Genomic DNA, 115,343 nt, shown 5'->3' on the forward strand with positions numbered 1-115,343 from the left:
TTGTAAGGGCAGGGTGCCTCCAAGGCTGTCACCCCGCATGAAGGCGTCGCGATAAGACGGATCCGCGCCCATGTCCAGAGCGATTGTCCCAAGAGGGTCCGCTCCCGTGGGCGGCGGCACCGTCAGGGCTCGCGGCACCGTCCGGATAGGAAGCCGCAGACAATCGCATTGGAGCGCGTCATTGGGATAGCCGGTGTTGTCACTGGCCGAGTTGGTCTGTCCGATGGCGCGAAAGCCCCCGGCCGCCAGACACCACATTCGCGCCGTTCCGGGTGCAGATGCGGTGATGGCCGTCATCACCGGCAACGCGGTTTTCGGCCCACCCGGCGTCGAAGAAAGCATCGCGCAGGCTGCTGAGGGTCGGGTCTTTGCTTTCGGCGGTGCCGATGTGCTGGAAGGCGCCGCGGGCGACTACAGTCGGGATCCGGGCCTCGGCTTCGACAACGGGCCCGGCGGCGCGGGCAATGATACGCTGACCCGTGCGACCGGTGAGGATACGCGCAACGGTGGCAGCGGCGATGACGGCCTCAACGGTCAGGCGGGCGATGACGCGCTTTTCGGAAGGCATCGGCACCGACAGCCTTTCGGGCGATGCGGGCAACGACACGCTCTTTGGCATGGAGGGCCGCGACCGGCTGACCGGCGGTTTCGGGCGCGACCGGATGGAAGGCGCCGCGGGCGATGACGGGCTGGATGTCGGTGCAGGTAAGGATACGCTGTACGGTGGCAGCGGCGGGGACCGTGTCATCTTCGGCCTTGTTGAGGTGTCCAGCGCCATCGCTGGAAGGGGGATCAGATCCTCGATTTCCGGAACCGCACCGACAGGATCGGGCGCGACTCCGACCTGCGCGGTGATGGTGGCGAGCTGTTGCGCGATTACAGGACCACAAATGCGCAGGGCGATCTCGTTATCGGGTTCGAAAACGGCTCGATCACGCTTGTCGACATCCCCGATTCCGACGACCCCGCAGGGTCCGTCAACCGGTTCTGAGCACAAGGGCGCGTGCGCCTTGACCCTTGACTTGGCGCCGCGGGAACAACGCACTTTACGCGCCCCGCGGCGCGTGCGATGGGCGCAGCATGTCGATGTTGCGCGATCTTTATCTCAGCCGTGGCCCCGCGGCCGCCTTTGCCTGTGTGGGGCTCTATTGGGGCGGGTTCGCGGCGCTTGTGCCCGCGCTCAAGCCGCAGGCCGGTCTGAGCGACGCGGGGTTTGGTCTGGCCATGCTGGTGTCCGCAGGCGGCGCATTGCTGGCCATGTGGCTGGCGCCCCGCGCCGATGCAGGGCTCGGCCCCCGCTGCCTGCCTGTCCTCGCTGTGGCGCTTGCCCTGGCCTTTCTTCTTCCGGGGTTGACAACGACGGGCTGGACCTTTGCGCTGGCCATGATGCTGGGCGCAATGGCCTCTGGCACGCTGGACGTTGTGATGAACGCCCGCCTGTCTGTCCTCGAAGGCCGCACGCGGCGGTCGCTGATGAATCTCAACCACGGAATCTTTTCGGTCGGCTACGCCGCATCCGCGGTGTTTTGTGGCGTTGCCCGTCAGAACGGGGTGCCGCCGGTCATGGCGTTCGCGGCCCTTGGATGTGTGACCGCACTGCTGCTGATCCCGATGCTGCGTGCCCCGGTGGCGGACCCGGAGCCCGACGCCACCACCCTCCACGATGGCGCGGCGCCGCCCGCGCTCCTGATCCCCGCCGGGTTGATCATCCTCGTTGCCTTCATGGCCGAACAAGGGACGGAAGGCTGGTCCGCCCTGCATCTCGAACGCAATCACGGCGCATCCGCCATCGCGGGGGCCTTCGGCCCGGCCATCCTCGGGCTCACCATGGCCGTAGGGCGGCTGAGCGGGCAGGCCGTGGCGAACCGCTTCTCCGAATCCGGCGTGATCCGTGTCGCCTCTGTCCTGTCGGCAACCGGAGCGCTGTTGGCCGCCTATGCGCCCGATCTGGTCACGGCCTATATCGGGTTTGCCCTGCTGGGTCTCGGGGTGTCTGTCATGGCGCCCATGGCTTTTGCATGGACCGGACGGTTGGTGCCGGACCGGCTCAAGGCGCGGGCCATCTCGCGCATCGCGGTGCTGGGATATGCCGGCTTTTTCATCGGACCGCCGGTCATGGGCTTTCTGGCCGAAGGCTTCGGTCTGCCGTCATCCTTCACCTTCATCGCCCTCAGCCTTCTGCTGGCACCGCTGGTGCTTGTCCCGGTGATGACCCGGCAAGCCCGCCTGCAGGCCTGAGACGGCGCGCGGCCTTGCCATCGGTGCCGCGCGCCCCCTATCGTCGCGCAACCCGTTGAGAAATCGAGAGCGCCCATGAGCCAGTCACCGCCCCCCGACGCCCAGGCACGCCGCGCGGTCCGTCCCGTGATCGTCTACCCCGACGACACGCTCGCGCGCCCCGACATGCCGCTCTATTCTGCGGCGCTGTCCGGGGCCACCGTTGCCGCCACCCATATCGCCGCCCCGCGCGAGGCGTGCTGTTTCGAGGTCGCGGCCGGGCAGTTTTTCCGCATCACCTGCGTGGACGGCCCGCAGGTCGGCGATCTGAACCTCTGGCATCGCGACAACCGTGCCGAGCGGTTCTTTTCCGGCAAGACCCGGGCGCTGCACGGGACGCATGTGTCGACCGGGGACCGGCTCTGGTCCTGCCTCCCCTATCTTCGGCCCATGGCGACAATTGTTCAGGACAGCCTCGATTGGTACGGGATCGATGGTTTCGGCGGCGCGGTGCATGACGTGATCGGCACGCGCTGCGATCCCTATACCGGCGTGCTGTTGTCGGATGCGCCCTATCACCATTGCTGCCATTCGAACCTGACCCGCGCTCTGGCCGATCATGCGGGGCTCAGCCTCGCCGAGGCTGAACTTGCGGTGCATGACGTGCTGAATGTGTTCATGTGCACCGGATTCACGCGCGACACGGGACAGTATTTCATGAAGGCATCGCCCGTGCGTCCGGGGGACAGCCTGACCTTTCTGGCCGAGATCGACCTGCTTGGCGCGCTGAGCGCCTGCCCCGGTGGCGATTGCAGCGCAGGCCACAGCTCCGACGACGCGGCCTGTTATCCGCTCAGGGTCGAGGTGCTGACCCCTGCGGACGGCGCGCTCAAAGGATGGCAAAGCCCGCCGATAAATGCCTATGACCGCAGCCACGGGCGCTGATCGCCACGCGCGCAAGCCGCATCGGTTCCTTCCGTTAAATGTCCGGATGAGGAAGACCGGCATGACGCCGTGGCGAACAACGGTTCGCAGGTTCAACGCGTTGCCACAGGGGAGGCCGCCGGAACCGGTGCCTGTCTCGCGGGACGGGGGGCTGCCCATGCCGCTCTTGAAACCGCTTGATCCGTTGCCCCTTCGGATCGGTCCGCGTGGCTCGGTTCTTGGGTAAGGCAAGCCTACCGGTCACCACCTGCCTGATCTGTCCGGTTGAAGGCATCTGTGAACCCGAAGCCCTGCCTGCGGCGCTTTTGCGCGTAACCGGATCATGCTTTGCGCGCTCGATGATCTGACATGCGCGAAATCGCTCGGAGGTGGGGCCATCCTGTTTCGGAACGGCCCGGCATGAGCGCAGATTGGGCGTTGCCTTGGCGGGTGTCGCGCCATGACCTTCTGACAAGGTCGGACAGCTTTTCTGTGCGTTCGCGCCCGCGCGTCGCCAAAGACCCACGATCCGCACGGGCCACTCTGTTCCGAAACGCCATCCCATGTCTGTGGCCGAGCGTGGTTCGGTCAACCCGTTCCGGCCCGCTTGCGTCGGAAGTACTAAGTCAGGCGCGACACGAGGACGCCAATACAATGGTTTATGGCGTGTTGCGACAAACCGGGGGCCGGAACGGGCTGCGCGCGGCGTGCCGGCGTTTGCACCGCACGACCGATGCGCCCGGTGTGACGGAACCCATTGAACGCGACACGCTTGGGGCCGCATGGCTGAGACATGGCGTGGTGACGTCGGCGCGCGGTCCCGGCGAGGCGGGGTCAGGCAAAGGCGGCCTCGAGGGCAATTTCCACCATGTCGCCGAAGCTGCGCTCGCGCTGGTCGGCGGGCAGAGCCTCCTGTGTCAAAAGATGGTCTGAAACGGTCATCACCGCCAGCGCGCGTGCCCCGTGACGCGCGGCCACCGTGTAAAGCTCTGCCGCTTCCATCTCCACGGCCAGAACGCCATGGCGGGTCATCTGTTCGCTCAGGTCGTCGCGCTCGTCATAGAATACGTCCGAGGAATAAATCCCGCCCACATGCACCACTGCCTTTTTGCGTTCCGCCGCTTCCACCGCGTTGCGCAACAGGCCGTAATCGGCGCAAGGCGCGAAATTCAACTCACGGAATAAACCGCGGGACGGGGTGGAAAGCGTCGATGCTGTCATTGCAATGACGACATCCCGAATTGCCACATGCTTTTGCATGGCTCCACAGGATCCAATGCGAACAAGTGTTCGAGCACCGAAATTACGGATCAATTCGTTGGCATATATCGAGAGGCTCGGCATTCCCATACCGGAGCCATGAATGGTGACTCGGTTGCCCTTGTAGCTTCCGGTAAAGCCAAGCATGCCGCGCACGCGGTTCACGCATTGAGCGTCTTCAAGGAACGTTTCCGCCGCCCATTGCGCCCGCAATGGATCGCCCGGCATCAAGACTGTTTCCGCGATCTGGCCGGGCTCGGCTCCGATATGCACCGTCATGTGGGACTCTCAAAACAAGTGTTCATCGCAAAGCTGCGCGTGCGATCTATGGCCCGCACGCGGCTGGAGCGGGCCGATAATCTCGGGCGATTGAGACGCGACGGTTTTGGGCCTACAGCGCCAGCTCGTCGAGCGAATGACCGTTTTCAAGCGCGTCGATGACCCATTGCGGTTTGCGGCCGCGGCCGGTCCATGTCTGGCTTTTGTCCGCAGGGTTTGCGTATTTCGGGACGCCTTTGGTTTGCTTGGATGCCTTGGGTGCGCCACCGAGCACCTCCTCCAAAGAGAAACCGAATTCTTTTGCCGCCTGTTCAGCTGCTTTCTTGGCTTCTGCACGCCGGCGGGTTTCAACGGTTCTCAGCGCCTTTTGCGCGGACTCGATGATGTCCACAAGCTCAGCCTGCGAGAGGGACTCGAAATCGATATCTGTCTTTGCCATTGTCCATGGTCTCCTTATTGCAATGTCGTTGTTCAAAGATATGGTGGAATTGACAAGCTTATATTTGTGACATGTCCTGCGTGGCCATTGGCGAGGGTCGCGATCACGGTGCCCCGCGCGCGCCAATTGCGCCTATCGAGACTCGCCCCGAGAAAGTTGAAAAACCAATGTTATATAGAAAATAACCGTTTAAAGCCGCACTATGGGATTGTGCCAGACAAACTCGGCCACCTGTCACAAAAAAGCGCAAATGACGCCGGCGGCGATACAAGAGGTTTCTCGCGTAAAGTGAGAGCGAAGCACATGTCTTTCGTCTATCGCGCGATTTTCCGAATCACTGCCCCCAAGGGTATCAGAGCGGTGGCGAACCCGAAGGGGGCCGCATGTCTCCACCCGGCGCCGCCCCGCGTTGCGCCCTGAGATGGATGTCAAAAGACATTGTCCGGGGGCGTCGCGACGCTCATGCGCCGGTGGCTGCCGCTTCGAGCGCCGCCCCTCACAACGCCACCGACGGGGTCCGCACCCTGGGTCAGCATGCGGATGCTCACCTCCGGGTCCGGCTACATGGAAGCACCGCGCCCGCAGCCCCGGTGAGCAAGGACACAGAAAAAACAGCGTGTCCGAAGACCGCGCAAACAGGTGCCGCATCCAAATCCCGATCGGGTGCGGTCGGTTCACGGGCCGTTCCCGCGCCCCCCGATTTGCCAGCGCCCGCAGCCCCGTTTCTCAGCCACCGAGCGCCGCGGTTGTCACGCCCTCGCGATCACGCGCAGACTGCGGCAATGGCTGAGGACCCGATGCAGGCATGACACCGCCGCCGAAAGCGACGCCCCGGAACGCCCCTTGCCGCCAGCGGCGATGTTCGGGCGCTTATTCCGCCGCGACCGCCTTGGGGTCCACGAGCGTCACGATGTCCCGCATGATCGCGTTCAACTCGAAATCCTTCGGCGTGTAGACCCGCGCAACGCCCATGGCACGCAGCCGCGCGGCATCATCCTCCGGGATGATCCCGCCGACGATCACGGGCGTCGAAAGGCCCGACGCGCGCAACCGTGCCATCACATCCTCGACCAGCGGGATGTGACTGCCTGACAGGATCGACAGCCCGATCACATGCGCGGCATCGCCTTCCTGCGCCGCCGCGACGATCTGCTCCGGAGTCAGGCGGATGCCTTCGTAATCGATCTCCATGCCGCAATCGCGGGCGCGATAGGCGATCTGCTCGGCCCCGTTGGAATGCCCGTCAAGGCCCGGCTTGCCAACAAGGAACTTCAACCGGCGTCCCAGCGCATCGCTGACCGCATCGACGGCCTCGCGGATCTCTTCGAGCCCTTCGGTGCGGTTGGAGGGCGATTTCGACACGCCCGTGGGCGCGCGGTATTCGCCATGCACGGCGCGCATCTCGCCGGCCCATTCGCCCGTGGTCACGCCTGCCTTGGCGCATTGGATCGACGCAGGCATGACGTTCTCGCCGGTCTCCGCGGCGGCGCGCAAGGCGGCCAGCGCGTCGGCCACCGCGCCCGCGTCACGCTCCGCGCGCCACGCATCAAGCCGCGCCACCTGTTCGGCCTCCACGCCGGGATCGACCACCATGATGCCGCCATCCTCGCCCATCAACGGCGACGGCTCGCTCTGGGTGAACTTGTTCACACCCACCACGACCGTCTCCGCGCGCTCGACCCGGCCCACGCGCGCGGCGTTGCTCTCCACCAGACGGTTTTTCATGTAGGCAATCGCGCCGATCGCGCCGCCCATGCTCTCGATATTGGCAAGCTCGGCGCGCGCGCCTTCCTTGAGCGCCGCAACCTTGCGGTCCACCGCCGGATTGCCATCAAACAGATCGTCATATTCCAACAGGTCGCTCTCGAAGGCCAAGATCTGCTGCATCCGCATCGACCATTGCTGATCCCACGGGCGGGGCAGGCCAAGCGCCTCATTCCACGCAGGAAGCTGCACCGCTCGCGCCCGCGCCCGCTTCGACAGCGTCACGGCAAGCATCTCGATCAGGATGCGGTAGACGTTGTTCTCCGGCTGCTGCTCCGTGAGGCCAAGCGAATTGACCTGCACGCCATAGCGGAAGCGGCGATATTTCGCCTCCTCGACGCCATAGCGCTCAAGCAGGATCTCGTCCCACAGGTCGACAAAGGCGCGCATCTTGCACATCTCGGTCACAAAGCGGATGCCGGCGTTCACAAAGAACGAAATCCGGCCGCACAGCGCCGGAAAATCCGCCGGATCGACGCGCGGTCGCAGCTCATCAAGCACGGCGATGGCGGTGGCGAGCGCAAAGGCCAGTTCCTGCTCCGGCGTCGCGCCGGCTTCCTGCAGGTGGTAGGAACACACGTTCATCGGGTTCCATTTCGGCACATGGGTATAGCAATACTCGGCCACGTCCCCGATCATCTTCAAAGACGGCTCGGGCGGGCAGATATAGGTGCCGCGCGAGAGATATTCCTTGATGAGATCGTTCTGCACCGTGCCCTGCAGCTTCGAGACATCCGCGCCCTGTTCCTCGGCCACCGCGATATAGAGTGCCAGCAACCACGGTGCCGTGGCGTTGATTGTCATCGAGGTGTTCATCTGTTCAAGCGGAATGTCCTGAAACAGCGTCCGCATGTCCCCGAGATGACAAACAGGCACGCCCACCTTGCCCACCTCGCCCCGCGCCAAGAGGTGATCGCTGTCATACCCGGTCTGTGTCGGCAGGTCGAAGGCCACCGAAAGGCCGGTCTGTCCCTTGGCGAGGTTTCCCCGGTAGAGCGCATTGGAGGCCGCGGCGGTGGAATGCCCGGCATAGGTCCGGATCAGCCAGGGGCGGTCTGCCTTGGGGCGCTCGGACTCGGGGCGGGCGGGAGCGGTCTCGGGCGGCATCTGGGTCATGGGGGCAGGAATCCTCGAGGCTTGAAATCTTGTTTCGTCTTACGCTTCATATTCGACAGATTATGTCTCTGTCAATTCGCTGCATTGCGGCAGCGCAGATGCAGCATGCTGTGCCTAGCCTGCGCAATGCCGCTGTGCAGCGCAAGGCACGACGATGCCGCAATCCCGCTCCTGCGGGCATTGCACGGGTCGCCTGGGCGCGCGGCGGAGGCCAACTCAACAAACCGGGTGTCTCTCATGCAGAAAACCGCTAGGCTCTGCTCGAACCGCAATACAAAGATCGGACCGAAACCATGAAACTGCAATCCTTTGCACTCTTCGCGTTCATGGCGGGCGCCCTGGCCGCGTGCTCCGGCCAACAAGTCGCCGAAACCGCGCTCGATGTCACCGTTGCGGCGGGCAAGATCGTCGTCAACACGGGCGTCGGCGCCACCAAACTCGCCGCGCGCGGCGGCGCTGCAGGCTACCGCGCCGTGCGCGATGCGCGCAATCCCGAGGGCCAACCCTTCCCGGAAGGCGCGGTGCTGTGCTCGCGCGGAGAGGGCGTTTTTGTGGCGGCGCGCCAGCAGGAGGACGGATCATTCACCTGTCCGTCTGCATGAGGGGCGTCGCGGATTGATGATGCCATGCGCGGTGATCGCCGCGCGAGCCCCTTGGCAATTGCCCTGACGCCTGCCACGTTCTGCCCATGACCGCCCCGGTGACGCTTCCCCTCTGGCTCTTTGTGCTGATCCTGCTGTTTGCGGCGGTCACCTTCGCATCGCATTTCCTGTTCCCGTCGGTGCGGTGGTTCCTGCGCCGCCGGATGGAGCGTGCCGTCGCACAGCTCAACACGCGCCTGCAACGCCCCATCGAACCGTTCCGCCTGCTGGGGCGCTACGACCTGATCCAACGGTTGATCTACGATCCCGACGTGACACAGGCCATTGTCGAGCATGCGCGCCGCGAAAAGGTCCGCGAAGACGTCGCCTTTCAGCGCGCGCGCGCCTACGCGCGCGAGATCGTGCCGTCCTTCTCCGCGTTCACCTATTTCTCCTGGGGCGTGCGCGCCGCGCGGATGCTGTCCAATGCGCTCTATTCCGTGCGGATCGTGCAAAGCGACGAGGCTGGCCTGGCCACGATCGGCAAGGACGCCACGGTGATCTTCGTGATGAATCACCGCTCCAACATGGATTACGTCCTCGTCACCCATCTCGCGTCTGACCGCTCCGCGCTCAGCTATGCCGCCGGTGAATGGGCGCAGGTCTGGCCGCTCTCGGCGCTCTTCAAGGCCATGGGCGCGTATTTCATCCGCCGCAAGTCCCGAAACAACCTCTACCGTCGGGTGCTGCGCCGCTACGTGCAGATGGCCACGGAAAACGGGGTGACCCAGGCCATGTATCCCGAAGGCGGCCTGTCGCTGGACGGGAGCCTGAAATCCCCCAAGCTGGGTCTGCTCACCTATATCACCGAAGACCTGAGCCTCGCGGATCGCGATGTGGTGTTTGTGCCGGTGGCGCTCAATTATGACCGCGTTCTCGAGGATCGCGTGCTGATCGCGGCCCAGGACAAGGGCCAGCGCAAATTCGACGCGCGCGTCTCAAGGGTCTCTCTGGCGGTCTTGCGGCATATCTGGTTGCGGCTCACCGGCCGGTTCAAGACATTCGGCTACGCGGCCGTCAGCTTTGGGGCGCCTGTGTCCCTGCGCGAGGAGCCGGGCCTGTCCGACGATGCCGAGGCGCTTTCGCTTGAGCTCATGCGCCGGATTGCCGCCATCGTCCCGGTGCTTCCGGTCCCGCTGGTGGCGCATGTGCTGCTGCGTGGTCCGACGACCCGAACCGCTCTGACGGCCGATGTCGCCGCGGCGCTTGCCGCTCTGGGGGACCATCCGGTGCACCTGCCACACGCGGGCATGGCGCAGGCGGTCACCACCGGGCTGCAACCGCTGATCGACAGGGGCGCCGTGATCGAAACCGAGGACGGGCAGCTGCGCATCGCACCGGAGGAAGACCGGCTGGTGCGTTTTTATGCCAATTCGATCGCGCATCTCTTTCCGTGTGCGCCGGCCGGGCTCCCGTCGTCCGCGGCAACGCCCCCGCATGACGACACGCCCGCCGAACACTGCTGACGCCGCATGCGCGGCCTGACACCAGCCCGCACGCGGTGGCGTGCGCGGCGCGGGCCGGGCACGGATCGCCGCGGAGCGGCGGCAGCCCGCACGCGGTGGCTACGCGTCATCGCGCCGGGTGCTCTCTCCGCTCTGCGCGCGTTGCGTTTTCCGCCGGGGCAGGGGGCGCGCATTCCGCAACGTCAATGTTTGGGTTTCTGCATGCGCATAAGAATTTCTGCGGTCGCTCGGTTATAAAATTTCAAAATCGGCATTTCAGTTGTTGATTTGTTGCGCAAATCGCCATATCCCTGCCGTATCACCATGAATCGACGGGTGCAGCTGCGGCATCCCCGATGCAAACCAATCCTGCGCCGAAAGGCAGACCGTCTCGAAAAGGAGGCCCTCATGGCACTCGACACCCAGCCGGGCATCGCCCAATACGACGCTCCCGAAAAAGATCTCTATGAGATCGGCGAAATGCCTCCTCTCGGCTATGTGCCGCCCAAGATGTATGCCTGGGCCATCCGCCGCGAACGGCATGGCGAACCGGAGCAGTCCTTCAAGCAGGAGGTGGTCGACACATGGGCCATCGACAGCCACGAGGTGCTGGTGCTCGTGATGGCGGCGGGCGTGAACTACAACGGCGTCTGGGCGGGTCTCGGCCAGCCAATTTCGCCCTTTGACGGCCATGGCGCGCCCTATCACATCGCGGGTTCCGACGCGTCTGGCATCGTCTGGGCCGTGGGCGAGAAGGTCACGCGCTGGAAGGTCGGCGACGAGGTTGTGATCCACTGCAACCAGGACGATGGCGACGACGAGGAGTGCAACGGCGGCGACCCGATGATGTCGCCCAGCCAGCGGATCTGGGGCTACGAGACGCCGGACGGCTCTTTCTCGCAGTTCACCAAGGTTCAGGCACAGCAGCTCATGCCGCGCCCCAAGCACCTGACATGGGAAGAAAGCGCCTGCTACACGCTGACACTTGCCACCGCCTACCGGATGCTGTTCGGCCACGCGCCGCATGACCTCAAGCCGGGCCAGAACGTGCTGGTCTGGGGCGCATCCGGTGGCCTTGGCTCCTATGCGATCCAGCTTGCCAACACCGCCGGCGCCAACGCCATCGGTGTGATCTCCGACGAGGACAAGCGCGAGTTTGTCATGGACATGGGCGCCAAGGGTGTCATCAACCGCAAGGATTTCACCTGCTGGGGTCAGCTTCCCACGGTCAACACGCCCGAATACAACACCTGGTTCAAGGAAGCGCGCCGCTTCGGCAAGGCGATCTGGGAGATCACCGGCAAGGGTGTGAACGTGGACATGGTGTTTGAACACCCGGGCGAGGCGACCTTCCCGGTCTCCAACCTTGTCTGCAAGAAGGGCGGCATGGTCGTGATCTGCGCGGGCACCACCGGGTTCAACTGCACCTTCGACGTGCGCTATACGTGGATGCACCAAAAGCGTCTTCAGGGCAGCCACTTTGCGCATCTCAAGCAGGCGGCGGCCGCCAACCACCTGATGGTGGAGCGTCGTCTGGACCCCTGCATGTCTGAAGTCTTCCCGTGGAACGAGGTGCCGCAGGCCCACACCAAGATGCTGCGCAACGAGCACAAGCCCGGCAACATGTCCGTGCTGGTTCAGGCGCCGACAACGGGCCTGCGCACGCTTGAGGATTGCCTGGACGCGCGCAAGTAAGCGCGGGCTTCACTTTGACAAAGCCTGTAGGGGTGTCGCGAGGTCGCGGCACCCCTTTTCTTGTGCCGGTTCTTGTGACGGGGCGTATCGCCGGATCGTCGCTTCCGCGCGTGGTCAAGCGGGGAGTTGGCCATGAGCCGGTCATGGCTGCTAAGTTTTTGTTCACCTTTTGTGCTTTACCCTGGAGACACCTGTCGAATCGGGCCTGGCGGGCGATGCCCGCGATCCCGAGAATCGTGATCGAGTGAAATCAAATGGCTGAATTTGACGCCCTCACTGTTTTTGGGGAGGGGAAATTCGTGAATATTAACGTCAAACGACGCATGCTATGGTTGTATTAATCAATCGTTAACCACTTCAAAGTGAGGTAAAGCCAATGGGACATGACTGGGTTCTGGACGTACTGACCGACCTGAAGACTTTCGCGCGTGCCAATGGTCTGCCGACACTTGCCGCACAGCTCGAAGACACCGCCTTCGTGGCACAGGCCGAAATCGCGTCCCAAGCCAAGGGGAACGGCTTTGGGTTACATGGAAGCAGAATTGGCGCTGGATGGGCTGATCAAAAGGCTGGAATACGCAAAGGAGCGTGACGACCTCTATGGCGCCATCTTCGAGCTCAGAGACAATATCGGGGTCGATCATCTTGTCTATCACTGGGTCAATTCAAGTGGCGATCAATACGGATGCGGAACCTATGACCAGGTGTGGGTCGATCGCTACCTGGAGAAAGGATATCTCAGGATCGATCCGGTGATACAGGGCTGTTTTCAGCGCTTTCATCCGGTGGACTGGAAGCAACTCGACTGGTCCGGCAAGGCACAGCGCGCCTTTCTTCAAGACGCCATCACGCACGGGGTCGGCAATCAGGGGTTCTCGATTCCGATCAGGGGGCCAAACGGACAGTTCGCAGCCTTCACGGCATCACATAATTGCTCGGACGAGGAATGGGGGGCGTTTACAGAAAAGAACCGGCGCGATCTCATCCTGATTGCGCATTACTTCAATCAGCGCGCGCTCGAGTTGGAACCGGGGCGCACGCCTGATCCCGCGCCCAGTCTTTCGCCGCGCGAGCTCGAAGCCATGACACTGATTGCCATAGGCATGAACCGCGCCCAGGCTGCTCAGGAGCTCTCGATCTCGGAGCACACCTTGCGGGTCTACATCGAAAGCGCACGATTCAAGCTGGGGGCCATGAATACGACCCACGCAGTTGCTCGCGCGCTCAGCCGTGGCCTGATCGTGGTCTGATCAGCCAGCGATCGAGCGCAAAGCGCCTGATCGGAGAGGATCCGGCCCCAAGCGTCCGGTCACCATGGGGCCGAACACCAAGCGTCCGGCCATCAAGCGCATGGCCAAAGGACCCTCACCGGACGGCGCTTGCGCATAAGATGCCGGACCGGGCCACGGGGTAAGATTTCGACGGTATCTGTCGCGCACAGACGATCCGTCCGCCCTGAACCGCGCAGCCACGCCGGCTGGGAGGTGTCGCAAGGACAGGGACATGCGCCTCACCCGAAGCCAAGGTTCCCGAGGGCCGGGCCACACCCGGCGGTCCTGCGGGCGCATGGCGCACCCAGAGCCGCAAGACAGTCTGGCTCGGAACAGGGTGGTCCCGGCCGATCTGCGGATCTGCCCCGACGGGCGTGCGGTCGCGCTTTGGCGCGCAACATCTGGGCTCGGCCGTCCCGGCCGCTGCTCAAACCGGCCGCCCACATCGCGCGGCCAGCCCAATTCGGCCCGCGCCCCAGCGCAATGGCCACAGAAGTCGTCCATCACTCCCGAGCCCACGCGGGACGGGGGCCAACCTGACGCGGTAATGGAATGGTTAATGCGTCGCGCGACCCTGTGGAAAAGCGTTAATCGCTCTCTTTGCAGTCTCTCCCCATCAGCTTTGGCCAATCTGGCCCGAACCCCACCGGCCTGACCCCGACCGGTATGACACGGAGAGACATGATGATCCGCTATATCTACGGCAACGACCTGCACCAGTTCCCGCTTCTGGCAACCACCATGTTCCGCGACCGCGCGGACCAGTTTCACACGCGGCTTGGGTGGGAGGTCAGCGTCGATGCCCATGGCGAAGAGCGCGACGCATACGATGATCTGAACCCGCTCTACGTGATCTGGGAAAACGAGGACGGCACCCATGGCGGCTCCATGCGCCTGCTGCCGACCACCGGACAGACCATGGTCAACGACCACTTCATTCACCTCACCGATGGCGTGCGCATCGAAAGTCCCTTCATCTGGGAATGCACCCGGTTCTGTCTTGCGCGCGGCGCGACCCCCGGCGTGGCGGCGGCACTCATGCTGGCCGGTGGCGAGGTCATGCGCGGCTTCAATGTCGAGCATTATGTCGGCGTGTTCGACGCGCGCATGGTCCGGATCTATCGCCGCATCGGCGCGTCCCCGGAAGTGCTCGGACAGGAAGGCGAAGGCCGCGCGATGATTGCCGTGGGTCTTTGGGAATTCACCGAAGAGGCCCAGGCGCTGGTCGCCAAATCCGCCGGCGTCAGCCCTGATCTCTCCCGCCGCTGGTTCGAGCGCGCCTTCAACGCCACCACGCCGCCGGAAGCGCCCTCCCACCCCGCGGCCCCCGCGCCCGGGGCGCCTGCCGCCTATGTCATCGCGGCCGAATAAGGCGGAGCCCGCAAGACACCGAACAGCCGGCGCGCGCTTTGTCATGGCACAGCCCGCGCGACCGGCATAAAGTGCCGGCATGTCCTTGCCCGCGCTCACCCTTTCCGAAGATCAGGCCACCGCTTTCGACCAGGTTTCGGAAGTGCTTCAGGGCGCCGGGATCGACCTCGACAACGGGTTGACCCGCCCGCCCAAGGAGGCGCCCGGCACGGTCATGGCGCTGATGGGCAAGGCCGGATCGGGCAAGACGCTCCTGCTTGCGGAACTGGTCAAGGCGCTCGAAAGCGCGGGGGTCGATATTGTCTCGGGCGACTATGAAGGCCGCCGCCGCAAGGACCGGCGCACCCTTGCCGTGCTCGCCCCCACCAACAAGGCCGCCTTCGTGCTGCGCATGCGCGGCGTGCCGGCGACGACGATCCACCGCATCCTCTACACGCCGGTTTACGACCCCGAATACGAGCGTATCGCCGAATGGCTGACCGGGCAGGGCGAACAGCCCGAGGTCGAAGGCCTGACCGAAGAGGCGCTCGCCCGGGCCAAGGCCAGCTACGAGAGCCACAAATCCGTGCCCGCCGCGCTCGCCGCCGCCGGTCTGCGCGGGTCGGATTTCATCACCGGCTGGAAACGCCGCGAAGAGCCGCTCGATATCGGGCTGATCGACGAAGCTTCCATGCTCGACGACCGCCAGTTCGACGACCTGAAGGAAATCTTCCCGAGCCTGTTTCTCTTTGGTGATCCGGCCCAGCTTGCGCCTGTGAACCAATCCGGCGAGATGGTCTTCGACAAGCTCAAACCGTCGCAGAAACTCGAACTGAGCCGCATCCACAGGCAGGCCGCCGACAACCCGATCCTCGACCTCGCCCATGCGCTGGCCGACCCGGCGCTGGGATTCGAGGATTTCGAGCGCATGATCGAGGACCGCGCCCGCAGCGACGACCGCGTCGTCTGGGCGCAGCGGGTGGAGGTCGATCTCATGGCTCGGTCGCCGGTGCTGGTGTGGCGCAATGCCACGCGCATCCGGCTGATCGATGCGTTCCGGGCGGTGCATGACGCGCCGGACACGGAGCTCCTGCCGGGTGAGCCGCTGATTTGTGACGGGATCGAGTTGCCGCTCAAGCATCGCAAGAAGCGGCTCGATCTGGAAGCCCGCGGCCTGATCAAGGGCGCGCAGGTGGTCTATCTCGGCCCGGGTCGCAAGCCCGGTTTTTCGCGCCTTCACGTGATCGGCGCCGAGGAGCCGCAGGTCTCGGCCGCGTCCATCGTCAAGATCGAGAAGCCGGACGAGGAAGAGCCGTTCATTCCTTTTGCCGCCCGCATGGGCGCGACCTTCCTGCATGGTGCGGCGGTCACGATTCACAAGGCGCAGGGCAGCCAATGGGATGCGGTTCAGGTGTTTGCGCCCGACCTCTATGCCGCCGCCCGTATGGGGCGCAGCGAAGCCGGGCAGCCCTTGTGGAAACGGCTCGCCTATGTGGCGATCACCCGCGCGCAATCGCGGTTGCTCTGGGTGGTGCGCAACCGGCTGGCACGGCCCACCGGACCGCTTGTGACCGATGATCTCGGCGGCAAACCGGCGCCGTTGAGCCTTGAGATGACACCACCGCAGGAGGCCGAATGAAAACCGTTCTGATCACCGGCGCAAGCAGCGGCATTGGCCGCGCCGTCGCCGAAAACCTTCTTGATGCGGGCTGGAGGGTTGGCCTTGTGGCGCGGCGGCGCGAGGCGCTCGAAGCGGTCGCGCAAGGGCGCGCAAACGCCCTTGTCCTGCCATGCGATGTGACGGACGCGGCGGCGGTGGAGGACAGCTTCACGCGCTTTGTCGCGCAGGCGGGCCGGCTGGACGTGCTGTTCAACAATGCCGGCACCTTCGGTCCGCAAGCGCCGATCGACGAGATCGCCGTGGCCGACTGGCACGCGGTGTTGAACGTGAACCTGACGGGCATGTTCCTGTGTGCCCGTGCGGCATTTGCCCGGATGCGGGCGCAATCGCCGCAAGGCGGGCGCATCATCAACAACGGGTCGATCTCTGCTGATCGCCCGCGCTCGGGCTCGGTCTGCTATACCACGACAAAACATGCGGTCACCGGCCTGACGAAATCGCTCAGCCTTGACGGGCGGCCATACGATATTGCCTGCGGTCAGATCGATATCGGCAATGCGCGCACGGATCTGCTTGATGGGTTGGTGAAACGGGCAGAAGCGGCAGGCGACGCGCCGCCGCCGACCATGGACGTGGCCGATGCCGCGCGCACCGTCCGGCTCATGGCCGAGATGCCGCCGGAGGCCAATGTGCAATTTGTCACCGTCATGGCCACCAAGATGCCCTATATCGGCCGGGGCTGATCGAGAGCGGGTTTCCCGGCGGGGGAGGCCTGGCCAAGCGGGGCAGCGCCGACCGGGGCGTATCTCGGGCGGCGAGGGCGGCAAAGGGGGCCAGCCCCCTTTGATCCCCCGGGATATTTGCGGCCCAAAGAAAAACACGCGCGCCGACAAGAGCGTGCGGCCCCTGCGATGGGGTGCGGGGGCTTGGGGGCCGGTTGGATCTGCGCGGCGTGCGGCGGTTGGCGGGTGGCGGCAGCTCGGGTCAGAGCGCGACGATCTGCTTGCCGGTATTGGCGCCCTTGAGCATGCCGATGAAGGCCTCGGGCATGGCATCCAGCCCGTGGGCGATGTCTTCGAGATAGGCAATCTCTCCGGCGGCGACCTTTGGGCCGATGGTTTCGGTGAATTCGCGAAAGCGGTGCCAGTGATCAAAGACGATCATGCCGTTGATCGACAGACGTTTGACCAGCACCGCGCGCCAGAGGCCGGGCAACTTGTCGGGTCCGGACAGATCCACGCCGCCATACCACGCGATCGTGCCGCAGACCACGATCCGGCCATGGGTGTTCATCAGCGGCAGCGTGGCCTCCAGAACCGTGCCGCCGACATTCTCCCAGTAGATGTCGATCCCATCGGGCGCGGCATCCGCCAGCGCCGCGCGCAAACCGCGGGCATCGTCGAAGCTGCGATGATCGAGCGCCGCGTCAAAGCCGAAGGTTTCCGTAAGCAGCCGGGTCTTTTCCGCGCCGCCCGCGATGCCGATGCTGCGCAGACCGGCCGCGCGGGCCAGTTGCCCGACCATGGAGCCGACCGGACCGGTGGCCGCGGCCACCGCCAGCGTTTCGCCGGCCTGCATCGCGGCGAATTCCTGCAAGCCGACCCAGGCGGTGAAGCCGGGCATGCCGAGCACGCCAAGCGCCGTGGACGGGGGCAGCCGGTCGTCGAGCGCGCGCGCCTCCTTGCCGGGCAGCCGGGCATGGCTCGCCCACCCGGTCATCCCGGTCACGAGATCGCCCTCTGAAAACCCTTCTGCACGCGAGGCGATCACCCGTCCGACGCCCTGGCCGGTCATGATGCCACCGATCTCCACCGACGGCGCGTAGCTTTTCACGTCATCCATGCGGCCGCGCATATAGGGGTCCAGCGACAGGTGGCTGCAGGCCACGACGATCTCGCCCTCCTCCGGCACGGGCACGGCGGCTTCGACAAAAGCGAAATCCTCGGAGACCGGATCCCCGTTGGGGCGGCGTGCGAGCGTGATGGCGCGCATCTGGTCGGGCATTGTGCGTGTCCTTTTGCTTCGGGCGCGGGGTGCCCCGCGGATTGCGACCGGCATATGCCCCTTTTGCCGACAAATCGGTTGCATCGCGGGCCAACAGGCGGTCACTCTGTCGCAAGACTGATGGCAAGGGAGGGCCAGATGCAAGGCATGATGATGACGATGCCGATGCGGATCATCGAGATCCTGCAGTATGGCGCGGAATTGCACCCGGGGGCAGAGATCGTCTCGGTGCGCACGGAGGGCGATATCCATCGCGAGACCTATGCGGAAGCCTATGCGCGCGCCGGGCAGCTTGCGCACGGGCTCGCCGGTCTGGGCATTGCGCCCGGTGACCGGGTCGCGACCCTGGCGTGGAATGGCTATCGCCATTTCGAGCTCTATTACGCGATCTCCGGCATGGGGGCGGTGTGTCATACGATCAACCCGCGCCTCTCTGCCGAACAGATGCTCTATATCATCACCCATGCCGAGGATCGTGTGCTCTGCCTCGATCTGACCTTTGTGCCGCTGATCGAGGCGCTGGCGGATCAGCTGCCCGCGGATCTCAAATTCGTGCTGATGACGGATCGCGCCCACATGCCCGACAGCGCCGTCGACTTCCTGTGCTACGAAGAGCTGCTGGACGGCCAGCCCGCCGCCTATGACTGGCCGATGCTAGACGAGACCGCCGCCGCCGGCCTGTGCTACACCTCCGGCACAACCGGGAACCCCAAGGGCGCGCTCTTCTCCCAGCGCTCCACGGTGCTGCATGCGCTGTGGCTGTCCATCGCGATCCCCAAGAGCCTGAACGCGCAGGCCCGCATCCTGCCCGTGGTGCCGATGTTCCACGTCAATTCCTGGGGTCTGCCCTACGCGGCACCGCTTGTGGGCGCGTCGCTCATCATGCCGGGGAGCAAGCTTGACGGAGCCTCGCTGTTCGACCTGATGGAGACCGAAGGCGTCACTGCAAGCTGGGGCGTGCCCACGGTCTGGCTTGGTCTGCGCGCCGAGATGGAAGCCCGCAACGCGGCCCCGTCAAAGCTCAAGCAGGTGGTCATCGGTGGCTCTGCTGCCCCGCGCGCGATGATCGAGTTCTTCGAACGGCAGGATATCGACGTGTGTCACGCCTGGGGCATGACGGAAATGTCGCCCGTCGGCACCCATGGACAGCTTCCGCCCACGATGGAAGGGCTCGATTTCGACACCCGCATGGCGCTCAAATCCAAGCAGGGCCGCCGGATGTTCGGTGTCGAGCTCAAGATCACCGATGAGGACGGCGCCCGCTTGCCCCATGACGGCAAGGCCGTCGGCAATCTCTATGTGCGCGGCAACGGCATCGTGTCGGGCTATTTCAACAATCCCGAAGCGACGGCCGCCGCGCTCGATGCCGAAGGCTGGTTCGGCACCGGCGATGTGGCCAGCATCGATGCCGATGGCTTTCTCTATATTCAGGACCGCGCCAAGGACCTGATCAAGTCGGGCGGCGAATGGATCAGCTCGATCGATCTCGAAAACATCGCCATGGCGCATCCTTGCGTGTCCAATTGCGCCGTGATCTCGATCCCGCACCCGAAATGGGACGAACGCCCGCTGCTCGTTGTCGTACCGAAATCCGAAAGCGAAAAACCGGCGCTCGAAGAGATCCACGCCATGATGCTCGATCATGTGGCCAAGTGGCAGCTTCCCGATGCGATGGAATTTGTCGACGCGCTGCCGCTCACCGCAACGGGCAAGGTTTCCAAGCTGACCTTGCGGCAACGCTTCGACGGCTACCAGATGCCCGATGTCGGCTGACGCGATGGCCGTGCGCTTTTCCGACTGGATCACGCTGGATGCCGCGCGCGTGCGCGCGTTTGCAGAGGTGACCGATGACTGGCAGGCGATCCATCTCGATGAGGCCTTTGCCGCCGAAACGCCGTTCGGCGGGACCGTGGCGCATGGCTTTCTGACGCTCTCGATGCTCTCTGCCATGTCTTATCAGGTCACCGCGGAGGATGCGCCCTCGGGCATGAGCGTGAATTACGGCTTTGACCGGATCCGGTTCGTCACGCCGGTGCGCGTCGGAAGCCGCATTCGCGGGCGCTTCGAGCTTGAGGATGAAACCCGCGGCGCAACGTTCACGGATCGGCACTGGGATGTGTCGGTCGAAATCGACGGGGCGGCGCGCCCGGCGCTTGTCGCGCATTGGATCACACGCATCTATGACGAGGACGCGTCCGACGCGGCGCGGGCGGGGTAGGACAGGGCCGTGCCATGACGGGCACGACGCGGCACCCCGCTGCATAACATGAAGGAGATCCCATGGATCTGGGGATGACGGAGCGGGTGCGCCCGCTCGTGGAACAGGTGCGGCGCATGATCGAGGAAGAGATCGCGCCGCTCGATGCGGAGTTTCACGCCGAGGTGGGAAAACACCCCTCCGGTGACCGCTTCAAACATACCGACCGGCAACTTGAGATCCTCGACGGGCTCAAGGCCAAGGCCCGCGAGCGCGGGCTGTGGAATTTCTGGCTCACCGACAGCGACAAGGGCTTCGGGCTCAGCACCGTGGAATACGCCTATCTCGCCGAGGAGATGGGCAAGGTCGGCATCGCCGCCGAAGTGTTCAACTGCAACGCGCCGGACACCGGCAACATGGAGGTGCTCGAACGCTACGGTGACGACTGGATGAAGGAGCGCTGGCTCAAGCCGCTTCTGGCTGGAGAGATCCGCTCCGCCTATGTGATGACCGAACCGGACGTGGCCTCCTCGGACGCGGCGCAACTGCGCTTCGAGGCGCGGCGCGATGGCGAGGATTACGTGCTCAACGGCGAGAAATGGTGGATCTCCGGCGCGGGCGATCCGCGCTGCGGGCTCTACATCCTGATGGCGATGACCGATCCGGATGCCGCCAAACACGCGCGCCACACGATGTTTGTGATGGATCCGGATCTCGACGGGATCGAGATCCTGCGCCCGATGCAGGTCTTCGGTGCCGATGACGCGCCGCATGGCCATATGCATATCCGCTTCACCGATGTGCGCGTGCCCGCAAAGAACATCGTGCTGGGTGCCGCGCGCGGCTTCGAGGTTGCGCAGGGCCGTCTCGGGCCGGGCCGCATCCACCATTGCATGCGGGCCATCGGGCAGGCGGAAAAAGCGCTCTCCATGATGTGCCGCCGCGGTCTGGAGCGCGAAGCGTTCGGCAAGCCGATCGCGGAGCTTGGCGCGAATTACGACATCATCGCCAATGCGCGGATGGAGATCGAGATGGCGCGGCTTTTGTGCCTCAAGGCGGCTTGGATGATGGACACCGCCGGCGTGCGCGCCGCCCAGCCGTGGATTTCCAAGATCAAGGTGATCGCGCCGCTGATGGCGGGCAAGGTGATCGACGAATCGATGCAGATGCACGGGGCAGGGGGCATTTCGCAGGACCACGACCTCGCGCATATGTGGACCCATGTGCGCACCTTGCGGTTTGCCGATGGGCCGGACGCTGTGCACCGCCGTCAGGTCGCGCGGGCGGAGCTGCGCAAATACACCAACGCCAAACCCTGACGGGCGCGCGCCGGACACCGGGGGTGCAGTCCCGGCGTCCGACCCGACACGACACCGGCCCCGGTCGCGCGCACCCCGTCCAGAGCGCTCCGCGCGGTCTGGATGGCCGGGCCGCACGTGCCAGCGGCGCAGGATGGCGTGAGGCAGCGACCGGGCGCGACGCAGATGGCATGCGCATGGAATGTGCATGCTTTGTGCATGGGTTGTGCATCGCCGAAAACGGCGTCATCAGAGACAACAGAGCAAAGCCTTGAGGAGCGCCATGGACGATCGTTTCCGCGAGAAGCAATACCCTTTCGCCGCCCATATCGGCATGGAGCTGACCGATTGGTCCGAGGGCTATGCCCGATGCGAAATGCCCTTGGCGGATTTCACCATGAACCGCCACGGAAACCCCCATGGCGGGGTACATGCCGCGTTGCTTGATACCGCGATGGGGTTCAGCGGCTGCTGGACCGGCGACCCGGAGCGCCGCCAGATGTGCCTGACACTGGCGCTCAACATACAATATCTGTCCCGACCGCAGGGCACACATCTCATCGCCGAAGGGCATAAGACCGGCGGCGGCAAATCCACGTTCTTTGCCGAAGCCACGCTCCGCGACGAAACCGGAGAGGTGATCGCCAAGGGGACCGGCACTTTCCGCTATCGCCGGGGCAGCTAAAGACACACGCCGCTGAAGACACAGGCCTGAGGGCGCAAAAAGCGCTGCAAGAACGGGACGTTCCGCGTGTCTTGCGACATGGTGATCAGGCGCAGAGCCTTGAGTCGGCGCGCCCGCTGCTGCCATGCCGCCAGCACCGCTCGACCGGTCCCTCGCGGGCCGGCTCGCAGCCTTTCCCGGTCGCGCGTGTTTACGACACCGCGTCGCGTATCGCCTTGATGTTGCGGCCATAAATCTCCGGCGCATCGACCGAGCCGCCCCGGAACACCGCCGATCCGGCGACCAGCACATCCGCGCCCGCCTCCACCACCAGCGGCGCGGTTTTCGGGTCCACACCACCGTCGATCTCGATATGGATATCGCGGTCTCCGATCATCGCGCGCAGCCGCCGGATCTTGGCGGTCATGTCGATGAAGCTCTGACCGCCAAAGCCGGGATTGACCGTCATCACGCAAACGAGGTCACACAGATCCAGCAGCTCCGACGCGGCCTCTGCCGGTGTGCCGGGGTTGAGCGCCAACCCGGCCTTCATACCCGCGCCGCGGATCGCCTGAAGCGTGCGGTGCGGGTGTGGCCCGGCCTCCAGATGCGCCGTCAGCACATCCGCGCCTGCCTCGGCATAGGCTTCGATATAGGGGTCCACTGGAGCGATCATCAGATGCACGTCCATGACCGTTTTCACGTGCGGGCGGAATGCCTTGACCGCTGGCGGACCGAAGGTGAGGTTCGGCACGAAATGCCCGTCCATCACGTCCACATGAACCCAGTCGGCGCCCTGATCTTCGATCGCGCGGATCTCGCGGCCGAAATCGGCAAAATCAGCGGACAGGATGGACGGGGCAATCTTGATGGGGCGGGACATGACGGAACCTCGGGGCTGAGCAGTGTTGCGCCCCCTTACCGCAGTTCGAACCGGAACTGAATTCCGAAAACGGTTGATCCGGCGCCGTTCTCGAGGCGATCAGGACGCGGCTCACGTCTTTTGAGTGACGCTCAATACCCCGCTGCGCGATCAACCAGATGCACGAAGGGTTTGCCTTTTTCGCCCCGCAGGATGTTTTCAACAATCACCGCGCTGGCCGAGCTAACGCGGGTTTCCGACGCGATATGCGGCGTCACGGTCACGCGCGGGTGGCCCCAGAAGGGGTCGCTTGCGGGCAAGGGCTCGGTGCGGAACACGTCGAGCGTGGCATGGGCGACCTGCCCGCTGTCAAGCGCGGCGAGCAGGGCGGCATCGTCGATCAGCGGTCCACGCCCGGGATTGATCACGAAAGCGCCAGGGGCAAGCCGGGCAAGCGTCGTGGCGTTCAGGATGTTCTGGGTCGCGGGCGTGTCGGGCAGCAAAAGCACAACGATCTGCGCGTCGTCCAGCGCCTTCGTGAGCCCATCTTCGCCCGCAGAACAATCGACGCCGGCCATCGTCTTGAGCGTCCGGCTCCAGCCGCGGACGGGAAACCCAAGATGCCGAAGCGCCCGCGCACAGGCCATGCCCAGCGTGCCCAGACCAAGGATGCAGACCGGGCGCTCCGCGCTCAGAGGGGGCACACCGGCCCGCCATTCACCGTCCTGCCCGAGGATATGCGCGTCCATTCCGAGATGGTGGCGCAACACGTGCCCGGTGACCCATTCGACCATGCCTTGGGTCAACCCTTCCTTGTCCACCATCCGCGCCAGCGGCACCTTGAGCGTCGGGTTGCCCACAACGTCTTCGACCCCGGCCCAAAGGTTCAGCACCGCCTTCAGGCGCCTGAACGGGGTAAAATCCTGCACGTCGGAATTGGGCGCATAGACAATGTAATCCACCTCTTGCGGCGGCAATTCCGTGGCCAGAACGTAGTCGATCCCGCTTTTGTCCAACAACCCGCGCAGGGTCGCCTCATATTGGACCCAGCGTATTTGCGCGGCGGAGAAAAGGATGTTCACGGACATGGCAGGCTCCCGAATAAGACGTCGTCCCTGACTAGACCGTCTTTGCGCCCAAGGGAATGCCTCAACCACACGCTTGGGTTGTGTGTTTTGGTCACCCCGGCGCGCGAAACGGCATCGCACAGCAAGGCCCCTGAGCCAAAACAAGACCGTCCGACACTGCGATGACCGCGGAGCGTGGGGGGAAGACCCGGTCATGCCACGGGCTCCGGAACAGGCCGCCCGGAGATCGCGTCACCGGCGCTATCGCGGCCTGTGGATATGGGCGCTCTGGACCAGTCCGAAGGCCACCATGAGCACCAGCATCGCAGAGCCGCCATAGCTCACCAGCGGCAGCGGCACACCCACAACGGGGGCCAGCCCCATGACCATCGACATGTTCACCGCAAAGAACAGGAAGAACGTCAGCCCCACCCCGAGGATGAGCAGGGACGAGAAGCGATCGCGGTTTTGCAGCGCCGCCACGACACAGAAGGCAAGCACCAGCACATAGAGCGTCAGAAGGGATATCCCGCCGATGAAACCAAACTCTTCGGCCAGGGTGTTGAACACGAAATCCGTGTGCTTTTCCGGCAGGAAGTTGAGCCGCGACTGCGTGCCTTGCATGAATCCGCGCCCTGTCCAGCCGCCCGACCCCATGGCGATCTTGGCCTGCGTGATGTGATAGCCGGCCCCCAGCGGATCGGTGGATGGATCGAGGAACGTGTCGATCCGCCGGAACTGGTAATCCTTGAGCAATTGCCAATCGGTGCCACGGGACTGGAAAACCGCCCAGATGCCACCGGCAGCCGCCGCCGCCACGGTGGCGAAATACCCCCAGTGCACACCGGCCACAAACATCATCAAGGCCCCCGCCGTCAGCAGCAGGATGGCCGTGCCAAGGTCAGGTTGGGTGATGACGAGCGCGGTCGGCGCGAGGATGATGGCAATCGGTATGAAAACCCAGACCGGCCGCGAGGTCTTTTTCAGCGGCAGCCAGTCGTAATAGGCCGCCAAAAGCATGACCAGCGTGATTTTCATCACTTCGGAGGGTTGCAAACGCATGAAACCGAGGTCGATCCAACGCTGTGCGCCCATGCCGACGCTGCCCACGAACTCCACCAGGATCAGAAGCCCGAATGCGGCGAGATAGGCCAGAAGCGCCATGTTGCGCCAGAACCAGATCGGCACCATCGCAACGATGAACATCAGCACAAGCCCCAGCGCAAAGCGCTTCATCTGGGGCTCGGCCCATGGGCTCATCGACCCGCCTGCCACCGAATAGAGCATCAGGAAACCGACACAGGCCACTGCTGTCAAAAGCACGACGAGCGGCCAGTTCAGATACAGCACCTTGCGCCATCCCGCAGGGACCGTCTTGACGTTATATTCAAGATAACTCACGCGCGGGTCCGCCCATCCGCATCGGTCGAGCGGCGTTCGCGGGCCAGCCGTTCCTGTTGTGCCTTGATGCGTTCGCGATCCTTGCGGGGATAGGCATCAAGCGGCGGGTCCTCACCGTAAAGCGCCTGAAGCGTGACGTCGCGGGCGATCGGCGCCGCGGCCAGCGAGCCGCCACCGCCGTGCTCGACGACAACGGAAACGGCGATGCTGGGGGCGTCATGCGGCGCGTAATTGACAAAGAGCGCGTGGTCCCGCTCTTCCCACGGCACGTCCTGGTTGCGCACGACCCGGTTGAGCACCTGCGCCGTGCCGGTCTTGCCGGCCATGCGCTTTCCCTCCGCAATAATGCGCGACCCATAGGCCGTCCCGCGCCGGGCGTTGGAGACTGAATACATCGCGTTGCGGACCCAGCGCAGGTGATTTTCGTTGAGCCCGAGCGGCTCTCCGGCGGTGAAGGGCTGCTCCACGCCGTTGATCGACTTGACCAGCCGGGGCCGGATCGCCCGGCCGGTCGCCAGCCGCGCGGTCATCACCGCCAGTTGCAGCGGAGAGGTCAGCACGAAGCCCTGACCGATCGAGGAGTTCACGGTATCCCCGATCACCCAACCTGCGCCGCGCTCGCGCAGTTTCCATGCCTTGTCCGGCACGAGCCCCGCGGTCACAGCCGACATCTCGATGTCAAAGGCCTCACCGAGGCCGAGCCTGCGGCTCATGGCGGCGATATTCTCGATCCCAACCTTGAGCGCGAGGTCATAGTAATAGACGTCACAGGACTGTGCGAGGGATTGCTCGAGGTTCATGTAGCCATGCCCCACGCGTTTCCAGCAATGGAACCGCCGCGAGCCAACCTCCATGTGCCCCGGGCACCAGACCGTCTCGTCCGGGCCGATGATCCCCGCCTCAAGACCGGCCAGCGCGGTCACCATCTTGAACGTGGATCCGGGTGGGTAGGCGTCCTGCACGGTTTTTGACGCAAGCGGGCGGTGATCGTTGTCGCGCAATTCGCCGTAGTCGGCCACGGAGATCCCGCGCACGAACTTGTTGGCGTCATAGGAGGGCGCGGAAGCGATCGCCAGCAGGTCGCCCTTTTCGAGATCCATCACCACGACGGACGCGCTTTCTTCGCCAAGCCGCGCCTGAATGTAGTCCTGAAGCGCGCTGTCGACCGTAAGCTGCACGTCTCCGCCCGCCGTGCCTTCCTGCCGGTCAAGTTCGCGCATGACGCGACCAACGGCATTCACCTCGACGCGCTTGGCCCCGGCATCGCCGCGCAGCACGTGTTCGAGTTTTGCCTCGACCCCGACCTTGCCGATCTGGAAGCGCGGGATACGCAACACCGGCGGAGGATCCTCGTACCGCTCCAGATCGCGTTCGGACACCGGGCCGACATAGCCGGCCGCATGTGCGAAAAGATCCTTCATCGGGTAGTATCGCGACAGTCCCACCTCCGTTGTGATACCGGGCAGGGCAGGGGCGTTGACGGCGACGCGGCTGATGTCTTCCCAGCTCACACGGTCGGCCACGGTGACCGGAAAGAACGGCGCGGTGCGTTTCATCTCGGCCAGCGCGCGGTTCAGATCCGCCTCGTCAAGCTCGATCAACTGGCTCAGCCGGGCGATGACCGCATCCACATCGCCGGCATCTTCACGCACCAGCACCACGCGATAGGTCTGTTCGTTCTCCGCGATGACCCGCCCCTCGCGGTCGAACAACCGGCCCCGTGCCGGCGGGATCAAGCGGATGTTGATCCGGTTTTCTTCGGCCAGAAGGCGGAATTCGTCGGCTTGCTCCACCTGCATGTAGCGCATCCGCGCGGCCAGAACCCCGGCAAACCCAAGCTGAAGACCGCCAAGGATCATGCCGCGGCGGCTGACGCGGCGGGCGCTCTCTGTGGTTTCTCTTGGTGTTCTCTTCATCGGCGGTCCCTGTGCGGGTCTGGTGCGGTGTGGCGTCTCTTGCGGCGTGCCGCTTGTCGGGGCGGGAGGCGGCGCATGTCCTTGGTCGCCCCTCGGGTCCGGAGTTTACAGGCTTCTGCCGACGGGGTCGAACTCTCCGGGGGCCGTGTGGCGGATCCCAAGCAAAATATGGCCGATCCCGACGACAATCGGATAGATCGCAAGCGTCATGACAAACTGGCTCAGCACCATAAACAGTGTTCCATGGGGCACGATCAAGAGCCACTGGATCACACGGTAGAGAGCGGTGAGCGTCAAAAGCACCACCGCGACCGCAAGCCATTCGGCCGCAAAGGTGTTTTCGCGCAGCCGCCCGGATTGACGTTTGAGCCACTCCGCCCCGATCAAAACCAGCGCCGCCCAAAGCCCCGGTGGCCGCATGAACAGAAAATCAGCCAGGAGCATCACGCCGGCGATCAGGATCGGCGGCACGTAATCCGGCCGCCGCAGCACCCAGGCAAAGGTCACGGCCACAAGAACATCCGGCCCCGCGATGCGCGCCGGGGTCAGGCTCAGCGGCAGCAAGTAGAGAAAGAACACGGCAAAGGCCACGGCGACATAGGTCAGCCGCATGCCCCATACCCGCGCAGCGCTCCGCTCAGCCATCGCCCTGTGGCCCGCTCTCACCCGGCAGGACCGGGCCTTCGTCATCGGGAAGCTGCTCGGGAAGGATCAACCCGGAGGGTGTCGCCACGCGCCGCGCGCCGTGATCGCGCAGCACGCGCAGGAATTCGAGCCGCTCGTAATCCGCCGCAAGCCGCGCACGCAGACGCCCGCCGGGATCTTCGGCCACCTGCCCGATCAACAGACCGGGTGGAAACACATCGCCATCGCCGGTGGTCATGATCCGGTCGCCGGGCCGCACCTGTTCGGGGTCTTCGATGAAATCGATATGCGGTGCTGCGGTGTTGTCGCCAACCACAAGCGCGCGCTGCCCGGAAGGCTGGATCACAACCGGGATCCGGCTCGTGGTGTCGGTCAGCAGAATCACCCGGCTGGTATTGGCGCCGACACCGGAAATGCGGCCCACGAGGCCGATCCCGTCCATGGTCGCCCAGCCATCGACAATGCCGTCACGGCTGCCGACATTGATCAGCACCGATTGGCGAAAGGGTGAGCCCGAATCGGCCAACACAACCCCGGTGATATAGGTCAGGCGCGGGTCGATCTGCACGTTGTTGAGGTCGCGCAGGCGGGCGTTCTCCTGTTCGAGCTGGAGCGCGGCTTCTTTCCAGGCGGTCATCTGGCGCAGTTCGCGGCGCAGCTCCTGATTCTGCTCGTAGATGCGCTGATAGCTTTGGAAATCGCGGAAGATGCCGACCGCGCCGGTGACGGGTGCCATGGCCCAGTCCATGTTGGGCACGACGCGGTCGACGACCTGCGCGCGGAACCGTTCGACGCGCGGATTGTCGATCCGCCAGAGCAGGAACAGGCCAAGCAGGCACAACACCAGGATCGCCAGAAGCAACCGCTTCAGCGGGGTAGTGAAGTCGTCGCTATTGCTCCTGTCGGCCATGGCAGCAGCCTCTTGCGCAGATCCGGTCCGATGCGTGGCACGCCACGCGTTCAATCAGGGCTCCGCGCGCGCTCCCCAACGCGCCGGTGCCCCTGTAGTCCCGGTTTAGCACGGTTTTGTGCAGGTTGCGTCAGCTGTCGTAATCAATCGCGTGACGCAGCTGTTTTTCGTATTCCAGCGCCTTGCCGGTGCCGAGTGCGACACAGTTCAGGCTTTCGTCGGCAATCGACACGGCAAGCCCGGTCTGCTCGCGCAGCGCCAGGTCGAGATCGCCCAGAAGCGCGCCGCCCCCGGTGAGCATCACGCCGCGGTCGACAATGTCGGCAGCGAGGTCGGGCGGGGTCGATTCGAGCGCCGTCATCACCGCCTCACAGATGGTCTGCACCGGCTCTGCAAGCGCTTCGGCGACCTGCGCCTGGCTGATCTCGGTTTCCTTGGGCACACCGTTCAAAAGGTCACGGCCCCGGATTTGCATCGAGGAGCCGCGCCCGTCATCGGGCATCCGCGCGGTGCCGATGGAGGTCTTGACCCGCTCGGCGGTGGATTCGCCAACCAGAAGGTTTTGCTGACGGCGCAGGTAGTTGATGATCGCCTCGTCCATCCGGTCGCCCCCGACGCGGACCGAGCGCGCATAGACGATATCGCCCAGCGACAGAACCGCCACCTCGGTGGTGCCGCCGCCGATATCCACGACCATGTTGCCCGTCGGGTCGGTGATCGGCATGCCCGCCCCGATGGCCGCGGCGATCGGCTCGGAAATCAGACCCGCCTTGCGGGCGCCCGCCGACAGCACGGATTGGCGAATGGCACGCTTTTCCACAGGCGTCGCGCCATGCGGGACGCAGACGATGATCTTCGGCTTTGAAAAGGTCGAGCGCTTGTGAACCTTGCGTATGAATTCCTTGATCATCGCCTCGGCGGTGTCGAAATCGGCGATGACCCCTTCACGCATGGGCCGGATCGCCTCGATGGAACCGGGCGTGCGCCCGAGCATCAGCTTGGCATCCTCCCCGACCGCAAGGATTTTTTTCACGCCGTCCTTGACGTGGTAGGCCACCACGGACGGTTCGGACAGCACGACACCCTTGCCTTTCACATAGACCAGCGTGTTTGCGGTCCCCAGATCGATGGCCATGTCCGAAGAGAACATGCCCATGAGTTTTTCCATTCCGAACATTGTCGTACTGCCCACTTATAAAGCCCGCGACTCTCCCAATCGGAGGCAGGCAGCTGACTTATAGAACCACCACCCTGCAGGTTAAAGGCCCGCTTCCGTGACGGACGGCAAAAGACCGCTTGGCCGGCGAGGACGCCGCTCTTGGCACCAAATGCCTGATCGCGCGCGGTTTTCGGCAGGAAATCTCCCTTTGGTTGCCGTTTTCATGCCGCTTTCGCGCGGTCTTCTGACGCAGAGGTTATTTCAGGAGCGGCGGACCCATGGCACGGATTCTTCTTTCTGCGGTGTCGATCGTGATTTTGGGCATCATCAGCCTGGGTGCGCAGGATTACATCTCGCAGGCCGTGCGGGCCGGACTGGCACCCGGCGAATTCGGATTGGCCGGGTGGACCAAGAGTTTTGTGGAACGCGGTCGCGCTGCGGCGCGCCGCGCCGAACAGGAGCTGCGTCGCGATGGCGATATGCGCGACTATCTCCCGGAGGCGCCAAGCGGATGGGTGCGGGTCGACTGGGCGCCGGAATACCGCGCCGCCCTGCGGCCCGAACCCCGTCATAGAACGCCCGATGAAGACCGCATCCTTGAAGAGATCAACCAGGTTCCGGTCATCCAGGCGGTGCGCGCGGTATCTGGCGCCAAACATGCCCTGCTGGGCGCGGACACCAAGACGGACCGCTGGGTCTATACGCGCGGTGACAGCGTGATCATTGCCGAGTTGCGATTCCTGCGGGACAAGCCTGCCTCCGGGATAGGCGGGCTGGCGGCGCAGATCGGCAGCTTCGATTCGCCGCGAATCACGCGCCAGTCGCGAATCTTCGAGGTCAACGGCGGCCACGCCTTCCGGTTGATACGCGGCACGGGCAAGCCGGGCGTTTTGCGGATGCGGGCGGTGATTGGCGACGAGATCCGGTTGACGCTGACCGGCAACGCCACCCGACCGGATTTCAAACGTCTGATTGCCTCTGTCGACATGCAGGCGCTGGCCGCGCTGACGTCGAACCCTGCGGCCAGCAGCGGTGGCGACCGTGAACAGCTTGCCGAAATGCGCCGCCGCGAACAGCAGCTGCGCCGCGAGCAAAACCAGCAACGGCGCAAGGAGATCGAAGAGCGCGAAAGCATCGAGCGCCGTCTCCAGTCGATGGCGCAGCGCGCCCGTGGCAGCGGAAAGAGCGAAGTCTGCCTGAGCCATCGCGGCAAGGAATATTGCGCATGGGTGTATTGATCTTGTGAACGGAGCAGAAGACGCAGACGCCCGCCGCGCGCAAGCGCCGACAACGCCGCCCCGACCCGCCTCTCAAGCCCATCCAATCGAGGCGCCCGACATCCACACGCGTCTGTCACCCGCCCTACAGCGTTTCGACGCCTGGGTTGAACGGCGCCTGACTGCCTTTTCCTTCAGCCGTCTGGCCAGTCGAAGCCTGTGGCGCCACGCTCCGGCGATCGTGGTGGCGCTTGGCATCGGTTTCAGCGTCCGGATGGATAATGCGCGTCTCGATCAGGCCGATCCCGACGCCTACGGTCCGTCCGATCACGTGATCACGGAGATCCACACCTTGGCGGAGCTTGTCGGCATCCGCTTGCCCGCGCGTCAGACACCCGAGCCTTTGCCACCGCGGAATTATCGCATCGACAGGCTCACGCTGCGTGAGAAGGCGCAGTTGTCGGAGCGTTTGGATTCGGCACTGCGCGAGGGCGACGGATGGCGGCTTTACCGCAGCCGCCGATCCGACTCCGTTGCCTTGCGGCCCGACATGGCCGAGTGTCTGCGGATGGCCTACTACGACTGTTATCTTCAGGCCAAACCCAATCTGGGCTGGGTCTATGTGCGCGCAGGGCACCGGATTGGCGTGCATGTGCATTATGAGCGCAAGATCGGCGAGCGGGATGACTGGATCCAAAGCCCGCGCAACCGGTGGTCGGTGATCGCGCCGCGATATTCCGAGCCCGCCTATCCCAAGTCCAACTGGCGCAAGATCGGGCGCTGGCACGGGTTCGATGTGCAGGGCATTCCCGTTGACAACGGCGCATCCTATTTCCTTCGGCTGACCGCCGCGCGGGACGGCGCCGTCACGCTCTCGGTGCTGACCGACGCGCCCCTGCACGATGTGCGTGCGTGGCTGTCGACGCTGGATCTGGCGTTTCTCAAGGCGATGATTGCGCGGCCTGCACGCTGGCGGCGTCCCGCTGCGTCCGGCGGTTGAGGCGGAGGCGGCTTTCGGATGACCCCGTTGGTCGCGATTCGAAAGGGGGCAGGGCGCTCTGTCGTTTTCCGCCCCTGACGCGTCGGACAGGCTCTGCGCCCCGCAGCGGTCCGCGCTATGCAGGGCAAAAGCAATGCCCGGCGGAGGACGCAAAATGAAATCGCATGTCAAAGCGCTCGTTGTGGGGGGCGGTGCCGTTGGCACCTCCATTGCCTACCACCTGGCCCGCGCAGGCTGGGACGACGTGATGCTGCTCGAACGCGATGAGCTGACGTCAGGGAGCACATGGCACGCGGCCGGGCTGCTGCCTTACTTCAACATGTCCTACGCGACGACCTGGATCCACGACTACTCGATCAAGTTCTACAAGACGCTTGAGGAAGAGACCGGGCTGAATGCCGGTTTTTCCGTGGTCGGCAACCTGCGTATGGCTCAGACCGATGAGCGGATGGACGAATACCGGCTCTATGCCGCAACCGCCGAAACGGTTGGCGTGCCCTATGAATGGCTCTCGCCGGCGCAGATCAAGGAGCGCTACCCGCTGGTGCACACCGACGATCTGAAGGGCGCAATTTATCATCCCACGGATGGCTACATCAATCCGGCCGACGTGACGATGGCGATGGCCAAGGGTGCGCGCCAGCGCGGCGTGGTGATCGAACGCAAATGGCAGGTCGATGGCTATCGCTGGACCGGCGATCATTGGGATGTGACCGTCACCAAGATGGTGGAAAAAGGGGGCAACCTCGTGCCCTCCGAGGAACAGGCGGTGATCCATGCGGAGCATGTGGTCACCGCCACCGGCAACCACGCGCAACGCACCGCGCGACTGCTCGGGATCAAGATCCCTGCGATCCCGGTCGAGCATCAGTTCATCGTGACCGAGCCCGACCCGGCGCTTGTGGAATGGCGCAAGACCAATGGCGAACATCCGGTTCTGCGCGACGCGGATGCCAAGTGGTACGTGCGCGAAGAGCGCGGCGGCTGGATCCTTGGCCCTTATGAGCGCAACGCGCCTGCGCGCTTCGCCTATGGTGTGCCCGACAGCTTCCGCGCGGACCTCTTCCCACTCGATCTCGAACGGATCGAAGAGGAATACATTTCGATGATCCATCGCATCCCGTCTTCCGAGGAAGTCGGCCTCAAGGACGACTTTAACGGGCCGATCTGCTACACGCCGGATGGCAACCCGTTGATCGGCCCTGCGCCCGGGCTGCGCAACATGTGGCTTGCGGAGGGTTTTTCCTTCGGGATCACCGCGGCGGGGGGCGCCGGCTATTACCTCGCGCAGATGATGGTCGAGGGCGAGGCGGAGATCGACATGGCCTCGCTCGACCCCAAGCGTTACGGCTCGTGGATGACCACCGACTATGCCTGCGCCAAGAACGAGGAAGCCTACGAACACGTCTATATTCTGCACCACCCCGACGAGGAGCGCCCGGCGGCGCGCCCGCTGCGCACCGCACCCGCCTATGACCGGCAGAAGGCGCTGGGCGCCCAGTTCGGCCAGGTCAACGGCTGGGAACGGCCCAACTATTTCGGCCCGCTCGATGCGCCGTCCAATTTCGACCATGACGCGCGCAGCTTCCGGCGCGGCGGCTGGTGGCCCTACGCCAAGGCCGAGGCCGAGGCGATCCGCAGCGGGGTCGGTGTGATCGACGCCACCGCCTTTGCCAAACACGTGGTCAAGGGGCCGGGCGCGGAAGCGTTCCTCGATTGGTTCACCACCAACAAGCTGCCGCGTGTCGGGCGCATCAACCTGACCTATGCGCTGACGTCTCACGGCACCACGCGCACCGAATACACCATCATCCGCGAGGCGGAGGACCGGTTTGTTCTGATCTCTGCGGGCGCGTGGCATGCCTATGATCGCGACTATCTGCTGAAAGCCGTGGCCGACCGCGAGGCCGATTTCGGTCGCATCGAGGTCGAGGACTGGACCACCCGGATCGGTGTCTATGCCATCGCCGGGCCAAAATCGCGCGATGTGCTGCAAAAGCTGGTGCGCGACGCGGAGCCTCAGACGGTCCTGTCAAACAAGCGCTTCCCGTGGCTGTCCCTGCGTGAGATCGAGTTGGGCATGTGCCCGGTTCATGCGGTTCGCGTGGCGTATACCGGCGAGCTTGGCTGGGAGCTGCATCACCCGATCGAGATGGGCGCTTATCTGTGGGATCAGTTGATGGCAGCGGGGGCGGAATTCGGTCTCAAACCCGTGGGCGCGCGGGCACAGAACTGGCTTCGGATGGAAAAGAGCTACCGCGCCTTCGGCACCGAGCTGGGCCGCGACGCAACGCCTCTCGAAGCGGACCTGCCGCGGTTTGTGGATCTATCGAAGGACTTTCACGGCAAGGCCAGGCTCGAAGAGACCGGGATCCGCGCGCAATGTTGCACGCTGCTGATCGACGGGCCGGAGGATGCGGACCCCTGGGGTCGCGAAGCGCTCTACACGCTCGATGGCACGCGGGTCGGTCGCCTGACCTCGGGCGGCTATTCGGTGGCGTTCGGCAAGTCCATCGGGATGGGCTATGTCAGCCCCGATCTTGCGGTTGAGGGCACAAGACTGAAGGTGCGCATGATGGGCGAGCTGTGGGACGCGGTGGTGACCTGTGACAGCCCCTATGACCCGAAAAACGAGCGCATTCGCAAGGACATCGATGGTTGACGGGCTTGTCTGACCTTTCCTGCCCGCCTGTCATCTGAAACAGTTGGGCATCCGCAAGGGAAAGGCAGCGAGATGAAGACAGACTTGGGGTTTCGCGGCAGGATCCTGTTCCCGATTGCGGTCATCGCGCTGTTGGGCGCCATGTTTTACACCCATAACCCGATGGCGCGCGGTGCGCAGGCCTATGCCCGCGATGTCGCGGCCTCAAGCGCGGGCATTTACCTGACCCTGCGATCGCTCAACGCCTTCCTGTCCACCGCACAGGAGGTCGAGGTGGGCGGCTCACTCGTCGTGCAGGGCAGCGCCCAACCTTTCAAGGTTCTTGAGCCGGTCGACGATACGGTCGAGCGCATCGCCTCCGTGGTGTTTTACGTGATGGTTGTGACCGGCGTGCTCGCTGTCGCAATGGGGCCGGTCAGCGCGGTGGGGTTCGTGATGCTGCTTGCGGCCTGCGGGATCGGCGTCTGGCGTGGGGCGCGCGGCGGCACCGGCGCGGCGCTGGCGCGGAAACTTGGCACCTATGGCGCGTTTTTTGCCATCGCGGTGCCACTGGCTTTCATACTGTCCTCCGTGCTGGCCGACCGGATGACCGCGGGCGTCTGGCAGGATCATCACGCCGTGCTGACCGAGATCACCGCCGCGGTGAGCCCGGAGGCGGAAGTCGATACCGACGGCACAAGCCTCTGGTCGATGGTCAGCGGCTCCGGTGATACCATGGACCGCTATCGCACCATGGCCGCGAACACCTACAACCGTGCCGACGAGCTGGTGGCCAGCCTGATCGCCATTCTGGCGGTGTTTCTGTTCAAGGTGCTCGTGCTGCCGCTGCTTCTGCTCGGGGGCTGCCTCTCGGTGGCACGGGTTCTGTCCGGAGCGGCGGATGCGGCGGGGGCAGGGGGGGTCGACCGGCGCGGATAAGGCCCGCCGGTTTGCCCTTGCGACCCGCATGGGCTAGGTCGCACGTCACAGATGTAACGAGAAAAGGGGCGAGACATGGGATTGAACGTTTATCTTTCCGGCGAAATCCACACCGATTGGCGCGAGCGGATCATCGAAGGGGCTCAGGGGCTCGATGTGACTTTCAACGCGCCTGTGACCGACCACGCAGCCTCTGACGATTGCGGCGTTGCAATCCTGGGCGCTGAGGAAAACAAGTTCTGGCACGATCGCAAGGGCGCGTTGATGAACAGCATCCGCACCAGCAAGGGGCTGGCGGATGCGGATGTTGTCGTGGTGCGCTTCGGCGACAAGTACAAGCAATGGAACGCCGCGTTTGACGCGGGCTATGCCGCCGCACTGGGCAAGGCCCTGATCATCCTGCAGCCGCCGGAGCACGACCACGCGCTCAAGGAAGTCAATGCCGCCGCTCAGGCCGTGGCGCGGGAACCCGAAGAGGTGGTGGCCATCCTGCGCTACACATTGACGGGAAGCCTGCCGGACTGATCCGGTCCTTGCGGAGCGGGCGCGCGTCGGGTCTTGCGCGACGCGCCCCGCAATCCTCCTCCCCTTGCCTGTCGTCCTCGGGGGAAATCCGACCAACTCTCCCCTAGGAGATCGGGTTTTTGCGTGTCAAAGCTGTCAGGGCTGCCCGGTTTCTGTGCCGGAGGCAGCCAGAAAAGCCAGCCAGATTTGGGACGCGAAGCATATGATTCAAGAATTCAAGGATTTCATCGCCAAGGGCAATGTCATGGACATGGCCGTCGGTATCATCGTCGGGGCGGCCTTCACGGCGATCGTGACGTCGCTCGTCGGGGACATCATCAATCCGGTGATCGCACTGTTTACCGGGGGGATCGACTTCACCGGATGGTTCTATGAGCTCGATTTTGACCCCGACACATCCTATGCCTCGATCGACGCGGCGACCGAAGCCGGGGTGCCCGTTTTTGCCGTCGGCAATTTCATCATGGCGGTGATCAATTTCCTGATCGTGGCCTGGGTGGTGTTCCTGCTGGTCAAGATGGTTAACCGGATCAAGGAAGCCGCCGAAAAGCCCGATGATGTGGCCCCCGAGGTGGAGACCGGCCCGTCCGAGCTCGATATCCTCATAGAGATCCGCGACCAGCTCAAGCGCTGAGCCCGGACCGGCGCGGCGCGCGCTGCGACTGACACAATCCCACAGACCCGCACCGGCCCCGGTGCGGGTCTCTTTTGTGTCTGGGGCTGCATCTCCGCGCCCGGTCAGGCGGCCTGAAGAAACTCCGCCGGGGCGGTCACGTCGATGCCGAGGGCCGATCCGACAGCTTCATAGGTCAAACGGCCCGCGTGCACGTTGAGACCGGCGAGCATGTGCCGGTCCTCGGCACAGGCGCGGCGCCAGCCCTTGTCGGCAAGCGCGAGCATGTAGGGCATGGTCGCATTGCCGAGGGCAATCGTTGCGGTCCGCGCCACCGCGCCCGGCATGTTCGCGACACAGTAATGCATGATCCCATCCACCTCGTAGATCGGATCGGCATGGGTCGTGGCGCGCGAGGTCTCGAAACATCCGCCCTGATCGATGGCCACATCGACCAGCGCCGCGCCCGGTTTCATACCGCCGAGGTCAGCACGGCTGACCAGCTTGGGAGCGGCGGCACCGGGTACAAGCACGGCACCGATCACCATATCCGCCTGCGCGAGATGCTCCTGCAGCAACCCGCGGCTGGAATAGCCGGTGCGGAAGAGGGAAGAGAACGCGTCGTCCAGGGACCGGAGCCGGGGCAGGGAGCGATCGAGCACGGTGACCTCTGCCCCCATGCCCGCTGCGATCCGCGCCGCATGGGTGCCGACCACCCCGCCCCCGATTACCAGAACGCGGGCCGGTCCGACGCCGGGCACGCCACCCATGAGCACGCCGCGCCCGCCATTGGCCTTTTGCAGCGTCCACGCGCCCATCTGTGGCGCCAGTCGACCGGCCACCTCCGACATCGGTGCGAGCAAGGGCAGGCCGCCGTGATTGTCGGTGACGGTCTCGTAGGCAATGCAGGTTGCGCCGGATGCCATCAGATCGCGGGTCTGATCCGGGTCGGGGGCAAGGTGCAGATAGGTGAACAGGATCTGGTTCTCGCGCAGCCGCGCGCGTTCGACCGGCTGTGGTTCCTTGACCTTTACGATCATCTCCGCGGTCGCAAAGACCTCCTCGGCGCTGTCGACGATGCGGGCGCCGGCGGCGCGATAGGCGTCATCGTCAAAGCCCGCGCCAAGCCCGGCACCGCGCTCCACCACGACCGTATGACCGTGGGCGATGGCCTCCTGCGCGGCATTGGGCGTCAGCCCGACGCGGAATTCCTGAGGTTTGATTTCCTTGGGGCACCCGATCTGCATGGCATCCTCCCTTGCGCCAAATGAGCTTTCCTGATCTCCATGGTGCGGCGGATCGCTTGCAATTTCTTCGCAAAGATGCAGCGTTGTTCGCGATCACAGTCACAGAAAGTTCGATCATCTGCGTTTATTTTGACAGGATCTCTCACCTCCATGAGCCTAGACGACATCGATTTGCGTTTGCTGCGAACCCTGCAACGGCGGGGGCGGATCTCCAATGCTGAACTGTCGGAGGCGGTGCACCTGTCGCCATCCGCCTGCCACCGCCGGGTGGGCCGATTGGAAAAGGAAGGCTATATCCGCGACACGGTGGCCTTGCTCGATGCGCGCAAAATGGGTCTGCCCAGCACCGTGTTTGTGGAAATCACGCTGGCCGCGCAGGCAGACGACGTTCTGGAAGCCTTTGAAAAGGCGGTTGCGCGGGTGCCGCATGTGCTGGAATGTCACCTGATGGCGGGGAGCGCGGATTACATTCTCAAGATCGTGGCCGCAGACACAGAGGATTATGCGCGGATCCACCGCCAGTATCTCACGCGGCTGCCGGGCGTGGCGCAGATGCAATCCGCCTTCGCCCTGCGCACGGTGTTCAAGACTACCGCCCTGCCGGTGTGAGATGTGAGCGCCTCTCCGGCATGCGGCGTGTGGTTGTGTGGCTTTGTATTTGAGTATTTCCGGACAGAAGAAACAGAAGGCCGGCGCATCAGGAGGCCCGCTTGGGGCGGGTTGGACTGACGCCGGGCAGTAAGAGGGGGGCGCGCACATGGAGTGGGATCATATCGTGATTGGAGCGGGCAGCGCTGGCTGCGTTGTCGCACGACGTCTGGCCGATGCAGGGCGGAAGGTCTTGTTGCTCGAGGCAGGGGGCAATGACCGCTATCACTGGGTGCATATCCCGATGGGCTATCTCTATTGCATCGGCAATCCGCGCACCGACTGGATGTTCACCACGGCGGCGGAACCGGGCCTTAACGGGCGGTCGCTGAAATACCCGCGGGGCAAGCTGCTTGGCGGCTGTTCGGCGATCAACGGGATGCTCTACCTGCGCGGGCAGGCGGCGGATTACGATGGCTGGCGGCAGAGAGGGCTGACCGGTTGGGGATGGAACGATGTGTTGCCCTATTTCAAGCGGTCCGAGGATTACGTGGACGGGCCTTCCGAGATGCACGGCGCGGGTGGCCCATGGCGGGTCGAGAACCAGCGGCTGCATTGGGAGGTGCTCGACCATTGGATGGCCGCGGCGGAAGCGGCGGGCTTGCCGCGGAGCGACGATTTCAACACCGGCGACAACGAGGGTGTGGGGTATTTCCGGGTCAACCAGAAACGTGGCTGGCGCATGACCACGGCCAAGGCGTTTCTGCGCGGCGCTCCCCCGGAGCGGCTGCGGGTGGAGACGGGCGCACATGTCACAGGGCTGCTCTTTGACGGGGCGCGGGTCAGCGGTGTCGCCTATGTTCAGAACGGCATCGCCCGAGAGGCCCGCGCGGGAGGGGAGGTCGTGCTGTGTGCCGGGGCGGTCGGCTCACCGCATATCCTGCAGCTTTCGGGCCTGGGGCCCGCGGGCTGGCTGAGCAGCGCGGGGATCACGCCGCGTGCGGATTGTCCCGGGATCGGAGCGAACCTGCAGGATCACCTGCAATTGCGGCTCAGCTGGCGGCTCAAGGGCGCGCGCACGCTGAACACGCTGGCCAACTCGATCTGGGGCAAGGCGCGGATAGCCGCGGAATACGCGCTGTTCCGGTCCGGGCCGATGTCCATGGCCCCCTCGCAGCTTGGTGCCTTTGCCCGCTCGCGGCCTGGGCTTGCCACACCCGATCTGGAATATCACGTGCAGCCGCTGTCGCTCGATGCCTTTGGCCAGCCGCTGCATGATTTTCCCGCGATCACGGCCTCTGTCTGTCACCTGCGGCCCGAAAGCCGGGGTCATGTGCGCGCCACGAGTCCCCGCCATGACGACGCGCCGGAAATCGCGCCGCAGTATCTTTCGACCGAAGGCGACCGGCGTGTGGCGATCGATGCGATCCGGCTGACGCGAAAGATCATGGAACAGGCGCCGCTTGCGCGCTACGCCCCCGAGGAGCGCGCGCCGGGTCGTGCCATGCAGAGCGATGCGGATCTGGCGCGCGCGGCGGGCGACATCGGCACCACGATCTTTCACCCGGTGGGCACGGTGCGCATGGGACCCGAAGCGGCAGCGCCGCTCGATCAGAGCCTGCGGCTCAAGGGGTTCGGAGGGCTGCGGGTTGTGGACGCCTCGGTCATGCCGACGATTACCTCGGGCAACACCAATGCGCCGACCATCATGATCGCCGAAAAAGCGGCCGATCTGATGCTGGACCGCTGACCGGTCGCGGCTCAGTCCTGCTTGGGCCGGTCGTCATAGGTGTCCGACAGGATGCGCTGGGCATCGCCCTCGGGGTCGTCATACTGGTTGGATCGCAGGGTCCAGACAAAGAAGCCAAGCCCCAGCGTGCCGAGGATCAGCGAAATCGGAATGAGATAGGCAAGGATGTTCATGACCGCTCCGGTCTGGTTGCTCAGCGCAGGCGCAGCGCGTTCAACGACACTGTAATCGAACTTGCGGACATGGCCAATGCGGCGATCAGGGGCGAGCAGAGCCCTGCCACCGCAAGCGGCACGGCGATGATGTTATACCATGTGGCAATGGTGAAGTTCTCGCGGATGCGGCGCACGGCCCGGCGGGCCGTCGACACGGCTTCAGGCAGCGGAGCCAGCGAGTTGCCAAGCAACACGATATCGGATGCGACGCGCGCAGCGTCGAGCGCCGAGGCGGGCGAAAGCGAGGCATGCGCGGCAGCAAGCGCGCCGGTATCGTTCAGCCCGTCGCCGACCATCAGAACCCGCGCGCCTTTTGTCCCGAACGCCTGTATCCGCGCGGCCTTGTCGGCGGGCAGCGCGCCGGCCTGCCAATCCTCGATGCCCAGCTCGGCCGCGCATCGGGCCACGGCAGGCGCCGTGTCACCCGAGACCAGCGCCACATGCAATCCCATCTTTTGCAGACCGGCAACGGCCTCCCGCGCGCCGTCGCGCATGGCGTCGTAAAAGGGGATCCGGAGCGGATCGCCGTCACCAATCCGGAGCCACGCTTCGGTGCCATCGCCGGCCTCCGCCCCGACCCAGCCGGCGCGGCCAAGGCGCACGGGGCGGCCTTGCCACGTGGCCTCTGCGCCAAAGCCCGGAAGCTCGCGCCGGTCGTCAAGATCTGCAACCGCCGGGATGCCCATCTCTGCGAGGCGCAGCGCCAGCGCGCGCGACAGCGGATGCGCGGAGCCTTCGGCCAGCGCGCGGGCGATGCCAAGATCGCGGCGCGTGATATGGGACAGGTCCCCCGGGGTCGGATCGCCAGCGGTGAGCGTGCCGGTCTTGTCGAACACCACGGTATCGACCTCGGCCAGACGTTCAAGCGCGGTCGCGTCCTTGATCAGCAGCCCGCGCCGGAACAGCCGCCCCGACGCCGCCGTGGTGACGGCAGGCACGGCCAGCCCAAGCGCACAGGGGCATGTGATGATCAACACCGCCGCGGCGATGTTCAGCGCCACACGCAGATCCCCGGCCCAGAGCAACCAGCCAAGGAAAGCCAGTGCCGACAGGATATGCACGCCGGGCGCATAGAGCTTGGCGGCACGATCCGCCAGCGAGGTGTAATTGGAGCGCCCCGATTCCGCGACGGCCACGAGATCCGCCATGCGCGCCAGGGAACTGTCGCGCCCGACCGCCGTTGCGCGCACGGTCATCGGGCCTGTGAGGTTGACCTCTCCGGCGCTGACCGCCATCCCCGGCGCCGCAGCGACGGGGCGGGTTTCTCCGGTCAGCAGCGAGCGATCCAGTTCGGAATGACCCTCGGTGACGATGCCATCAACGGGAAGCCGTCCACCGGGACGCACCCGGATCAGGTCGCCCGCGGCCAGTTCTGCAACGGGCACCTGCTTTTCGCCGGCATCGCTCACCCGCCACGCACGCGGCACTTCGAGCGCGGCAAGCTCTTCGGCGGCGGAGCGCGCGACGGAACGGGTCCGGTGATCGAGGTAGCGCCCCGTCAAAAGAAAGAAGGTCAGCGTGATCGCGGCATCGAAATAGGCGTGTTCACCCGACAGGGCGGTTTCCCAAAGCGATGTGCCGATCGCCAGAAGGATCGCCAGAGAGATCGGCACATCCATGTTGAGCGACCCGACACGCAAGGCGCGCCATGCGTTGCGGAAAAACGGCAGGGCGGCAAAACCCGTGGCCGGGATCACGATCGCCGCCGAAATCCAGTGGAACAAATCGCGCGTCGCGCCCTCCGCCCCTGACCAGACCGCAACCGAAAGCAGCATCACGTTCATCGCGGCAAAACCCGCCACAGCCAGCCGCATGAGCAGGTCACGCCCGGCCTGATCCGTCGTTGTGGCCGACAGGGCGGTGGCGTCGAGCTCATGCGCTTCGAACCCGGCATCCGTGATCCGGCTGATCATCTCGGCGGGGTCGGTCTCAGGGGCGGCGTCGATGGCGACGCGCTTGGCGGTGAGATTGACGCGCGCGCTCTGAACCCTTGGATCGGCGTTCAGCGCCGCCTCGACCTTGGAGAGACAGGCCGCGCAATGAATCGTCGGCAGCGACAGCATGATATGCGCATCCTTCGGCGCTGCCTCGGCCTCTGCGAGCGCTTCGGCGGCGGGGGCGGCAACACAGGCCGGACAGGCCGAAAGGGATGAGGTGGCAGTCATGGAAAAGCTCTGTCTCTAACCGTTCAAAGGGGCAGGGGATTGCATTGGCACACAGGCATCGCAAGGCGCTCAGCTTTTGACGTGGAACACGACACGCTGCTCGAAGGGGGTGCCATCCAGCGCGGTGGCCTTCATCCGGATGTTCCAGTTGCCGGGCGCGAGGCTTTCACGCGCCACATAGGCGCGGCCGTCAAAATCGAAATCGGGCGCCCGGTCATCCTTCACATGGGTGGGTCTGCCCAACACGGCGTCCAGCGTGCCGGCCTGCACCGCGCGCCCCTCCGCGTCGCGGATCTCAAGGATCAGAAGACCCCCGCTATGCCGGGCATCCACGGTCCAGCCAAGGCTTTCCTGAGCGATCCGCCGGTCTTCGAAAGTCTGGCTTGCCACGTAGGAGTTCTTCACTTCGAGGCCGGGGAAGGTTTTCACCGCGTTGTAGGCCAGCGCGAGATTGACGGAAATGATCACGGCGAAGGCACCGCCGAAGATCGCAAGCGCGTGCCAGCCGGTGAGACGGAAGCCGGAATCGGGTTTCGGAGTATGGGACATTACTGGGTTCTCCCGTTGAAGATCGTGTCGTTATAGGCGCGGTCGCCATTGGTGAGGTCCTCGACCCAGAACCGGAATTCGGTCCGTTCGGACTCCGCCGCATCCGAACTCGGCGGAGCGATGACATAGACGCGCTGCAAATGGGTCGAGCTGGAGGGCACATCGACGGCTTCGTAAGGCGTGCCTTCCAGTTGCACGCGCAGGTCGTTTGGTCCCGTCAGCGTGATCCGGAAGGGGCGTTGTTCGCCATGTTTGTTGAGCAGTCGCACATCATAGGTGTTGCGGATCGACCCGTCGGCGAGGGTCACGAAGGTCGGGTTGCGGACCGGAGCCACGGTCATTTCGATCTCCGGACGGATGAAAAGCGCAAAGACCAGCCCAACCCCGACCAGCGACCACAAGGTGGTATACAGGATCACACGCGGTCTGAAGACATGCGCCCAGACGGAACGCGGTTTCTGTCCGGCGCGTTCGCGTGGTTCGTCGCTCAGGGCGAGGTAATCCACCAGCCCACGCGGCTTGCCGATCTTTTCCATGATGTCGTCACAGGCATCGATGCACAGCCCGCAGGTGATGCAGGCCATTTGCTGCCCGTCACGGATATCGATCCCCATGGGGCAGACATTCACGCAGGCCATGCAATCGATGCAATCGCCGAGGTTTTCAGCACCGTCCCCCTTGCGATGCTTGCCACGCGGTTCCCCGCGCCACTCGCGATAACCGATGGTCAGCGTGTCCTCGTCCATCATCGCCGCCTGAATGCGCGGCCAGGGACAGGCATAGATGCAGATCTGTTCGCGGGCAAAGCCACCAAAAACAAAGGTCGTCGCCGTCAGGATCAACATGGTGGTGTAGGCCACCGGGTGCGCTTGACCGGTCACCAGATCGACCGCAAGCGTCGGCGCATCGGTGAAATAGAACACCCAGGCCCCGCCTGTTGCCAAAGCGATCAGGAACCACACCACCCATTTGGTCAGCCGCAGGCGCATCTTGCGCATATCCATCTTCTTCTGGCGGTGCAGACGCAAACGCGCGTTGCGATCCCCCTCGATCCAGCGCTCCACAAGGATAAAGAGGTCCGTCCACACGGTCTGCGGACAGGTATACCCGCACCAGACACGCCCCAGCGCGGAGGTGAACAGAAACAGCCCCAGACCGGCCATGATGAGCAGACCGGCGACGAAATAGAACTCATGCGGCCAGATCTCGATCCAGAAGAAGAAGAACCGCCGGTTCGCAAGATCCACCAGCACCGCCTGATCGGGCAATTCCGGCCCGCGATCCCAGCGCAGCCACGGCATGACGTAATAGATCCCCAGGGTGATGATCATGATGATCCACTTCAGGGACCGAAAGGGACCTTTGACGCGCCGGGGAAAGATCGGTTCGCGCGCGGCGTAAAGGGACGGGGCGGGATTGGGTTGGTCGGACAAGACGGACTCGCTCTGCGCAATAGGTGTCTGGTTTTCCCCTTTTCGCGGATCGTCGCGCGCCAGACTTTGACTTCGATCAAAAAAGGCAAGTCTGTGAGAAAGGTTTTCGAAAGACCGCACCGATGCCGGGCCCGGATGCCCGGGAGATGACCGCGCGAGGGGCACGGAGCCCCGGTCCGTCATCTGCGATGCGCATTGAAAGAATCCTGTATGTCGCGCCATTTGCCGCTAGGCTGATACCGACACCACGCAAGATGCGGCTCGTATGACAGGGGCGACACACCGCACGGGGGCACCACGCAGGACGGGCGCGGCACGCAGCACGAGGGCGGCACGCAGCACGAGGGCGGCACGCAGGACGAGGCATCATGCAGCACGGGAGCACGACTCAAGACGGGTCACCATGTATCCGTCCATGCACGCTGTGCGATCAACATCAGGCGGCAAGCACCCGGCAGCCGGGACCGGGAAACGGACGCCACCCAACCGCCACCACAGTCCGGGCACTGAACACGATAGGAACGCGCCATGGCAGTCGAGACAGAGAAACTCCGGGACTATCGCGGCATCGTGACGGACACGACCGCCTGGGATGGGCTGGATCTCCGCCCCGACGACGTGTTTGTCGTCACCCCGCCCAAATGCGGCACGACCTGGATGCTCAACATCGTCATGATGCTGATCCACGGCCTTCCGGTTCCCGACGCGGGCGGCTCGCAGCATGCGCCCTGGATCGACGCCTCCTTTCGCGACAGCGCCGAGATCATCGCTTTTCTCGACGGTCTGGACCGTCGCCGCTGCATCAAGAGCCATACCCCGCTGGACGGCGTCAAATACGGCCCTGAGCCAAGCTATATCGTGGTTTACCGTCACCCCGTCGACATGCATTTCTCGCTCCGCGCCCATGCCGCGAATATGAAACACGATTGGCTCGACTACATGTTCGAGGGCGACGACCGGGCCGGGTTCGCGCGATTCCTGACCGCACCGCTCACCGACATGGGGACCGACGACCTGAGCCTTCTGTCCCTGCACCAGCACTATACCGAATCGAAAAAACGCGTCGGCAACGGCAATGTGCATTTCTTTCACTACGCCGATCTCACGCGCGCACCCCGCGCCGAAATCGCGCGGCTCACCGATCTTCTGGGCATCACGCTCGCGCCCGGGATGCTCGACGCAATTACCCAAGCCACCAGCTTCAAGGCGATGCGCGCGGCCACCGAACGCTCTGAGCGGCGGTTCCACAAGGAAACGCCGTTTCACGATCTGGCCGATTTCTACCATTCCGGCAGCTCCGGCAAATGGGAGGGGCGGCTCACCGCCGATGACATGGAAGCCTATGAGGCCCGCATGGCCGCGCTTTTTGCGCCCGAGGATGTGCAGTGGCTCAACTGGGGCACGGGCATCGCGGACTAGGGGCCGGTCTCCGGGGACCGGCGCGGGCCATCCGCCCGGGCAGAGCGGCGCAGCCAGCGGATGAAGGCGCGCAGGGGCGGGCGCTGGAATCCGGGCGCGGTCACGATGTGATAATGCTCGTCGCGCATGCCCTGAAACAGCACCAGCAAACGCCCCGCCTCGATATCGTCGGCCACCGCAAGCCGCGTTGTCATGGCCAGCCCCTGACCGCGCAACGCCCCGTCGATCATCAGGTTGCCCGGCACGCGCGTCAGCCCTGCCTTGGGAAGGCCCGTCACACCGATCTGTTCGCGCCAATAGCGCGCCTCGTTGTTGCCGATTTCCTGAAGCCACGGGTAGTCGATCAGAGCATCGCGGCTTTGTGGCGGGCCGTCGGGAAAGAGGGAGGGCACGCCAACCACAACAATCGGCGCGGAGACCAGCGGCTCGTTCTCAAGTCCCGGCCATGGCCCCGCGCCATAGCGCAGCGCCACGTCCACCCCGCCGGGGGCCGGGTCGATGCGCTCCGGGCTTGGATTGAGCAACACTTCGATCTCTGGTTCGACCGACCGGAAATCCGCCAACCGTGGCATCAGCCACGCGCTGGCAAAACTGGGTGTGCAGGTGATGTGCAGCGCCCGGGTCGCATCCGCGCCGGTCAGCGCATCGGTGACCTGTGCAATGCGCTCAAAGCTCTCGCCGAGCACCTGCGCCAATTGCATCCCTTCCACCGTCAACGCCATCTGACGACCAGACCGGTCGAGGAGCGGAACGCCAAGATGCGCCTCGAGCTTGCGCAACTGTTGGCTGATGGCCGCATGACTGACATTGAGCGCCGCCCCCGCCGCGACAAGCGAGCCTGTCTCGGCAAAGGCCGAAAAGGCGCGCAACGCAGAGAGCGGCGGGAGCGAGGGCACGGACATATGAAAGCCTGACTTACATGACGGAATAATTGCTGAGTCGCATGAGGCGGGCGTTTGGGTCAAGCATGATGAAACAACGCCATCGCAAGGAGAGCTCAGAGATGCTGGGAATATATGCCAAATCTTTCATGATCGCGAGCCGGAATCCCATGTTGCCTGCCGCGCGCGAGGACGCCAAACCCGAAAAGGCGTCGGGCTTGTCCCACGCGGCACCGTCCGACCGGAAAGGGACGCGCCATGATTGACCCGATCCTGTTCCAACCCCATGTCGCGCAGCGCCGCGCCTGCCCGGCGGGACGGGAGACCCGCCTGCCGCGACGCGGGAAACGCTGGATCGCACCCGCGCGGATGTTCCGCGCGCGCTGACCAGCATTTGCGCCGGCGGGCCGCTCGTGCCCTCCGGCAGGCCGGTTGCACCTGCGCCTCAAAAGGGCAGGGGACACGGGGAACACGGCAGTGTCCGGAACCCCGGCGCAAACCTTCCCCACCTCTGCAGATCCCGCCGCCACTTCGCCGCGTGATACGAAAAAGGCCCCCGGAAACCGGGGGCCTTCTGTCTTGATGTGGTCACAAAGGGACGCGGGTGGTCTACTGTTCGGAGGCCTCGCCGCCGCCAAGCCCGTGGACATAGGTGGACACCGCGCGGATCTCCGCTTCGGTCAGCCGCTCCGTCCAGGGCGGCATCACGCCATAGCGCGAATAGGTCACCGTCTCGACGAGGGAGTCGTAGTCGCCGCCATAGAGCCAGATGGCGTCCGTCAGGTTCGGCGCGCCCTGCCAACGGTCGCCTTTGCCGTCCTCACCATGACAGCCGGTGCAGTTGATCTCGAACACTTCCGCACCCAGATCGAGCACCGAGCTGTCGCGCGGCTCGCCGGAATAGGCCATGACATAGTTCACAACGGCGTCGAGCTCCTCGTCCGTGATCAACTCGTCGCGCCCGAAGGCGGGCATCTCGGAGTAGCGGGCGTCAGGGTCGTCCTCGTTGCGGATGCCGTGGCTCACGGTGTAGTGGATGTCCTCGATCGTCCCACCCCAGAGCCATGCGTCATCGAGCAGGTTGGGATAGCCTTCGGCACCCGCTGCCCCCGATCCGTGACACTGGGCACACCACGTGCGGTAAACCGCGGCACCTGCATTGTTGGCGTAGCCAAGCAGCTCCGGGTCTTCCGAGATTGCCGCAAGCTCCACCGAGGCCAGCTGTGCGTTGATCTCGGCATTGCCTGCTTCGACCTCCGCAATCGCTTCGGCCACTTCGGCGCGAGTGGAGTATCCCAGAACACCGGCGGTCGCCTGATTCACCAAGGGCCAGGCCGGGTAGGCAATGGTGTAGAGCACGCCCCATACGATCGTGGCGTAGAAGGTCCACAGCCACCAGCGCGGCAAGGGTTTGTTATACTCCTTGATGCCGTCCCATTCGTGACCTGTGGTTTCATAGTCCAGATCGTCGTCATGCTTGTTCTTGTCGCTCATTGTCCCTCGCCTCCTTGAACTGCGGCGGGATGCTCCCCCGCAAGGGGAGCGGGTCTGTCGTCATGACGCAGCGGGATGTTCGCGGCGTCGTCATGCCAGGCGCGGCTGCCGGGGCGGAAGGCCCAGAAGATGATCCCCACAAAGGTCAGGAACATCACCAGAAGGCCCCAGCTGTCGGCGAGCTGACGGAGAAAGGTGTATTCTTCCATGTCTGTCAGCTACTCTTAACGGTTTGCGTCTGGCGTGAAGGTCGAGAAATCGACCAGCGTGCCAAGCATCTGAAGATAGGCAATCAGCGCGTCCGCCTCCGAAACGCCGGGCTGGCCGTCGAAGTTGCGCACGTTGACCGCGTCGCCGTAGCGCTCCAGCAGACCGTCAAAGTCGCTGTCGGGATCGGCTTGCGCCCGGAAATCCGCCTGTGCCGCGTCGATCATCTCCTCGGTGTAGGGCACGCCGACGATGCTGTTCGTGTACAGCAGATCGCCGATATACTCGCCATCGAGAAGCGTCCGTTCGAGATAGGCGTATTTCGGCATCACCGATTCCGGCACGACGGATTGCGGGTCGCGCAGGTGGTCCACGTGCCAGTCATCCGAGTAGCGACCGCCGACGCGGGCCAGATCCGGCCCGGTCCGCTTCGACCCCCACTGGAAGGGGTGGTCGTATTTGCTCTCCGCGGCGAGGCTGTAATGGCCGTAGCGCTCCACTTCGTCGCGCATCGGGCGGATCATCTGGCTGTGGCAGACATAGCAGCCTTCGCGCAGATACACCTCTCGGCCCGCCAGTTCGAGCGGCGTGTACGGGCGCATGCCCTCCACGTCTTCGATGACGTTGTCGAGATAGAAAAGCGGCACGATCTGCACCAGCCCCCCGATGGTCACGACAAGGAAAGAGAAGACCGCCAGAAGCGTGATGTTCTTCTCAAGGATCTTGTGTCTATCAAGAATACCCATGATCCGGTCTCCTTATTCGGCCGGGGTGGCGTGAGCGTTGGCGACGCTGGTTTCGACAGCGGGCGAACGTTTCACGGTCATCCAGAGGTTGTAGCACATGATGATCGCACCGGTGAGGTAGAGCACCCCGCCCAGACCACGGACCACATACATCGGGAACTTCGCGGCGACGGTGTCGGCAAAGCTGTTCACGAGGAAGCCATTGGCATCCACTTCGCGCCACATCAGGCCTTCCATGATGCCCGTGACCCACATGGCGGCGGCGTAAAGCACGATGCCGATTGTGGCGAGCCAGAAGTGCCAGGACACGAGGCTGAGCGAGTAGAGCCGCTCGCGGTTCCAGAGCTTCGGCACGAGGAAGTAGAGCGCGCCAAAGGTGATCATGCCGTTCCAGCCAAGCGCGCCGGAGTGGACGTGACCAATGGTCCAGTCGGTGTAGTGCGACAGCGCGTTGACGGCGCGGATCGACATCATCGGGCCTTCGAAGGTGGACATGCCGTAGAAGCCGAGCGAGATCACCATCATGCGGATCACCGGATCGGTGCGCAGCTTGTCCCATGCGCCCGAAAGCGTCATCAGGCCGTTGATCATGCCACCCCAGGAGGGCATCCAGAGGATGATCGAGAACACCATGCCAAGCGTCGAGGCCCAGTCAGGCAGCGCGGTGTAGTGCAGGTGGTGCGGACCGGCCCAGATATACAGGAAGATCAGCGCCCAGAAGTGGATGATCGACAGCTTGTAGCTGAAGACGGGGCGTTCGGCCTGCTTGGGGATGAAGTAATACATCATGCCGAGGAACCCGGCAGTCAGGAAGAAGCCCACGGCGTTGTGGCCATACCACCACTGCACCATCGCCGATTGCACGCCCGAGAACACCTCGACCGATTTGGAGCCCCAGATGGAGACCGGGATCGCGAGGTTGTTGAAGACATGCAGCATCGCAACCGTGACGATGAAGCTCAGGAAGAACCAGTTGGCCACGTAGATATGCGGCTCGCGGCGCTTGACGATCGTCCCGACGAACACCGCGAGATAGACCAGCCAGACTACGGTCAGCCACAGGTCGATATACCATTCCGGTTCGGCGTATTCCTTGCCATGCGTCGCGCCGAGCAGGTAGCCCGTTGCCGCGAGAACAATGAACAGATTGTATCCCCAGAACACGAACCACGCGGCGTTGCCGCCCCAGAGTCGTGCGGCGGAGGTGCGCTGAACCACGTAGAACGATGTTGCGATCAGGGCGTTGCCCCCGAAGGCGAAGATCACCGCCGATGTGTGCAGCGGACGCAGCCGTCCGAAATTGAGATAGCCCTGCGCCCAATCGAAATTGAGCACGGGAAAGGCCAGCTGGAAGGCGATGAACGTGCCGGCCAGAAAGCCGACCACGCCCCAGAAGGCGGTTGCGATGACGCCGTAGCGAATGACGCCATCCATGTATTCGTTTTGTAACCCGGCTGTGCTTGCGACCGGTTCATCAATGCGGCGGAGGACCCACAGGAACATCCCTGCTGCCACCAACATGATCAGGATCGCATGCACCATATAAGCCAGATCGCGCGCGTAGTTGGCCGCAATCATCGCAAAGAGCGCGATCAGACCAAGCGCGATGAGCTTGATGTAATTCAACATTATTCGTCCCTTCGTCGGTCCCGCACGAATCCCAGGACAGAATCCGGGCGGGCAGTTTTGTGACTGGCCCTTTTTGCGGACTTGGACAAAAAGAGGCTTTGATCTGCATCAATAGATTGCGCCGCAGCCTTTGACTCCGCTCAAGGCATGCCGGTTGAATCCAAGGTCCTATGGAGACATGACTGGCAAAGGGGGAGAAGGACCGATGTCTTACAAAACGATTTTCACCGCTGTGAGCGATACCGAGCTTCTCGGGCCGGTGCTGGACAAGGCGGTCACTCTGACGCAGGGCTTCGAGGCCCATCTCGATGTGCTGGCCGTGGGTGTCGACCGGACCCAGACGGGGTATTACTATGCCGGCGCCAATGCGATGGTGCTTCAGGAAAGCCTCAATCGCGCCAGCGACGATGCCAAGGCGCTTTCCGCAGCGGCGCGCAAACAGCTCGAAAAAACGGACTGCCGCTGGGCCATCGAGGACAGTGTCGCCCAGATCGCCGATGTGGGGCGGCATGTTGCCGCGCGGGCGCGGTATTCCGATCTCGTCGTGCTTCCACGGCCTTATGGCAAGGGGCGCGGCATCGAGATGGAGCCCATCATCGAAGGCGCGATGTTCGAAGGACAGACACCCGTGCTCGTGCTGCCGGACGAAGGAACTGTGACTGTGCCGCCGCGCCGCATCCTGATGGCCTGGAATGAAAGCCCTGAGGCGTTGCGCGCGATGCGGGCTGCGATCCCGCTGATGCAGGAGGCAGACGTGGTGCATGTGGTGGTCATCGACCCGCCGTCCCACGGTGCGGATCGCTCCGATCCCGGCGGGCGGGTCGCGCAATACCTGTCGCGCCATGGTATGCGGGTCGAGATTGACGTGCTGTCGAAATCGCTGCCGCGCGTCTCGGATGTCCTGTCGCGGCACGTGGTCGATATGGATGCGGACATGATCGTGATGGGGGCCTATGGGCATTCGCGGTTCCGCGAGGCGATCCTCGGCGGCGCGACACGCAACATGCTCGAAAAGGCAAGCGTCCCGGTCTTTATGGCCCATTAGACCGACAACCGCCCGCGCGCGACACGCGCTGGTGTCAGTCAGGGTCTGATGTTGGCGGAGCGTTCCGGCGCTCCGCTTTCACGGCTCCAAGGTATGCATGGTGTGTGACAGGCTGCGCAGGCGCCCGCGCGCGACACGGGCTGGCGTCAGGCGGGGTCTGATGTTGGTGGAGCGTTCCGGCGCTCCGCTTTCACGGCCCCAAGGCATGCATGGTGTGTGACAGGCTACGCAGGCAACTGCGCGCCAGAATGCGTGGCAAGGGCGCATATTGCTGTATTCCAGCATGCGCGGCTGCGCAGGCACCTGCGCGCGCGTTTGCGTGTCATTTGGCTGTCGGAAAGCGTGATCGGACAAACACGGCGCATCCATGCGCCTCAACCGGCGGGCACCATCACCCGACCATGAGACACGGGCACTGCGCTACCCGAGACAAAGATCGCCTCGATCTCATTGTGAGTCACGTCAACGCGCAGACCAATGCGGCTGGGCCTGCCCATCTCGTGCCCCTGATGGATGGTCAGCCGGCTTTCCCCATCGGGCCAACCAACGGTCTTTGCATATTGCGCGGCAAAAATCGCCGCCGCCGAGCCCGTGGCCGGGTCTTCGGGAATGCCCGCATTCGGCGAGAACATGCGCGCCTGCACCGTGCCATCGGATCGGGTCGCATAGAGCCAGGCGCTGTCGACCTGCGCCCCGGCGAGCATCTGGCCCCAGGCGGGCTCAAGCGGTCGCGCCCGCGCCAACGCATCCAGCGACGCCAAGGGCAAGTAGAGAAACGCAGGGCCGCCTTCAAAGACATGCGGCGCGTCAGCGCTGAAATCCGAGTCGCTCAAGTCGAGCGCGTCGGCGGCCAATCCACGGTCGGGCGGCATCGCGCCCGTGACGGAGACGGGCAAGACCGGGGCGCGAAACTCCGCGGTGATGCGCCCGTCGCGCCGTGTGACCGTCACCGGCACGTCTCCGGCCTCTTCTTCAAGCGTGATGACCTGATCGAAATCTGCCTGCCCCGGTGTGGCGGCAAGCGCCAGATGAATCGCGCAACCGATGGTCGGATGTCCGGCAAAGGGGATCTCTGCGGTTGGGAAAAAGATGCGCACCCGCGCGCTGTGCGCCGGATTGCGCGGCGGCATGACAAAGATCGTTTCGGAAAGATTGAACTCCCGCGCAATGATCTGCATCTGGTCCGCGCTCAGATCGCCCGCATCCTCGACGACCGCCAGGGGATTGCCGGCAAAGCGCTGCTCCGTGAAGACATCGAGCGTCGCAAACGGTTTGTCAGGCAAGCAGACCCCCATCGGAATCATCGCCCGCTTCTTCCATCAACCGAGCCATGTCCGGCACGATCACGTGGCGCTTGCCTTCCAGAACGATCACCCCGTCCTTCTTGAGCGCCGAAATCTGCCGGCTGACGGTTTCCAGCGTCAGACCAAGATAATCGGCCATGGCCTCGCGGGTCAGCGGCAGATCGAAGGTCAGTCCCCCGTCCGACGAGTTGAAGTTCAGCGACGCATCGCGCCGCGCGATGATGGACAGAAGCGAGGCAATCTTTTCGCGCGCGGTTTTGCGACCAAGCACCAGCATCCATTCGCGGGCCGCATCAAGCTCGTCGAGCGTCATCTGGAGCAACCGCTGCGCGATGGCCGGCGTGGTCTCCATCATGCGCTCGAACGGCTTCTTGCGGAAGCAGCACATCACGAGGTCCGTGGTGGCCACGACGTCATAGGCGGAGCCCTCGCGGCCCGGCCGTCCGACAAAATCCGACGGCAGCAACAAGCCAACCATCTGCGTGCGCCCGTCTTCCATGGTTTGCGTCAGGGTCGCGATTCCAGAGACGACGGACCCGACAAAATCCATCTTGTCACCGGACCAGATGACATGCGACCCGGCTTCGAAGCGCCTGTAATACTTGATTTCCTCGAGCAGTTGCAACTCATCGGCCTCGCAACGCGCGCAAACCGCGCGATGGCGAATAGGGCAGTCGTCACAGTCCTGATGGACAGTCATCGAGCCGAGGTTCATCATAATCGCTGCTTCCCAAAAAAAACCGGCGGCTGGTCTGCTTGATCTGCGTCAAGGCGAGGTCCGGATCTACTCCGTAACCCTAAGCCCATGACAACACGAACTCAACTCACACGGCTAGGCCTTTTCGACGCAAAGGTGCCCCGCTACACCTCCTACCCGACGGCACCGCAATTCGGCTCCGATGTTGGGCCGGACGATTTCGCCGGGTGGATTGAGGCTTTGCCTGACACTGCCCAAATATCGCTTTATCTGCATATCCCGTTCTGTAGGCGGCTTTGTTGGTTCTGCGCATGCCGGACCCAAGGCACGGCGACAGCCGCACCGGTTGCGGGCTACGTGGAAAACCTCAAGCAGGAATTGGCGATCCTGAAACGTCACCTGCCCCCGCGCGTCACACTGTCGCGACTGCATTGGGGAGGGGGCACGCCGACACTTTTGGCGCCTGACATGATACGCGATCTGGCGGGGGCGATTCGCGGGACGGTTGATTTCGCGCCGGGTGCCGAGTTCTCGGTCGAGATCGATCCCAACGAAGTTGACGGGCCACGGCTCGACGCGCTGGCCGAAAGCGGGATGAACCGCGCGTCAATCGGCGTGCAGGATTTTGATCCGAAGATCCAGGAAACGATCGGACGTCCGCAAGGCTTCGATCTGACCAAGCAAACGGTGGAAATGATCCGCGAACGCGGCGTCGAAAGCCTCAACGCCGACATCTTGTTCGGTCTGCCGTATCAGACAAGGGAGCGGATCACGAACACCGTCCAGAAGCTGCTGAGCTTTGCCCCGGATCGCGTCGCGCTTTATGGCTACGCGCATGTGCCATGGATGGCCAAGCGCCAGCAGATGATCCCCTCTGACGCTTTGCCGACCCCTGCGGAACGGCTTAAACTGTTCGAGACGGCGCGCAAGCTGTTCAAATGGGACGGGTATGACGAAATCGGGATCGATCATTTTGCCCAACCACATGACGGTCTTGCCGTGGCGGCGCGCACCGGTCGCTTGCGGCGCAATTTCCAGGGCTACACGGACGACACCGCTGTCGCTCTGGTGGGACTTGGGGCATCGTCCATCTCGAAATTCCCGCAAGGCTTTGCCCAGAACGCGCCCGCGACGTCGCGCTACGTTCAGGCCGTGCGCGATGACGGTTTCGCCACCAGCCGCGGTCACGTGTTTTCCGGTGAGGACGACATGCGCGCGCGCCTGATCGAGGCGATCATGTGCGACTTCGCGATCCAGTCAGAAGAGATCTGCACCACCTATGGCGTGCCGCGTGAGCGGCTCGACACGTGGTTCAAGGAGATCAATGCCCGGTTCGAAGGTTTGCTGGACGTGACGGAATACGGGCTTTTTGTCCCGCAGGCCGCCCGCCCGCTGACGCGTATGATCGCGCGCGAATTCGATGCCTATGCCCTGTCAAAAGCCGGTCATTCAAGCGCTATATGATCCGCCAGTCGGCACAGTTTCGAGGTTTGATGATGCTGGACCGCGCAGAAATGCGCGGTCTTTGTCTTCGGCGGGGCACTGGTCCGGCTCGAACCCCTCCGCGTGATTTCCGGTGCAAGGCGCGCGAGGCTCTGTCCTCCGCAGGACGCGGCCGGATTGCGCATTGCGCGGCTTTCCGCGCCCGCTTGCCCCACTGCGTTCCGGCGCCGGGTCAGCGGCCCCGGTGTCCTGCGGACGGGCGGGAGAGGCACGTTACAGGATCCGGGTGCAGGTCCGAGGATGCGCGCTTTGGTATCGCCGCCACGCGCGGCGCAGGGACGCCAGCCGCCATGATGCGCGCCGCTGTGGGGCGGGCAAGCCGCGGGCTTTCATCCTGCGCCTGCATGCAATCCGGACCCGATAGCGATCACCCGACAGAAACAACCGACGGGCGGCACGCTGATCACACCGCGAGGTCGAACGCGGCAGCCAAAAGTGCCTTGGTGTAGTCGGTCTCGGGCTGTTCGAACAAGGTTTGCGCGTCTCCGTATTCCACCACGTCCCCTTGCTTCATGACGATCACCTTGTGCGACATGGCCCGCACAACCTTCAGGTCATGGCTGATAAAGAGATAGGCGAGATCATATTTGCGTTGCAGGTCTCGCAAGAGGTTCACGATCTGGACCTGCACGGTCATGTCCAGCGCCGATGTCGGCTCATCAAGCACCACCAGACGGGGGCGCAGCACCATGGCGCGGGCAATGGCGATGCGCTGGCGTTGACCGCCGGAAAATTCGTGTGGGTAGCGATGCATCGTCATCGGGTCCAGGCCGACCTCGGCCATGACCTCGGCCACGGTTTCCCGCAGCGGCCGTCCATCCGGGGACCCATGCACGGTCAGCCCTTCGGCGATGATCTGTTCGCAGGTCATGCGCGGGCTGAGCGAGCCGTAGGGGTCCTGAAAAACGATCTGCATCTCCGACCGGATGGCGCGCAGCTGGCGCGTCGACCACGCCCGGGCATTCTGACCGCGATAAGTGATGCCGCCCTCGGACTGGATCAGGCGCATGATCGCAAGCGCAAGCGTCGTCTTGCCGGATCCGCTTTCGCCGACGATCCCGACGGTTTCGCCCGCGCGCACGGCAATACTGGCCTCGTTCACGGCCTTGACATAGCCGACGGTGCGCCGCATCAGCCCGCGCTGGATCGGGAACCAGATGCGCAGCTTGTCCGTGGTGGCGATCAGTTCCGCATCGGGGTCTACGGGATCGGGCACGCCGGTGCTCTCCGCCGACAGCAGCATCTGTGTGTAGGGGTGTTGCGGATTGGCAAAGATCTCCGCTGTCGGCCCGGCCTCGACGATCTCCCCGTCTTTCATCACGCAGACCTTGTCGGCGATCTTGCGCACGATCCCGAGGTCATGGGTGATGAAGAGCAGGCTCATATCCTCGTCTTGCTTGAGATCCGCCAGCAGGTCGAGGATCTGGGCCTGAATCGTGACGTCGAGCGCGGTTGTCGGCTCGTCTGCAATCAGCAGATCCGGACCGTTCGCGAGCGCCATGGCGATCATCACCCTCTGACGTTGCCCGCCGGAGAGTTGGTGGGGATAGGCGTTCAGGCGCGTCTCCGGATCACGGATGCCGACCTTGGTGAGCAGTTCGAGAATGCGCGCGCGCGCCGGCTCACCCACGAGCCCCTGATGCAGCGCGAGGCTTTCGCCCAATTGTTTTTCCAGCGTGTGCAGCGGGTTGAGCGAGGTCATCGGCTCCTGGAAGATAAAGCTGATGTCGTTGCCGCGCACCTTGCGCAACAGCCGGTCATCGGCCCCGATCATCTCCTGACCTTCATAGGTCACCGAGCCGCCCACCGTGGCGCTATCTCCGAGCAATGACACGGTGGAGAGCGCGGTGACCGATTTGCCTGATCCGGATTCGCCCACAAGCGCGACGGTCTCGCCGCGATCCACGGTGAAGCTGACCCCTTTGACCGCCTGGGTGGTCATGCCATCCTGGCGGAAAGAGACGGTGAGGTTTCTAACGTCGAGAACGGGGGTCATGGCAGGCTCGCTGATCGGATCGAGGCGCGGGGGTCGCGGACGGGAACGGGGGGCCAGCCCCCCGCACCCCCCGGAGTATTTGCGGACAGAAGAAGCAGGGGCGCCTTCCCCGTCTCGGATGCGCGAAGGGGCGGGATCACGGGGCAGGGCGCCGCGCCGGGACGGGGACCAGCGCGTGTTTCGGCGTGGGGTACGGGCATGCGCCGCATCCTGGCATCCCGGCTCACGAGAAGGTCTTTCGCGGGTCGAAGGCGTCGCGCACCCCTTCGAAGATGAAGACCAGAAGCGAGAGCATCACGGCAAAGACCGTGAAGGCGGTGAAAGCCAGCCAGGGGGCTTGCAGGTTCTGCTTTGCTTGCAGCGTCAATTCGCCGAGCGACGGGGCCGACGAGGGCAGGCCGAAACCGAGGAAGTCGAGCCCCGCGAGGGTGGAAATTGTTCCCGTGACGATGAAGGGCAGCATGGTCAGGGTCGCCACCATCGCGTTGGGCAGCATGTGGCGGAACATGATGGTCATGTTGCTCACCCCGAGCGCCTTGGCGGCGCGCACATATTCGAGGTTCCGCGCGCGCAGGAACTCCGCCCGCACCACGCCCACAAGCGCCACCCAGCCAAACAGCACCGTCAGGAAGACCAGAAGCCAGAAACTTCGCCCGAGGATCGCGAAGAGGATGATGATCACGTAAAGCGACGGCGTCGCGGACCAGATCTCGATGATCCGCTGGAAGATCAGGTCCAGCCAGCCGCCGAAATACCCCTGCACCGCGCCGGCAAAGATGCCGATGGCCGAGGCCAGCACGGTGACAATGAGCGTGAACAGGATCGACAGCCGGAACCCGTAAAGCACCCGCGCCAGAACGTCGCGCTTGGTGTCGTCGGTGCCGAGCCAGTTCTGCGCGTTGGGGGGCAGGGGCGCCGCGCCCGGGCGGTCGACGGGCGTGGTGTAGCTGTAGGGGATCGGTGGCCAGATCATCCAGCCCTTTTCGAACCCGTCGGCAAGGACCTCTCCACCGCTCCGAACGGTTTCGATCAGCTCTTCGGGCGTATCGAAGCAGTCTTCGAGCCCGCCGGTCAGGATCAGGCATTGCACCTCCGGGTCGCCATAGGCGGCCTCGGTCCGGAAGTCGCCGCCAAAGGCGGTCTCCGGATAGAAGGAGAAGATCGGAGTATAGATCTCGCCGCGGTAGTTCACCACGATCGGTTTGTCATTGGCCAAGAACTCCGCAAAGAGCGAAACTCCGAAGATGATCGCGAAGATCCACAGCGACCACAGCGCACGCCGGTTGCGCTTGAAGTTGCGCCACCGGCGCTGATTGAGCGGCGACAGCTGGAACCGTCCGCGCGGCGGCTCCGGAACCATCACGGGCGTGTCGGGGGTGGCTGGCGCGTTGGGTTCGGGGTTGGCAACCATGTTTTCAGCCCTCCCGCTTTTCGAAATCGATGCGTGGATCGACCAGCACATACATCAAATCGGACAGGATCCCGACCACCAGGCCGATCAGGCCGAAAATGAAGAGCGTTCCGAAGATCACCGGATAATCGCGTGCCACCGCGGCCTCGAACCCGAGACGTCCCAGCCCGTCGAGAGAGAAGATCGTCTCGATCAGCAGCGACCCGGTAAAGAACACGCCGATGAACACCGCCGGAAACCCCGCGATCACGATCAGCATCGCGTTGCGGAAGATGTGACCGTAAAGCACCCGGCTTTCCTTGAGACCCTTGGCGCGGGCGGTCATGACATATTGCTTCTTGATCTCGTCGAGGAAGCTGTTCTTGGTCAGCAAGGTCAGCGTCGCGAAGGCCGAAATGGTCGACGCCACAACAGGCAGCGTGATGTGCCAGAAATAATCGACGATCTTGCCCCAGAGGCTGAGGCTTTCGAAATTGTCCGAGGTCAGCCCCCTGAGCGGGAAGATCTGCAGGTAGGAGCCGCCCGCAAACAGCACCACCAGAAGGATTGCGAACAAAAAGCCGGGGATCGCATAGGCGACAATGATCAGACCAGAGGTCCATGTGTCGAAGCTCGAGCCGTCCTTCACCGCCTTGCGGATGCCCAGCGGGATCGAGATCAGGTAGGCAATCACCGTCGACCACAGCCCCAGAGAGATCGAAACGGGCATCTTTTCGAGCACCAGCTCAATCACGGAGATCGACCGGAAATAGCTCTCTCCGAAATCGAGCCGGAGATAGTTCCACAGCATGTTGAGGAACCGTTCCAGCGGGGGTTTGTCGAACCCGAATTCGCGTTCGAGCTCGGCAATGAATTCCGGCGGCAGGCCGCGCGCGCCGGCATATTCGCTGCTGCCGCCGCCCACTTCGCCCGGGCCGCCCACATCGGGCGCGCCACCGGCATCGCCGCCTGCAAACCCCCCGAACACGTCGCCCTGGCCCTCGATATTGGCAATGATCTGTTCAATCGGTCCGCCCGGCACGAACTGGACCAGCGTGAAGTTGATCACCATGATTCCCAATAGCGTGGGAATGATCAGCAACAGTCTTCGGAGGATATAGGCGCCCATATCAGTCGATGATCCCCTGATCGCGCAATGCGGCTTCCTTTTCCGGGTTTACCCACCAGAAGCTGAGATAGCCAAGGTCGAAGGGGGGCATCTGCTCGGGATGCTCGTACATGTCGTAGAATGCCACCCAGTGGTCAGCGATATAGCCGGTCGGAATGACGAAGAACTCGTAGCGCAGCGCCCGATCCAGCGCCTTGAGCGCCACATCGGTCGCCTCTTGCGTGTCTGCGACGAAGCTTGCCTCGATCACCGCGTCCACAAGCGGGCTGGCCAGACCGGCGGGGTTGAAGAGCGAGAATTCGGCCTCTTCCGATCCATACATCTGGGATAGCCCGCCACCGGTGGACAGGAAGCTGCCATAGCGGGTGGAGTAGAGGATGTCATAATCCCGGTCGCGCCGGCGCAGCGTGTATTGCGACGGGTCGACCCGCTCAAAACTGGCATCGACTCCGATCTGCTGCAGGTTCTGCACGAAGGTTTCGTGCATCCCCTCGACCGATGTCTGGATGTTGGTCGGGATCAGCATGTTGACCTTGAGCGTCTCGCCCGCCGCATTGCGCCGGATCCCGTCATCTCCGACGCTCCACCCCGCGTCTTCAAGCAGCCGTGACGCGGCGCGCAGGTTGCGCCTGTCGCCAAGCCGCGAGGGGTCGCTTTCATGCATCATCCGGGCCGGTTCGGTCAGAAGCTCCGGCGGCACCACGTCGCCCAGCGATTGCAGGAATTCGAGCTCGGCCCCTTCCGGCAACCCGTCCGCGTCCACATGGGTGCCTTCGACAAAGGAAGACCGCGGCGAGTAGACGCCGAACAGGAGCGATTCGTTGGACCATTCAAAGTTGAACGCCAGCGCGATCGCCTCGCGCACGCGCTTGTCCTTGAGCTGTTCCTTGCCAAGGTTGAACACGAACCCCGTCGGGTTGGGGGGGCTGCCATCGGGCAGTTCTTTTTTCACGACAATCCCGTTGTCTATCTTGGGAAAGTCGTAACCGGTAACCCACTGTTTCGCGTCACTTTCCACGCGGAACGTGTATTCTCCGGCAATGAAGGCCTGAAAGCTTGCGGTCTGATCCGCGAAATACTCAAGCCGGATTTCGTCGTAATTGTTGCGCCCGCGATTGAACGGAATATCCGCGCCCCAGTAATCCTCCACCCGCTCATACACGATGCGGCGATTCACGTCATAGCTGGCCAACCGGTATGGGCCGGAGCCGGGCGCGGTTTCCATGCGCGGCTCGTCGAGGCGCCGGTTCTCCGGATCCTCCTCGAACCAGGCTTTCTGAAAAATCGGTGTCGCGCCGACGGTTTCGATGCGCGAGCGTTTCGATTCTTCCGGGTTGAAGGTGAATTTCACCCGTTTTTCGTCCAGCGCCTCGGCGCCGGTAACCATGCGACCAACCGCCTGCGCGTAAGAGGGCAAACCCTGTTCAATGAAGAGCCGGTGGGAATAGACCACGTCTTCGGCGGTGATCGGGCTGCCATCCCAGAAACGCGCCTCGGGACGGATATGGAAGATCACCCAGTCGCGGCTTTCGGGATATTCCAGCTTTTCACAGACGACGCAGTAATACTGACCCACCCCATGCTCGGAGGTATCAAAGAGCCGGTCATACTGGATCGTGGTCAGTGCCCCGGCACGTCCCTTGCGCGAATAGGGGTTGAGGCTGTCGAACGTGCCCGTGGCGCCCAGGGCAAGCGACCCGCCTTTCGGGGCGTCGGGATTCACGAAATCGAAATGCTCGTAATCGGCGGGGTAATCGAGGTTCTGGAAAAAGCTGTAGCCATGCGAGGTGATCACCTCTTCATGCGCTTCGGCAAATGCGGCCTTTGCGGCCATGGCCAATGTCAGGGCGAGGGCACCGGCGGTGGCGATCCGTGGAAGCGTCGCGCGTGTCCCGTCCGCAGGCGCCGCGATGCGGGCCTCGGACAAGGGCATTCGGGACCGGGCTTTCGGCGTGAGCCGGGTCGGAATGGAATTGCGCATTGTGACGTCTCCCCTCTCGTTGTTTGGTCGCGAGCCTCACCGGTCCGGGCAAAGGCTCGATGTTCCCCGTTACAGATAACGTAGGAGCCGCGTGTGGCCACATTCAAGTCGAGATTGGCTGACTTTCTCGTGTTTTAGCGGCCTTGATCGGAGCGGCCTCCCGTTTGCGGCGCGGATTTCATGGGATTTGGGCCATTTGAGGCGTCCGGTGGTCCGCTCGCGCTTTCCGCCAGAGGTCGGCGCGTTGTGGCGCAGCGCACCAAGCCGCCTCGCACCCGCCCGGCAGACAGGCGTCCCGGGCCGCGGGGGGCTTGCCGGAGCAGGGGTCTGGATGTCCCTTGGGTTGCACATCCTATCGAGGCGCCGGGCACGGCATCGGCAAGAACCTGAAGGATGATGCCCCGGCGTCGGCCGGCTTGGAGGCGGTTTCCGCACTCTGTGGCGGATCGGCCGGGGCTTCTGCCCAATATGCGCCACGCGCCCTTGCAGGTTGACACAACCGTCATACCCCGAACCGGCGCAGGGCGCCCGCGCGCGTGGTGATGGGGTGCGCGGCGATCATGGCCTCATGGCGCTCGCCGCGTTGCCCATCGGGCCGCCGCATGAAAAAAGGCCGCCCGAAAGAGCGGCCCTTAAACAATTTTGCCAAGCGACAGGCTCAGTCGTCAAGCTGGTCGAGATACGCGATCAGGTTGGCGCGATCCTCGGCCTTGGGAAGACCGTTGAAGCTCATGGTGGTGCCCGGCGCGTAGCCGCGCGGGTTTTCAAGGAACGCGTTCAGCTCTTCCGGCGTCCAGACATCGGCGGCATCCGACAAGGCGCCGGAGTAGTTGAAGCCATCGGCGGCACCGACGTCACGACCCACAACACCATAAAGATACGGGCCCACACCGTTTGCGCCAGCTTCGAGCTTGTGGCAGGCGCGGCACTTGCCCCAGACGCGTTCGCCCTTGCCGGCATCCGCGGAAGCCAGAAGCTCGTCAAAGGAGACCTCGACGACCTCCTCCGCGGCTTCGTCGTCGCCGGTGTCGATCACATAGGCCGCCGCGTGGTCGTCGCCATGTCCTCCGCCCACATGGTAGAGCGTCTCGGCCCCCCATTTGCCGAGCAGGAAAATAAGCAGGGCACCACAGAAGGAGCCTACGATTTTAGTGAAGGTCATCGTGTCAAGCATGGAAAGCCCTGTCCGGTTACATCTCTTCGTCGCGCGGGTATCTATTGCTTCCCTTGGGAACTGGCAAGGTATAGAAACCGCGACCAAACGCCCGGGAGCCCACCCGGGCCATCGAGCAGGACGGATCTCATGCCTATGACCCAGATATTTTTCCCGATCTTGACGATCCGCGCCGATACGGATGTCTTGCTGCCGCCGTGCCAAGAGGCGATCCGCCGCAGCGCGGATTGCGCGCCATGACCGCCCGGATCGCCTTTCAGGGCGAGCCCGGCGCCTATTCTGACGAGGCCTGCCGCGATGCGCGCCCGGACCATGAACCCTTGCCCTGCCGCACTTTCGAAGACGTGATCAACGCTGTTCGCGAGGATCGCGCGGAGTTGGCGATGCTGCCGGTCGAAAACACGACCTACGGGCGCGTGGCCGATATTCACAGGCTGCTTCCGGAAAGCGGCCTGCATATCGTCGGTGAGGCTTTTGTGCGTGTGCATATCAGCCTCATGGCGCTTCCGGGCGTGACCGTGGAGGAACTGGACGAGGTGCGCGCGCATCTGGTGCTTCTGCCGCAGGCGGCGAGCTTTCTTCAACGGCACGGCATCCGCGGCGTGCCGGCGGCCGACAGCGCGGGCGCTGCCGCAGAGATCGCCGTACGCGGGGACCGCAGCGTCGGGGTTCTGGCCTCCGATCTGGCCGCGGAAATCAACGGGCTCGATATCCTTGCGCGTCACATCGAGGATCACGCGCACAACACCACGCGCTTTCTCATCATGGGGCGCGCGCCCGACCGGCGCCAGCGCGGTGAGCATGGCATGTTGACCACCTTTGTCTTTCAGGTTCGCAACATTCCGGCCGCGCTTTATAAGGCCATGGGGGGCTTTGCGACCAATGGCGTCAACATGACCAAGCTCGAAAGCTACATGGTCGGCGGCTCTTTCACGGCAACGCAGTTCTATGCCGATATCGAAGGACACCCCGACGATCCGGCCGTGGCGCGCGCGCTCGAAGAGCTCGATTACTTCACCGACACCCTCGATATCCTCGGCGTTTACCCCCGCGACCCGCGCCGCGACTGATCGACCGGTCGTGCTGCGTGCGCGGGCTTTTGTCCTGCGGCGCGGTGCCGTAGAGGAAGAGGGCCCGGCGCACCCCGCGCCATGCCGCGACATGCTTTGCCAAGAAGGGGCCGCACCATGGCCAGACGCCAGAAATCCGACGAGCTTCGCATCCTTGCCGAGATCAAACCCTCGCCGCCGCGCCGGTTTCTCGGGGTTGGCACGCTGGTCGTGCTCGGGGTCATGCTGCTTTACGTCTCGATTGTTGCGCCGCCGCAGGGGGTGCAATGGCAGCTCTTCCTCCTGGCCTGCGGCGTGTCGGCGCTGGTTCTTGCGCAGGCGATGTGGCGGGCCACCCAGCGCAAGCTGGTGCTGAGCGAAGGACCGGACGGCGTTGTGCTGGCAGATAGCGCGGGGGATGTGCTTGTGCATGCGGACAATATCGCCCGCGTGGAGCGCGGTGTGTTTGCGATGAAGCCGTCCAACGGGTTCACCATCAAGCTGGAGACTCCTGGAACACGGGTCTGGCGGCCGGGGCTGTGGTGGCGTTTCGGGCGCAGGCTTGCGGTGGGCGGCGTCACTTCGGGCGCGCAAACGCGACCTGTGGCCGATATCCTTCAATTGAAAGTGGCGCAGCGCAAACCGTCCTGATGGCAAACGCGGCCCTGTATCGGAATGTGTGCAAGGCGACGCACGGGCGAAGCGCAGCCATCCGGCGCGCCCGATGTGCTGCGGAGCGTGTCGAAAGTGGTGAAGACACGCCGCACGCCCCGCGGTCGTCACGGTGCGGAGTGGCCACGGGTCCGCACACCCTGTCCTCGGCCCGCCGGGGCGAGACCGGGCTTGCAGCGCGCCGGACGCCTTCGCCGCGATTGGGACGCAGACCGCAGCCGCCGGCATCTACAGAAGCACCAAGGCGCCAGGGTCGCAGAGCAACCGTCCCGGCATCAGAACGGTGACCACAGCGCCCGCGCCATCGGCGCTGTTCGTCGCCGAAATGCTGCCGCCGCGGCTTTCGACCATCCGCCGAATGCCGAGCAAGCCAAATCCGCTTTCCGTCTTGAACCGGCCGCTCTCCAGAAACATCGCGGCACTGGTGGAAAAGCCGCGCCCGTAATCCCGAACCGAAAAGCCAAAGAGTTCCGATCCATGCTCATGCAGGCTGATGTCGAGCCGGATGCCTGTGCCGCTTTGCTCCGGATCGGCGCAGGCGTGTTTGAGCGCGTTGTCGACAAGGTTGCGCAGCACGATCTGGACGGCCTGCGCCTCGGCCAGAACCTCGCCGGAGGAGACGTGATATTCGGCACGGCCGGCGGGGTCGAGCATCTTCATCACATCCTGGACCGCATGGCGGAAGGAAAACGCGGTCGGTTCTTCCGACACCTCGATCGCCTGCGCATGAGAGAGCACGTCGGTGATCAGTTTCTGGCTCTGGATCGCGACGGATTGGATCATTTTCACAAGCTCGCGCTTGCCATCTCCCAGATCACTGAAGTTCTCGAGCAGCAGGTCGCTCAGCGACTGGATCTGTCCCATCGGCGCGCGCAGGTCATGCGCCGCCAGCGTGATGAAATCCTGAATGGCCGAGACGCGGGTTTCGGTGCAGGTCTTGTCACTGCTGACCGGTTTGTCGAGGGTCACCTTGACCGACGTGCCGATCACGCGCCGGATCGTGCCATCCGCGCCCCGCTGCGGCACAAGTGTCGTGCGCAGCCGCACGGCCCGGCCCTTGAGCGGCAAGGTGAGTTCATAGACGGTTTCCGTGCCTGATTGCAGCGCCCTGCGATGGTTTTCCATCGCCACCCGGCCGCTCAGACCGGGATAGAGTGTCTGGGCGGTCAACCCGGAAATGAACCCCAGCGTCATGCCGAGCTCGTCCAGCGCGTGACGATTGGCAAAGATATAGCGCGGCGTTCCGTTGGTGTCGGGGTAGAGGACAAAGGCGGCATGCGCGAAGCTGTCCATCAGGGCGCGTTCGCTGGCCGGAAGGATGGCCTCGCTCTGCGCAGCCGAAAGGGTGTCGCGCTCGGCCTCCAGCGCATCAAGTCGGGACGCCGCCGAGAAAGTCGGATCGGGCTTCATGCGCGCCGGTTCCCGCCCAGCGGATGCGTGGCGGCGGAGCAAGAGGCCAGCTCTGCATCCCGGTCACGGTCTGCGACGCGGCCGCGGGCGCGCCGCCCCGCCCAATCGCGCAGAAGATCGTCCTTGGCGCGCAGACGTTCGGCACAGCCCGCGTCCTCCACTCCCGGTCTCCGCCATCGCCCGGATCGGCGCGGCATGCCGATTTGCCGCCGTCGCCAAGGATCGTTCCGCCTTTCAGGACTCATCATCGTTGAACCGCTCGCACCAGTGACATCCTGCCAACGGTATCTCGGCATCATTGCAAAAGGCTTAAGAGCCCTGCGCGTCACAAAGAGCGCACAGAAAAAGGCCCCACCGGGGATGGCGGGGCCTGTCGGGCGCGCTGCGCGCGAGCCTTTATTCGGCTGCGGCCAGCTGCGGCGCGTAGCGTGGCCGGGTGAAGCTGTAGGTGGCGAATTCCTGCGGCGTCAGCCCCACATTGAACGCCGGGGTGTAGCTGTCCCACGTCTCCACGAGGATCAACTGGTCGCCATTCTGGGCCTGTGGCAGGGCCGCGCTTTCTTCCGGGGCGCCGCCGCTGGCCATGGCGGCCTGTCCGCCGCGCGCCATCGACCATTCCACCGTCCATGCGTCGTCCCCGGAGTCGTAGCTGACGACGGTGACGCGCAGAGCGGTTTCGTCATCGGCCTGGGCGCGGGTGAGCAGGCGAAGCAAGCCATGGGCGTTGTCCATGTATGTCGGGTCGATCTCGACCGTCTCGCGCGACAGCATGTCGCCCAGCGTGTAATTGGCTTTCTGGCTCACGTTCTTTTGCTGAAGCGCGTCGAAATACACCCATGAGGCAGCAAACAGAAGGAACAACAGCGGCAGAAGGATCACCGCCTCAACGGTCACGTCGCCGCGGTCGTCACGCAAGAAACGTGTGGCGCGGGTCTTGGTGCGGGAGAGAAGCGAAACGGACATGGGGGCGGGCCTTTCGGTAAGGTCTTGGGAGGGGGCGGCGCGGGGTGTGGCATCAAGCCGGGATCACCGCGCCAGCCGGGTCTCAGAGCGGTTCGTGAACGAAGGCGGATGTGGCAACGATCGCGGTGAAGCCCTCGTTGTCGGTCGCAAGATGGGACGCGATGGTGCCAGCCGGGGTGACAGGACGATACTTGAAGCAGGCGCGCAGCAGCATCATCTCGTTCTCGGTGCCGTTCTGGAACGCCCGGTTCGGGGTCACCGGAAGGGCGGTGTCGACACAGTCGGCACTGCTTGGCGGGGCGGTCCAGTCGCGCATGTCGAGCGCAACCATCTCAAGCTGCAGGTTGTCGGTGCAATCGGGCAGCACGGCGGCGCTTTCGCAGATGGCCGCCTTGAGCGTGGCATGGTCCGTCACGGTGCCGGTGCCGATGCGCAGGTCCCGGACCGAGTCGTCCATGGCCCGTTCGAGCGCGGTGTTACGGATCGTGACCGTGCCCAGTTCAATGGTCGACAGGATCAGGATCAGCACAAGCGGGGTCCAGATGGCGAAGGGGACAAGCGAGGTGCCGTCCTCTTCGGACAGAAAGCGCCGGGCGCGGGAAACGAGAGCGGTGCACAGTGTCATTGGGTCAACCTCAGTTGGGTGAGCGAGCGGGCAATGGATTCGAAGGTCCGGGTCAGGTCCTCGCCTTGCACGTCGAAGTAATGCGATGCGGAAGAGGCGCAGTCGCGCATGGCGGTCTGACCTCGTGCGGGGGCTTCCACACCGATTGCGTAGATCACCACACCCTGATCACGGGCCGCGCCGCACTGGATCGACAGGTTGGTGTCGGCCTGCACGTAGTTCACGGTCGAAACATAGGTGTAGTAGCGGTTGTAATACTCGCTGTAGCTGATGTGACCGGCCTCGTAGGCGGGGCGGTAGAAGAGCGTCCAGGCGTCGCGCGTCGAGAACAGCGCGTAAAGCTCGGTGTTGCTCAGCTCGCGCAGCGGGCCCGCGGGTGTCCAGGGCGTGACGGTCTCGCCGTTTTCGGCGCGGGCCACGTCGACGGGACGCAGGTAGTCGCCTGTGGGCTGGCCGGCGGCGTCGAGGATCTGGAACCCGTAATCGGAAATCGTCGGGGCGCTGTCATAGGCGCTGTCGACAAAGATCCCCGATCCGCCGGTCTTGAAGCTCTCGCGCAGGTCATATTGCGTGGTGTTCTGCCCGTCGGTCATGATGACCACGAATTTCAACGTCTCGATGTCACCGTAGGGGGCCGGGCGGTCGGCGGCCTCGATGCTGGCCACCCCGTCGAGCGCCATGTCGGCGACGGTCGGGCGCGCGGAGGGGTCGAGCAGGGCCGCACCCCACTTCATGCCAAGGTCGATCGCGGTGTTGCCGCCGGCGGTGAAGGTGTCGATATGCGCCTTGAGCGCGTCGGCGTCATCGGAATGCGGGATGATGGCGCTGGTCTGGTCGGTCTGGCACCACGGGCGGGCAATGGCCTCGACCGGCTGGGTGACGTCAAGCGGGTCATAGACGTTGCGCGAATAGGGATCGAAATGCCCAAGCCGCGTCAGCATCTGTCCGTCCGGGATGCCGGTGGCGACAAAATCCGCTGTCTCGAACGTGGCGCAGTGAGAATAGGTCTGCGTGTCGTCGAGATTGTAATAGCCCGCGACATCCGGCCCGAGGTTTACGGTGGCGTTATACGGCACGATCGAAATCGTCACCGGAAGCGCGTTGCCCTCTTCGGGCAGCATCAGGTCGACAAAGCTGCGCGCCGCCTGCCGGAGCTGTTCGATCTTGGCGCCGGACATCGACCCGGACACGTCGAGCACCATGGAAATCTCGATATTGAGCAGCCCGTGCTGTGCCGCGGCATCGCCCGCGGCGCGCAGGTTCTCGACCCCGATCAGCTCCATGAAATTGGCCGGCATGACGATCTCTGCGTCCGCTGCGACGGTTTTGGCGATGTCGGTCTGTGCGACCGTAACGGTGCCGAGCGCGTCGCCCATGCCCATCGCGTCGAAATAGCTCTGGACCGTTTCACCGGGATCTGCACCGTTGTTCATGTTGGCAGCGGCCAGAACGGCGCGGTCGAGCGTGTTTTGCACTTCCGTGCGCTTGAGTTCGGCATGGATCATGTCGATACCGATGCCGCCAAACACCATCATGACCAGCGCGCCCGCAACACCCATATAGGTCATCGCGCCGTCCTGCGTCGCCCAGAAACGGCCAAGGAAATCTGCGGTGCCGCGGGAGCGCGCCGCTTGGGTCAGATCAGTCGTGTGCGCTTTGCGCAATGTCAGAAGCGGTTTCATTTGCATCCTCTCGGTCAAGGCCCCTCGGGGTCGGGGCAGTGCCAGTCAGGCGGCCCTTTGAATAAATTTTTAGGCGTCCTTCGCGGCTGAAATTGGGCGAGTTGAGGCAGGTTTGCCTAAATTTTTCAGTGGTTTTGGTGACAGTCTTGGGTGTTTGGAAAGAATTGTTTCGCCAAGCTGAACGCTGACACAGCCCTGCCGTTTTCTGGACCGTGCGGGGCCGCGAGATTCGGACAAAAAAGAGATTGGGACAAATGCCATGCCTTGTTAACGTGAGCCGAGCCCCCGAGCACGCCGCGCGGGCAAAGGGGCCAGACCATAAAAACAGTTCAAAAACCGCGCGGGCCAACGGGGGAGAAGCCAGACCATGAGCCTGATACCGGGTAATGAGCCATCATTCCGAGAATCCGTCGACCTGATGTTCAACCGCGCCGTGGCGCTGATGGACCTGCCGCCCGGGCTCGAAGAAAAGATCCGCGTCTGCAACGCGACCTATACGGTGCGTTTCGGCGTTCGCCTGCGGGGCGGCATCCAGACATTCACCGGCTATCGCTCGGTCCATTCCGAACATATGGAGCCGGTCAAGGGTGGCATCCGCTATGCGCCCAGCGTCAACCAGGACGAGGTGGAGGCCCTCGCGGCGCTGATGACCTATAAATGCGCGCTGGTTGAGGCGCCTTTTGGCGGCTCCAAGGGCGGGCTCTGCATCGATCCGCGCCAGTATGACGAGCAGGAGCTTGAGCGCATCACGCGCCGCTTTGCCTATGAGCTGGCCAAGCGCGACCTGATCCATCCCGCTCAGAACGTGCCCGCGCCCGACATGGGCACCGGCGAACGTGAAATGGCGTGGATGGCGGATCAATATGCGCGCATGAACACGACAGACATCAATGCGCGCGCCTGTGTCACCGGCAAGCCGCTCAACGCGGGCGGCATCTCCGGTCGCGTCGAAGCGACGGGGCGCGGCGTGCAATATGCGCTGCGCGAGTTCTTCCGCGACCCCCGCGACGTGGAACGGACCGGGCTTGGCGGCAAGCTCGATGGCAAGACGGTCATCGTGCAGGGGCTGGGAAATGTGGGATATCACGCCGCCAAGTTTCTGTCTTCGGAGGATGGCTGCCGCATCATCGGGATCATCGAACATGATGGCGCGCTCTATAACGAGGCTGGCCTCGATGTGGACGCGGTGCGGAACTGGATCATGACGCATGGCGGCGTCAACGGCTTTCCGGATGCCACACACACCGCCGAGGGCGCGGCGGTGCTTGAACAACCCTGTGACATCCTGATCCCTGCGGCCCTCGAAGGGGTGATCAACCTGTCTAATGCGCGCAACATCCAGGCGCCGCTCATCATCGAGGCTGCCAATGGCCCGGTGACAGCCGGGGCCGACGATATCCTGCGCGAGAGAGGGACGGTGATCATTCCGGACATGTATGCCAATGCGGGCGGTGTGACGGTGTCCTATTTCGAGTGGGTCAAGAACCTCAGCCATATCCGGTTCGGCCGGATGCAGCGCCGTCAGGAAGAAGCCCGCCATGAGCTGATCCTGGCGGAACTCGAGCGGCTGTCCGATCATCTCGGCGACCAATGGTCCATGACGCCCGACTTCAAGAAGAAGTATCTGCGCGGCGCCGATGAACTGGAACTGGTGCGCTCCGGGCTCGATGACACCATGCGGATCGCCTACCAGTCGATGCGCGACGTCTGGCACGAGCGCGAGGATGTGAACGATTTGCGCACGGCGGCCTATCTGGTCTCGATCGAAAAGGTCGCGGCCAGCTACCGCGCCAAGGGGCTTTGATCACAGGCCGGTGCCACAGGCTTTGTGGCAAAGGCCGGACGCGGTCCTGGCATTTTGCGACCGCTGGCATCAGGCGCTGCGCGGTTGCGGAGGTGTCGGGCCGCCGCGCAAGGGCGGGTCATCAATAGGCGTCCTTCTGCCAAGGTCGGCGCGTGCCGGCTTTGGCAGGCCTCAAGCGGGCAACCGGACGCAGGCCAAAAGCGGGCAACCGGGGGCGGGCCGGAAACGGCCAACCGGGGGCGGGCCGGAAACGGCCAACCGGGGGCGGGCCGGAAACGGCCAACCGGGGGCGGGCCACCAGCGGGTGACCGGGTGTTATGGCCCGGGCCCAAGGTGACGGATCGCTCCGCCAAAGGCTGCTCGGTTTTCACGACCCTTGCCCGCGACGACGGGGCGCGCGAAGGGCCGTCGATTGCCACGACCCGCGCGGGCGAAGACGGGGGCGCGCAATAGGGCCAGCGCATTCCGCAACCCGCGCCCGCGACGACGGAGCGCGCGAAGGGCTGGCGATTGCCACGACCCGTGCCCGCAACGACAGAGGCGCGAAGGGGCCGTCGCATGCCACGACCCGCGCAAAGACGAACGGTGTTCACCAACAGAGCGCAATCCATTCCCAAGCCATGCGCTTGCCAACAGGGAGCGCTCACCATTGGGCGGGCACGCGCAGGCCGTTTCGGCGCCAAAGCCCAACCCGCCGCTCGCGCATGAAAAAGGCCCCCGCCGGGGCCTTGATCGGGCATCTCGCGAACGGCGCACAAGGGGGAGGCGTCAGGCCTTGCCCTTCCACGGTACGAGGATGCGTTCGGCATAGCGCATCAGCATGTCGATCCCGAACCCGATGATCCCGATCAGGATGATGCCGAGAATCACGATATCCGTGTTCTGGAAGCGCGACGCGACCATGATCATCATGCCAGCGCCTTGCTCGGCTGCGACCAGTTCCGCGGCAACAACCGTGCCCCAGCACACGCCCATCGCAACCCGCGCCCCGGTAAAGATCTCGGGCAGCGAATTGGGCACGATCACATAGCGCATGATCTGGCTCTTGCTGGCTCCCAGCGAATAGGCCGCATGCACCTTCGAGATATTGACACCGGAAACCCCCGATCGCGCGGCAATCGCCATGATCCACAGCGCCGCGAGAAACAGCAGGATGATCTTGCCGCTTTCGCCGATGCCAAACCAGATGATGACAAGCGGAATCAAGGCAAGCGGCGGCACCGGGCGCATGAATTCGACAATCGGGTCGAACCAGCCGCGGAACCAGTTGCTCAGCCCCATCGCATAGCCCAGCGGGATCCCCACAAGCGCACCAAAGAAGAAGCCGACGACGACCCGGAACAGCGAATACCCCAGATGCTCCCACAGCGTGAAACCCCGAAAACCCTCTTTCACGACCTGAACGGTGCGGGTCCAGACCTCTTCGGGCGGCGGCAGGTAGAGCGGTTCCATCTGCCAGCCGCGGCTGGGGGCAAAATTCGGCGTGCCCTTGTCGGACAGGGTCACGGACCCGCTGTCGATCTTGACGGTTTCGCCACGGGCAATGGGCTGGCCATTGATCGCGACCACTTCGGCGCCGTCGGCCTTGGTGATCTCGTCATTGCTGTCGACCCGGATCAGGCCGGTGCGCCATTGCGCGATGGTGGCCGAATCGTTTTTGGCAAATCCGTCGCCGGGCGCGACCTCGGGCGCTTCGACGTCCTGTTCCCGCGGATGCACAAGCACGGTCACGGTGGCGTCGTCCCGCTGGCCATTGGCCTCGGCGGTGTAGGTGAATTCCGCCGTCCCGACAAATGGCGCAGGCGCATGCAGAAATTTCGGCAACAGCGCCGAGCCGGTGAACATTCCCCAGATCAGGAAGATCGTGAGGATCGATATCACGCCGGCCCAGCGATTGGGCCGCACCGCGCTTTCATCGCCAAAGGTGACGGTCTTGAGCGAAGTGAAATCGCGCACGGTCGCGCGATGCACGACCTTGGTGACAAGAAAGAACGATACAACGAAGACGCCAATATAGATGGCGAGAACAAAGAACCCGGTCATGTCGCGGCCTCCGTGCGTCCCATGATTTCTTCTTCCATGTCCCAGATCATGGCGAGGATCTCGTCGCGCTTGGAGCCGAACTCGGGATGTTTCTTCACCTCGCGCAGATCGGCACCGACGCCGAGTTCGGCAAAGGGCAGGTGGTATTCCTTGTGGATACGCCCCGGGCGCGGGGCCATCACGATCAGGCGCTCTCCCAGAAGCAGGGCTTCCTCGACCGAGTGGGTGATCAGGATGATCGTCTTGCCGGTCTCTTTCCACAATTTGAGCACGAGGCTCTGCATCTTTTCGCGGGTCAGCGCGTCCAGCGCGCCCAGCGGTTCATCCATCAGGATCACGTCGGGATCATTGGCAAGGCACCGGGCCAGGGCGACGCGCTGCTGCATCCCGCCCGACAGTTCATAGACCGCCTTTTCCTTGAAGTCCTGAAGACCGACCACGTCGAGCAGGTGATCGACGATCTGCGCCTTTTCGGCCTTGGGCATGCCCTTCATCGACGGGCCGAAGCCGACATTCTCGCGCACCGACATCCACTCGAACAAGGCGCCCTTCTGAAACACCATGCCGCGTTCCGCGTCCGGCCCGGTGATCTCGTGCCCGTTCATCACCAGCGTCCCGCTGGTCGGTGCGAGGAACCCGGCCACGATATTGAGCAACGTCGTCTTGCCGCAGCCCGAAGGCCCAAGAACACTCATCAGCTCGCCCTCCTTGAGGTCGAGCGACACGTTCTCAAGCGCCTGAACCGAACTGCCGTTCGGCAGATCGAAGCGCATGGAAAGGTCTTTAATGGATAGGCCTGACACCGTGATTGTCCCCGCTTTTTTCTGGGTTTGGTCGCGGCTATTGGCTGCCGCGTTAAGGGTGGCCCGGCGCAACTCAACGCGCCGGGCCGGGGTCATGCGCACGCGCTCACGCGGCGCGGATCACATGCCTTGTGCGGCTTCGAGCGGACCGGTGTTGATCGCCCCGTCATAGCTGTCCAGCGCGGAGTCGATGGAGCCTGCCGCGACAAACACGTCCGCCACACCTTTCATGAAGGGGGCCGCCGCGCCGCCGAACCAGCGCTCTGAGAGCTGCTCGTCGATGGAGGGGAACTTCATGGTGGAGATTGCGCTGCGCGCGGCGTCCAAATCCATGCCCGATTGCTCCGCGATCACGGCCAGCATCTCGTCGGTGGGGTTGCTGTTCCACGCGTCGTTGGCGTCCGCGGTCACCTTGAGGAACTTGGCCACCACATCACCATTCTCCGCGATGAAATCAGCCGGGGCGGAGGTCACGTCAAAGACGAGAATGCCCAGTTCTTCCTTCTCTGCGCCGGTCAGAAGGACGTTGCCGTATTCCTTCATGGAGGTCAGGCCACCGCCATAGCCGCAGGCGAAATCAACAGCTTTCTGGCCAAGCGCGTTCGCGCCTTCCGGGGGCGGCATATCGACGATGGACAGGCTGGCAAGGTCAATGCCGAAATGGTCCATCTGGCGCAGGAAGCCGTAATGCGCCGCGGTGCCGAGCGGCACGGCAACCTTCTTGCCGGCAAGCTCGTCGGCGGACATCTTGTCGATCTCCAGATCCGCGTGCACAACGCAGTTGTCATTGTCGGAATAGCTCACCGCGACGTCGACAACCTGGATGTCCTGACCGCCGGAGGAGGCCACGACGAAGGGCGGCACGCCCTGCGACACGGCAATCTGCACGTCGCCCGACGCCATCGCCGCGGACATCGCGGTGCCGGTTTCGAAGGACACCCAGTTCACCTTCATGCCAAGCGCTTCGTCATAGGCGCCCGATGCCTTGGAGGCGAGGAACGGCATGGGCCATTCCAGGAAGTATGCAACAGTGATTTCGCCATGCCCATCGGCCATGGCGGTGGTGCCGGACAGCGCCGCTGCGACGCCGAGCACTGTGCCCAAGATCGTTTTTCTCATTCTTCTCTCCCAGTTGGTAAAAAACAACGTCCTTTGACGTCTTGTTGTTTCGCATTGCAAAACTCGTCTTTCGCAAAACAAGATTATTGAGGGATCGTTCAACCCGTCAAATGATTTCTTCCTTCGCGTCCCGCGCGCCGCCGCGCATTGCGCGTTTGGCCACCGGATTGAGCAGTCGGGCCTCTGCGGACCCGTTCCATGTCCGATCTTATACATCGGGGGCGGCGAAGGTATCGCGCCAGCTTGAGACATCCGATCAGTCCAAAACGCCGGATCCGGCACTCCGGACGGGTGGGCGCGGGCGGATTCGGGCGCGGGTCAGGCCTCTTCTGTCTGCTCTGTATCCCCCGGAATCGCGTGCGGGGCGATGCCACCGATCATCCCGGTTACCCGCTGCGCCGATTGCAGGAGCGCCCCGCTCCAGCCCATCAGGTCGTCCATCGTGTTGCGGGGGTAAGTCGTCCAGATGTTCAGAACCGCGATCGGTTCGCCCAGATAGTTGAACACCGGAGCGGCGATGCCGATGAAATGCTCGTATTCCTCGCGATCATTGCGTCCGAACCCATGCGCGCGCACCCAGCGCAGCTCGTCCTTGAAGGCGCTCGGATCTGTGATGGTGCGATCCGTGAAGCGCTCGAAGCTGTAATTGTTCAGCGTATCGTCAAGGATCGCGGGGGGCAGAAACGCCAGCAGCGCCTTGCCCGAGGCCGAGCAATGCATCGGTTCGCGCATGCCGGGGCGTTGCACCCCACCCATGGCCTGCGCGGATTCAAGCATCCTGAGATACATCACTTCGCGCCCGCCGGGCACGCCGATGGTCACATTGGCGTCGAACTGCCGTTGCAGGCCTATCATCTCGTCCAGAGCGATTTCCTGGATGTCGTAGCCATTATAAGCGTTGCGCACGAGGTCAAAGACCCGCGCGCCAAGCACATAAACCTTCCTCTGTGGATCGTGGCGCAGCACGCCTTCCTCGACCCCGATGGCCAACAGGCGGTGGATCGTGCTCTTGTTGAGCCCGGTCCGGGTGACGATTTCCGAAAAGGTCAGCGGCTTTTGTGCTTCGCTCACCACGGTCAGCAGTGTCAGCAGCTTGTGAACGATCGAGCTTTGCATGGGGCAGGGGGCCTGGCGAATTGTTGTCTGGGTCCGAGCGCGCGGCCGTGCCTGTGTCGGAACGTCCAGCTTCCTATGATGGAACAAGATTTTCACAATTCAAAACACATTTCGCGTCGCGCCGCCTCTGCGCGCCGGGGGAGGGCATGCTGTGACGCGTGTCGACGCGGGCTGGTCGCGGGCTTTCTGTGCCCCGGCCTCCCCGGGGGGGGCGGCGCGGGGCGTGCCCCAAGCCGGGGTTCCCCGCCGGCGGGCCGCAGAGGGGCCTGTCCCGCGCATGACGGACACAGCGAGCACGCGTGCGGTCGCAGGATCTCGCGCGGCGCGTGGTCTGTCCCGATCCGACGGAACGCAGGGGCGTTCCCCGCGACACCGTTGACCGGGATGGGGCCGGTGTGTAGTTTTTCTTTCTAAAACATTTGTTCCGAATTTCGAAACGAGATGGTGCCAATGTCTGTCAGACAGGAGATCCACTGGGCGCGCACCGCCATCGACGCGCCCGATCTGTCCCCGCTCGACGGCGCGCAGCAGGTCGATGTTCTCGTGGTTGGCGGCGGGCTGACCGGTTGTCGCACAGCGCTCGGGCTGGTCGAAGGCGGGGCCAGCGTGGCGCTTGTCGACAGCAAGGACGTGGGCTGGGGCGCCTCCGGCCGCAGCGGTGGCCAGTGCAACCCCATCTGGCGCCAGACGCCCGACGCGCTCAAGGCCATGATGGGGGAGCGTCAGGCAGAGACCCTGATCCGGACCACACTTGGCTCCGCCGATGCGCTGTTTTCCGATATCCGCCGCTACGGCGTGGCCTGCGATCCGGTGCAGGCGGGGTGGATCCAGGCGGCGCACACGCGCAAGGCCAGGGACCGAATGCAACGGCTTGGCGCGGCCTGGGCGGCGGTCGGGGCGGACATCACCGAGCTTGACGGCGATGCGGTCCAACGCGCCAGCGGATCGCCTGCCTATCGCTGGGCGCTGCGGCACAGCGCGGGCGGACATGTCCACCCGCTTTCGCTCACGCGCGGTTACGCCCAGGCGGCCATCGCGCGCGGCGCGCGGATGTTCCGCGACACGCCGGTGACCGCGCTGGAGCGGCGCGATGGCGCGTGGCACGCCACGACGCCGCGCGGGACGGTCCGTGCCGAACAGGTGGTGCTTGCCACCAACGGATACAGCACGGATCTCTGGCCCGGACTGCGGCAGACCTTTCACCCGTTGGTCAGCGTCTCCCTCGTCACGGAGCCGCTCAGCGACGCGCAGCAGGCCACCGTGCTGCCCGGTTCGGTGACCATCTCGGATTCCCGTCTTGCGATCTTCTACGCGCGCTATGATCGTGACAAACGGCTGGTCTTTGGCTGCATCGGCAGCACCGATCACGTTGACAGGGTGTCGCTTGCGCGGCTCAGGCACGGGCTGCGCACCGTATTTCCCCAGATTGCCGACATCTCCGTTGCGCGGACATGGGCGGGGCGTATCGCCGTGACACCGCAGATGATGCCGCATCTGCATGCCCCCGCGCCGGGGGTGGTTGCCGGGCTGGGGTTCAGCGGGCGCGGGATCGCCATGACCTCGGTGATGGGGCGCGCGCTTGCCGCCAAGGTGCTGGGCGCGCCCGATGACGCCTTGCCCTTCCCGGTCACGCCGGTTGTGCCGTTGCCGTTGCATGGGGTGACGCGCCGGTTGATCCCGCTTGCGGCCCCGGCCATGTCCCTCAAGGACAGGCTCGACACGGCGATCACCCGCACATGACCCCCACGGCTGCCGCGCCGGCTTGCCACAATCGGGCCGGGACGCGCTGACCGCCACGCTCCCGCCGCTCCGGCCGGGTTGCCAAACCGGCGCGACTGGCCCGTCCAGGCCACGGGTTTTCCGGTGTCATCCTTACAATTGTAGCCAAATTTGCGTTGACCGCGCCGGTATTTTGGAAACCGGAAATGGGACGAATTATGAATGCCGCGTGCCACGTTTCTTAACACATGCGGAAATTGCGACGCATTTCAAGCGATGCGGCAAGGCCACTCAACATCCTGAAACGAAAATATAAAAATCCCTTTTGACGGGTTCTCGGCGGCATTTCAGAAGGCGTGTTTACCCTAAAATTGTCGGAGAATGACACAATTCGAGCCGTTAATCCGCCCGATTCGCTCCTTACTCCGGTTCCAAGCCTCTCTTTGCACCCATGGCGAAGTGAGCATTTAGCGAGTGGAGTTAAAAATGACCCGAGCGTGGTACGAAAGAACGATCGCCGACGAGGACGGGAATATCACGATCTTCTCGGTCTTTATGACGGTTCTGATCCTTATGATCACCGGTGCAGCTGTCGACATCATGCGGCACGAAGCAACGCGCGCCAAGCTGCAAGGTACGATGGACCGTGCCGTGCTGGCCGCTGCCGATCTCGACCAGATGCAGGACCCCGAAACGGTCGTGCGCGATTACATGGCCAAGAGCGGTCTCGAAGAAGTCCTTGCCAATGTGAGCGTGAACGGCGGGTTCAATGAACGCACCGTCTCCGCCGATGGCTCGGCGGACATGAGCACGATCTTCCTTCACATGTCCGGCTTCGACACGCTGACGGCACCCGCGGCCTCCGCCGCCGAAGAGCGGATCTCGAACGTCGAAATCTCCCTTGTGCTCGATATCTCCGGCTCCATGCGGTATAACCAGCGGATGGACCGCCTGCGCCCCGCGGCCCAGGATTTCGTTGACAAGGTCATGGATGAAACCTCGGTTGGCGTGACCACGCTCAATCTCGTGCCCTATGCCGGTCACGTGAACCCGGGCACCGAGCTTTTTGAATATTTCCGCGGGGAGCGCCCCAAGATCAAGAAGCCGCAGCAAGGCCAGAACAATGGCTGGGGTAACGGCGATCAGGACGCACCCGGCGGTTCGCTGTGCAACAACAACGCCGAAAACGCCGAGGAAGGCGCCAATGCAGAGGAATGCGGCGGCGACGGAACCGTGGCTTCGGGCGTTTCACCCTCCGGCGCGGATTATTTCGACGCCTGGGGCGCACCGATCAACAATGTCGTGTTCTATTTCGACACGGATGGCGACGATATCTACAACCGCGCGCATATGATCCGCCGCGTGCCGAACTCGGCGCCCCGCGATCTTGACGCCTGGATGGCCGGAGCCGTCAACTACATCATGTCGAAAGACCACCGCCTGACCGACCACAGCCAGTTCCTCGGCGCATCGATCAAGGGCGGCGGCGACAACCGCTACTATCAGGTCAAGACCAACCAGAACGGTCCCATGAGTGATCTTGGCCCGACCAAGAACAGCGGCAAGCTGCCGGGTGGGAAATACGACTATGACGGGATCGACTTCGACGCCTGGGCCGCTGGCTGGCAGGATCCGAACCCCGAGCCGATGACCGAGGCCCCGACGGGCACCAACGGCGAGGAAACCGACACGAATGTCAACATTCCGGGCTCCTGCGTGGAAATCTACGACAACGAATTCAGCACCACGGCGATGCCGCTATCCTCCGACTACGTGCCACACTTCCATCACTGGGCCATTGATCGCGAAGTCATGGACTGGGGCTGGTGCCCGGGCGAGGACACGGCCATCCAGTATTTCTCTGCCAACAAGCAGGCGTTGAAGGATTTCATCGGCGATATGCGGATGCATGACGGCACCGGCACGCAATACGGCATGAAATACGGCCTGGCCCTGCTGGATCCGATCAATCGCGATGAGGTCATGCACCTGATCGAGGCCGGCTTGATCGAACCGCGTTTCGCAGGTCGTCCGATCGACTGGCACGACAACGAGACCGAGAAATACATCGTGCTGATGACCGACGGCCAGACCACCGACCAGTACCGTCCGAACGACCCGGAGGCGGCCATCAACGGTGAAGTCGAACTGAAAAACCAGGACGGCAACGTCTACCATAACTGGTCCAACAAGTCGACAAACGTCTCCAACCTGCAGCAGCAATGCGCCCTGGCCCGGTCGCTCGGTGTGACGGTCTTCACCGTGGCCTTCGACACCAACAGTGCCGCGACCGAGGATATGCGCCAGTGCGCGTCGTCGGATGCCCACTTCTTCCATGTGCAAGGTGACGAGATCTACGAGGCCTTCGACACCATCGCGCGCCAAATCAACAACCTGAGGCTGATCCAATGACCCGCATGCTTCTCAAAACCCTGTCGCGGTTCCGCCGCGAGGAGGATGGCTCGGCCAGCGTCGAATTTGTCCTCTACTTCACCGTCCTGTTCATGATCCTCTCCGCCTCGGTCGAGATCGCCTATATCAACCTGCGCCACGCCATGCTGGAGCGCTCGGTGGACCTGGTGACCCGCGACATCCGGCTGAACACGGGTGACGTCCCGACCTATGAACAGATCAAGCAGGATATCTGCACCCAAGCCACGATCGTCGACGCCTGCGAGGACAACATGCGCCTCGAAATGGTGCAGATCGATCCGCGCAACCCGGTGATGCTGGATCCGGAAGCCGATTGTCAAAACGCGTCTCAGGAAGCCCGTCCCGTGCGGAATTTCGTGGCCGGCACCGACAACGACATCATGCTGATCCGGGCGTGCATGAAATACCGCACGCTGATGCCGACCACCCGCTTTGGCGCGCAGCTCAACTATGACGACGAGGGCTATGCCCAGCTCATCGTGACCTCCGCCTTCGTACAGGAGCCGAGATAAGCCATGCTGACACGAGTTCTTTCCCCGCTCCGCCGCTCCGCGTCGCGCTTTCTGCGCGACGAGGAGGGCAACCTCTCGGTCGAGGCGCTGATCTGGACCCCGCTGATCGTCACGATCCTCGGTGCCACCTTCTCGCTCTATGACGCGTTCCGCTACAAGGCGCTGAACACCAAGGCGGCGTTCACGATCTCCGACGCGATTTCGCGCGAGACCGATCCGCTCGACGCGCAATATCTCGATGGCATGGTGGATGTGCTGGAGTTCCTGACCCGCTCCGAAGGCCCGTATTCCATTCGTGTCACGCTGGTGCGGTATAATGACGATGACGACGCCTACGAGACGATCTGGACCCAGACGCGCGGTGATTTCGACGCGATGACCAATGTCGATCTCGAAGAGATGCGGAGCGGTCTTCCGACACTTCTGCACAATGAGCGCGTGATCGTCGTGGAAACGGCCACGGAATACGCACCGCCAATCCCGGTGCCCGGTCTGAACACCGAAGAGCTGTTCTACAACATGGCCTTCACCCGGCCGCGCTTTGCGCCCAATCTCGGTTGGTCCGAAGGCTGATCTGACGGACCGCTTGCCTTTGAAAGGCCCCTCGCAGCAATGCGGGGGGCTTTTTTGACGCTTTGCCGCCGCGATGTGGGCGGCGTCGATCCCATGCTCCGCAGCGCGCGAGGCGCGGGTGCTTGCGGTGCGCCGGGCCGTTTGCCCCTCGTGAAGACCCGAGCCGCGCGCGCCAGGGCGCGGAGAGGCGCTTGCGGTGCGCCGGGCCGTATGCCCCTCGTGAAGACCCGAGCCGAGCGCGCGAGGCGCGGGTGCTTTCGGTGCGCCGGGCCGTTTGCCCCTCGTGAAGACCCGAGCCGCGCGCGCAAGGGCGCGGAGAGGCGCTTGCGCCTTGGATCCGCCGTGGCACGCGCAGGCCGGAGCGTCGCCATCGGGGCGACCCGCCCGCAGACAGAACGGCGTCTGAAGCGCCGCGCGGCTTGAGACCAGCGCAATGGCGCGGTGGGACAGGCGGCCGACCACCCGAGTGGCGATCGCGGCGCCTTGTCGCGGAGAGACACGCGGATGTCGGCAACGGGACCGGCGGGCCGGGATGGGGGTTGCTACTCCTTGCAAGCGGCGCAACACTCTGCATCGCAGGCAACCGACGGGGCAGGAACGTGGCAGGTGAGTTTTCGGGCTGGCGGCTTTTCAGGGAGGGGCTGACCCGCAATCGCGGATGGACGGCGCATTGGCGCGATCCCGACCCGAAAGACAGCTATGATGTCCTGATCATCGGCGGCGGCGGGCACGGGCTGGCCACGGCCTTCTATCTTGCCCAGGAACACGGGATCACCAACGTGGCCGTGCTCGAGAAAGGCTATCTCGGCGGCGGCAATATCGGGCGCAACACAACCATCGTGCGCGCCAATTACAACATGCCCGGCAACTCCGAGTTCTATTCCCATTCGCTCAAGCTTTGGGAAGGCATGGAACAGGCGCTCAACTTCAACACGATGATGAGCCAGCGCGGCGTGCTGAACCTGTTTCACTCCGATGGCCAGCGCGACTATGCCGCGCGCCGCGGCAACACCATGGCCGGTCAGGGGGACGATGCGGTGCTGCTGGACCGCGACGGCGTGCGGGCCATGGTCCCCGCGCTCGACTTCGACAATGGCCGCTTCCCGATCTATGGCGGGCTGTTTCACCCGCGCGGCGGCACCGCCCGGCACGATGCGGTGGCCTGGGGCTACGCGCGCGGCGCCGACAGCCGCGGCGTCGATCTGATCCAGAATTGTGAAGTCACTGGCATCGACATCGAAAACGGCCATGTCACGGGCGTGCAGACATCGCGCGGGCCGATCCGCGCCAGAAAGGTGGGGATCGTTGTGGCTGGCCGATCAAGCCAGGTGGCGGCCATGGCCGGCATGCGCCTGCCGATCGAAAGCCACGTCTTGCAGGCCTTCGTCACCGAAGGGCTCAAGCCCTGCATCGATCATGTGGTGACCTTCGGGATGGGCCATTTCTACATCAGCCAGTCCGACAAGGGCGGGCTTGTCTTTGGCGGCGACCTCGATTTCTACGCCTCCTACGCGGCGCGGGGCAACCTTCCGATGGCCGAACACGTGGTCGAGGCTGCGATGACCCTGATGCCGGCAATCGGCAAGGCCCGCGTCTTGCGCAGCTGGGGCGGGATCATGGACATGTCACCCGACGGATCGCCGATCATCGACAAGACGCCGGTCGAGGGGCTCTATCTCAATTGCGGCTGGTGTTACGGCGGGTTCAAGGCGGTGCCGGGGTCGGGCTTTTCCTTTGCCCATCTGCTGGCCACCGACCGCCCGCACGGACCCGCCGCGCGGTTCCGGCTGGATCGCTTCGAAACCGGGCGCGGGCTCATGGACGAGGAGGGCACCGGTGCGCAACACAACCTTCACTGATCGCGGCCGGACAGCCCGGCGCCCGCTGCCGTCGCCGCGGCGCGGCTCTGGCACAGGTCATGCGCATGGACTGTGCATGGTTTGTGCATGGATTGTGCATGCCGCAAAACGCCGTGAAACGGGAGAGACGCCATGCGGTTGACATGCCCGCTCTGCGGTGAGCGCGACCGGCGCGAATTCTACTATCAGGGCGCCGCCGAGGCGCTCCAACGCCCCGACCCACAGGCTCCGGCGCAGGTCTGGTCCGACTGGGTGCACCTGCGCGACAACCCGGCCGGACGGACCCGGGATCTGTGGTTTCACGAGGCCGGCTGTGGCGCGTGGCTCGCGGTCGAGCGCGACACGGTCACACACGAGATCTTTTCCGTGGAGCGTATCGATGCGGGTTGAGGGATATGGACGCGAGATCGACCGTGCGCAGCCTGTTGGCTACCGGTTTGACGGTGTCTCGCGGCGCGGGCTTTTGGGCGATACGCTGGCCTCTGCGCTCCTCGCCGAAGACGTGCGCCTCGTGGGCCGGTCCTTCAAGTATCATCGCCCGCGCGGCGTGCTGACCGCCGGGTCGGAGGAGCCCAACGCCCTCGTGACCGTGGGGCGCGGCGCGCGGCAGGACCCCAACGTGCGCGCCACCACCCTGCCGCTTTTCGACGGGCTGGAGGCGGTAAGCCAGAACCGCTGGCCCTCGCTTGACTTCGATGCCATGGCGCTGACCGATCTTGCCGCGCCGTTTCTGGGGGCAGGGTTTTATTACAAGACCTTCATGTGGCCCAAGGCCTTCTGGGAAAAGCTATACGAGCCGCTGATCCGGCGCGCCGCGGGGCTTGGCGCCTTGTCCGGGGAGCCGATAGAGGAACAATACGAAAAAGCGTTCGGGTTTTGTGACCTGCTGGTGATCGGGGGCGGCCCGGCAGGGATCATGGCGGCTCTGGCTGCCGCCGCATCCGGGCTCGATGTGATCCTCGCGGATGAACAGGATCGGCTCGGCGGGCGCTTGCTGTCGGAAGACGAGCAGATCGACGGACAGCCTGCGCATCTCTGGGTCGCGGCCCAGGCGCAGGCGCTTGCGGGCGCGGGTGTGCGGGTGATGACCGGCACGACCGTGACCGGCGTCTATGATCAAGGCAGCTTCGGGGCGCTGGAACGCATCTCCGCCACACAGGATCCAGCGGACGCGACGCCGGTGGCCTGTTTCTGGCGCATTGCGGCGCGGCGGGCGGTGCTGGCGGCGGGGGCGCTCGAACGGCCCATCGCCTTTGAAAACAACGACCGGCCGGGTGTCATGCTGGCAGGCGCCTTGCGCAGCTACCTGCACCGTTGGGGCGTGGCCCCGGGCCGGCGGGTGGCGGTGTTCGGCAACAATGACGATGCGCACCGCACGGCGCGGGATCTGGCCGCCGCCGGGGTGCGGGTGAGCGCGCTTGTGGATGCGCGGCCCGATGCGCAAAACCTTGCGGGGGACGTGCCGTTCTACCCCGGCGCCGTTGTGACCGGCACGACTGGTCGCAAGGGCCTGACCGGGATTATGTTGCGCAAGCAGGGCGGCGCACAGATCCGCGTTGAGGCGCAGGCGCTGGGCGTCTCTGGCGGATGGAACCCGACGCTTCACCTGGCCTGTCATCTGGGGCGCAAGCCGGTTTGGAATCCCGGCCTTGCGGCCTTTGTTCCCGGTGACGGCATGGTGCCGGGGATGCGCGTCGTCGGTGCGGCGCGCGGCGCGTTCGACACGGCAAGCGCGCTGGCCGAAGGCGCCGAGGCCGGGTTGGCCATGGCGGAGGCCCTTGGCCGGCGCCGTGCCGATGTGGCGGTGCCACAGGCGGTCGCGGCCGGTTACGGGATACACGCGCTTTGGGCGGTGCCCGGGGGTGGGCGCGCCTGGCTCGACTTCCAGAACGACGTGACCGTGAAGGACGTCACGCAAGCCGCCGCGGAGAATTACCGCTCCGTCGAACATATGAAGCGCTATACCACCCAAGGCATGGCAACCGATCAGGGCAAATCCTCGAATGTCGGGGCGCTTGCGGTCCTTGCCGATGCCACGGCGCGCAGCATCGCGGAAACCGGTGTCACCACGTTCCGGCCGCCCTTCGTTCCGGTGCCGATTGCCGCGATGGGCGCCGGCGCGCAGGGCAAGGGCTTTGCCCCCGAACGGCGCACCACCTCTGATGCGGCGAGCCGCGCCCGCGGTGCTCCGATGATCGAGGCAGGGCTTTGGTATCGTCCGTCCTATTTCCCGCGCGCGGGCGAGACCACATGGCGCGACGCCTGCGACCGGGAGGTGCGCATGGTCCGGGAAAGCGTCGGGATCTGCGATGTCTCCACGCTGGGCAAGATTGCCCTGCAGGGGCCGGATACCGGGGCGTTTCTGGATCTTGTCTATGCCAACATGTTCTCGACGCTGAAGCCCGGGCGCGTGCGCTACGGGCTGATGCTGCGCGAAGACGGGCACGTGATGGATGACGGCACCACGGCGCGGCTGTCGGAGCAGGAATGGGTGATGACCACGACAACCGCGGCGGCGGGGCAGGTCATGCGCCATCTCGAATTCGTGCAACAGGCCTATGCGCCCGACAAGGCAGTGCGCCTTACCTCGGTCACGGAGCATTGGGCGCAGTTCGCCGTGGCCGGCCCGAAGGCGCGCGCGTTGCTGAATACGCTGCTCGATGCACCCCTCGACGACACCCGCTGGCCCTTCATGGCCTGCGGCCCGGTCACGGTCTGCGGCATCGCGGGCCGGTTGTTCCGGATTTCGTTCTCCGGCGAGCATGCCTACGAAGTTGCGGTGCCGGCGCGCTATGGCGCGGCCCTTTTCGAGCGTCTCGTGGCGCAGGCGGAGGCGATGGGCGGCGGCGCTTACGGGATGGAAGCCCTCAACGTTCTCAGGATCGAGAAAGGGCACATCACCCATGCAGAGATCCACGGCCGCACCACCGCATTCGATATCGGCTTCGGGCGGATGGTGTCTGCGAAAAAGGATTGTATCGGCAAGGTGCTGAGCCAGCGCCCGGGGCTCACCGGGGACAGCCGCGCACAGTTTGTGGGCCTGCGCTCGCTCGGAGGGGAGATCCCGGCGGGCGGGCATCTTTTTGCCGAAGAGGCAAAGCCCGTCGCGGCGCATGACGAGGGCTATGTCACATCGACCTGCTATTCGCCGACCCTCGGCGAGGTGCGCGCGCTCGGCTTTCTGACAAACGGCCGTGCGCGGCATGGCGAGCGGATCAAGATGGTGGATCACATGCGCGGGATCACGACGCTCTGCGAGGTGACCGATCCGGTGGCTTTTGATCCTGAAGGAGGGCGTGTGCGTGGCTGAGCTTGAAGCACGGACACCGGCGCACGGGCTGGTCCCGGTGTCGCACGGACCTTGGACATTGACCGAGGAGACGCCAGACCCGATCTGGACGCTGGCCCCCTATCCCGGTCAGGCGGACGTGCTTTCGACCGCGCTCTTGCGCGCCGGTCTGGACTGGCCGTCACCGGGCATGGCGGTGTCGACGGATGACGGTCGCGTGCTGTGGTCGGGGCGCGATCAGGCGTTTCTTCTGGGTCGGGAGCCGGAGCCGGACTGGGCCGCGCACACGGCGCTCACGGATGTGTCCGACGCGTGGTGCGTGTTGCGCTTGCACGGCGTCGGCGCAGAAGAGGTTCTGGCGCGCCTGGTGCCGGTGGACCTGCGCATGAAGGCCTTCCCGAACAACGCGGTGGCGCGCACGTTGTGCGGACACATGACCGTCCTCGTGACCCGGTATGGGCCGGCCTTCGAGATTTACGCCTTTCGCTCGATGGCGGGAACGCTGGTGCATGAGCTGGAAACCGCCATGGCTGCGCTTGCCGCACGGCGCGCAGGCCGTTAGGGTCTGCGCCGAAATGGCCCGGAGCCGGGCGTCAGAAGAGTTTGATCTGTCATGCGCGCACTTGTCTTTGCTATTTTCTTTGCAGCCCCCGCGGGCATCGCTTTTGCCGATGAAGCCAAGGAACAGGCCTGTGATAAACAGGTAGCTCTGGTGATGCAGGCGGTGAACGCGCGCGCCGAGGGGCAATCCATGCGCAAGACCCGCACCATGCTGCGCAAAGAGCTGGACCGCACCGCCGGCGACGCGCTTGCGGAATGGATCTACGCGCTGCCAGAGGCGCAGCTGACCGATGCGGTGGGCGATGCGTGGAAAACCCAGTGCATGGCCGCGCTCTGATCACGGGACCACGCGCCGCTAGGATGCGCCGGGATCGCGCCGGGCGCACCCCGGCGCCGTAAGCACCGGCACGGGGCATCATCGCGGCCGCTTCTTGTGTCGGGATCAAAATGATCGCCCCCCACCTCTTGGATTCGGGCAAGGGACAGGCGATATTGTCAGCCATGGCGCTGCCTCCCGGATTCCTCGATGAACTGCGAACCCGAACGTCCCTGACCCAGGTGGTCGGGCGCAAGGTGATGTGGGATCAGCGCAAATCCAACCAGGGCAAAGGCGACATGTGGGCGCCATGCCCGTTTCATCACGAGAAAACCGCGTCTTTTCATGTCGATGACCGCAAGGGCTTTTATCATTGCTTCGGCTGTCAGGCGTCTGGAGACGCGATCAAGTTCATCCGCGAGACCGAGAATGTCGGCTTTATGGAAGCGGTCGAGATCCTCGCCACGGAAGCAGGCATGGAGATGCCCGCCGCCGATCCACGCGCCAAGGAAAAAACCGACCGGCTGAGCGTTCTGGCAGGGGTGATGGAAAAGGCGCTCGGGTTTTACCGAATGTCGCTCAAGCAGCAAGGCGGGGCCGCGGCGCGCGCCTATCTCTCCAAGCGCGGTCTGTCAGCCGAAGCAGTGGATCGATGGGAGCTGGGTTTTGCGCCGGATGCGTGGGAAGCCTTGCGCGAGCATCTGACAGCGTCGGGCGTGCCCGTGGAGGACATGCTTGAATGCGGTCTGCTCAAGGCGTCGAACAAGGGGCGTGCGCCCTATGACGTGTTCCGCAATCGCATTCTTTTTCCGATCCGGGACGGGCAGGGGCGCTTGGTTGGCTTCGGCGGTCGGGCGATGGACCCGGACGACAACGCCAAGTATCTCAACTCGCCCGAGACGCCGCTCTTTGACAAGTCGCGGATGCTCTACAACCTCAAGCCTGCGCGTGCCGCCGCCGGACGTCAGGGGCCCTTGATCGTTGCGGAGGGTTACATGGACGTCATCGCGCTCAGCGAGGCCGGGTTCCCGGCGGCGGTGGCGCCGCTTGGCACGGCGGTGACAGAACAGCAATTACAGCTCATGTGGCGCGTCTCGCCGGAACCGGTGGTGATGCTCGACGGCGACAGCGCCGGGCTGCGCGCGGCCTATCGCGTGATTGGCCGGGCGCTGCCGCTTCTGGAGGCGGGAAAGTCGCTGCGGTTTGCGATCCTGCCCGATGGCAAGGATCCGGATGACCTGTTGCGCGACGAAGGGCCCGACGCCTTGCAGGCGGTGCTTGATGCGGCGATCCCGATGGTAAAGCTCTTGTGGCGCGAAGAAACCGAGGGCCGTGTTTTCGACAGCCCCGAGCGCCGGGCCGCGCTCGACAAGACCCTGCGCGAGCGGTTGAAATCCATCAAGGATCCGTCTCTGCGTCATCACTACGGCGAGGCGCTCAAGGAGCTGCGCCATGCCTTGTTCCGTCCCGCGTCAGCGGCTGGCAGACCGTCCGGCGGCGGCGCGTTCACACCCCGCCGCTGGGGAGAGAAGGGCTGGCGTATGGCCCCGGTCGCGCCCACGCCGGGGGCCAAGACATCCGTGCTTGTCACACAAGAGGCGCCGGAGGCGGCGCTCCGCGAGGCGGTCGTGCTCGCGGCGATCCTGTCTGCGCCCGATATCGCGATGGATTTCGAAGCGGACCTCGAAGCGCTGGACTGCTCCGCACCCGGTCACGCGGCGCTGCGCGATGCGATCCTTGATGCCATCGGCGCGGAAGAAGCCATGCACAGCTGTGTCGCCGAAAGAATCGGAGCCTCCGCCCTTGAAAGTTTCCTGTCCCAGCGCCACCTGCTGGTGATCCCGTGTCTTCGGCGCCGCGGCGATGCGGAGCTTGCCCGCAGCACGGTGACCGAAGCCCTGGCGAAACTGGCCTCTGACCGGGGTTGGCAGGCCGAACTCGAAGAGGCAGAGGAAGACCTTGCAGACGCCGCGCCCGAGACCAGCGAGGCGCTGACCTGGCGCCTTGGACAGGCCGCTCAGGCGCGCAACCGGGCCGGGCGTCGCGAAGGCGAGGATGATACGGATTACGAGATCGGGCCCAACGGAGCCCCTATCGACAAGTCAGAGCGCAGCGCATTTGATTCGCTGCTGGAACAGATCCGCTTCGAAAAAGGGCGGAAATAACGGTGCATTCAGGCCGCGTGGCTTGAAAAACAAGGAAGTCTAACCGGTCATTGAGTCGCGAATCACTGGCAAACGTGATTGATTCGTCTAAATCGAATCATGGATCGCGTTTGATCGTGGTCGAACCGCTTGAGCCCGTCAGGAGAGCCCCGCATGGCAGCCAAGGACAACACCGACGAAAAGCCGCAACATGGCGACGAGGAAATGAGCCTCGACATGAGCCAGACCGCGGTCAAGAAGATGATCGCTGAGGCGCGAGAACGCGGCTACATCACATACGATCAGCTCAACGCCGTGTTGCCCCCCGATCAGGTCAGTTCGGACCAGATCGAAGATGTGATGTCGATGCTTTCCGAGATGGGTATCCAGGTCACCGAGGACGACGAGGAAGCCGAGGACGAGGAACAGAAGGGCTCGACCGATCTTGTCGAGACCAAGAAGGGCGGCGAGGTCACGCTCGGCTCCGGCACCACTGAAAAGCTCGACCGCACCGATGATCCCGTCCGCATGTATCTGCGCGAAATGGGCTCGGTCGAACTTCTGAGCCGCGAGGGCGAGATCGCCATTGCCAAGCGCATCGAGGCCGGCCGCAACACGATGATTGCCGGGCTCTGCGAAAGCCCGCTGACCTTTCAGGCGATCACCATCTGGCGTGAGGAACTGCTCAGCGAGGACATCCTGCTGCGCGATGTGATCGACCTTGAAACCACCTTCTCCGGGCAGCTGGGCGAAGATGGCGAGGTCGAAGAGCCGGTTGTGCCGGGCGCCGAGGCCGCGGCGGTGAAGCCGGAGGCGAGATCCGATGAGCAGGAGCTCGATGCCGACGGCAATCCCATCGCCAAGGATGACGATGACGATGATGACGAGCAGGCCAACATGTCGCTCGCCGCGATGGAGGCTGCGCTCAAGCCGCGCGTGCTCGAAACGCTCGACACGATTGCGCGGGACTACGAAGAACTGGCCGAAATGCAGGACAGCCGGATTTCTGCAACGCTCAACGAGGACGGGTCGTTCTCCTCGGCAGACGAAGGCCGGTACCAGACGCTGCGCGGCGAGATTGTCGAGCTGGTGAACGAGCTGCACCTGCACAACAACCGGATCGAGGCGCTGATCGACCAGCTTTACGGCATCAACAAGCGCATCATGTCGATCGACAGCGCCATGGTGAAACTCGCCGATCAGGCGCGGATCAACCGTCGCGAATTCGTCGAGGAATACCGCAACCACGAGCTCGATCCGAACTGGATGGAGCGGATGGCCGAGAAGCCCGGTCGCGGCTGGCAGATGTTCATCGAGCGGTCGTCTGACAAGGTCGAAGAGTTGCGCGCGGACATGGCGCAGGTCGGCCAGTATGTGGGCCTCGACATTTCGGAATTCCGCCGCATCGTCAACCAGGTCCAGAAGGGCGAAAAAGAAGCCCGTCAGGCCAAGAAGGAAATGGTCGAGGCAAACCTGCGCCTCGTGATTTCCATCGCCAAGAAATACACCAACCGCGGCCTGCAATTCCTTGATCTCATTCAGGAAGGCAATATCGGCCTCATGAAGGCGGTCGACAAGTTCGAATACCGCCGCGGCTACAAGTTCTCGACCTATGCGACGTGGTGGATCCGTCAGGCGATCACCCGCTCGATTGCCGACCAGGCGCGCACGATCCGGATCCCGGTGCACATGATCGAGACGATCAACAAGCTCGTGCGCACAGGCCGTCAGATGCTGCACGAGATCGGCCGCGAGCCGACCCCGGAAGAACTGGCCGAAAAGCTGCAGATGCCGCTCGAGAAGGTGCGCAAGGTGATGAAAATCGCCAAGGAGCCGATCTCGCTCGAAACGCCGATCGGCGACGAGGAAGACAGCCAGCTTGGCGATTTCATCGAGGACAAAAACGCGATCCTGCCGCTCGACAGCGCCATTCAGGAAAACCTGAAGGAAACGACGACGCGCGTTCTGTCGTCGCTCACGCCGCGCGAAGAGCGCGTGCTGCGCATGCGGTTCGGCATCGGGATGAACACCGATCACACGCTCGAAGAGGTCGGTCAGCAGTTCAGCGTGACCCGCGAACGCATCCGTCAGATCGAGGCGAAGGCGCTGCGCAAGCTCAAGCACCCGTCACGCTCGCGCAAGCTGCGCAGCTTCCTCGATCAATAACCCCGTCATGATCGGGCGCGCCGGGTTCTCGGCGCGCCGTTTTCAGGCGCGGCCTCGGGGATGCCTAGGGCATTCTTGTTGCGCCCACGGCGTGATCGTCACAATCAAGAAGAAAGGCGTGGAATGTCCTGGCTTTCAAAGATTTTCGGCGGCGGGTCCGGCGACAGCGCTTCTGCTCAACCGGAGGCGCAAGCCACGGAATACAAGGGTTTCCGGATCATACCTGCGCCGATGAAGGCGGATGGCGGCTATCGCATTGCCGCCCGGATCGAACAGGATGCGGATGGCGGGCCAAAGGTGCATCAGCTGGTCCGCGCCGATGTGATTAACGATTACGACATGGCGGTCGAGGCCTCGCTCGGCAAGGCGCGTCAGATGATCGACGAACAGGGCGCGGGCATCTTTTCCTGACGTCCCTCGAGCCGGCGCAAGGCCGCGTGCCGGGCCGGGTTCGTCCGGGCCTGCATGGCAGGACAGGGCTGGCACGGCCCCGGATCACGGTCTTTCACGCCGGATCACACAAATCGACACACGCTCTCACGGCTGCGCGCCTGGCCCTTACAAATGGGCCATGGCGCCCGATCTTGAAGACTACGACAGTGGCTCACCCGAGCCGCTCCCCTCTTCAAGAAAGGAGCCTGCAATGACCCGTTTCCTCGCGATGGCCCTGGCACTCTCCCTCATCGTGGCCACGCCCGTGGCTGCATGGGATTTGTCCGTGGCTTTCGAACCATTGAACGATGACACGATCCCGTCGCCCTATGATCCCGTCGAGCCAACCATGTTCGTGCTGCATCACTGATCCGTCAGGGGCAACGCTGCGCCGTCCGGTTCCAGAATGCGCGCGGCGCAGCGCGGACAGCCCAGCGGCGTGGAGACGCTTTGACACAGGCTTCGTGTCTGCGCCGCGCGCGTCTTGATCAGGCCGGTCCCGGCGATCATGATCGCGACCAACGTGGCGGTCATCGACGACTGACTGGCAATCCCGCCGGTTCCCCTGTCCATGGGGCCGGCTTTCCGACGCGCTGATTGAATCGAAAGGGCCGGCATGCAGACACGCTTTGAGGTCGAGACACGTGGGGTCGGGTTTTATGACATGACCGACACGATCCGGGCATGGGTTGCTGCGGAAAACCCTGACATCGGACTTCTGACCCTGTTCATTCAGCACACGTCTGCCAGCCTGCTCATTCAGGAGAACGCCGATGCCGATGTCCAAACGGATCTGCTGGCCTATCTCGATCGGCTCGTTCCGCCCTCCAGCCATCCATCGATGGCTTACCTGCGGCATACCTACGAAGGCCCGGATGACATGCCCGCGCATATCAAGGCGGCGTTCCTTCCGACGAGCCTGAGCATCCCGGTTTCGGACGGGCGTCTGGCGCTGGGCACATGGCAAGGGATTTTCCTTGTGGAACACCGGACCAATCCGCATCGGCGCCATGTGCGGGCGCATCTTGCGTAAGCCGTTGATCCCTGCCTTTGTTGGGCCTGGCCATTCGGTGTGGGCAGGCTCAGGAGAATGAGGGAATCCCGGACTTGGCCTCTTACGGGGGCTTGGCTACTGTCGTCATGCGGGCCTCAAGGGCTGCGCATCATGGTGCCACACAGGGGAGACCGTTTTCGTGCGTCGCAGATGGATCATGGCTGCTGGGTTGGTTGCCATTGGCGCGCTTGCCTATGCGGTGCCGGAACTGATCGCCATGCGGTCGACAAACAGCGCAGAGACCTGTCTCACGCTTGAGGATCCCGGTCCCCGGTGCAAGTTCAGCGGAACGCCCCTCGAAATGGCGGGCACGCCGGTCTTTGTTGAAAAGTTCAAGCATGCCTTCATGCCCACGACAAAGCCGCTCAGCTTTATTGATGCGCGGGGGATGGACTGGACCGCGCCGCCCAAGACGCTGACCGATGGCGCGTCGATCCCGTCAGTGTTCGAACCCCTGGTCGGGGACCGTCAAAGCCGCGAATACCTCCTCGCTGCGGCCTTGCACGATGCCTATACCGGCGTGGGAAACGAACAGCTTGAAACCTACCAGACGCGGCGCTGGCAAGACGTGCATGCCATGTTTTACGACGCGCTGCTTGTGGCGGGCACGCCGCCGACGCGGGCCAAACTGCTCTATGCGGCGGTCTATCTGGGCGGGCCGCGCTGGAACGATCCCGACCGGATGCTTGACGCCGTGAGCGAGGCCGCCCTCTTGCAGGAAATGCGCTGGTGTCTCGATTGGATCCGCGCAGAGGACCCACCCCGCTCGGAGATCGACGCCTGGATGGAGACGCGCGAGGAAGCGCTGCGCACCGGCACCAATACCCGACCGGATTACTTCAAGGGCCTGCCAAGTGGGCTCTGATCCGGTTGCCACGGCAGAGGCGCTGATCCGGGCGCGGGCCAGTGCGTTTTCGGAGTGGTGTGCGACGATCTTTGAGCATGCCGAACCCGCTTGGCGCGAATACCGCTCCGCGGCGTGGTATGTGGCGCGGTTGCGCGAGGAAGGCTTCACCGTCGAAGAAGGCAGCGGCGGGATGCCCACGGCCTTTTGTGCCCGCTGGCAAAGCCCGGCAGGGGACGGGCCTGTGATCGGGTTTTATGCGGAATACGACGCCGTTCCCGGCAATTGCCAGGCAGCGCGGCCGGAGCGGGCGCCACGCGACGGGCTCGGTTTTGGTGCGGCAGGGCACACGGATCCACATTCGGCGCTGGGCATCGGCGCACTGGCAGGTGCCCTGGCGACGAAGGCCGCCATGACCGAGCACCGCATACCGGGCGGCATCCAGATCACCGGAGAGCCAGCCGAAAAACTGCGCGGGTCCAAGCCCCTGCACGCGGCCAAAGGCTATTACGATGGTCTGACGGCGATGTTGTCCTTTCATCCGTTCTACATGCTGCCGCTGTGCAACACGGTGCGGTGGGATACCCAATGCGGCGCAGCCTATGCGTTTGTCTACCGGTTCCGCTGTGACACGCCGCAGGTCTGGGGCGCGATCGATGGCGCGCCAATCCCGCAAAGCCATTCGGATATCCGGGCTCCCGGCGCCAATGACGCGCTGCTGCTGATGCTGCAATCCGGGCGCACGTTGCGGGACAGCTTCCTGCCGCATCGCGGGGGCTGGTCCGTGTCGGAGGCAATCCTCTCGGCGGGGCAGGCGACGGCGGACAACCTGCCGGCACAGGCGACAGATCTTCAATATATGCTGCGTATGCCGGATCTTGCGATGGCCGAGGCGTTCTCCAAGCGGCTCGATACGCTCGCGGAACACGCGGCGGCGATGAGCGGCTGCACCGTGCAGAAGGTCTGGGTGTCGAAATCGCGTCCGGGCATCACCAATCATGTCATGGCGGAGGTCGTCTGGCGCGCCTTTCAGGCCGTCGGGCCACCGGACTGGACGGAGGCGGCACGGGATCAGGCGCGCGCGGTGCAGGCGGCCTGCGGTCTGCCGGTCGATACCGGGGACCCGTTGATTGCGGAATGCGTCAGCCTGATTGACCCAAGGGAGGCGGAAGCCGTCTTGCGGCAGGATCTGCCGCCCGCGCAGATCAACAGCACGTCGGATGACTATACCGACATGACCTGGCATTGCCCGACCGCCCGCTTCTATGTGGCGCGTCCGGCATTGCGGGGCGGCCCATACCCGCCTTGGGCGATGAATGCGCTCGGTGGCATCCCGGCGCTTATTGACCCGACCGTGACAACGGCGGCGCGGGTTCTGGCCCGCAGTGCGCTGGAGCTCCTCTGCGATCCAGAGCGGCGCGCGGCGGCTTGGCGCGAATTCGAGACGCGCCGCGCGGAGGCGGGCGCCTTGCCGCCGCTGGCCGATTACGACCCGCCCATCGCGCTGCCGTGGCCCGAATACGTGGAGACGGTGCGCGGACGCCATTGGCACATTCCGTATTGAGCGCGGCCGACGGCGCGCATGGTGCCTTGCCGCGCCTGCCTTGCGGATCTCAAGCCATCAACGGAGCGGTCCGCTTCGTGGCAAGGGGGAAACGCGCCAAGAAATTCCCATCCCGTATCTTGTTGTTCCATTTCGCCTCTACCCAAAGTGTGGCGGCTCACCTATAGTGGCTGTGGATAAGTGCGGAGCAACCGCGCGATCAGGCATGTGACAGAGCAGATCAGACATGAGGGGGACGGCCCATGCGCTGCCCGTTTTGCGGAAATATCGATACGCAGGTTAAGGATTCCCGGCCGGCGGAGGACCATGTGTCCATCAGGCGGCGGCGGTTTTGTCCGGCTTGCGGCGGGCGGTTCACCACCTATGAGCGCGTGCAGCTGCGCGATCTTGTGGTGATCAAGTCGAATGGCCGGCGCGAGGATTTCGATCGCGACAAGCTGGAACGGTCCATTCGCATGGCGATGCAAAAGCGCCCGATCGAGCCGGAGCGCATCGACCAGATGATTTCCGGCATCGTGCGGCGGCTCGAAAGCATGGGTGAAACGGACATCAATTCCAAGCAGATCGGCGAGATCGTGATGGAAACACTGGCCCGGATCGACACCGTTGCCTACGTGCGTTTTGCCAGCGTCTACAAGAACTTCCAGGCGGCTGACGATTTCGACAAATTCGTGAGCGAACTGCGCCCGGATGCGCCGAAACCCGCTCCAGAGAAGTGATCTCTCAGGGAGGTCTTGAGGCGGATCGGCGTGCCATGGTGCATGCGCTGGCGCTGGGGCGACGGGGGATGGGGCAGACATGGCCCAACCCGGCCGTTGGCTGCGTGCTGGTGCGCGAGGGTCGTATCGTCGGACGCGGCTGGACCCAGCCGGGCGGGCGTCCTCACGCGGAAACCCAGGCACTGGCCATGGCAGGCGACGCCGCGCGGGGGGCGACGGCCTATGTCACGCTGGAGCCCTGCGCGCATCACGGCCAGACCCCGCCCTGTGTTGATGCGCTGATCGATGCCGGTATCGCCCGGGTTGTCGCGCCCCTGGCGGACAGCGATCCGCGGGTGTCCGGGCAGGGTTTTGACCGCTTGCGCGCGGCGGGCATCGCGGTTGAAACCGGGGTTATGGCGGATGTGGCGATGCGCGATCACGCTGGTTTCTTCCTGCGCATCGAACAGGGCCGCCCGTTTGTGACGCTCAAACTTGCGCTCAGCCTTGACGGCCGCATCGCGACCGCGACCGGCGAAAGCCGCTGGATCACGGGACCGGCGGCGCGTCGGGCGGTGCATGCGCTGCGCGCGCGGCATGATGCGGTCATGGTGGGCGGCGGTACGGCTCGGGCCGACAACCCCGCACTGACGGTGCGCGGCTTGGGCGTGGCCCGGCAACCGGTGCGCGTGGTGGCGACCCGCTTTCTGGATGTGCCGCTGATGGGGCAACTTGCGCAGACTGCGCGGGACATTCCGGTGTGGCTTCTGCACGGTCCGGGCGTGCGGGCTGAAACGGCACGCGCGTGGGAGGGCCTTGGCGCCACGCTTTTGCCGGTGGCCAAGGCTGGCGGTCGCATCGACCCGTCCGATATGCTTCAGGCTCTGGGCGCGCAGGGGCTGACGCGGGTATTCTGTGAAGGCGGCGGGCAGCTTGCCGCGTCATTGCTCGCCGCAGACCTTGTGGATGAGCTGCATGTCTTCACGGCCGGGGTTGCCCTTGGCGCGGAGGGGGTGCCGGGTCTTGGCGCTCTGGGAGTTGAAAAGCTGTCGCTTGCGCCGCGGTTGACCCTTGTGGATAGCTCTGTGGAGGGCGGTGATCTGCACCATGTCTGGCGGCGCAGGACCGGCGACTGAGGCTTCGCTCTATCAATGACTTAGGTGCTGTAAGCCGAGTCAAAAAGGCACCTTTGCACGATGTGCATGAGACCGGTCTGTTTTTGCGCGTATAGGCTGTTTGAATGGCGCCGCCCGCAGTGCCTTCGGGTGGCTCACCGGCGCCAGAGATGGGCCTGCGAGGCAAATAATCCCTGAAGCTTGGACAGAATACGATTGAACCGGCCGGGTTGTGGCAGCGTGCCGGTGGCAAGCCGCTCCACGATGACTTCGACCGGGCAGGCGAGCCCCGTGACCGGATCGTGATAGCGCGGGTAGTCGATCAGTGCTGCATGAACCAACGCTTCGAGCGAGGGGCGCGGTCCTGACAGCCGCCGCGCGGGGATCGGCCCGATGTCCCGCGTGAGCCCCCAGCCGGCGTAAAACGGCGCGCCCAAGGTTGTGACCGGCACACCCCGCAGCAATGCCTCGAAGCCGGCCAGCGAAGTCCATGTCCAGAGCTCGGACACCTGTTCAAAAAGCGGTGCAAGGGCGGTGTCCGCAAGGATGACATCCGCTGCGTTCGGTGACCCGAGCGCGCCGGGCCGCAGACCGGCCTCTACATCGGGATGGGGTTTGTAGAGAATGGTCGCACCGGGCCGTTCTGCGCGAACCCTGTCGAGAAGGGCGTCATTGGTCGCACCTGTGGGGGCGCCAAGCCGGATCGAAGCATCGTCCTCCACCTGCCCGGGCACCAAGATGACCGCTCGCGCGCTGTCCTGAGGTTTTGGGAAGCGGGGCTGGGCGGCATTGAGGTTGTACTTGGTCACGCCGCTGGTGCAGAGCGCGCGGATCAGCGCCCGGGCGCGCAGCGCCTGATCCGGGCGCAGGTCTTCGGCGCGCCGGGCAATGAGCTGTTCGAGCCGCGACGGGCGGGTGGGGTCGTAGTAAATCCCGAGGTCATCGCAAACCAGGCTCAACGGCGGCACAAGCGCCGCACCAAGGCCCGCTGACCGCAAGAACCCGTCTTCGACGCGATGCAAGGCCGGTTCGCTTGCCGCGTCGCCGGGCGCCTTGTTTGCCCAAACCATCACGGAGCGCCCGCTGTCAGCGGCAAGGCGCCGCGCGTCGCTGAGCGGATCGGCGAAGCGGACCGGTTTTTCTGTGCCGAACACCGTTTGCAACGGGCGTCGCTTCCACAGACGCATACCGCTCGCAACCCAGCCGCCGCGGTCTTCGCGCCATGCGCGTGTCTGGGCGTCCAGCGTGTCCAGAACGTCTTCGAAACGGGCCAGGCGGTCGCGATACGGGTCGTACCAGGTCGGATAGAGGATCATGGCCGCGGCGAAGAGCTGGCTGCGGGTGAGCGTGCGGCGGCGGCGGGGCAGGGGCTCTTCATCTTCTGTCAGGCCCCAACCCGCATAAAACGGATGGCCGAAGACGCGCGGTCTGTGTCCCGCGATGATGGCCTCGAAGCCGAGCTGGGAACTCAGCGTATAGACTGCGATTGCCCCGTCGAGCACTGATTTCGGGCTGGCCGGGCCGTCATAGATCGACACGAGGCCCTCGGCGTCCTCGGGACGAAAGTGGCCGGGCCTGTGACCGGCGCGGGTTTCGGGATGCGTCTTGATGAGGATGCGCGCATGCGGATTTTCCAACCGCGCGGTGGTCAGCATTTCGAGAAACCGCGCGCGGTCGCCGCGGGACGCGGTCACCGAGGCGTCACCTTGCGTCTGATCGACCACCAGCACATAGCCCGGCTCGGGCGTTTCGGCATCGAGCCGGGTTGCGCTGTATTTCGACAGATGGGTGGCTGCCATGCGCGCCATGCCGCCGCGCGCGCGGTCGAGCAGCGCGCTGTCATCCAGCGGATGTGTGGCAAGGAGCGTCTCGAGATCGCTCGGGCGGGTCGGGTCGAAATGCAGCCCCGTCTCGTCGATGAGCAATCCGAGAGGCTCGGAGCCGTTGCGGCCCGGATGCAACGACCTCAAGAACGGGTCTTCGATGCGGATTACGGGGACGGCGCGGCTTTCGCTGACGGTTTCTCCGCGGGCCGCGGTCGGAGCCGCGCCCCAGACGCCGATGGCGTCCGTGCTGTTGCCGGCAGGCAATCCCAACGTCACATGCCACCCGGCGAGATGCAGGATCCGGCGGATCCGCGTCTGTGTCAGGAAGCCGCCATTATAGACAAAAAGACGCCGGGACGTTTCCGCCCCGGCGCGACCCTGTCCCTCGGGTGTCAATGACATGGGCGCGTCAACCGCCCGTGCTGCTGCCGCCGTCGAGCGCATCTGCGGCACCGGTGATCGTGGTCACCGCGCCCAGAGAGCCGGTCAACGCGGCGATGGTCTTGTCCCATTGCGTGAAAGGCGCTTCGGTGACGTAGAGTGTATCTTCATCCCGCACCACGAAATCCCGGGCGATGAACATGCCGTTCGGACGCGTCAGGTCGAGAACATAGATCAGGCGCTGCGCACCGATCAGGTCATTGCGTCCGAGAACCTGATTGGCGATCTCGGCCGGTTCGTTGCGGAAGATGAACACGCCCGTGGGGTCGGACGCGGTCGCGATCAGGCCGCCGACCTGGGCAATGGCTTCCACCGCCGAAAGCGTCTGGGATTCGAAAGGCACACGGGCCTGCGTTCCGGTCGCGCCAAGCGCGGTAAAGGCGCGCGTGTCCTCTTCGACAAGGATGCGATCCCCGCCGCGCAGGGCAATATCGAACGCCGGGTTCTCGTAGAGATCCTGAAACCAGATCTCGCCGCGATGGGTGCCGCGCAACACGGTGATCTGAGCGATTTCCGGCTCGATGGTCAGGCCACCGGCCCGGGCAAGCATGGCAGAAAGCGTGCGGGTGGGACGTTCGATGGCATACACGCCCTGTCCACCAACCGCGCCGACAAGACTGACGGTCGAGCCGTCTCCCGCCAGCCGTCGCACCTCGACCTGTGGGTCTGGGGTCTGGTCTTCGAGGCGGCGCGTGATGATGCGCCGCACCGCTTCGGGGGAATTGCCCGCGGCCTTGATCCGCCCGGCATAGGGCACGAAGATGAACCCGGAGCCATCGACCTGAACCTCTTCGAGGATCGTGGCGTTTGACGTTTCGCTGGCGAGCAGGCCGTCATCGACGTTTTCCCAGATTGTCAGGCCGAGCGTATCGCCGGGATTGATGATGTCGGATCCAACCACGCCTGCGTTGACAAACCCTTCGGCAAATCCGAGCGCGGGCACAACGGCGGTGGCCCGTGTCACCCGGTCATTCACGGACACTACGAAGGCATCGCCCTGTTGCTGAACCGAACCCGCGTAGATTTCTTTCTTGGTCGGGCCGACTCGCGGCAACCCGCAAGACGCCACGAGCGATGCGGCAAGAACAAGCGCGACGGATCGCGCCCACCTTTTGGATGGGGTGTGTTTCACGGCTCGGTCTCCTCGACCTTTTCGGTCGTCTGCCTCAGAGAGTCTTTTTATTTGGTCGTCATTTTTTTTAGCTCTTTGTCGGGCGGCCTGACGCCCCGAGATGATCCCGCATGACGGAATTCACCTGAGCTTTGACTGTCAAGCTATCGTCGATACGTGCAAAAAGCCAGTTCGTCGCGCTCTCGGCGCGTTTGGCTGGCTTGCAAGTGTTGCGGACAGGCCGCGATTGGGCCGGGCCGCAGGCCGAATTGGCTACATATGGGGGATAGCGGTTTTGACGCCCCTAGAGACTGCCGGGGTGATCTGTGGGCGAGCGGGTGTTCTGGCGCCCCGCAGAACCGTTGCCTGGATCAGGCAGGGCGCATGGACCGGGGTGCCTCCGGCGCCGGGAAGGGCACCAGCACCGGCGCATGTCTACAGGAGCCCGGGCGCGCTAGGACTTGGCCACCGACACGCGCGCGCCGCCGACAAGCGTGAGATGCCGCGCGGTCGTGCCCGGTTCGCCGACCAGCGCATCGTAGGGATCTTCGGCCCGCAGCATGAGATCGACGACATCCCGCAACAGCTGTCGTCTGCCTCGGGCCGAATAGAATCCGCCCGGCCGTTGACTGGTCTCCAGCAGGTAACGCCGATAGTCGCGATAGGCGCTCATGTCCGGCGGATCGGGATGGGCGAAGAAATTCGCGAGCGGCTGCGCGGAGACAAGCTCCGGTTTCCCGTAGACCGCGCGGCCGAAGATCTTGAGCGGCAGGCCGCGCCAGAGCACTTGCTGCCCGGCTGTGGAGTTGATTGTCACGGCTCCATGCGCGCTGTCGAGAAGGGCGGCGAGTTTGCCGCCGCGCAGGTAATGCACGCGGTCGGCGATCCCGCAGGCACGCGCCGCGCGCTTGATGGCGCGGCGCTGATTGATGCGCCCATCCTCAAGCGGGTGAGCCTTGAAGACAAGGTGGTGATGCGCCGGAGCGCCCCGCGCGAACCCGTCCACCACGGTCTCGATGAACGCGTTCATCGAGCCAAAGGGCGAGTGACGCTGCACGCTTGGGTCGTGTTCGAGCTGCAGCAGGGCGACGTGGTAGGGATAGCCACCCCGGTGGATGCGGAACGTTGCGGCGACCCGCAGAATCCACATCGCCGGCATGGTCAGGATCGTCCGCAGATAAAGCAGGAATTCGCGGAACACGGACAGGTCGCGATGCGGTTTGAAGTTGCGATAGCTTCCGTTCAGAGCCATCACAAACCAATGATAGAGCGCGCCGTAAAAGATGTGCTCGCGCATATCGCCCCAATGTGCCGGGGGCAGCGGCGCTTCCTCGTCGGACTGCGCAAGTGCTGCGCGCATCTCGGTGATCTGCGTTCGCATCAGCCGGGAGTGCCCGTTTGAGCCGTTCCGCTCATAGGTCACCCAGTACGGGCGCATATAGCCTTCTTCAAAGACGTGGATTGTAAGCCCACGCGCCTTGGCGCGCGCAATCGCCGTGGCATGGATCGGGCGGACATCGCCGTATAGCACCAGATCGGTCGCGCCGGTTTCCGTGATGATCTGCGTGAAGCGGTCAGGCCATTCCTCTGCGCGGCCTTGAAAGGGAATATACCGGGACTTCCGACGCCAGAACATGGCGTCTCCGGCATTGAACCCAACCCGCCAGACGTCACACCCGCCCTGACGCAGCATCGCGCCAAGTTGGTCGAAAAACGGGCCATGCGGCCCTTGCAGCAAGAGAAAGCACCGTCTTTCGCGCGAAGGCATGCGCCGTGTGCAGGCCGTTGGCCACGGCATATCAACGGGCACGGCATCGGACAGACAGGGAGAGGCGGTTGCGTCATCCATACCGCCGGTCTACATCGAACTGGTTACCGAAATGCTACCTGCGCAAGGGCAGGCAGCCGGTTCACGCCTCGGGATTGCCGATCTCGACACCCAGAACACGCGCCACGCTGGAGGAATGCCACGCCATGTTTACCGGTATTGTCACCGATATGGGCGAAATCCGCGCCCTTGAGAAGCGGGGCGATCTGCGCGCACGCATTGCCACAGGCTACGACACGGCCACGATCGATATCGGTGCCTCCATCGCGTGTGACGGTGTCTGCCTGACGGCGGTGGCCTTGGGGCCGGATTGGTTCGAGGTCGAAATCAGCGCGGAAACCGTTTCAAAGACCAATCTGGACAGTTGGGCGGAGGGCCGCAGGGTCAATCTTGAACGGGCACTCAAGGTCGGCGACGAGCTTGGCGGTCACATCGTTTCTGGTCATGTGGATGGCGTCGCCGCGCTGGTTGCCATGCAGGATGAAGGCGACAGCACGCGGGTCACGCTGGAGGCGCCGGAGGCCTTGGCGAGGTATATCGCGCCGAAAGGATCGGTGGCGCTCAACGGCACCTCTTTGACAGTGAACGAGGTGGATGGGTGCCGGTTTGGGATCAATTTCATTCCGCACACCAAGGCTGTGACCACCTGGGGGCAAAGCGTCGTTGGGGACCGTGTCAATCTCGAGATCGATACGTTGGCCCGCTATGTGGCCCGACTGCGCGCGTTTGATTGATCCAATTTTCGCGACAGGTCCACGACCGGCGCGATGGGTGACAATGTGTCCGCAGCGCGGGGCAGCAGCGCGGGGCAGCAAGGGGCCGGAAGAGAGCATTGTGAACCACCGCATGCGCGCCCGCGGCTGCTCATTCCGCCGGCAGGAAGCCCTCGATCAACTGACGCAATCCAAGCGCGGCCCCGGCAAAGATGGCCAGAAACGTGAGCGGTGCGGAGAACGCGAGCACCGAAAAAGCGGTCAGCCCCTGACCGATTGAGCAGCCGATCGCAATAACGGCGCCGCCCCCCATGAGGGCCGCTCCGATGATCTGGCGGCGCAGTTCGCGGGGGTCTTCGCAGGCCTCCCAGCGGAAATGGCCCTTGATCAGCGAGCCGATGAACGCGCCGAACCAGACGCCCGCCACTGATCCGACGGCAAAGGAGATCGGACGCGCGGAGCCGGTCATCCACCACAGGATCGATTCTCCGAGCGGTGCCGCGAAGGAATGTGAAACCACCGGCAGCGCGTCGAATCCGGTGCGTGCGACCCAGGCCGTTCCGGCCCAGCCAACCAGCACGCCAAGCCCGACGACCACCCCCCAGAACACGGTCTGAGGCTTTTTCCAGAGCGGGCGATGCATGCCGACCACGGCAAGGATCAGGAGCCCGATGCCAATCCCGATGGGGTAGGGGGAGAGCCCCGTCACCGCCGCGATCTGGTGGGCGATGCCGGGCGGGACCGGGCTTGTCATGGGCTCTTGTGGAAACACCGCCGCGCGCAGCGGGGCCAAAGGACCGGAGAGCACCACAAAGGTGGACACGCCCATCACGAGAACGATGACGAAGCTGCGCAGGTCTCCGCCGCCGAGCCGAGCAATCGCGCCATAGCCACAATTGCCCGCCAGCGCCATGCCATAGCCAAACACCAAACCTCCCACGACCGAGGCCAGCGGCACCCATCCGATTGACAGATAGTAGGTTTCCGCACTGTCGAGGAACCCGGTTGCCATCAGGGAGAAGGCGCCCGTCACGGCGGTGCCGATTGCGATGCCCCACATCCTGAGCCGGACGCTGGAGCCGCCGTAAAGCGCGTCTTCAATGGCGCCAAGGGTGCAAAACCGTCCCAATCTCGCGGCCAGCCCAAGAAGAACCCCGCCCATCAGGCCAAACAGCGCGACCCAGTGGTGTTCGGACAATGCGTCGATCATGGTTTATCCCCCCAACGATTGCGCCACTCCCAGACAGCAACCGTATCCCGATGATGCGCAAGCATTCGGCATTTGGCAACTGTTTGCGATGAAGGGAGGCAGAATTGCCCGATGCTGGCGTCGGTGTCGTTGCGTTGGAGTGCCTGTGATCCGTCGCGATGCGTCAAGCAGGGGCGTCAAGCGCATCAGCGTTGCCGGGCGGACCCGACCCTGTTCGAGACACGAAAAAGATGCCTCCGCTGCGCGCCCTCTGCATCGTGAGCCTTAGTCAGCGTCCTTGCAGAAGAGCTCGTAAACGCATTCGAGCATCTTGCGCGGGCGGTCATCGGCCAACCGGTAGTAAATCGCCTTGCCCTCCCTGCGCGGCACCACCAATCCTTCGAGCCGCAGGCGCGACAATTGCTGACTCACCGCCGCCTGACGGGCGGACAGCAGATCTTCAAGCTCGGTGACCGATTTCTCCCCGGTCACGAGGTGACACAGGATCATGAGCCGGCCTTCATGGCTGATCGCCTTGAGAAAGCCGGAGGCCACTGTTGCCTTGTCCACGATCTTGTCGAGTTCCGCGTCGGTCATGTCCGACGTGATCACCGGCAGCGTCGAGCGCTCGTCTGTTTGCGCCTCAGTCCGCATTGGCGCTCTCATCCTGTGAGAAATCGGTGTGTTTGGAAAGCAGAGACGCATAGACCGGCCAGAAGAAATCCTGTCCGACATAGCCTTCCATGCGGGCGATTTCCTGTCCGTCCTCAACGAGGATAAAGGTGGGTGTGAACGATACGCGCCGGTCATATGTCACACCGTCAGGCGGCCCGTCCCGCAGGTCGGCCTTGAGCAGCGGGGCAAAGCGGCCTTCGGCCGTGTTGGGGTAGGCGGGCCCAATTTCGTCTTCCCACGCGATACAATAGGAGCAGCCGGGCTGGTCGACCATCACCAAGCGGATCTCGGCCATGGCCATATCGGCCAGTGCGGCGGCAAGACTTGCGGCAATCATGATCGGGCGAAAGGCCGGCATGGTCCAACGACTCCTCGGATTGGTGGCCGCCAAGAGGCTGAAACACCGGGTGGTCAAAGCGCTGCGGCAATCGGCGATTGACGCGCTCGTTACGAACAACCTAATCTGAATATGTGAATGATACAAGGAAAGCGCCCGACTCATGTTCGACATTTCCTTTGCGGGGGCGTTTTTTGCCGGGCTTCTAAGCTTTTTGACCCCGTGTATCCTGCCAATGGTCCCGTTTTACCTCTGTTACATGGCCGGTTTGTCGATGCAGGAGCTGCGCGATGATTCTGGCGTGGCACCCGGTGCGCAGAAACGGCTGGTCCTGTCGTCGATCTTCTTTGCGCTTGGTGTCACCACGATCTTCGTGCTGCTGGGCATGGGGGCGACCGCCGTGGGGCGCGTCTTTGCCGATTACATCGACAATCTGCGCTGGGTCGCAGCGGCGATCCTGACCCTGTTCGGTTTGCATTTCCTCGGTGTCGTCAAGGTTCCGCTGTTGTATCGAGAGGCGCGACTAGACGGACCGGCCGAGCCGAAAACCGCGTTTGGCGCCTACCTGATGGGGCTTGCGTTCGGCTTTGGCTGGACGCCCTGCGTTGGGCCCGCGCTCGCGTCGATCCTGATGATCGCGTCGGGCATGGGAGACATTTCGCGCGGCGGGCTGCTGCTGGCGTTCTACGGCATCGGGATGACTGCACCGTTTGTCTTGGCGGCGCTGTTTTCAGGGCCGTTTCTGCGTTGGACCGCGCGTCATCGGTCCAAGCTGCAATATGCCGAGAAAGTCATGGGCGTCATGTTGATCCTGTTTGCCGTTCTGATCGTGACCGGGTCCGTCAACGCGATCGGGCAATGGATGTTGGAGACATTTCCGGGATGGGTGTCTCTGAGTTAAGCTTGCGATGGGCGGTTGGGGCTCGGTGCCGTTTTGCGGCAGGATCATGGGATGGCGGCCCATCTGCCGGACCGGCGTTTGATCGTGACAGACAGACAGTCACACACACAGATGGAAGGGGAGACAAGATGAGATACTGGATCGGTGCGGCCTTGGCCGCTGTGATGGCTTTGCCCGCCGCGGCGCAGGAGCTTGGCGATGATGGTCTGCACAAGCAACCGTGGATGCGCGACACGTTCCTCGACCTGTCCGAAGACCTCGCGGAGGCCAATGACGAAGGCAAGCGGCTTGTCCTGTTTTTCGAACAGCGGGGCTGCATCTATTGTGACAAGATGCACAAGGAGGTGTTCTCTGATCCGGCGATATCCGACTATATCGCCGAGAACTTCTTTGTGGTGCAACTCAATCTCTACGGAGACCTGGAGGTCACCGATTTCGACGGGGAATCGCTGCCGGAAAAAGAGATGGCACAGCGCTGGCGCGTGATGTTCACACCCACCATCGTCTTTATGCCCACCAAGGTCGAAGAAGGCATGAGCGCTGCAGAGGCCGCTGTGGCAACGATGCCCGGGGCGTTTGGCAAGGGCACCACGATCGACATGTTCACCTGGGTCGCGGAAGAGCGCTACGCGCTTGATAACGGGGAGGATTTCCAACGATATCACGCCCGCCGCATTCAAGAGCGCAACAACGGATCATTCGATTGAACAGGGCTGCCGGGCCGTTCGCCTGCGACCGATTGGAGCAATAATTCATTTCTGTGAATTTGTTGTTGCGTCCGGCAGGGGCAGTCGACTACGGTATGCACAAGCTTATACGCTGAGACCCCTGCAAGAGGGTCATCAAGCCAAGGGAGGGACTATGAAGATCAAAGCATTCACGGCCATCGCGGCCCTGATGGTGGCGGGCACGGCGCATGCCGAGGCTGTTTCGCCCAACGATGTGCAATATGGCGAGTATGGCACGATCGAAGCGTCGTTGTCGGGTGCACCCGGAGACGCTGAGAACGGTCGCGCGGTGATGATCTCCCGCGGGAAGGGCAATTGCATTGCCTGTCACGCGGTCACGGCGCTGAACGATGCGCCGTTTCACGGCGAGGTGGGGCCTACCCTTGACGGGATTGGCGAATACCGCACCGCAGAAGAGCTTCGTGGCATTGTTGCGAACGCCAAGATGACCTTTGAAGGCACGGTGATGCCGGCTTTCTACAAGACCAGCGGATTTACCCGTCCGGGCAACGGATACACGGGCAAGGCCGCGAAGGAAGAGGACCTGTCGCCGATCCTGAGCGCGCAGGAAGTCGAGGATGTGGTTGCCTACCTGATGACGTTGAAGGACGGCTGACCAACACCAACCGGATTGTCCGGCCGGCGTGAACGCGCCGCCACGGATCATCGCAAACAAGGAGAAGACGTATGGAATTCACACGTCGTGAAACGCTGGCTATCGGTGGGGCCGCTGCGCTTACCGTGATGATGCCGATCAAGGCATCCGCGGCCATCGACAGCTATATCGAAGAGTTTACCGGTGGCGCTGACATGGGCGATGCCGGGCTCGAGCTGACCGCGCCTGAAATCGCTGAAAACGGCAACACGGTGCCGATCGAGGTCTCCGCGCCGGGCGCGTCCGCGATCATGGTTCTGGCCGCTGGCAATCCGACGCCGCCGGTCGCCACGTTCAACTTCGGTCCGCTGGCCGCGGCACAGCGCGCATCCACCCGGATCCGCCTTGCAGGCACGCAGGACATCATTGCAATCGCCAAGCTCGCCGACGGCAGCTTTGCCCGCACCTCGAAGACCGTGAAGGTCACCATCGGCGGCTGCGGCGGCTAATCAGAGGAGAATTCAACCATGGCATCTGGTGTCAAACCCCGCGTCAAGGTCCCGAAATCCGCATCCGCTGGCGAAGCGATCACAATCAAGACGTTGATCAGCCACAAGATGGAAAGCGGTCAGCGCAAGGACGGCGACGGCAACACGATCCCGCGTTCGATCATCAATCGCTTCACCGCCGACTTCAACGGCCAGAACGTGATCGACGTGACGCTTGAACCGGCGATTTCCACGAACCCGTATTTCGAGTTCGAAGCCACGGTCCCGGAAGCCGGTGAATTCAAGTTCACCTGGTACGATGACGACGGGTCCGTCTACGAAGATTCAAAGTCGATCGCCATCGCCTGAGCCTGGCGAGGCACGATCAAACCTTGCCCCAGAGACCGTGACGGTGACCGGGGCAGGGCTTTCCAGGGAGGGACAATCTATGAAATTCAAGGCATTGACGGCAACGGCCGCATTGCTTGCCGCCACCACGGTCTATGCGGGTGGGGCAGATGACGACACGCTTGTCATCAATGGCGAGATCGAGATGACCACCAAGGTCGCCGCGCCGCCACACATGGCTGATACCGGCATTTCCGAACTGATTTCGGGCTGGCATTTCCGGTCGGATGAGACGCAGCAGCTCCAGACCGATGACTTCGAAAACCAGGGTATGATCTTTGTCGATCAGGCGCTTGAAGCCTGGGAAACGGCAGAAGGCACCGAGGGCAAGAGCTGCGCCTCCTGCCACGAAAGCCCAGACAGCATGGCGGGCGTCGCCGCGACCTATCCCAAGTGGAACGAGGAAGCCGGCGAGTTGCGCACCGTTCAGATGCAGATGAACGATTGCCGCACCAATCGCATGGGCGCCGAGGCATGGAAATATGACGCCGCGGCGGCCATCAACATGGAATCGATGATCGCGTCGCAGTCGCGTGGCATGCCCGTGAATGTCGCCATTGACGGTCCGGCTGCCGAAGCGTGGGAAATGGGCAAAGAGCTCTATTACACCCGCACTGGGCAACTCGAACTGAGCTGCGCATCCTGCCATGAAGAAAACTATGGCAACTATATCCGCGCTGACCATCTCAGCCAGGGCCAGATCAACGGCTTTCCGACATACCGTCTCAAGAATGCAAAGCTGAACGGCGTGCATTCGCGGTTCCGGGGCTGCGTGCGTGACACACGCGCCGAGACCTACAGCACCGGGAGCCCGGAATTCGTGGCGCTTGAGCTGTATGTCAAGTCGCGCGGCAACGGCCTCAGCGTCGAAGGTCCGTCGGTCCGCAACTGATCCAGTGACCCGTTCCGGACACCCGGAGCGGGTCATTTTCCAGCCATATCATTCACACATGCGAATGTGATGAGTGATAGGCGAGAGGTGCCGCCCGGCCCGCCGCCGGTTCACTCCCTCTGGCAGCGGCTCGTGCAACGCCCGCACATGCAGCGCGGGCAGGCCCGGCGTCCCTCGCCGCTTACACTTTCGGCAATGCGTGCATGATACCCGCGTTGCGACAACCAGATCGAAAGGCCTATCCGATGATTTCGAGACGCGATTTCCTGCAAGCTTCCATGGCGGCCTCGGCGATGCTCGGCGCATCGGGCTTTGGCCAGTGGTCGCGTTTGGCCGCGCAACAGGCGCTCACCCAGGATCAGCTGCTGCAGTTCGATACCTTCGGCAATGTCTCGCTGATCCATGTCACGGACATTCACGCGCAGCTCAAGCCGATCTTCTTCCGCGAGCCGTCGGTGAATATCGGTGTGGGCGATAATCGCGGTGCGGTTCCGCATGTCACCGGCGCGGAATTCCGGCGCCTATACGGCATCGAAGACAATTCCTACTCGCATTACGCGCTGAGTTCGGGCGATTTCGAAGCCTTGGCGCGCAGCTATGGCAAGATGGGCGGTCTTGATCGCGTTTCGACCGTGGTCAACGCGATCCGCGCCGACCGGCCCGATGCGATCCTTCTCGATGGGGGTGACACGTGGCATGGCTCCTACACCTGCTATCACACGCAGGGGCAGGACATGGTCAACGTGATGAACGGGCTCAAGCCGGACGCCATGACGTTCCATTGGGAGTTCACCCTTGGATCGGACCGGGTTGCCGAACTGGTCGAGAGCCTGCCCTATGCCGCGCTGGGCCAGAACATCTTTGATGCCGAATGGGACGAACCCGCGGAGCTTTTCCCGCCCTACACGTTCTTTGAGCGCGGCGGGACCAAGATTGCGGTGATCGGACAGGCCTTCCCGTATATGCCGATTGCCAATCCGCGCTGGATGTTCCCGGAATACAGCTTTGGTATCCGGGATGAGAACATGCAGGCGATGGTTGACGAGGTGCGTCAGCAGGGCGCCGAGCTTGTCGTCTGCCTCAGTCACAACGGCTTTGACGTCGACAAGAAGATGGCCAGCATCGTGACAGGGATCGACGTGATCCTGTCGGGTCACACCCATGACGCGCTGCCCGAGCCGGTCCTCGTGGGCGAGACGATCATCGTCGCCTCGGGCAGCAACGGCAAATTCGTCAGCCGCGTGGATCTCGATGTGCGCAACGGACAGATGCTCGGGTTCCGCCACAAGCTGATCCCGATCTTCTCCGATGTGATCGAACCGGATCCGGCCATTGCCTCGCTGATCGACGAACAGCGTGCCCCCTTCGAGGCACAGCTTTCGGAGGTCATCGGCCAGACCGACTCGCTGCTCTACCGGCGTGGCAATTTCAACGGAACGTGGGACGATCTGATCTGCGACGCGCTGCTTTCCGAGCGTGATGCGGAGATCGCTCTTTCGCCGGGTGTACGGTGGGGGCCGAGCCTCATTCCGGGACAAGACATCACCCGCGAGGATATCTGGAACGTCACGTCCATGACCTATGGTCAGGCCTATCGCACCGAGATGACGGGTGAGTTCCTCAAGATCGTGCTCGAGGACGTTGCTGACAACATCTTCAACCCCGACCCCTATTACCAGCAGGGGGGGGACATGGTGCGGACCGGCGGGCTTGGCTACCGGGTGGATGTGTCCAAGCCACAGGGCGAGCGGATCTCGGAGATGGTGCTGACCAGCACCGGCGAGGCCATCGATCCTGCGCGCAATTACGTTGTCGCCGGATGGGCGAGCGTGAACGAAGGCACCGAAGGCCCCCAGATCTGGGATGTGGTGGAGAGCCACATTGCCAAGCAGGGCACCGTGACGGTGAGCCAGAACGACAGCGTCACCGTAACCGGGCTTTGACCCTCAATTCGAAGGAAACGCCATGTTGAAATCGAGTCTGACCGCCGCTGCGCTGAGTGTAGCCTTTGCCTCCGCCGTTCTTGCAGAAGGCGTGACCCATCACGTGGCCGTGCATGTCAATGACGGCGACCCAAAGGTCATGAACATGGCGCTCAACAACGTGCAGAACCTCACGCGCTATTACGAAAGCCAGGGCGACAGCGTTGTCGTGGAGCTTGTGGCCTATGGGCCGGGGCTCAACATGCTGCTGGACGGACGTAGCCCGGTGGCGGATCGGATATCTGTGATGTCGCTGGAAATGGACAACCTGTCCTTTGCGGCCTGCGGCAACACGCATCGCAAGATGAGCGAGAAAGCCGGCGAAACGCTCGCGCTGCTTGACGACTTGGCGATTGTCCCGTCGGGCGTTGTCCGGCTCATCGAGCTTCAGGAAGAAGGCTACGCCTATATCCGGCCCTGACCGGGCCCGTAGGCACGCTGACACGAAAGAAAGGAAAGAGCCATGAGCCGGAGAAAAGGCCCCTCGCGCCGCCAGTTCCTGACCAGTGCCGCCGCCCTCGGGGCGACGGCCACCGCAGCCAAGGCCGCCGGGCCGGACCCGCTGATTACCGAGACCCAGGATTGGGCGATGGGATTGGGCGACGGTGTCGACGCGACGCCATATGGCCTGCCGATCGAGTATGAAAGCGATGTGGTGCGCCGCAATGTTGAATGGCTGACCGCCGACACGATCAGTTCGATCAACTTCACACCGATCCACGCGCTGGACGGGACCATCACGCCGCAGGGCTGTGCGTTCGAACGGCATCATTCCGGCGCCATTGAGATGCGCAAGCAGGACTATCGGCTCATGATCAACGGTCTGGTGGACCGGCCGTTGATTTTCTCATACGAGGATCTCGAACGCTTTCCGCGCGAAAACCACGTGTATTTCTGCGAATGTGCGGCAAATACGGGCATGGAATGGGCCGGTGCCCAGCTCAACGGCGCGCAGTTCACCCATGGCATGATCCACAACATGGAATATACCGGCGTGCCGTTGCGCACGATCCTGGCCGAGGCCGGGCTCGACGCGGCGGGCGACTTCAAGGACAAATGGGTCTATGTCGAAGGCGCGGACGCGTCTTCCAATGGCCGGTCGATCCCGATGGAAAAGGCCATGGACGACGTGCTCGTGGCGTTCAAGGCCAATGGCGAAGCGCTGCGCAAGGAGCATGGCTACCCGGTGCGCCTCGTGGTGCCAGGCTGGGAAGGCAACATGTGGGTCAAGTGGCTGCGCCGCGTGGAGGTTATGGACGGCCCTGTGGAAAGCCGCGAGGAAACCTCGAAATACACCGACGTGCTGGCCGATGGCGTGGCGCGCAAGTGGACATGGGTCATGGACGCCAAGTCGGTCGTCACCTCCCCAAGCCCGCAGGCGCCGATCACCCACGGTCCCGGTCCCGTGGTCATCACCGGCCTGGCCTGGACCGGCCATGGCAAGATCACCCGTGTCGATGTCTCCAAGGACGGTGGCAAGACATGGGAAACCGCGCGGCTCGCCCGCGAGGGAGAGGACAAGGCGCTCACACGGTTCTATCTCGACACGGTCTGGGACGGCGAGGACTGGCTCCTGCAATCCCGCGCGATGGATGAAACGGGCTACGTGCAGCCAACCAAGGCACAGCTGCGCGACGTACGGGGCGAAAACTCCATCTATCACAACAACTGCATCCAGACATGGCATGTGAAACCCAACGGGGAGGCCGAAAATGTCGAAGTCTCTTAAGCTCTACGGCGGCTCCGCGCTGGCCATCACCATCATGCTGGTCGGAGCAGCGAATTTCGCTGACCGCAACATCACCGATATGCCGGAACGCGCGGCGAAGCTGACGGCCTTGCCCGCGCCGATCCCGCAACCCGAGGCGCCCGTCGTCGTTGCCGAGGCTCCGGCCGCGGCCGAAGTGGCCGCCCCCGCCGCCGATGCGGGGTCGGGTCTTCTCGTGGCCGCTGCCGTGGCCGATGAGGCCGCAACGGGGATGCGGTTCGGTTTGGGCCGCGAGGCCATGGCCGAAGAAATCGCAGCCTGGGACGTGGACGTGCGGCCCGATGGCACAGGCCTGCCAGAAGGGTCTGGCAATGCCTGGGACGGCGAGGCGCTGTTCGAGGAGAATTGCGCGGTCTGCCACGGATCATTCGCGGAAGGTGTCGACAACTGGCCGGCGCTGGCAGGCGGGTTCGGCACGCTGGCGGACAAGGATCCGGTCAAGACGGTGGGCAGCTACTGGCCCTATGTCTCGACGGTCTGGGACTACGTGCACCGCTCCATGCCGTTTGGCAACGCGCAGTCGCTCAGCGATGACGATGTCTATGCCATCGTGGCCTATATTCTGTATTCGAACGATCTGATCGAGGATGATTTCGAACTGTCGCGCGACACGATCCTCGATGTGGAAATGCCGAATGCGGAAGGGTTCATCGTCGATGACCGCGCCGAGACGGAATACACCATCTGGCGCACCGAGCCCTGCATGGAAAACTGCAAGGACAGCGTTGAAATCACCATGCGCGCCACCGTTCTCGACGTGACGCCGGAAGAAGACGGCGCGGATGACGCGGCCGGCCATTCCGACGCCATGGCGCCGGCGGCAGAAACCGAGGCAGAAGCCGAGACGGTGGTTGCGGCGGTCGCAGCAGACACCGACGCACAAGCAGACGCTGTGGTCGAAACCGTCAGCGCGGCGATCGATCCGGCGCTTGTGGCCGAGGGCGAGAAAGTGTTCCGCAAGTGCAAGGCATGCCACCAGGTGGGAGAAGGCGCCAAGAACCGGTCCGGCCCGCATCTCAACGGTGTTGTCGGGCGCACGATCGGCAGCGTCGATGGCTTCAAGTATTCCGGTGCCATGGCCGATAAGGGTGGGATCTGGGATGCTGAAACGCTTGCCGCGTTCCTCGCCGACCCGCGCGGCAGCGTCAAAGGCACCAAGATGGCTTTTGCCGGGCTCAAGAGTGATGCGGATATCGCGGCTGTGACCGCCTATCTGGCGAGCTTTGACGAGTGATGCCATGAGGCGGATCGGAACCAGCACGCTCGGGATGATC

General features: G+C 63.9%; 103 protein-coding genes and 1 pseudogene (1 of these 104 running past the window's edge). 60 read left to right on the forward strand and 44 right to left on the reverse strand.

Annotated elements, in window-relative coordinates:
* Positions 1 to 199: 199 nt before the first annotated feature.
* A complete protein-coding gene (locus J1C49_RS03450; RefSeq protein ID WP_227444409.1) occupies positions 200 to 601 on the reverse strand; it encodes a hypothetical protein in 402 nt (133 codons plus the stop codon).
* On the opposite strand from J1C49_RS03450, the pseudogene J1C49_RS21900 reads away from it, so the two are divergent.
* The 4 genes and pseudogenes from J1C49_RS21900 to J1C49_RS03465 all read left to right on the forward strand — a co-directional run.
* A pseudogene (locus J1C49_RS21900) lies at positions 546 to 743 on the forward strand (calcium-binding protein); the annotation flags it as partial. The gene J1C49_RS03450 and the pseudogene J1C49_RS21900 overlap by 56 nt on opposite strands.
* Before the next feature lie 125 nt (positions 744 to 868).
* Positions 869 to 991 carry a hypothetical protein gene (locus J1C49_RS21690; RefSeq protein WP_255670578.1) on the forward strand — a complete coding sequence of 41 codons (123 nt, stop codon included), beginning with the start codon at positions 869 to 871 and terminating at the stop codon, positions 989 to 991.
* A gap of 89 nt (positions 992 to 1,080) precedes the next feature.
* Positions 1,081 to 2,238 carry an MFS transporter gene (locus J1C49_RS03460; protein ID WP_227444410.1) on the forward strand — a complete coding sequence of 386 codons (1,158 nt, stop codon included), beginning with the start codon at positions 1,081 to 1,083 and terminating at the stop codon, positions 2,236 to 2,238.
* 75 nt (positions 2,239 to 2,313) lie between these two features.
* The gene (locus tag J1C49_RS03465; RefSeq protein WP_227444411.1) at positions 2,314 to 3,162 is read left to right on the forward strand and encodes a DUF1989 domain-containing protein; all 849 of its coding nucleotides are present in this window, start codon (positions 2,314 to 2,316) and stop codon (positions 3,160 to 3,162) included.
* A gap of 813 nt (positions 3,163 to 3,975) precedes the next feature.
* On the opposite strand, the gene deoD is transcribed toward J1C49_RS03465, so the two are convergent.
* The 3 genes from deoD to J1C49_RS03480 form a co-directional block, all read right to left on the reverse strand.
* A complete protein-coding gene (gene deoD, locus J1C49_RS03470) occupies positions 3,976 to 4,680 on the reverse strand; it encodes a purine-nucleoside phosphorylase (protein ID WP_227444412.1) in 705 nt (234 codons plus the stop codon).
* A 112-nt stretch (positions 4,681 to 4,792) separates the two neighbouring features.
* Entirely contained in the window at positions 4,793 to 5,071 is a 279-nt protein-coding gene (locus J1C49_RS03475) for an H-NS family nucleoid-associated regulatory protein (protein ID WP_370639366.1), read from the reverse strand.
* Between the two features lie 918 nt (positions 5,072 to 5,989).
* Positions 5,990 to 7,999 carry a protein meaA gene (locus J1C49_RS03480; RefSeq protein ID WP_227444414.1) on the reverse strand — a complete coding sequence of 670 codons (2,010 nt, stop codon included), beginning with the start codon at positions 7,997 to 7,999 and terminating at the stop codon, positions 5,990 to 5,992.
* A gap of 293 nt (positions 8,000 to 8,292) precedes the next feature.
* Here J1C49_RS03480 and J1C49_RS03485 point away from each other — a divergent pair, with 293 nt between their 5' ends.
* The 7 genes from J1C49_RS03485 to J1C49_RS03515 all read left to right on the forward strand — a co-directional run bounded on the left by J1C49_RS03485 (position 8,293) and on the right by J1C49_RS03515 (position 16,765).
* A complete protein-coding gene (locus tag J1C49_RS03485; protein WP_227444415.1) occupies positions 8,293 to 8,601 on the forward strand; it encodes a hypothetical protein in 309 nt (102 codons plus the stop codon).
* 86 nt (positions 8,602 to 8,687) lie between these two features.
* Positions 8,688 to 10,106 carry a 1-acyl-sn-glycerol-3-phosphate acyltransferase gene (locus J1C49_RS03490; RefSeq protein ID WP_227444416.1) on the forward strand — a complete coding sequence of 473 codons (1,419 nt, stop codon included), beginning with the start codon at positions 8,688 to 8,690 and terminating at the stop codon, positions 10,104 to 10,106.
* A gap of 387 nt (positions 10,107 to 10,493) precedes the next feature.
* Entirely contained in the window at positions 10,494 to 11,780 is a 1,287-nt protein-coding gene (gene ccrA, locus J1C49_RS03495; protein WP_227444417.1) for a crotonyl-CoA carboxylase/reductase, read from the forward strand.
* Between the two features lie 530 nt (positions 11,781 to 12,310).
* Positions 12,311 to 13,030 (forward strand): LuxR family transcriptional regulator, encoded by a 720-nt coding sequence (locus J1C49_RS03500; RefSeq protein WP_227444552.1) that lies wholly within the window; start codon positions 12,311 to 12,313, stop codon positions 13,028 to 13,030.
* 705 nt (positions 13,031 to 13,735) lie between these two features.
* Positions 13,736 to 14,422, forward strand: a complete 687-nt coding sequence (locus J1C49_RS03505) for an acyl-homoserine-lactone synthase (protein WP_227444418.1) — start codon at positions 13,736 to 13,738, stop codon at positions 14,420 to 14,422.
* 79 nt (positions 14,423 to 14,501) lie between these two features.
* Positions 14,502 to 16,040 carry an ATP-dependent RecD-like DNA helicase gene (locus tag J1C49_RS03510; RefSeq protein ID WP_227444419.1) on the forward strand — a complete coding sequence of 513 codons (1,539 nt, stop codon included), beginning with the start codon at positions 14,502 to 14,504 and terminating at the stop codon, positions 16,038 to 16,040.
* Positions 16,037 to 16,765 (forward strand): SDR family oxidoreductase, encoded by a 729-nt coding sequence (locus J1C49_RS03515; RefSeq protein WP_227444420.1) that lies wholly within the window; start codon positions 16,037 to 16,039, stop codon positions 16,763 to 16,765. Before J1C49_RS03510 ends, J1C49_RS03515 begins: the two co-directional genes overlap by 4 nt.
* Positions 16,766 to 17,006: 241 nt before the next feature.
* Here J1C49_RS03515 and J1C49_RS03520 read toward each other — a convergent pair whose 3' ends face one another.
* Positions 17,007 to 18,026, reverse strand: a complete 1,020-nt coding sequence (locus J1C49_RS03520) for an NADP-dependent oxidoreductase (protein ID WP_227444421.1) — start codon at positions 18,024 to 18,026, stop codon at positions 17,007 to 17,009.
* Positions 18,027 to 18,164: 138 nt separating this feature from the next.
* Between J1C49_RS03520 and J1C49_RS03525 the strand changes: the two genes are divergently transcribed.
* The 4 genes from J1C49_RS03525 (at position 18,165) to J1C49_RS03540 (ending at position 22,206) form a co-directional block, all read left to right on the forward strand.
* Positions 18,165 to 19,799 carry a long-chain fatty acid--CoA ligase gene (locus tag J1C49_RS03525; protein ID WP_227444422.1) on the forward strand — a complete coding sequence of 545 codons (1,635 nt, stop codon included), beginning with the start codon at positions 18,165 to 18,167 and terminating at the stop codon, positions 19,797 to 19,799.
* Positions 19,789 to 20,244 (forward strand): MaoC family dehydratase, encoded by a 456-nt coding sequence (locus J1C49_RS03530; RefSeq protein WP_227444423.1) that lies wholly within the window; start codon positions 19,789 to 19,791, stop codon positions 20,242 to 20,244. The genes J1C49_RS03525 and J1C49_RS03530 overlap by 11 nt, the downstream gene beginning before the upstream one ends.
* Before the next feature lie 62 nt (positions 20,245 to 20,306).
* Positions 20,307 to 21,542: an acyl-CoA dehydrogenase family protein gene (locus tag J1C49_RS03535; RefSeq protein ID WP_227444424.1), complete on the forward strand. Its 1,236-nt coding sequence runs from the start codon at positions 20,307 to 20,309 to the stop codon at positions 21,540 to 21,542.
* Positions 21,543 to 21,804: 262 nt separating this feature from the next.
* Positions 21,805 to 22,206, forward strand: coding sequence for a PaaI family thioesterase (locus J1C49_RS03540; RefSeq protein WP_227444425.1), 402 nt, complete (start codon positions 21,805 to 21,807; stop codon positions 22,204 to 22,206).
* Positions 22,207 to 22,396: 190 nt separating this feature from the next.
* Here the strand turns inward: J1C49_RS03540 and rpe are convergent, their stop codons facing one another.
* The 7 genes from rpe to J1C49_RS03575 form a co-directional block, all read right to left on the reverse strand.
* Positions 22,397 to 23,068 (reverse strand): ribulose-phosphate 3-epimerase, encoded by a 672-nt coding sequence (rpe, locus tag J1C49_RS03545; RefSeq protein WP_227444426.1) that lies wholly within the window; start codon positions 23,066 to 23,068, stop codon positions 22,397 to 22,399.
* Positions 23,069 to 23,199: 131 nt separating this feature from the next.
* Complete coding sequence (locus J1C49_RS03550) at positions 23,200 to 24,135, reverse strand: glyoxylate/hydroxypyruvate reductase A (protein WP_227444427.1); 936 nt, start codon at positions 24,133 to 24,135, stop codon at positions 23,200 to 23,202.
* A 240-nt stretch (positions 24,136 to 24,375) separates the two neighbouring features.
* Positions 24,376 to 25,515 (reverse strand): rod shape-determining protein RodA, encoded by a 1,140-nt coding sequence (rodA, locus tag J1C49_RS03555; RefSeq protein WP_227444428.1) that lies wholly within the window; start codon positions 25,513 to 25,515, stop codon positions 24,376 to 24,378.
* Positions 25,512 to 27,431: a penicillin-binding protein 2 gene (gene mrdA / locus J1C49_RS03560; RefSeq protein ID WP_227444429.1), complete on the reverse strand. Its 1,920-nt coding sequence runs from the start codon at positions 27,429 to 27,431 to the stop codon at positions 25,512 to 25,514. The genes rodA and mrdA overlap by 4 nt, the downstream gene beginning before the upstream one ends.
* A 105-nt stretch (positions 27,432 to 27,536) precedes the next feature.
* Positions 27,537 to 28,076, reverse strand: coding sequence for a rod shape-determining protein MreD (locus tag J1C49_RS03565; protein WP_227444430.1), 540 nt, complete (start codon positions 28,074 to 28,076; stop codon positions 27,537 to 27,539).
* Positions 28,069 to 28,986 (reverse strand): rod shape-determining protein MreC, encoded by a 918-nt coding sequence (gene mreC / locus J1C49_RS03570; RefSeq protein WP_227444431.1) that lies wholly within the window; start codon positions 28,984 to 28,986, stop codon positions 28,069 to 28,071. Before mreC ends, J1C49_RS03565 begins: the two co-directional genes overlap by 8 nt.
* A 130-nt stretch (positions 28,987 to 29,116) precedes the next feature.
* The gene (locus J1C49_RS03575; protein ID WP_227444553.1) at positions 29,117 to 30,163 is read right to left on the reverse strand and encodes a rod shape-determining protein; all 1,047 of its coding nucleotides are present in this window, start codon (positions 30,161 to 30,163) and stop codon (positions 29,117 to 29,119) included.
* A 260-nt stretch (positions 30,164 to 30,423) separates the two neighbouring features.
* Between J1C49_RS03575 and J1C49_RS03580 the strand changes: the two genes are divergently transcribed.
* The 6 genes from J1C49_RS03580 to mscL all read left to right on the forward strand — a co-directional run bounded on the left by J1C49_RS03580 (position 30,424) and on the right by mscL (position 37,101).
* Positions 30,424 to 31,383, forward strand: coding sequence for a hypothetical protein (locus J1C49_RS03580; protein WP_227444432.1), 960 nt, complete (start codon positions 30,424 to 30,426; stop codon positions 31,381 to 31,383).
* 4 nt (positions 31,384 to 31,387) lie between these two features.
* Complete coding sequence (locus J1C49_RS03585; RefSeq protein WP_227444433.1) at positions 31,388 to 32,362, forward strand: hypothetical protein; 975 nt, start codon at positions 31,388 to 31,390, stop codon at positions 32,360 to 32,362.
* A 154-nt stretch (positions 32,363 to 32,516) separates the two neighbouring features.
* A complete protein-coding gene (locus tag J1C49_RS03590; protein ID WP_227444434.1) occupies positions 32,517 to 35,024 on the forward strand; it encodes an FAD-dependent oxidoreductase in 2,508 nt (835 codons plus the stop codon).
* Between the two features lie 72 nt (positions 35,025 to 35,096).
* A complete protein-coding gene (locus J1C49_RS03595; RefSeq protein ID WP_227444435.1) occupies positions 35,097 to 35,942 on the forward strand; it encodes a hypothetical protein in 846 nt (281 codons plus the stop codon).
* Between the two features lie 75 nt (positions 35,943 to 36,017).
* A complete protein-coding gene (locus J1C49_RS03600) occupies positions 36,018 to 36,467 on the forward strand; it encodes a YtoQ family protein (RefSeq protein ID WP_227444436.1) in 450 nt (149 codons plus the stop codon).
* Positions 36,468 to 36,669: 202 nt separating this feature from the next.
* Positions 36,670 to 37,101, forward strand: coding sequence for a large conductance mechanosensitive channel protein MscL (gene mscL, locus J1C49_RS03605; protein ID WP_227444437.1), 432 nt, complete (start codon positions 36,670 to 36,672; stop codon positions 37,099 to 37,101).
* Positions 37,102 to 37,205: 104 nt separating this feature from the next.
* Here the strand turns inward: mscL and ald are convergent, their stop codons facing one another.
* Positions 37,206 to 38,327: an alanine dehydrogenase gene (gene ald / locus J1C49_RS03610; protein ID WP_227444438.1), complete on the reverse strand. Its 1,122-nt coding sequence runs from the start codon at positions 38,325 to 38,327 to the stop codon at positions 37,206 to 37,208.
* A gap of 150 nt (positions 38,328 to 38,477) precedes the next feature.
* Between ald and J1C49_RS03615 the strand changes: the two genes are divergently transcribed.
* Complete coding sequence (locus J1C49_RS03615; protein WP_227444439.1) at positions 38,478 to 38,936, forward strand: Lrp/AsnC family transcriptional regulator; 459 nt, start codon at positions 38,478 to 38,480, stop codon at positions 38,934 to 38,936.
* 148 nt (positions 38,937 to 39,084) lie between these two features.
* Complete coding sequence (locus J1C49_RS03620) at positions 39,085 to 40,665, forward strand: GMC family oxidoreductase (RefSeq protein ID WP_227444440.1); 1,581 nt, start codon at positions 39,085 to 39,087, stop codon at positions 40,663 to 40,665.
* An 11-nt stretch (positions 40,666 to 40,676) separates the two neighbouring features.
* Here J1C49_RS03620 and ccoS read toward each other — a convergent pair whose 3' ends face one another.
* The 4 genes from ccoS to ccoG all read right to left on the reverse strand — a co-directional run bounded on the left by ccoS (position 40,677) and on the right by ccoG (position 44,925).
* Positions 40,677 to 40,838 carry a cbb3-type cytochrome oxidase assembly protein CcoS gene (gene ccoS / locus J1C49_RS03625; protein ID WP_227444441.1) on the reverse strand — a complete coding sequence of 54 codons (162 nt, stop codon included), beginning with the start codon at positions 40,836 to 40,838 and terminating at the stop codon, positions 40,677 to 40,679.
* Positions 40,839 to 40,858: 20 nt separating this feature from the next.
* Entirely contained in the window at positions 40,859 to 43,045 is a 2,187-nt protein-coding gene (locus J1C49_RS03630) for a heavy metal translocating P-type ATPase (protein WP_227444442.1), read from the reverse strand.
* 69 nt (positions 43,046 to 43,114) lie between these two features.
* Complete coding sequence (locus J1C49_RS03635; protein WP_227444443.1) at positions 43,115 to 43,594, reverse strand: FixH family protein; 480 nt, start codon at positions 43,592 to 43,594, stop codon at positions 43,115 to 43,117.
* On the reverse strand, positions 43,594 to 44,925 hold the full coding sequence (ccoG, locus tag J1C49_RS03640) for a cytochrome c oxidase accessory protein CcoG (RefSeq protein ID WP_370639367.1): 1,332 nt from the start codon (positions 44,923 to 44,925) through the stop codon (positions 43,594 to 43,596). The genes J1C49_RS03635 and ccoG overlap by 1 nt, the downstream gene beginning before the upstream one ends.
* Before the next feature lie 630 nt (positions 44,926 to 45,555).
* Between ccoG and J1C49_RS03645 the strand changes: the two genes are divergently transcribed.
* Complete coding sequence (locus J1C49_RS03645; protein ID WP_227444445.1) at positions 45,556 to 46,446, forward strand: sulfotransferase domain-containing protein; 891 nt, start codon at positions 45,556 to 45,558, stop codon at positions 46,444 to 46,446.
* Here the strand turns inward: J1C49_RS03645 and J1C49_RS03650 are convergent.
* Positions 46,443 to 47,348: a LysR family transcriptional regulator gene (locus J1C49_RS03650; RefSeq protein ID WP_227444446.1), complete on the reverse strand. Its 906-nt coding sequence runs from the start codon at positions 47,346 to 47,348 to the stop codon at positions 46,443 to 46,445. The two genes, J1C49_RS03645 and J1C49_RS03650, sit on opposite strands and share 4 nt — an antisense overlap.
* Before the next feature lie 237 nt (positions 47,349 to 47,585).
* On the opposite strand from J1C49_RS03650, the gene J1C49_RS21695 reads away from it, so the two are divergent.
* Complete coding sequence (locus J1C49_RS21695; protein ID WP_255670579.1) at positions 47,586 to 47,714, forward strand: hypothetical protein; 129 nt, start codon at positions 47,586 to 47,588, stop codon at positions 47,712 to 47,714.
* A gap of 222 nt (positions 47,715 to 47,936) precedes the next feature.
* Here J1C49_RS21695 and ccoP read toward each other — a convergent pair whose 3' ends face one another.
* The 4 genes from ccoP to ccoN are packed head-to-tail and all read right to left on the reverse strand — an operon-like array spanning position 47,937 to position 51,403.
* Positions 47,937 to 48,821, reverse strand: coding sequence for a cytochrome-c oxidase, cbb3-type subunit III (gene ccoP, locus J1C49_RS03655; RefSeq protein ID WP_227444447.1), 885 nt, complete (start codon positions 48,819 to 48,821; stop codon positions 47,937 to 47,939).
* On the reverse strand, positions 48,818 to 49,030 hold the full coding sequence (locus J1C49_RS03660; RefSeq protein ID WP_227444448.1) for a cbb3-type cytochrome c oxidase subunit 3: 213 nt from the start codon (positions 49,028 to 49,030) through the stop codon (positions 48,818 to 48,820). The genes ccoP and J1C49_RS03660 overlap by 4 nt, the downstream gene beginning before the upstream one ends.
* A 15-nt stretch (positions 49,031 to 49,045) precedes the next feature.
* Complete coding sequence (gene ccoO, locus J1C49_RS03665; protein WP_227444449.1) at positions 49,046 to 49,774, reverse strand: cytochrome-c oxidase, cbb3-type subunit II; 729 nt, start codon at positions 49,772 to 49,774, stop codon at positions 49,046 to 49,048.
* A 12-nt stretch (positions 49,775 to 49,786) separates the two neighbouring features.
* Complete coding sequence (gene ccoN / locus J1C49_RS03670; protein WP_227444450.1) at positions 49,787 to 51,403, reverse strand: cytochrome-c oxidase, cbb3-type subunit I; 1,617 nt, start codon at positions 51,401 to 51,403, stop codon at positions 49,787 to 49,789.
* A 205-nt stretch (positions 51,404 to 51,608) separates the two neighbouring features.
* Between ccoN and J1C49_RS03675 the strand changes: the two genes are divergently transcribed.
* Positions 51,609 to 52,448 carry a universal stress protein gene (locus J1C49_RS03675; protein ID WP_227444451.1) on the forward strand — a complete coding sequence of 280 codons (840 nt, stop codon included), beginning with the start codon at positions 51,609 to 51,611 and terminating at the stop codon, positions 52,446 to 52,448.
* A gap of 374 nt (positions 52,449 to 52,822) precedes the next feature.
* Here J1C49_RS03675 and J1C49_RS03680 read toward each other — a convergent pair whose 3' ends face one another.
* Both J1C49_RS03680 and fnrL read right to left on the reverse strand, forming a co-directional pair.
* Positions 52,823 to 53,731: a PhzF family phenazine biosynthesis protein gene (locus J1C49_RS03680; protein ID WP_227444452.1), complete on the reverse strand. Its 909-nt coding sequence runs from the start codon at positions 53,729 to 53,731 to the stop codon at positions 52,823 to 52,825.
* Positions 53,724 to 54,467, reverse strand: a complete 744-nt coding sequence (gene fnrL / locus J1C49_RS03685; protein WP_370639368.1) for a transcriptional regulator FnrL — start codon at positions 54,465 to 54,467, stop codon at positions 53,724 to 53,726. The genes J1C49_RS03680 and fnrL overlap by 8 nt, the downstream gene beginning before the upstream one ends.
* Before the next feature lie 90 nt (positions 54,468 to 54,557).
* On the opposite strand from fnrL, the gene hemN reads away from it, so the two are divergent.
* Entirely contained in the window at positions 54,558 to 55,913 is a 1,356-nt protein-coding gene (hemN, locus tag J1C49_RS03690) for an oxygen-independent coproporphyrinogen III oxidase (RefSeq protein WP_227444453.1), read from the forward strand.
* 442 nt (positions 55,914 to 56,355) lie between these two features.
* Here the strand turns inward: hemN and J1C49_RS03695 are convergent, their stop codons facing one another.
* From J1C49_RS03695 to J1C49_RS03715, 5 genes are all read right to left on the reverse strand, one after another.
* Positions 56,356 to 57,948, reverse strand: a complete 1,593-nt coding sequence (locus tag J1C49_RS03695; protein ID WP_227444454.1) for an ABC transporter ATP-binding protein — start codon at positions 57,946 to 57,948, stop codon at positions 56,356 to 56,358.
* A gap of 223 nt (positions 57,949 to 58,171) precedes the next feature.
* Positions 58,172 to 59,308, reverse strand: coding sequence for an ABC transporter permease (locus J1C49_RS03700; RefSeq protein WP_227444555.1), 1,137 nt, complete (start codon positions 59,306 to 59,308; stop codon positions 58,172 to 58,174).
* Positions 59,309 to 59,363: 55 nt separating this feature from the next.
* On the reverse strand, positions 59,364 to 60,467 hold the full coding sequence (locus J1C49_RS03705) for a microcin C ABC transporter permease YejB (RefSeq protein ID WP_227444455.1): 1,104 nt from the start codon (positions 60,465 to 60,467) through the stop codon (positions 59,364 to 59,366).
* 1 nt (position 60,468) lies between these two features.
* Positions 60,469 to 62,448, reverse strand: a complete 1,980-nt coding sequence (locus J1C49_RS03710; RefSeq protein WP_227444456.1) for an extracellular solute-binding protein — start codon at positions 62,446 to 62,448, stop codon at positions 60,469 to 60,471.
* 658 nt (positions 62,449 to 63,106) lie between these two features.
* The gene (locus J1C49_RS03715; RefSeq protein WP_227444457.1) at positions 63,107 to 63,622 is read right to left on the reverse strand and encodes a cytochrome c family protein; all 516 of its coding nucleotides are present in this window, start codon (positions 63,620 to 63,622) and stop codon (positions 63,107 to 63,109) included.
* Between the two features lie 236 nt (positions 63,623 to 63,858).
* Here J1C49_RS03715 and J1C49_RS03720 point away from each other — a divergent pair, with 236 nt between their 5' ends.
* The gene (locus J1C49_RS03720) at positions 63,859 to 64,692 is read left to right on the forward strand and encodes a prephenate dehydratase (protein WP_227444458.1); all 834 of its coding nucleotides are present in this window, start codon (positions 63,859 to 63,861) and stop codon (positions 64,690 to 64,692) included.
* A 117-nt stretch (positions 64,693 to 64,809) separates the two neighbouring features.
* Positions 64,810 to 65,322, forward strand: a complete 513-nt coding sequence (locus J1C49_RS03725; protein WP_227444459.1) for a hypothetical protein — start codon at positions 64,810 to 64,812, stop codon at positions 65,320 to 65,322.
* A gap of 249 nt (positions 65,323 to 65,571) precedes the next feature.
* Here the strand turns inward: J1C49_RS03725 and J1C49_RS03730 are convergent, their stop codons facing one another.
* The 4 genes from J1C49_RS03730 to J1C49_RS03745 form a co-directional block, all read right to left on the reverse strand.
* Positions 65,572 to 66,753: a PAS domain-containing sensor histidine kinase gene (locus J1C49_RS03730; protein WP_227444460.1), complete on the reverse strand. Its 1,182-nt coding sequence runs from the start codon at positions 66,751 to 66,753 to the stop codon at positions 65,572 to 65,574.
* Positions 66,754 to 67,149: 396 nt separating this feature from the next.
* On the reverse strand, positions 67,150 to 67,716 hold the full coding sequence (locus J1C49_RS03735) for a hypothetical protein (protein WP_227444461.1): 567 nt from the start codon (positions 67,714 to 67,716) through the stop codon (positions 67,150 to 67,152).
* A gap of 82 nt (positions 67,717 to 67,798) precedes the next feature.
* A complete protein-coding gene (locus J1C49_RS03740) occupies positions 67,799 to 68,341 on the reverse strand; it encodes a TadE/TadG family type IV pilus assembly protein (RefSeq protein ID WP_227444462.1) in 543 nt (180 codons plus the stop codon).
* Positions 68,338 to 70,023, reverse strand: a complete 1,686-nt coding sequence (locus J1C49_RS03745; protein ID WP_227444463.1) for a TadE/TadG family type IV pilus assembly protein — start codon at positions 70,021 to 70,023, stop codon at positions 68,338 to 68,340. Before J1C49_RS03745 ends, J1C49_RS03740 begins: the two co-directional genes overlap by 4 nt.
* A gap of 367 nt (positions 70,024 to 70,390) precedes the next feature.
* Here J1C49_RS03745 and J1C49_RS03750 point away from each other — a divergent pair, with 367 nt between their 5' ends.
* A complete protein-coding gene (locus J1C49_RS03750) occupies positions 70,391 to 71,827 on the forward strand; it encodes a Glu/Leu/Phe/Val dehydrogenase (protein WP_227444464.1) in 1,437 nt (478 codons plus the stop codon).
* A gap of 768 nt (positions 71,828 to 72,595) precedes the next feature.
* On the opposite strand, the gene J1C49_RS03755 is transcribed toward J1C49_RS03750, so the two are convergent.
* The 4 genes from J1C49_RS03755 to J1C49_RS03770 form a co-directional block, all read right to left on the reverse strand.
* A complete protein-coding gene (locus J1C49_RS03755; protein WP_227444465.1) occupies positions 72,596 to 73,870 on the reverse strand; it encodes an ABC transporter permease in 1,275 nt (424 codons plus the stop codon).
* Positions 73,867 to 74,673 carry an ABC transporter ATP-binding protein gene (locus tag J1C49_RS03760; protein WP_227444466.1) on the reverse strand — a complete coding sequence of 269 codons (807 nt, stop codon included), beginning with the start codon at positions 74,671 to 74,673 and terminating at the stop codon, positions 73,867 to 73,869. Before J1C49_RS03760 ends, J1C49_RS03755 begins: the two co-directional genes overlap by 4 nt.
* A 120-nt stretch (positions 74,674 to 74,793) precedes the next feature.
* Complete coding sequence (locus J1C49_RS03765) at positions 74,794 to 75,792, reverse strand: ABC transporter substrate-binding protein (protein WP_227444467.1); 999 nt, start codon at positions 75,790 to 75,792, stop codon at positions 74,794 to 74,796.
* Between the two features lie 318 nt (positions 75,793 to 76,110).
* Entirely contained in the window at positions 76,111 to 76,908 is a 798-nt protein-coding gene (locus J1C49_RS03770; RefSeq protein ID WP_227444468.1) for an IclR family transcriptional regulator, read from the reverse strand.
* 450 nt (positions 76,909 to 77,358) lie between these two features.
* Here J1C49_RS03770 and J1C49_RS03775 point away from each other — a divergent pair, with 450 nt between their 5' ends.
* From J1C49_RS03775 to J1C49_RS03835, 13 genes are all read left to right on the forward strand, one after another.
* Positions 77,359 to 78,648, forward strand: coding sequence for an FAD-binding oxidoreductase (locus tag J1C49_RS03775; RefSeq protein ID WP_227444469.1), 1,290 nt, complete (start codon positions 77,359 to 77,361; stop codon positions 78,646 to 78,648).
* A 465-nt stretch (positions 78,649 to 79,113) separates the two neighbouring features.
* Positions 79,114 to 81,039: a TadE/TadG family type IV pilus assembly protein gene (locus J1C49_RS03780; protein WP_227444470.1), complete on the forward strand. Its 1,926-nt coding sequence runs from the start codon at positions 79,114 to 79,116 to the stop codon at positions 81,037 to 81,039.
* A complete protein-coding gene (locus J1C49_RS03785) occupies positions 81,036 to 81,572 on the forward strand; it encodes a TadE/TadG family type IV pilus assembly protein (RefSeq protein ID WP_227444471.1) in 537 nt (178 codons plus the stop codon). The genes J1C49_RS03780 and J1C49_RS03785 overlap by 4 nt, the downstream gene beginning before the upstream one ends.
* Before the next feature lie 3 nt (positions 81,573 to 81,575).
* Positions 81,576 to 82,145 (forward strand): TadE/TadG family type IV pilus assembly protein, encoded by a 570-nt coding sequence (locus J1C49_RS03790; protein WP_227444472.1) that lies wholly within the window; start codon positions 81,576 to 81,578, stop codon positions 82,143 to 82,145.
* 599 nt (positions 82,146 to 82,744) lie between these two features.
* Positions 82,745 to 84,004 carry a sarcosine oxidase subunit beta family protein gene (locus tag J1C49_RS03795; RefSeq protein ID WP_227444473.1) on the forward strand — a complete coding sequence of 420 codons (1,260 nt, stop codon included), beginning with the start codon at positions 82,745 to 82,747 and terminating at the stop codon, positions 84,002 to 84,004.
* Between the two features lie 132 nt (positions 84,005 to 84,136).
* Entirely contained in the window at positions 84,137 to 84,394 is a 258-nt protein-coding gene (locus J1C49_RS03800; protein WP_227444474.1) for a sarcosine oxidase subunit delta, read from the forward strand.
* A complete protein-coding gene (locus J1C49_RS03805) occupies positions 84,384 to 87,314 on the forward strand; it encodes a sarcosine oxidase subunit alpha family protein (RefSeq protein WP_227444475.1) in 2,931 nt (976 codons plus the stop codon). The genes J1C49_RS03800 and J1C49_RS03805 overlap by 11 nt, the downstream gene beginning before the upstream one ends.
* Positions 87,307 to 87,855: a sarcosine oxidase subunit gamma gene (locus J1C49_RS03810; protein WP_227444476.1), complete on the forward strand. Its 549-nt coding sequence runs from the start codon at positions 87,307 to 87,309 to the stop codon at positions 87,853 to 87,855. The genes J1C49_RS03805 and J1C49_RS03810 overlap by 8 nt, the downstream gene beginning before the upstream one ends.
* Positions 87,856 to 87,906: 51 nt before the next feature.
* Positions 87,907 to 88,191: a hypothetical protein gene (locus J1C49_RS03815; RefSeq protein WP_227444477.1), complete on the forward strand. Its 285-nt coding sequence runs from the start codon at positions 87,907 to 87,909 to the stop codon at positions 88,189 to 88,191.
* Between the two features lie 164 nt (positions 88,192 to 88,355).
* Complete coding sequence (dnaG, locus tag J1C49_RS03820) at positions 88,356 to 90,335, forward strand: DNA primase (protein WP_227444478.1); 1,980 nt, start codon at positions 88,356 to 88,358, stop codon at positions 90,333 to 90,335.
* A gap of 153 nt (positions 90,336 to 90,488) precedes the next feature.
* Complete coding sequence (rpoD, locus tag J1C49_RS03825) at positions 90,489 to 92,480, forward strand: RNA polymerase sigma factor RpoD (protein WP_227444479.1); 1,992 nt, start codon at positions 90,489 to 90,491, stop codon at positions 92,478 to 92,480.
* Between the two features lie 123 nt (positions 92,481 to 92,603).
* Positions 92,604 to 92,891: an HlyU family transcriptional regulator gene (locus J1C49_RS03830; RefSeq protein WP_227444480.1), complete on the forward strand. Its 288-nt coding sequence runs from the start codon at positions 92,604 to 92,606 to the stop codon at positions 92,889 to 92,891.
* A 232-nt stretch (positions 92,892 to 93,123) separates the two neighbouring features.
* Positions 93,124 to 93,282, forward strand: coding sequence for a hypothetical protein (locus J1C49_RS03835; RefSeq protein ID WP_227444481.1), 159 nt, complete (start codon positions 93,124 to 93,126; stop codon positions 93,280 to 93,282).
* Here the strand turns inward: J1C49_RS03835 and J1C49_RS03840 are convergent.
* Positions 93,276 to 93,485: a hypothetical protein gene (locus J1C49_RS03840; protein WP_227444482.1), complete on the reverse strand. Its 210-nt coding sequence runs from the start codon at positions 93,483 to 93,485 to the stop codon at positions 93,276 to 93,278. The two genes, J1C49_RS03835 and J1C49_RS03840, sit on opposite strands and share 7 nt — an antisense overlap.
* A gap of 43 nt (positions 93,486 to 93,528) precedes the next feature.
* Here J1C49_RS03840 and J1C49_RS03845 point away from each other — a divergent pair, with 43 nt between their 5' ends.
* The 5 genes from J1C49_RS03845 to ribD all read left to right on the forward strand — a co-directional run bounded on the left by J1C49_RS03845 (position 93,529) and on the right by ribD (position 98,208).
* On the forward strand, positions 93,529 to 93,945 hold the full coding sequence (locus J1C49_RS03845; RefSeq protein WP_227444483.1) for a secondary thiamine-phosphate synthase enzyme YjbQ: 417 nt from the start codon (positions 93,529 to 93,531) through the stop codon (positions 93,943 to 93,945).
* Positions 93,946 to 94,123: 178 nt separating this feature from the next.
* Complete coding sequence (locus J1C49_RS03850) at positions 94,124 to 94,831, forward strand: DUF1353 domain-containing protein (RefSeq protein WP_227444484.1); 708 nt, start codon at positions 94,124 to 94,126, stop codon at positions 94,829 to 94,831.
* The gene (locus tag J1C49_RS03855) at positions 94,821 to 96,374 is read left to right on the forward strand and encodes an amidohydrolase (RefSeq protein WP_227444485.1); all 1,554 of its coding nucleotides are present in this window, start codon (positions 94,821 to 94,823) and stop codon (positions 96,372 to 96,374) included. Before J1C49_RS03850 ends, J1C49_RS03855 begins: the two co-directional genes overlap by 11 nt.
* Positions 96,375 to 96,616: 242 nt before the next feature.
* On the forward strand, positions 96,617 to 97,093 hold the full coding sequence (nrdR, locus tag J1C49_RS03860; RefSeq protein WP_227444486.1) for a transcriptional regulator NrdR: 477 nt from the start codon (positions 96,617 to 96,619) through the stop codon (positions 97,091 to 97,093).
* The gene (gene ribD / locus J1C49_RS03865) at positions 97,093 to 98,208 is read left to right on the forward strand and encodes a bifunctional diaminohydroxyphosphoribosylaminopyrimidine deaminase/5-amino-6-(5-phosphoribosylamino)uracil reductase RibD (protein ID WP_370639371.1); all 1,116 of its coding nucleotides are present in this window, start codon (positions 97,093 to 97,095) and stop codon (positions 98,206 to 98,208) included. The genes nrdR and ribD overlap by 1 nt, the downstream gene beginning before the upstream one ends.
* A gap of 134 nt (positions 98,209 to 98,342) precedes the next feature.
* Here the strand turns inward: ribD and J1C49_RS03870 are convergent, their stop codons facing one another.
* From J1C49_RS03870 to J1C49_RS03880, 3 genes are all read right to left on the reverse strand, one after another.
* Entirely contained in the window at positions 98,343 to 100,415 is a 2,073-nt protein-coding gene (locus tag J1C49_RS03870; protein ID WP_227444488.1) for a capsular polysaccharide biosynthesis protein, read from the reverse strand.
* Positions 100,416 to 100,422: 7 nt separating this feature from the next.
* Entirely contained in the window at positions 100,423 to 101,586 is a 1,164-nt protein-coding gene (locus tag J1C49_RS03875) for a polysaccharide biosynthesis/export family protein (RefSeq protein ID WP_227444489.1), read from the reverse strand.
* A 433-nt stretch (positions 101,587 to 102,019) separates the two neighbouring features.
* On the reverse strand, positions 102,020 to 103,333 hold the full coding sequence (locus tag J1C49_RS03880) for a capsule biosynthesis protein (RefSeq protein WP_227444556.1): 1,314 nt from the start codon (positions 103,331 to 103,333) through the stop codon (positions 102,020 to 102,022).
* A gap of 206 nt (positions 103,334 to 103,539) precedes the next feature.
* Here J1C49_RS03880 and J1C49_RS03885 point away from each other — a divergent pair, with 206 nt between their 5' ends.
* The gene (locus J1C49_RS03885; protein ID WP_227444557.1) at positions 103,540 to 104,127 is read left to right on the forward strand and encodes a riboflavin synthase; all 588 of its coding nucleotides are present in this window, start codon (positions 103,540 to 103,542) and stop codon (positions 104,125 to 104,127) included.
* Positions 104,128 to 104,257: 130 nt separating this feature from the next.
* Here J1C49_RS03885 and J1C49_RS03890 read toward each other — a convergent pair whose 3' ends face one another.
* From J1C49_RS03890 to J1C49_RS03900, 3 genes are all read right to left on the reverse strand, one after another.
* Positions 104,258 to 105,316, reverse strand: a complete 1,059-nt coding sequence (locus tag J1C49_RS03890; RefSeq protein WP_227444490.1) for a YeeE/YedE family protein — start codon at positions 105,314 to 105,316, stop codon at positions 104,258 to 104,260.
* Between the two features lie 264 nt (positions 105,317 to 105,580).
* The gene (locus J1C49_RS03895; RefSeq protein WP_370639372.1) at positions 105,581 to 105,892 is read right to left on the reverse strand and encodes an ArsR/SmtB family transcription factor; all 312 of its coding nucleotides are present in this window, start codon (positions 105,890 to 105,892) and stop codon (positions 105,581 to 105,583) included.
* Positions 105,893 to 105,938: 46 nt separating this feature from the next.
* Positions 105,939 to 106,328 (reverse strand): thioredoxin family protein, encoded by a 390-nt coding sequence (locus J1C49_RS03900; RefSeq protein WP_370639369.1) that lies wholly within the window; start codon positions 106,326 to 106,328, stop codon positions 105,939 to 105,941.
* Between the two features lie 142 nt (positions 106,329 to 106,470).
* Between J1C49_RS03900 and J1C49_RS03905 the strand changes: the two genes are divergently transcribed.
* The 11 genes from J1C49_RS03905 to J1C49_RS03955 all read left to right on the forward strand — a co-directional run.
* On the forward strand, positions 106,471 to 107,208 hold the full coding sequence (locus J1C49_RS03905; protein WP_227444492.1) for a cytochrome c biogenesis CcdA family protein: 738 nt from the start codon (positions 106,471 to 106,473) through the stop codon (positions 107,206 to 107,208).
* Positions 107,209 to 107,336: 128 nt separating this feature from the next.
* Complete coding sequence (locus J1C49_RS03910; protein WP_227444493.1) at positions 107,337 to 107,915, forward strand: thioredoxin family protein; 579 nt, start codon at positions 107,337 to 107,339, stop codon at positions 107,913 to 107,915.
* 154 nt (positions 107,916 to 108,069) lie between these two features.
* Positions 108,070 to 108,552, forward strand: coding sequence for a sulfur oxidation c-type cytochrome SoxX (gene soxX, locus J1C49_RS03915; protein ID WP_227444494.1), 483 nt, complete (start codon positions 108,070 to 108,072; stop codon positions 108,550 to 108,552).
* 71 nt (positions 108,553 to 108,623) lie between these two features.
* Positions 108,624 to 109,040, forward strand: coding sequence for a thiosulfate oxidation carrier protein SoxY (gene soxY / locus J1C49_RS03920; protein ID WP_227444495.1), 417 nt, complete (start codon positions 108,624 to 108,626; stop codon positions 109,038 to 109,040).
* Between the two features lie 18 nt (positions 109,041 to 109,058).
* Complete coding sequence (gene soxZ / locus J1C49_RS03925; RefSeq protein WP_227444496.1) at positions 109,059 to 109,388, forward strand: thiosulfate oxidation carrier complex protein SoxZ; 330 nt, start codon at positions 109,059 to 109,061, stop codon at positions 109,386 to 109,388.
* 79 nt (positions 109,389 to 109,467) lie between these two features.
* Positions 109,468 to 110,319 carry a sulfur oxidation c-type cytochrome SoxA gene (gene soxA / locus J1C49_RS03930; protein ID WP_227444497.1) on the forward strand — a complete coding sequence of 284 codons (852 nt, stop codon included), beginning with the start codon at positions 109,468 to 109,470 and terminating at the stop codon, positions 110,317 to 110,319.
* A 245-nt stretch (positions 110,320 to 110,564) separates the two neighbouring features.
* Complete coding sequence (gene soxB, locus J1C49_RS03935; protein ID WP_227444498.1) at positions 110,565 to 112,262, forward strand: thiosulfohydrolase SoxB; 1,698 nt, start codon at positions 110,565 to 110,567, stop codon at positions 112,260 to 112,262.
* Between the two features lie 22 nt (positions 112,263 to 112,284).
* Entirely contained in the window at positions 112,285 to 112,722 is a 438-nt protein-coding gene (locus tag J1C49_RS03940) for a DsrE family protein (protein ID WP_227444499.1), read from the forward strand.
* 42 nt (positions 112,723 to 112,764) lie between these two features.
* Entirely contained in the window at positions 112,765 to 114,030 is a 1,266-nt protein-coding gene (gene soxC / locus J1C49_RS03945; protein ID WP_227444500.1) for a sulfite dehydrogenase, read from the forward strand.
* The gene (locus J1C49_RS03950; RefSeq protein ID WP_227444501.1) at positions 114,014 to 115,303 is read left to right on the forward strand and encodes a c-type cytochrome; all 1,290 of its coding nucleotides are present in this window, start codon (positions 114,014 to 114,016) and stop codon (positions 115,301 to 115,303) included. The genes soxC and J1C49_RS03950 overlap by 17 nt, the downstream gene beginning before the upstream one ends.
* Positions 115,304 to 115,307: 4 nt before the next feature.
* Positions 115,308 to 115,343 carry the 5' end (the start) of a c-type cytochrome gene (locus tag J1C49_RS03955; protein WP_370639370.1) on the forward strand. It continues 693 nt past the right edge of the window, so 36 of the gene's 729 nt are visible here — the first part of the coding sequence; it begins with the start codon at positions 115,308 to 115,310; its stop codon lies beyond the right edge, outside the window.

The organism is Cognatishimia sp. F0-27, from assembly GCF_020667845.1.
Classification (GTDB): domain Bacteria; phylum Pseudomonadota; class Alphaproteobacteria; order Rhodobacterales; family Rhodobacteraceae; genus JAFMPQ01.

Coding starts and splice junctions, on each gene's coding strand:
- J1C49_RS03460 (WP_227444410.1), top strand. CDS start 1,081: ATGTCGATGTTGCGCGATCTTTATCTCAGCCGTGGCCCCGCGGCCGCC.
- J1C49_RS03465 (WP_227444411.1), top strand. CDS start 2,314: ATGAGCCAGTCACCGCCCCCCGACGCCCAGGCACGCCGCGCGGTCCGT.
- deoD (WP_227444412.1), bottom strand. CDS start 4,680: ATGACGGTGCATATCGGAGCCGAGCCCGGCCAGATCGCGGAAACAGTC.
- J1C49_RS03480 (WP_227444414.1), bottom strand. CDS start 7,999: ATGACCCAGATGCCGCCCGAGACCGCTCCCGCCCGCCCCGAGTCCGAG.
- J1C49_RS03485 (WP_227444415.1), top strand. CDS start 8,293: ATGAAACTGCAATCCTTTGCACTCTTCGCGTTCATGGCGGGCGCCCTG.
- J1C49_RS03490 (WP_227444416.1), top strand. CDS start 8,688: ATGACCGCCCCGGTGACGCTTCCCCTCTGGCTCTTTGTGCTGATCCTG.
- ccrA (WP_227444417.1), top strand. CDS start 10,494: ATGGCACTCGACACCCAGCCGGGCATCGCCCAATACGACGCTCCCGAA.
- J1C49_RS03500 (WP_227444552.1), top strand. CDS start 12,311: ATGGAAGCAGAATTGGCGCTGGATGGGCTGATCAAAAGGCTGGAATAC.
- J1C49_RS03505 (WP_227444418.1), top strand. CDS start 13,736: ATGATCCGCTATATCTACGGCAACGACCTGCACCAGTTCCCGCTTCTG.
- J1C49_RS03510 (WP_227444419.1), top strand. CDS start 14,502: ATGTCCTTGCCCGCGCTCACCCTTTCCGAAGATCAGGCCACCGCTTTC.
- J1C49_RS03515 (WP_227444420.1), top strand. CDS start 16,037: ATGAAAACCGTTCTGATCACCGGCGCAAGCAGCGGCATTGGCCGCGCC.
- J1C49_RS03520 (WP_227444421.1), bottom strand. CDS start 18,026: ATGCCCGACCAGATGCGCGCCATCACGCTCGCACGCCGCCCCAACGGG.
- J1C49_RS03525 (WP_227444422.1), top strand. CDS start 18,165: ATGCAAGGCATGATGATGACGATGCCGATGCGGATCATCGAGATCCTG.
- J1C49_RS03530 (WP_227444423.1), top strand. CDS start 19,789: ATGTCGGCTGACGCGATGGCCGTGCGCTTTTCCGACTGGATCACGCTG.
- J1C49_RS03535 (WP_227444424.1), top strand. CDS start 20,307: ATGGATCTGGGGATGACGGAGCGGGTGCGCCCGCTCGTGGAACAGGTG.
- J1C49_RS03540 (WP_227444425.1), top strand. CDS start 21,805: ATGGACGATCGTTTCCGCGAGAAGCAATACCCTTTCGCCGCCCATATC.
- rpe (WP_227444426.1), bottom strand. CDS start 23,068: ATGTCCCGCCCCATCAAGATTGCCCCGTCCATCCTGTCCGCTGATTTT.
- J1C49_RS03550 (WP_227444427.1), bottom strand. CDS start 24,135: ATGTCCGTGAACATCCTTTTCTCCGCCGCGCAAATACGCTGGGTCCAA.
- mrdA (WP_227444429.1), bottom strand. CDS start 27,431: ATGAAGAGAACACCAAGAGAAACCACAGAGAGCGCCCGCCGCGTCAGC.
- J1C49_RS03565 (WP_227444430.1), bottom strand. CDS start 28,076: ATGGCTGAGCGGAGCGCTGCGCGGGTATGGGGCATGCGGCTGACCTAT.
- mreC (WP_227444431.1), bottom strand. CDS start 28,986: ATGGCCGACAGGAGCAATAGCGACGACTTCACTACCCCGCTGAAGCGG.
- J1C49_RS03575 (WP_227444553.1), bottom strand. CDS start 30,163: ATGTTCGGAATGGAAAAACTCATGGGCATGTTCTCTTCGGACATGGCC.
- J1C49_RS03580 (WP_227444432.1), top strand. CDS start 30,424: ATGGCACGGATTCTTCTTTCTGCGGTGTCGATCGTGATTTTGGGCATC.
- J1C49_RS03590 (WP_227444434.1), top strand. CDS start 32,517: ATGAAATCGCATGTCAAAGCGCTCGTTGTGGGGGGCGGTGCCGTTGGC.
- J1C49_RS03595 (WP_227444435.1), top strand. CDS start 35,097: ATGAAGACAGACTTGGGGTTTCGCGGCAGGATCCTGTTCCCGATTGCG.
- J1C49_RS03600 (WP_227444436.1), top strand. CDS start 36,018: ATGGGATTGAACGTTTATCTTTCCGGCGAAATCCACACCGATTGGCGC.
- mscL (WP_227444437.1), top strand. CDS start 36,670: ATGATTCAAGAATTCAAGGATTTCATCGCCAAGGGCAATGTCATGGAC.
- ald (WP_227444438.1), bottom strand. CDS start 38,327: ATGCAGATCGGGTGCCCCAAGGAAATCAAACCTCAGGAATTCCGCGTC.
- J1C49_RS03615 (WP_227444439.1), top strand. CDS start 38,478: ATGAGCCTAGACGACATCGATTTGCGTTTGCTGCGAACCCTGCAACGG.
- J1C49_RS03620 (WP_227444440.1), top strand. CDS start 39,085: ATGGAGTGGGATCATATCGTGATTGGAGCGGGCAGCGCTGGCTGCGTT.
- ccoS (WP_227444441.1), bottom strand. CDS start 40,838: ATGAACATCCTTGCCTATCTCATTCCGATTTCGCTGATCCTCGGCACG.
- J1C49_RS03630 (WP_227444442.1), bottom strand. CDS start 43,045: ATGACTGCCACCTCATCCCTTTCGGCCTGTCCGGCCTGTGTTGCCGCC.
- J1C49_RS03635 (WP_227444443.1), bottom strand. CDS start 43,594: ATGTCCCATACTCCGAAACCCGATTCCGGCTTCCGTCTCACCGGCTGG.
- ccoG (WP_370639367.1), bottom strand. CDS start 44,925: ATGATCATCACCCTGGGGATCTATTACGTCATGCCGTGGCTGCGCTGG.
- J1C49_RS03645 (WP_227444445.1), top strand. CDS start 45,556: ATGGCAGTCGAGACAGAGAAACTCCGGGACTATCGCGGCATCGTGACG.
- J1C49_RS03650 (WP_227444446.1), bottom strand. CDS start 47,348: ATGTCCGTGCCCTCGCTCCCGCCGCTCTCTGCGTTGCGCGCCTTTTCG.
- J1C49_RS21695 (WP_255670579.1), top strand. CDS start 47,586: ATGATTGACCCGATCCTGTTCCAACCCCATGTCGCGCAGCGCCGCGCC.
- ccoP (WP_227444447.1), bottom strand. CDS start 48,821: ATGAGCGACAAGAACAAGCATGACGACGATCTGGACTATGAAACCACA.
- J1C49_RS03660 (WP_227444448.1), bottom strand. CDS start 49,030: ATGGAAGAATACACCTTTCTCCGTCAGCTCGCCGACAGCTGGGGCCTT.
- ccoO (WP_227444449.1), bottom strand. CDS start 49,774: ATGGGTATTCTTGATAGACACAAGATCCTTGAGAAGAACATCACGCTT.
- ccoN (WP_227444450.1), bottom strand. CDS start 51,403: ATGTTGAATTACATCAAGCTCATCGCGCTTGGTCTGATCGCGCTCTTT.
- J1C49_RS03675 (WP_227444451.1), top strand. CDS start 51,609: ATGTCTTACAAAACGATTTTCACCGCTGTGAGCGATACCGAGCTTCTC.
- fnrL (WP_370639368.1), bottom strand. CDS start 54,467: ATGAACCTCGGCTCGATGACTGTCCATCAGGACTGTGACGACTGCCCT.
- hemN (WP_227444453.1), top strand. CDS start 54,558: ATGACAACACGAACTCAACTCACACGGCTAGGCCTTTTCGACGCAAAG.
- J1C49_RS03695 (WP_227444454.1), bottom strand. CDS start 57,948: ATGACCCCCGTTCTCGACGTTAGAAACCTCACCGTCTCTTTCCGCCAG.
- J1C49_RS03700 (WP_227444555.1), bottom strand. CDS start 59,308: ATGGTTCCGGAGCCGCCGCGCGGACGGTTCCAGCTGTCGCCGCTCAAT.
- J1C49_RS03705 (WP_227444455.1), bottom strand. CDS start 60,467: ATGGGCGCCTATATCCTCCGAAGACTGTTGCTGATCATTCCCACGCTA.
- J1C49_RS03710 (WP_227444456.1), bottom strand. CDS start 62,448: ATGCGCAATTCCATTCCGACCCGGCTCACGCCGAAAGCCCGGTCCCGA.
- J1C49_RS03715 (WP_227444457.1), bottom strand. CDS start 63,622: ATGCTTGACACGATGACCTTCACTAAAATCGTAGGCTCCTTCTGTGGT.
- J1C49_RS03720 (WP_227444458.1), top strand. CDS start 63,859: ATGACCGCCCGGATCGCCTTTCAGGGCGAGCCCGGCGCCTATTCTGAC.
- J1C49_RS03725 (WP_227444459.1), top strand. CDS start 64,810: ATGGCCAGACGCCAGAAATCCGACGAGCTTCGCATCCTTGCCGAGATC.
- J1C49_RS03730 (WP_227444460.1), bottom strand. CDS start 66,753: ATGAAGCCCGATCCGACTTTCTCGGCGGCGTCCCGACTTGATGCGCTG.
- J1C49_RS03735 (WP_227444461.1), bottom strand. CDS start 67,716: ATGTCCGTTTCGCTTCTCTCCCGCACCAAGACCCGCGCCACACGTTTC.
- J1C49_RS03740 (WP_227444462.1), bottom strand. CDS start 68,341: ATGACACTGTGCACCGCTCTCGTTTCCCGCGCCCGGCGCTTTCTGTCC.
- J1C49_RS03745 (WP_227444463.1), bottom strand. CDS start 70,023: ATGAAACCGCTTCTGACATTGCGCAAAGCGCACACGACTGATCTGACC.
- J1C49_RS03750 (WP_227444464.1), top strand. CDS start 70,391: ATGAGCCTGATACCGGGTAATGAGCCATCATTCCGAGAATCCGTCGAC.
- J1C49_RS03755 (WP_227444465.1), bottom strand. CDS start 73,870: ATGACCGGGTTCTTTGTTCTCGCCATCTATATTGGCGTCTTCGTTGTA.
- J1C49_RS03765 (WP_227444467.1), bottom strand. CDS start 75,792: ATGAGAAAAACGATCTTGGGCACAGTGCTCGGCGTCGCAGCGGCGCTG.
- J1C49_RS03770 (WP_227444468.1), bottom strand. CDS start 76,908: ATGCAAAGCTCGATCGTTCACAAGCTGCTGACACTGCTGACCGTGGTG.
- J1C49_RS03775 (WP_227444469.1), top strand. CDS start 77,359: ATGTCTGTCAGACAGGAGATCCACTGGGCGCGCACCGCCATCGACGCG.
- J1C49_RS03780 (WP_227444470.1), top strand. CDS start 79,114: ATGACCCGAGCGTGGTACGAAAGAACGATCGCCGACGAGGACGGGAAT.
- J1C49_RS03785 (WP_227444471.1), top strand. CDS start 81,036: ATGACCCGCATGCTTCTCAAAACCCTGTCGCGGTTCCGCCGCGAGGAG.
- J1C49_RS03790 (WP_227444472.1), top strand. CDS start 81,576: ATGCTGACACGAGTTCTTTCCCCGCTCCGCCGCTCCGCGTCGCGCTTT.
- J1C49_RS03800 (WP_227444474.1), top strand. CDS start 84,137: ATGCGGTTGACATGCCCGCTCTGCGGTGAGCGCGACCGGCGCGAATTC.
- J1C49_RS03805 (WP_227444475.1), top strand. CDS start 84,384: ATGCGGGTTGAGGGATATGGACGCGAGATCGACCGTGCGCAGCCTGTT.
- J1C49_RS03815 (WP_227444477.1), top strand. CDS start 87,907: ATGCGCGCACTTGTCTTTGCTATTTTCTTTGCAGCCCCCGCGGGCATC.
- dnaG (WP_227444478.1), top strand. CDS start 88,356: ATGGCGCTGCCTCCCGGATTCCTCGATGAACTGCGAACCCGAACGTCC.
- rpoD (WP_227444479.1), top strand. CDS start 90,489: ATGGCAGCCAAGGACAACACCGACGAAAAGCCGCAACATGGCGACGAG.
- J1C49_RS03830 (WP_227444480.1), top strand. CDS start 92,604: ATGTCCTGGCTTTCAAAGATTTTCGGCGGCGGGTCCGGCGACAGCGCT.
- J1C49_RS03835 (WP_227444481.1), top strand. CDS start 93,124: ATGACCCGTTTCCTCGCGATGGCCCTGGCACTCTCCCTCATCGTGGCC.
- J1C49_RS03840 (WP_227444482.1), bottom strand. CDS start 93,485: ATGGACAGGGGAACCGGCGGGATTGCCAGTCAGTCGTCGATGACCGCC.
- J1C49_RS03845 (WP_227444483.1), top strand. CDS start 93,529: ATGCAGACACGCTTTGAGGTCGAGACACGTGGGGTCGGGTTTTATGAC.
- J1C49_RS03850 (WP_227444484.1), top strand. CDS start 94,124: ATGGCTGCTGGGTTGGTTGCCATTGGCGCGCTTGCCTATGCGGTGCCG.
- nrdR (WP_227444486.1), top strand. CDS start 96,617: ATGCGCTGCCCGTTTTGCGGAAATATCGATACGCAGGTTAAGGATTCC.
- J1C49_RS03870 (WP_227444488.1), bottom strand. CDS start 100,415: ATGTCATTGACACCCGAGGGACAGGGTCGCGCCGGGGCGGAAACGTCC.
- J1C49_RS03880 (WP_227444556.1), bottom strand. CDS start 103,333: ATGCCTTCGCGCGAAAGACGGTGCTTTCTCTTGCTGCAAGGGCCGCAT.
- J1C49_RS03885 (WP_227444557.1), top strand. CDS start 103,540: ATGTTTACCGGTATTGTCACCGATATGGGCGAAATCCGCGCCCTTGAG.
- J1C49_RS03890 (WP_227444490.1), bottom strand. CDS start 105,316: ATGATCGACGCATTGTCCGAACACCACTGGGTCGCGCTGTTTGGCCTG.
- J1C49_RS03895 (WP_370639372.1), bottom strand. CDS start 105,892: ATGACCGACGCGGAACTCGACAAGATCGTGGACAAGGCAACAGTGGCC.
- J1C49_RS03900 (WP_370639369.1), bottom strand. CDS start 106,328: ATGCCGGCCTTTCGCCCGATCATGATTGCCGCAAGTCTTGCCGCCGCA.
- J1C49_RS03905 (WP_227444492.1), top strand. CDS start 106,471: ATGTTCGACATTTCCTTTGCGGGGGCGTTTTTTGCCGGGCTTCTAAGC.
- J1C49_RS03910 (WP_227444493.1), top strand. CDS start 107,337: ATGAGATACTGGATCGGTGCGGCCTTGGCCGCTGTGATGGCTTTGCCC.
- soxX (WP_227444494.1), top strand. CDS start 108,070: ATGAAGATCAAAGCATTCACGGCCATCGCGGCCCTGATGGTGGCGGGC.
- soxY (WP_227444495.1), top strand. CDS start 108,624: ATGGAATTCACACGTCGTGAAACGCTGGCTATCGGTGGGGCCGCTGCG.
- soxZ (WP_227444496.1), top strand. CDS start 109,059: ATGGCATCTGGTGTCAAACCCCGCGTCAAGGTCCCGAAATCCGCATCC.
- soxA (WP_227444497.1), top strand. CDS start 109,468: ATGAAATTCAAGGCATTGACGGCAACGGCCGCATTGCTTGCCGCCACC.
- soxB (WP_227444498.1), top strand. CDS start 110,565: ATGATTTCGAGACGCGATTTCCTGCAAGCTTCCATGGCGGCCTCGGCG.
- J1C49_RS03940 (WP_227444499.1), top strand. CDS start 112,285: ATGTTGAAATCGAGTCTGACCGCCGCTGCGCTGAGTGTAGCCTTTGCC.
- soxC (WP_227444500.1), top strand. CDS start 112,765: ATGAGCCGGAGAAAAGGCCCCTCGCGCCGCCAGTTCCTGACCAGTGCC.
- J1C49_RS03950 (WP_227444501.1), top strand. CDS start 114,014: ATGTCGAAGTCTCTTAAGCTCTACGGCGGCTCCGCGCTGGCCATCACC.